Annotated in this window: 84 protein-coding genes and 5 pseudogenes (1 of these 89 cut by a window edge); 56 read left to right on the top strand and 33 right to left on the bottom strand. The window is 74.0% G+C overall.

Features of this window, described 5'->3' with window-relative positions; all coding sequences use genetic code 11:
- The coding region (locus tag AB0D10_RS20775; RefSeq protein ID WP_360258251.1) for an amino acid adenylation domain-containing protein at positions 1-2,540 on the top strand (2,540 nt) is incomplete at its 5' end.
- 381 nt (positions 2,541-2,921) lie between these two features.
- Entirely contained in the window at positions 2,922-4,583 is a 1,662-nt protein-coding gene (locus AB0D10_RS20770) for an APC family permease (RefSeq protein WP_360258248.1), read from the top strand.
- Positions 4,584-4,643: 60 nt separating this feature from the next.
- Here AB0D10_RS20770 and AB0D10_RS20765 read toward each other — a convergent pair whose 3' ends face one another.
- A complete protein-coding gene (locus AB0D10_RS20765; protein ID WP_360258246.1) occupies positions 4,644-6,269 on the bottom strand; it encodes an FAD-dependent monooxygenase in 1,626 nt (541 codons plus the stop codon).
- A 304-nt stretch (positions 6,270-6,573) separates the two neighbouring features.
- Between AB0D10_RS20765 and AB0D10_RS20760 the strand changes: the two genes are divergently transcribed.
- From AB0D10_RS20760 to AB0D10_RS20720, 9 genes are all read left to right on the top strand, one after another.
- Positions 6,574-7,749 (top strand): SchA/CurD-like domain-containing protein, encoded by a 1,176-nt coding sequence (locus AB0D10_RS20760; RefSeq protein ID WP_360258244.1) that lies wholly within the window; start codon positions 6,574-6,576, stop codon positions 7,747-7,749.
- 41 nt (positions 7,750-7,790) lie between these two features.
- Positions 7,791-8,216, top strand: coding sequence for a cupin domain-containing protein (locus AB0D10_RS20755; RefSeq protein ID WP_360258242.1), 426 nt, complete (start codon positions 7,791-7,793; stop codon positions 8,214-8,216).
- Positions 8,213-9,469 (top strand): beta-ketoacyl-[acyl-carrier-protein] synthase family protein, encoded by a 1,257-nt coding sequence (locus tag AB0D10_RS20750; RefSeq protein ID WP_360258239.1) that lies wholly within the window; start codon positions 8,213-8,215, stop codon positions 9,467-9,469. The genes AB0D10_RS20755 and AB0D10_RS20750 overlap by 4 nt, the downstream gene beginning before the upstream one ends.
- 5 nt (positions 9,470-9,474) lie before the next feature.
- Positions 9,475-10,716 carry a beta-ketoacyl synthase N-terminal-like domain-containing protein gene (locus AB0D10_RS20745; RefSeq protein ID WP_360258237.1) on the top strand — a complete coding sequence of 414 codons (1,242 nt, stop codon included), beginning with the start codon at positions 9,475-9,477 and terminating at the stop codon, positions 10,714-10,716.
- Between the two features lie 34 nt (positions 10,717-10,750).
- Positions 10,751-11,011 (top strand): acyl carrier protein, encoded by a 261-nt coding sequence (locus AB0D10_RS20740; RefSeq protein WP_360258235.1) that lies wholly within the window; start codon positions 10,751-10,753, stop codon positions 11,009-11,011.
- A gap of 1 nt (position 11,012) precedes the next feature.
- Positions 11,013-11,468, top strand: coding sequence for an SRPBCC family protein (locus tag AB0D10_RS20735; RefSeq protein ID WP_360258233.1), 456 nt, complete (start codon positions 11,013-11,015; stop codon positions 11,466-11,468).
- Complete coding sequence (locus tag AB0D10_RS20730; protein WP_360258231.1) at positions 11,465-11,794, top strand: TcmI family type II polyketide cyclase; 330 nt, start codon at positions 11,465-11,467, stop codon at positions 11,792-11,794. Before AB0D10_RS20735 ends, AB0D10_RS20730 begins: the two co-directional genes overlap by 4 nt.
- Positions 11,795-12,159: 365 nt before the next feature.
- Positions 12,160-12,600: a hypothetical protein gene (locus AB0D10_RS20725; protein WP_360258229.1), complete on the top strand. Its 441-nt coding sequence runs from the start codon at positions 12,160-12,162 to the stop codon at positions 12,598-12,600.
- Between the two features lie 102 nt (positions 12,601-12,702).
- Positions 12,703-13,392, top strand: a complete 690-nt coding sequence (locus AB0D10_RS20720; protein WP_360258227.1) for a class F sortase — start codon at positions 12,703-12,705, stop codon at positions 13,390-13,392.
- Positions 13,393-13,470: 78 nt separating this feature from the next.
- On the opposite strand, the gene AB0D10_RS20715 is transcribed toward AB0D10_RS20720, so the two are convergent.
- From AB0D10_RS20715 to AB0D10_RS20705, 3 genes and pseudogenes are all read right to left on the bottom strand, one after another.
- The gene (locus AB0D10_RS20715) at positions 13,471-14,505 is read right to left on the bottom strand and encodes a methyltransferase (RefSeq protein ID WP_360258225.1); all 1,035 of its coding nucleotides are present in this window, start codon (positions 14,503-14,505) and stop codon (positions 13,471-13,473) included.
- 40 nt (positions 14,506-14,545) lie between these two features.
- Complete coding sequence (locus tag AB0D10_RS20710; protein ID WP_360258266.1) at positions 14,546-15,625, bottom strand: right-handed parallel beta-helix repeat-containing protein; 1,080 nt, start codon at positions 15,623-15,625, stop codon at positions 14,546-14,548.
- A gap of 507 nt (positions 15,626-16,132) precedes the next feature.
- Positions 16,133-16,632: pseudogene (locus AB0D10_RS20705) on the bottom strand (cytochrome P450); the annotation flags it as partial.
- Between the two features lie 820 nt (positions 16,633-17,452).
- On the opposite strand from AB0D10_RS20705, the gene AB0D10_RS20700 reads away from it, so the two are divergent.
- Both AB0D10_RS20700 and AB0D10_RS20695 read left to right on the top strand, forming a co-directional pair.
- Entirely contained in the window at positions 17,453-18,394 is a 942-nt protein-coding gene (locus tag AB0D10_RS20700) for a deoxyribonuclease IV (protein ID WP_360258223.1), read from the top strand.
- A gap of 130 nt (positions 18,395-18,524) precedes the next feature.
- Positions 18,525-20,633, top strand: a complete 2,109-nt coding sequence (locus AB0D10_RS20695) for an MMPL family transporter (protein ID WP_360258220.1) — start codon at positions 18,525-18,527, stop codon at positions 20,631-20,633.
- Between the two features lie 63 nt (positions 20,634-20,696).
- Here the strand turns inward: AB0D10_RS20695 and AB0D10_RS20690 are convergent, their stop codons facing one another.
- Complete coding sequence (locus tag AB0D10_RS20690; protein WP_360258218.1) at positions 20,697-20,921, bottom strand: hypothetical protein; 225 nt, start codon at positions 20,919-20,921, stop codon at positions 20,697-20,699.
- Between the two features lie 428 nt (positions 20,922-21,349).
- On the opposite strand from AB0D10_RS20690, the gene AB0D10_RS20685 reads away from it, so the two are divergent.
- Both AB0D10_RS20685 and AB0D10_RS20680 read left to right on the top strand, forming a co-directional pair.
- Positions 21,350-22,732 (top strand): amino acid permease, encoded by a 1,383-nt coding sequence (locus tag AB0D10_RS20685; protein ID WP_360258215.1) that lies wholly within the window; start codon positions 21,350-21,352, stop codon positions 22,730-22,732.
- A 263-nt stretch (positions 22,733-22,995) separates the two neighbouring features.
- Positions 22,996-23,577 (top strand): DUF6262 family protein, encoded by a 582-nt coding sequence (locus AB0D10_RS20680; protein WP_360258213.1) that lies wholly within the window; start codon positions 22,996-22,998, stop codon positions 23,575-23,577.
- Between the two features lie 46 nt (positions 23,578-23,623).
- Here AB0D10_RS20680 and AB0D10_RS20675 read toward each other — a convergent pair whose 3' ends face one another.
- Positions 23,624-24,352, bottom strand: coding sequence for a hypothetical protein (locus AB0D10_RS20675; protein WP_360258210.1), 729 nt, complete (start codon positions 24,350-24,352; stop codon positions 23,624-23,626).
- Between the two features lie 562 nt (positions 24,353-24,914).
- Between AB0D10_RS20675 and AB0D10_RS20670 the strand changes: the two are divergent.
- From AB0D10_RS20670 to AB0D10_RS20640, 7 genes and pseudogenes are all read left to right on the top strand, one after another.
- Positions 24,915-25,118: pseudogene (locus tag AB0D10_RS20670) on the top strand (hypothetical protein); the annotation flags it as partial.
- Between the two features lie 251 nt (positions 25,119-25,369).
- Positions 25,370-25,558, top strand: a complete 189-nt coding sequence (locus AB0D10_RS20665) for a DUF1508 domain-containing protein (RefSeq protein ID WP_360258208.1) — start codon at positions 25,370-25,372, stop codon at positions 25,556-25,558.
- 120 nt (positions 25,559-25,678) lie between these two features.
- Positions 25,679-26,914 (top strand): glycosyltransferase family 1 protein, encoded by a 1,236-nt coding sequence (locus AB0D10_RS20660; protein ID WP_360258206.1) that lies wholly within the window; start codon positions 25,679-25,681, stop codon positions 26,912-26,914.
- Positions 26,911-28,107 carry a glycosyltransferase gene (locus AB0D10_RS20655; RefSeq protein WP_360258203.1) on the top strand — a complete coding sequence of 399 codons (1,197 nt, stop codon included), beginning with the start codon at positions 26,911-26,913 and terminating at the stop codon, positions 28,105-28,107. The genes AB0D10_RS20660 and AB0D10_RS20655 overlap by 4 nt, the downstream gene beginning before the upstream one ends.
- Positions 28,082-28,966, top strand: a complete 885-nt coding sequence (locus AB0D10_RS20650) for an SGNH/GDSL hydrolase family protein (RefSeq protein ID WP_360258201.1) — start codon at positions 28,082-28,084, stop codon at positions 28,964-28,966. The genes AB0D10_RS20655 and AB0D10_RS20650 overlap by 26 nt, the downstream gene beginning before the upstream one ends.
- Positions 28,967-29,195: 229 nt before the next feature.
- On the top strand, positions 29,196-30,305 hold the full coding sequence (locus AB0D10_RS20645; RefSeq protein ID WP_360258199.1) for an NUDIX hydrolase: 1,110 nt from the start codon (positions 29,196-29,198) through the stop codon (positions 30,303-30,305).
- Between the two features lie 244 nt (positions 30,306-30,549).
- Complete coding sequence (locus tag AB0D10_RS20640) at positions 30,550-30,951, top strand: DUF6188 family protein (RefSeq protein ID WP_360258196.1); 402 nt, start codon at positions 30,550-30,552, stop codon at positions 30,949-30,951.
- 207 nt (positions 30,952-31,158) lie between these two features.
- On the opposite strand, the gene AB0D10_RS20635 is transcribed toward AB0D10_RS20640, so the two are convergent.
- The 7 genes from AB0D10_RS20635 to AB0D10_RS20605 all read right to left on the bottom strand — a co-directional run bounded on the left by AB0D10_RS20635 (position 31,159) and on the right by AB0D10_RS20605 (position 37,736).
- Positions 31,159-31,533 (bottom strand): hypothetical protein, encoded by a 375-nt coding sequence (locus AB0D10_RS20635; RefSeq protein WP_360258194.1) that lies wholly within the window; start codon positions 31,531-31,533, stop codon positions 31,159-31,161.
- Between the two features lie 54 nt (positions 31,534-31,587).
- On the bottom strand, positions 31,588-31,983 hold the full coding sequence (locus AB0D10_RS20630; protein WP_360258192.1) for a roadblock/LC7 domain-containing protein: 396 nt from the start codon (positions 31,981-31,983) through the stop codon (positions 31,588-31,590).
- An 82-nt stretch (positions 31,984-32,065) separates the two neighbouring features.
- The gene (locus AB0D10_RS20625) at positions 32,066-33,373 is read right to left on the bottom strand and encodes a hypothetical protein (protein WP_360258190.1); all 1,308 of its coding nucleotides are present in this window, start codon (positions 33,371-33,373) and stop codon (positions 32,066-32,068) included.
- 112 nt (positions 33,374-33,485) lie between these two features.
- On the bottom strand, positions 33,486-33,869 hold the full coding sequence (locus AB0D10_RS20620) for a hypothetical protein (RefSeq protein WP_360258188.1): 384 nt from the start codon (positions 33,867-33,869) through the stop codon (positions 33,486-33,488).
- A 641-nt stretch (positions 33,870-34,510) separates the two neighbouring features.
- A complete protein-coding gene (locus AB0D10_RS20615; protein ID WP_360258186.1) occupies positions 34,511-35,536 on the bottom strand; it encodes an LLM class flavin-dependent oxidoreductase in 1,026 nt (341 codons plus the stop codon).
- 145 nt (positions 35,537-35,681) lie between these two features.
- A complete protein-coding gene (locus tag AB0D10_RS20610; protein ID WP_360258184.1) occupies positions 35,682-36,296 on the bottom strand; it encodes a DUF2269 domain-containing protein in 615 nt (204 codons plus the stop codon).
- 240 nt (positions 36,297-36,536) lie between these two features.
- Entirely contained in the window at positions 36,537-37,736 is a 1,200-nt protein-coding gene (locus tag AB0D10_RS20605; RefSeq protein WP_360258182.1) for a peptidoglycan-binding protein, read from the bottom strand.
- 355 nt (positions 37,737-38,091) lie between these two features.
- Between AB0D10_RS20605 and AB0D10_RS20600 the strand changes: the two genes are divergently transcribed.
- The 4 genes from AB0D10_RS20600 (at position 38,092) to AB0D10_RS20585 (ending at position 43,105) form a co-directional block, all read left to right on the top strand.
- Entirely contained in the window at positions 38,092-39,438 is a 1,347-nt protein-coding gene (locus AB0D10_RS20600; protein WP_360258180.1) for a DUF6271 family protein, read from the top strand.
- Positions 39,435-39,932 carry a GNAT family N-acetyltransferase gene (locus AB0D10_RS20595; RefSeq protein WP_360258178.1) on the top strand — a complete coding sequence of 166 codons (498 nt, stop codon included), beginning with the start codon at positions 39,435-39,437 and terminating at the stop codon, positions 39,930-39,932. The genes AB0D10_RS20600 and AB0D10_RS20595 overlap by 4 nt, the downstream gene beginning before the upstream one ends.
- A 166-nt stretch (positions 39,933-40,098) precedes the next feature.
- On the top strand, positions 40,099-41,112 hold the full coding sequence (locus AB0D10_RS20590) for a zinc-dependent alcohol dehydrogenase (protein ID WP_360258175.1): 1,014 nt from the start codon (positions 40,099-40,101) through the stop codon (positions 41,110-41,112).
- 943 nt (positions 41,113-42,055) lie between these two features.
- Positions 42,056-43,105 carry a hypothetical protein gene (locus AB0D10_RS20585; protein ID WP_360258174.1) on the top strand — a complete coding sequence of 350 codons (1,050 nt, stop codon included), beginning with the start codon at positions 42,056-42,058 and terminating at the stop codon, positions 43,103-43,105.
- A gap of 3 nt (positions 43,106-43,108) precedes the next feature.
- Here the strand turns inward: AB0D10_RS20585 and AB0D10_RS20580 are convergent, their stop codons facing one another.
- Both AB0D10_RS20580 and AB0D10_RS20575 read right to left on the bottom strand, forming a co-directional pair.
- Positions 43,109-43,756, bottom strand: a complete 648-nt coding sequence (locus tag AB0D10_RS20580) for a response regulator transcription factor (RefSeq protein WP_360258172.1) — start codon at positions 43,754-43,756, stop codon at positions 43,109-43,111.
- Entirely contained in the window at positions 43,741-45,003 is a 1,263-nt protein-coding gene (locus tag AB0D10_RS20575) for a histidine kinase (protein ID WP_360258170.1), read from the bottom strand. Before AB0D10_RS20575 ends, AB0D10_RS20580 begins: the two co-directional genes overlap by 16 nt.
- A gap of 249 nt (positions 45,004-45,252) precedes the next feature.
- Between AB0D10_RS20575 and AB0D10_RS20570 the strand changes: the two are divergent.
- The 9 genes and pseudogenes from AB0D10_RS20570 to AB0D10_RS20530 all read left to right on the top strand — a co-directional run.
- A pseudogene (locus AB0D10_RS20570) lies at positions 45,253-46,851 on the top strand (AMP-binding protein); the annotation flags it as partial.
- Positions 46,831-47,280, top strand: a complete 450-nt coding sequence (locus tag AB0D10_RS20565) for a thioesterase family protein (protein ID WP_360258264.1) — start codon at positions 46,831-46,833, stop codon at positions 47,278-47,280. The pseudogene AB0D10_RS20570 and the gene AB0D10_RS20565, both read left to right, overlap by 21 nt.
- On the top strand, positions 47,277-49,670 hold the full coding sequence (locus AB0D10_RS20560; protein WP_360258168.1) for an FAD-dependent monooxygenase: 2,394 nt from the start codon (positions 47,277-47,279) through the stop codon (positions 49,668-49,670). The genes AB0D10_RS20565 and AB0D10_RS20560 overlap by 4 nt, the downstream gene beginning before the upstream one ends.
- Before the next feature lie 8 nt (positions 49,671-49,678).
- Positions 49,679-50,650 carry a carbon-nitrogen hydrolase family protein gene (locus tag AB0D10_RS20555; protein WP_360258165.1) on the top strand — a complete coding sequence of 324 codons (972 nt, stop codon included), beginning with the start codon at positions 49,679-49,681 and terminating at the stop codon, positions 50,648-50,650.
- Positions 50,647-51,834 carry a cupin domain-containing protein gene (locus tag AB0D10_RS20550; protein WP_360258163.1) on the top strand — a complete coding sequence of 396 codons (1,188 nt, stop codon included), beginning with the start codon at positions 50,647-50,649 and terminating at the stop codon, positions 51,832-51,834. Before AB0D10_RS20555 ends, AB0D10_RS20550 begins: the two co-directional genes overlap by 4 nt.
- A 17-nt stretch (positions 51,835-51,851) precedes the next feature.
- Positions 51,852-52,745, top strand: coding sequence for a fumarylacetoacetate hydrolase family protein (locus tag AB0D10_RS20545; protein WP_360258160.1), 894 nt, complete (start codon positions 51,852-51,854; stop codon positions 52,743-52,745).
- An 82-nt stretch (positions 52,746-52,827) separates the two neighbouring features.
- Positions 52,828-53,586: an Asp/Glu racemase gene (locus AB0D10_RS20540; RefSeq protein WP_360258158.1), complete on the top strand. Its 759-nt coding sequence runs from the start codon at positions 52,828-52,830 to the stop codon at positions 53,584-53,586.
- 115 nt (positions 53,587-53,701) lie between these two features.
- Positions 53,702-54,649, top strand: a complete 948-nt coding sequence (locus tag AB0D10_RS20535) for a PaaX family transcriptional regulator C-terminal domain-containing protein (RefSeq protein ID WP_360258156.1) — start codon at positions 53,702-53,704, stop codon at positions 54,647-54,649.
- On the top strand, positions 54,646-56,265 hold the full coding sequence (locus AB0D10_RS20530) for an amidohydrolase (RefSeq protein ID WP_360258153.1): 1,620 nt from the start codon (positions 54,646-54,648) through the stop codon (positions 56,263-56,265). The genes AB0D10_RS20535 and AB0D10_RS20530 overlap by 4 nt, the downstream gene beginning before the upstream one ends.
- A gap of 30 nt (positions 56,266-56,295) precedes the next feature.
- Here AB0D10_RS20530 and AB0D10_RS20525 read toward each other — a convergent pair whose 3' ends face one another.
- Positions 56,296-56,814: a universal stress protein gene (locus AB0D10_RS20525; RefSeq protein ID WP_360258150.1), complete on the bottom strand. Its 519-nt coding sequence runs from the start codon at positions 56,812-56,814 to the stop codon at positions 56,296-56,298.
- A gap of 105 nt (positions 56,815-56,919) precedes the next feature.
- A complete protein-coding gene (locus AB0D10_RS20520) occupies positions 56,920-57,552 on the bottom strand; it encodes a hypothetical protein (RefSeq protein WP_360258147.1) in 633 nt (210 codons plus the stop codon).
- 241 nt (positions 57,553-57,793) lie between these two features.
- Between AB0D10_RS20520 and AB0D10_RS20515 the strand changes: the two are divergent.
- The 6 genes and pseudogenes from AB0D10_RS20515 to AB0D10_RS20490 form a co-directional block, all read left to right on the top strand.
- Positions 57,794-57,961, top strand: a pseudogene (locus tag AB0D10_RS20515) (helix-turn-helix transcriptional regulator); the annotation flags it as partial.
- 411 nt (positions 57,962-58,372) lie between these two features.
- On the top strand, positions 58,373-59,065 hold the full coding sequence (locus AB0D10_RS20510; protein WP_360258145.1) for a DUF1062 domain-containing protein: 693 nt from the start codon (positions 58,373-58,375) through the stop codon (positions 59,063-59,065).
- 214 nt (positions 59,066-59,279) lie between these two features.
- Positions 59,280-59,447 carry a hypothetical protein gene (locus AB0D10_RS20505; RefSeq protein ID WP_360258142.1) on the top strand — a complete coding sequence of 56 codons (168 nt, stop codon included), beginning with the start codon at positions 59,280-59,282 and terminating at the stop codon, positions 59,445-59,447.
- Positions 59,444-59,620, top strand: a complete 177-nt coding sequence (locus AB0D10_RS20500) for a hypothetical protein (protein WP_360258140.1) — start codon at positions 59,444-59,446, stop codon at positions 59,618-59,620. The genes AB0D10_RS20505 and AB0D10_RS20500 overlap by 4 nt, the downstream gene beginning before the upstream one ends.
- Before the next feature lie 116 nt (positions 59,621-59,736).
- Positions 59,737-60,378, top strand: coding sequence for an alpha-ketoglutarate-dependent dioxygenase AlkB (locus AB0D10_RS20495; protein ID WP_360258137.1), 642 nt, complete (start codon positions 59,737-59,739; stop codon positions 60,376-60,378).
- A 157-nt stretch (positions 60,379-60,535) separates the two neighbouring features.
- Entirely contained in the window at positions 60,536-61,288 is a 753-nt protein-coding gene (locus AB0D10_RS20490; RefSeq protein ID WP_360258134.1) for a VOC family protein, read from the top strand.
- A 69-nt stretch (positions 61,289-61,357) separates the two neighbouring features.
- Here the strand turns inward: AB0D10_RS20490 and AB0D10_RS20485 are convergent, their stop codons facing one another.
- The 3 genes from AB0D10_RS20485 to AB0D10_RS20475 form a co-directional block, all read right to left on the bottom strand.
- On the bottom strand, positions 61,358-62,218 hold the full coding sequence (locus AB0D10_RS20485) for a carbohydrate ABC transporter permease (protein WP_360258132.1): 861 nt from the start codon (positions 62,216-62,218) through the stop codon (positions 61,358-61,360).
- Positions 62,215-63,195, bottom strand: a complete 981-nt coding sequence (locus AB0D10_RS20480) for a sugar ABC transporter permease (protein WP_360258130.1) — start codon at positions 63,193-63,195, stop codon at positions 62,215-62,217. The genes AB0D10_RS20485 and AB0D10_RS20480 overlap by 4 nt, the downstream gene beginning before the upstream one ends.
- A gap of 156 nt (positions 63,196-63,351) precedes the next feature.
- A complete protein-coding gene (locus AB0D10_RS20475; RefSeq protein WP_360258128.1) occupies positions 63,352-64,662 on the bottom strand; it encodes an extracellular solute-binding protein in 1,311 nt (436 codons plus the stop codon).
- A 430-nt stretch (positions 64,663-65,092) separates the two neighbouring features.
- Between AB0D10_RS20475 and AB0D10_RS20470 the strand changes: the two genes are divergently transcribed.
- Positions 65,093-65,899 carry an IclR family transcriptional regulator gene (locus tag AB0D10_RS20470; protein ID WP_360258125.1) on the top strand — a complete coding sequence of 269 codons (807 nt, stop codon included), beginning with the start codon at positions 65,093-65,095 and terminating at the stop codon, positions 65,897-65,899.
- Between the two features lie 77 nt (positions 65,900-65,976).
- On the opposite strand, the gene AB0D10_RS20465 is transcribed toward AB0D10_RS20470, so the two are convergent.
- On the bottom strand, positions 65,977-66,420 hold the full coding sequence (locus AB0D10_RS20465) for an Lrp/AsnC family transcriptional regulator (protein WP_360258261.1): 444 nt from the start codon (positions 66,418-66,420) through the stop codon (positions 65,977-65,979).
- Positions 66,421-66,606: 186 nt separating this feature from the next.
- Here AB0D10_RS20465 and AB0D10_RS20460 point away from each other — a divergent pair, with 186 nt between their 5' ends.
- The 3 genes from AB0D10_RS20460 (at position 66,607) to AB0D10_RS20450 (ending at position 69,294) form a co-directional block, all read left to right on the top strand.
- Entirely contained in the window at positions 66,607-67,518 is a 912-nt protein-coding gene (locus AB0D10_RS20460; protein WP_360258123.1) for an NAD-dependent epimerase/dehydratase family protein, read from the top strand.
- A complete protein-coding gene (locus tag AB0D10_RS20455) occupies positions 67,515-68,405 on the top strand; it encodes an aldo/keto reductase (protein ID WP_360258120.1) in 891 nt (296 codons plus the stop codon). The genes AB0D10_RS20460 and AB0D10_RS20455 overlap by 4 nt, the downstream gene beginning before the upstream one ends.
- 178 nt (positions 68,406-68,583) lie before the next feature.
- Positions 68,584-69,294: an alpha/beta hydrolase gene (locus AB0D10_RS20450; protein WP_360258118.1), complete on the top strand. Its 711-nt coding sequence runs from the start codon at positions 68,584-68,586 to the stop codon at positions 69,292-69,294.
- 158 nt (positions 69,295-69,452) lie between these two features.
- On the opposite strand, the gene AB0D10_RS20445 is transcribed toward AB0D10_RS20450, so the two are convergent.
- Positions 69,453-69,989, bottom strand: a complete 537-nt coding sequence (locus tag AB0D10_RS20445) for a universal stress protein (protein ID WP_360258115.1) — start codon at positions 69,987-69,989, stop codon at positions 69,453-69,455.
- A 171-nt stretch (positions 69,990-70,160) separates the two neighbouring features.
- Entirely contained in the window at positions 70,161-70,832 is a 672-nt protein-coding gene (locus AB0D10_RS20440; RefSeq protein WP_360258113.1) for a helix-turn-helix domain-containing protein, read from the bottom strand.
- A 241-nt stretch (positions 70,833-71,073) separates the two neighbouring features.
- Here AB0D10_RS20440 and AB0D10_RS20435 point away from each other — a divergent pair, with 241 nt between their 5' ends.
- Positions 71,074-71,892: an MOSC N-terminal beta barrel domain-containing protein gene (locus AB0D10_RS20435; RefSeq protein ID WP_360258111.1), complete on the top strand. Its 819-nt coding sequence runs from the start codon at positions 71,074-71,076 to the stop codon at positions 71,890-71,892.
- A gap of 201 nt (positions 71,893-72,093) precedes the next feature.
- Here AB0D10_RS20435 and AB0D10_RS20430 read toward each other — a convergent pair whose 3' ends face one another.
- Positions 72,094-72,426 (bottom strand): ribonuclease, encoded by a 333-nt coding sequence (locus tag AB0D10_RS20430; protein ID WP_360258259.1) that lies wholly within the window; start codon positions 72,424-72,426, stop codon positions 72,094-72,096.
- A gap of 352 nt (positions 72,427-72,778) precedes the next feature.
- Here AB0D10_RS20430 and AB0D10_RS20425 point away from each other — a divergent pair, with 352 nt between their 5' ends.
- Complete coding sequence (locus AB0D10_RS20425) at positions 72,779-74,428, top strand: carboxyl transferase domain-containing protein (protein ID WP_360258109.1); 1,650 nt, start codon at positions 72,779-72,781, stop codon at positions 74,426-74,428.
- A gap of 442 nt (positions 74,429-74,870) precedes the next feature.
- A complete protein-coding gene (locus tag AB0D10_RS20420; RefSeq protein WP_360258107.1) occupies positions 74,871-75,245 on the top strand; it encodes a transglycosylase SLT domain-containing protein in 375 nt (124 codons plus the stop codon).
- Positions 75,246-75,438: 193 nt separating this feature from the next.
- On the opposite strand, the gene AB0D10_RS20415 is transcribed toward AB0D10_RS20420, so the two are convergent.
- Positions 75,439-75,921 carry an HD domain-containing protein gene (locus AB0D10_RS20415; protein WP_360258104.1) on the bottom strand — a complete coding sequence of 161 codons (483 nt, stop codon included), beginning with the start codon at positions 75,919-75,921 and terminating at the stop codon, positions 75,439-75,441.
- Positions 75,922-76,078: 157 nt separating this feature from the next.
- Between AB0D10_RS20415 and AB0D10_RS20410 the strand changes: the two genes are divergently transcribed.
- Positions 76,079-77,005, top strand: a complete 927-nt coding sequence (locus AB0D10_RS20410; RefSeq protein ID WP_360258102.1) for an AEC family transporter — start codon at positions 76,079-76,081, stop codon at positions 77,003-77,005.
- Positions 77,006-77,075: 70 nt separating this feature from the next.
- Here the strand turns inward: AB0D10_RS20410 and AB0D10_RS20405 are convergent, their stop codons facing one another.
- Positions 77,076-77,519 (bottom strand): MarR family transcriptional regulator, encoded by a 444-nt coding sequence (locus AB0D10_RS20405; RefSeq protein ID WP_360258257.1) that lies wholly within the window; start codon positions 77,517-77,519, stop codon positions 77,076-77,078.
- 178 nt (positions 77,520-77,697) lie between these two features.
- Between AB0D10_RS20405 and AB0D10_RS20400 the strand changes: the two genes are divergently transcribed.
- Positions 77,698-78,573: an alpha/beta hydrolase gene (locus AB0D10_RS20400; RefSeq protein ID WP_360258100.1), complete on the top strand. Its 876-nt coding sequence runs from the start codon at positions 77,698-77,700 to the stop codon at positions 78,571-78,573.
- Between the two features lie 17 nt (positions 78,574-78,590).
- On the opposite strand, the gene AB0D10_RS20395 is transcribed toward AB0D10_RS20400, so the two are convergent.
- On the bottom strand, positions 78,591-78,905 hold the full coding sequence (locus AB0D10_RS20395; RefSeq protein ID WP_360258097.1) for a barstar family protein: 315 nt from the start codon (positions 78,903-78,905) through the stop codon (positions 78,591-78,593).
- 286 nt (positions 78,906-79,191) lie between these two features.
- Complete coding sequence (locus AB0D10_RS20390) at positions 79,192-79,455, bottom strand: dsRBD fold-containing protein (protein ID WP_360258095.1); 264 nt, start codon at positions 79,453-79,455, stop codon at positions 79,192-79,194.
- 315 nt (positions 79,456-79,770) lie between these two features.
- On the opposite strand from AB0D10_RS20390, the pseudogene AB0D10_RS20385 reads away from it, so the two are divergent.
- Positions 79,771-80,610, top strand: a pseudogene (locus AB0D10_RS20385) (DMT family transporter); the annotation flags it as partial.
- Between the two features lie 268 nt (positions 80,611-80,878).
- Positions 80,879-81,556 (top strand): DUF6629 family protein, encoded by a 678-nt coding sequence (locus tag AB0D10_RS20380; RefSeq protein WP_360258093.1) that lies wholly within the window; start codon positions 80,879-80,881, stop codon positions 81,554-81,556.
- A 7-nt stretch (positions 81,557-81,563) separates the two neighbouring features.
- On the opposite strand, the gene AB0D10_RS20375 is transcribed toward AB0D10_RS20380, so the two are convergent.
- Together AB0D10_RS20375 and AB0D10_RS20370 are read right to left on the bottom strand one after the other, a co-directional pair.
- The gene (locus tag AB0D10_RS20375) at positions 81,564-83,024 is read right to left on the bottom strand and encodes an MFS transporter (protein WP_360258090.1); all 1,461 of its coding nucleotides are present in this window, start codon (positions 83,022-83,024) and stop codon (positions 81,564-81,566) included.
- A complete protein-coding gene (locus AB0D10_RS20370; protein ID WP_360258088.1) occupies positions 83,021-83,638 on the bottom strand; it encodes a helix-turn-helix domain-containing protein in 618 nt (205 codons plus the stop codon). The genes AB0D10_RS20375 and AB0D10_RS20370 overlap by 4 nt, the downstream gene beginning before the upstream one ends.
- Positions 83,639-83,934: 296 nt before the next feature.
- Between AB0D10_RS20370 and AB0D10_RS20365 the strand changes: the two genes are divergently transcribed.
- Both AB0D10_RS20365 and polX read left to right on the top strand, forming a co-directional pair.
- Positions 83,935-84,654 (top strand): ATP-binding protein, encoded by a 720-nt coding sequence (locus AB0D10_RS20365; RefSeq protein ID WP_360258086.1) that lies wholly within the window; start codon positions 83,935-83,937, stop codon positions 84,652-84,654.
- A 157-nt stretch (positions 84,655-84,811) separates the two neighbouring features.
- Entirely contained in the window at positions 84,812-86,539 is a 1,728-nt protein-coding gene (polX, locus tag AB0D10_RS20360; RefSeq protein WP_360258083.1) for a DNA polymerase/3'-5' exonuclease PolX, read from the top strand.
- A gap of 67 nt (positions 86,540-86,606) precedes the next feature.
- Here polX and AB0D10_RS20355 read toward each other — a convergent pair whose 3' ends face one another.
- Both AB0D10_RS20355 and AB0D10_RS20350 read right to left on the bottom strand, forming a co-directional pair.
- On the bottom strand, positions 86,607-87,485 hold the full coding sequence (locus tag AB0D10_RS20355) for a PfkB family carbohydrate kinase (protein ID WP_360258081.1): 879 nt from the start codon (positions 87,483-87,485) through the stop codon (positions 86,607-86,609).
- A gap of 3 nt (positions 87,486-87,488) precedes the next feature.
- Positions 87,489-88,484 carry a pseudouridine-5'-phosphate glycosidase gene (locus tag AB0D10_RS20350; protein ID WP_360258079.1) on the bottom strand — a complete coding sequence of 332 codons (996 nt, stop codon included), beginning with the start codon at positions 88,482-88,484 and terminating at the stop codon, positions 87,489-87,491.
- Between the two features lie 148 nt (positions 88,485-88,632).
- Here AB0D10_RS20350 and AB0D10_RS20345 point away from each other — a divergent pair, with 148 nt between their 5' ends.
- Both AB0D10_RS20345 and AB0D10_RS20340 read left to right on the top strand, forming a co-directional pair.
- A complete protein-coding gene (locus AB0D10_RS20345; RefSeq protein WP_360258077.1) occupies positions 88,633-89,535 on the top strand; it encodes a LysR family transcriptional regulator in 903 nt (300 codons plus the stop codon).
- Between the two features lie 157 nt (positions 89,536-89,692).
- Positions 89,693-91,357: a peptide-N4-asparagine amidase gene (locus AB0D10_RS20340; RefSeq protein WP_360258075.1), complete on the top strand. Its 1,665-nt coding sequence runs from the start codon at positions 89,693-89,695 to the stop codon at positions 91,355-91,357.
- 448 nt (positions 91,358-91,805) lie between these two features.
- Here the strand turns inward: AB0D10_RS20340 and AB0D10_RS20335 are convergent, their stop codons facing one another.
- Positions 91,806-92,385, bottom strand: the 3' portion of a protein-coding gene (locus tag AB0D10_RS20335) for a response regulator transcription factor (RefSeq protein WP_360258073.1). Its footprint extends 110 nt past the window's final position; the window shows 580 of its 690 coding nt (coding positions 111-690); the start codon falls outside the window, past its right edge — the gene reads right to left on this strand; its stop codon occupies positions 91,806-91,808.

Below are 92,385 nucleotides of genomic sequence, written 5' to 3'. Positions count from 1 at the left end.
CCGCCGACCTGGTGGTCGCCCTGCTCGCCGTCCTCAAGGCCGGCGGCGCCTACCTGCCCATCGACCCCGACTACCCCGCCGACCGCATCGCCTACGTGGTCGGCGAGGCGGCTCCCGCCGTGGTGCTGGCGTCCACGGCGACGGCCGGGGCCGTACCGGGCAGCGGCGTGCCGGTGGTCCTGCTGGACGAGCCAGCGACCGGGCAGCGGCTGGCCGCTCTGGCGGACGGCGACCTGTCGGACGCCGACCGCCGGGCACCGCTGCTGCCCTCCCACCCGGCGTACGTGATCTACACCTCGGGCTCCACCGGCCGCCCCAAGGGCGTGGTGGTCCCGCAGCAGAACGTGGCCTTCCTGGTGGCCGGCACCGCCCGCTGGTTCGACTTCGGCCCGGACGACGTCTGGACCTGGTTCCACTCCTACGCCTTCGACTTCTCCGTCTGGGAGCTGTGGGGCGCGCTGTTGCACGGCGGCCGGCTGGTCGTCGTCCCGTTCGAGACCTCCCGCTCGCCGCAGGACTTCCTGGACCTCCTGATCCGCGAGCAGGTCACCGTCCTCAACCAAACCCCTTCCGCCTTCTACCAGTTGACCCAGGTCACGGCGGAGGACACCGAGGGCACAGCCCGGACGGCCACCACCGAGGGTTCCGCCGAGCCGCACCGGCCCCCGCTGCGTACCCTGGTGCTCGGCGGCGAGGCCCTGGACGTGAGCCGCCTGGACGGCTGGTTCCGCCGGCTGGGCGAGCGGGCGCCCGCCACGGTCAACATGTACGGCCCCACCGAGGCCACCGTCTGGGTCACCGGCAAGCCCGTCAACTCCCTTGGCAGTGCGGCGATCCCGTCGACGGCCCGGGCCTCCGGGGCGTCCGGCGAGGCCGCCTCGTCGATCGGCCGCCCGCTGGGCAACTCCCGGGTCTACGTGCTCGACGCCGCACTGCGCCCGGTGCCGCCGGGCGTGGCCGGCGAGCTGTACCTGGCGGGCGCCAACCTGGCCCGGGGATACCTCGGCCGCCCCGGCCTGACCGCCGAGCGCTTCGTAGCCTGCCCCTTCGAGCCCGGAGACGGGCCCCTCCTGCCCGGTGGCGGGCAAGGAGGGAGGATGTACCGCACCGGCGACATCGTCCGCTGGACCGCCGACGGTGAGCTGGAGTTCGTCGGCCGGGCCGACGACCAGGTGAAGATCCGCGGCTTCCGGATCGAGCTCGGGGAGATCGAGACCACGGTCGCCTCCCATCCCCGGGTCTCCCAGGCGGCCGTCCTGGTCCGCGAGGACATCCCGGGCGACCGGCGCTTGGTCGCCTACGCGGTCCCGGCGGACGACGGCACCGATCTGCCCGTTCAGCTCCGGCAGTTCCTCGCCGACAGGCTGCCGGACTACATGGTGCCCTCCGCGGTGCTGCTCCTGGACGCCCTGCCTCTCACCGTCAACGGCAAGCTCGACCGCCGCGCCCTGCCGGCCCCGGCGTACGGCGCGACGACGGCCGGCCGCGCCCCGAGCACGGTGCAGGAGGAGATCCTCTGCGGCATCTTCGCCGAGGTGCTGGAGCTGCCGAGGGTGGGGGTGGACGACGGTTTCTTCGAGCTCGGCGGGCACTCGCTCACGGCCGCGCGCCTGGTCAGCCGGATCCGAGCGGTCCTCGGTGTCGAGGTGGGGATCCAGACGCTGTTCACCGCGCCGACCGTGGCCGGGCTGGCCGAGCGGCTCGGCCTGCCGGACACCCGCGAGGCCCTGGGCATGCTGCTGCCGCTGCGCACGACCGGCACCCGGGAGCCGTTCTTCTGCGTCCACCCGGTCGGCGGCCCGAGCTGGTGCTACTCGCCGCTGGCCAGGTTCCTCCCGGCGGACTACCCGCTCTACGGCCTCCAGGCCGCCGGACTGGACGGGTCGGACGGCCGGGACGGCTCGGACGACCGGGACTGCTCGGACGACCACGGCACGACCGACCACGGCTCGACCGGCCCGGACCTCCATGCCGAACTGCCGGGATCCATAACGGAGATGGCCGCGCAGTACGTCGAGCGGATGCGCAGCGTCCAGCCCGCCGGCCCCTACCACCTGCTGGGCTGGTCCTTCGGCGGTGTGGTCGCCCAGGAGATCGCCGCCCAACTGCGTGATCAGGGTGAGCAGGTGGCCGCCCTGGTGCTGCTGGACGCCCACCTGCCGACCCGCCCGGCCGGGGCCCCCGAGGACGCCGGGCGGGCGGAGCCGGAGGGCTTCGAGGAGCTCATCGACCAGAGCGCGCTGTCGATCGAGCTGACGGCCGAGGAACTCGCCACCGCCTCCCGGGTGATCGCGAACAACTTCCGTCTGCTGCGGGCGCACCGCCCGCGCCGCTTCGACGGTGACGCGCTGCTGGTCTCGGCCCGGGACGACCGCGGGCGCGACGTCCCGCACCGGGCCGTCTGGACGCCGCACATCACCGGCGAACTCACCGATCACCCGCTGGACTGCCGCCACGAGGACATGGCCCAGCCCGATGCCCTGCGCCGGGTCTGGGAGCTGACCGCGGCCTGGCTGGCCGACCGGGAGGCGACCGGCTGACCCACCCCGCACGCACACCGCAGCCGCGGTGACCGGACCGGCCCAGCCGGCCCGGTCACCGCGGCTGCGGTGTGCCGTCGGCGCACCCCGAGCGACCCCGGGTGCATCACTATGCAGTGATTGCCATTTTCATGAATCACCGGGGATGTCAATATTGCACACCCCCGGCGCGAAGCTCAATCACTGCTCAAATCCTGGGCTTACCCACAAGTAACGTAACAGACAACTGAACAGAATGCCTCCTACCAGGGCGGATATCCGGCAAAGAAAGTAAACATTCAGTAATGAAATCTGTGCAGAGGTCTATGAATAGCCCTACTGTGTGGCAACTCTCCGCGCTCCGAGCGCATCCCGGAGCCCCCACACACAGAGAGATCGCCAATGGCTTCCCTCAACCAGATCTCGCCGCCCGGCCAGAGCACCGGTTCCGACTCCGGAACCACCCACCGGTCGCTCAAGCGCCAGATCGGTCTCATCGGCCTCATGTGGGCCTCCGTCGGATCGATCATCGGGTCCGGCTGGCTCTACGGCGCGAAGAACGGCGTGGTCGCCGCCGGACCTGCGGCCGTCATCTCCTGGGGCATCGGCGCGGTCGCCATCGTGCTCCTCGCCCTGGTGCACGCCGAACTCGGCGGCCTGTTCCCCGTCGCCGGCGGTACCGCGCGCTACCCGCACTACGCCTTCGGCGGCCTCGCCGGCATGAGCTTCGGCTGGTTCTCCTGGCTGCAGGCGGCCACCGTCGCGCCGATCGAGGTCGAGGCGATGATCGGCTACGGAAAGGACCTGCCAGGGGCCTCCGGACTGCTGAACGCCGACAACACCCTCACCACCACCGGGTTCATCGTCGCCACCCTGCTGATGGCCGTGTTCGTCGCGGTGAACTTCCTCGGTGTGAAGGCCCTCGCCCGGACCAACACGGTCACCACCTGGCTGAAGATCTTCGTCCCGCTGTTCACGATCTTCGTCCTGGCGATCACGAGCTTCCACAGCTCCAACTTCACCTCGCACGGCTTCGCGCCGTTCGGCGCCAAGGGCGTGCTCGCCGCGATCAGCTCCAGCGGCATCATCTTCGCGCTGCTCGGCTTCGAGCAGGCGATCCAGATCGCCGGTGAGAGCCGCAACCCCAAGCGCGACATCCCCCGCGCCGTGCTCGGCTCGGTCGCCATCGGCACCCTGATCTACACCCTGCTGCAGGTGGTCTTCATCGGCGCCCTGCCGGTCAGCGCCTTCGCCAACGGCTGGGACAAGCTCGACTTCCCCGGCATCGACGGCCCCTTCGCCGGTCTGGCGACCCTGGTCGGCCTCGGCTGGCTGGCCTGGATCCTGAAGGTCGACGCGATCATCTCCCCCGGTGGCACCGGCCTGATCTACACCACCTCCACCTCGCGCATCTCCTACGGCCTGAGCAAGAACGGGTATGCCCCGCAGAAGTTCGAGCAGCTGGACAAGAACGGCGTGCCGTGGTTCGGCCTGATCCTGTCCTTCGTCACCGGTGTGATCTGCTTCCTGCCCTTCCCGAGCTGGCAGGAACTGGTCGGCTTCATCACCTCCGCCAGCGTGCTGATGTACGCCGGCGCCCCGCTGGCCTTCGGCGCGCTGCGCCGCCGTCTGCCCAACCGTGAGCGCTCCTACCGGCTGCCGCTGGGCGGCGTGATCTCCCCCGCCGCGTTCGTGGTCGCGAGCCTGATCATCTACTGGTCCGGCTGGCACATCCTGTCCCGCCTGGGCCTCGCGATCGTCCTCGGCTACGTGCTGCTCGGCAGCTACGCGGCGTACGCGATCAAGAAGGGCCTGCCGAACGCGCCGCGCCTGAACTGGAAGGCCGCCCAGTGGCTGCCGGTCTACCTGCTGGGCCTGGGCCTGGTCTCCTGGCAGGGCGGCTTCGGTGACGGCACCGGCCGGATCCCGCTCTGGTACGACATGGGCATCGTCGCGGTGTTCGCCCTCGGCATCTACTACTGGGCGATCCGGGTCGCCCTGCCGGCCGAGGAGATCGAGCGCGAGGTCGCCGACGTCGAGGTGGTCGACGCGGGCGGTCACTGATCCCCGCACCTGACCCGAAGGGCCCGCCGGTCATCCGACCGGCGGGCCCTTCCGCGTGCCTCAGAGGCCCAGCACCGTCCGCAGCGCCGTGCCCAGCTCGGCCTCCGGGTCCAGCGCCGGGCCGGGCGAGCGCCACGCGACGAACCCGTCCGGGCGGACCAGGACGGCGCCCTGCGGGCCGATGCCGTGCAGGGCGGCGAAGTCCGCGCCCGGCTCCGGGGCCAGGTCGTCCTCGGCGCCGTCGCCGATCCGGTAGGCGTCCAGCGGGACGGCCAGCCGGTCCGCCGCCCGTCGGGCGCCCGCCTGCCAGGCCGCGCCCTCGGGGCCGGTGAGCAGCACCATCGCCTGGTCGTACAGGTCCAGGGTGGAGAGCTTCACGCCCGCCCGCAGCAGCCACTGGTGCGGGGCCCGGCTGCCGGGCTCGCCCGCCGACTCGAACTGCTCGGGAACGACGGCGCCCTCCCGGTCCGTGCCGATCACCGCGCCGACCGGGTAGCGGTAGCCGAGCGCCACCGCGAGCACCCCGGCCTGCCGCCCGACGCCCGGCACCACCGCGTAGCCCGGGTGGCTGTGCTCGGCGGAGCGGGCCGAGGCGCGCTCGCTGGTCACCCGGGCGACCGGCCGCCGCTCCTGCCCGTACGTCTCCAGCAGGCTCGGCCCGGCCCAGCCGCACAGCACGGCGGCGAGCTTCCAGGCCAGGTTGTGGGCGTCCTGGATGCCGGTGTTGGAGCCGAAGGCGCCGGTCGGGGACATCTCGTGGGCGGAGTCCCCGGCGAGGAAGACGCGCCCGGCGCCGTACCGGTCGGCCACCCGCTCGGCGGCGTGCCAGGGCGCCCGGCCGGTCACCTCGACGTCCAGCTCGGGCAGGCCGACGGCGGTGCGGATGTGCCGCTCGCACCGCTCGTCCGTGAAGGCCTCCAGCGGCTCGCCGTGCTCGGGGTGCCACGGAGCGTGGAAGACCCACTCCTCCTGGTTGTCGACCGGCAGCAGCGCGCCGTCCGCCTCCGGGTTGGTCAGGTAGCAGGCGATGAAGTGCCGGTCACCGACCGCCTCCGCCAGCCGCTTGGCCCGGAAGGTGATGCTGACATTGTGGAACAGCTCGCCCTTGCCGCTCTGGCCGATGCCCAGCCGCTCGCGGACCGGGCTGCGCGGGCCGTCCGCCGCGATCAGGAACTCGGAGCGCACCACCCGCTGCTCGCCGCTCTCCCGGCTGCGCAGCACCGAGGTCACGCCGTCGGCGTCCTGCTCGAAGGACACCAGCTCGGTGCTGAACCGCACGTCCCCGCCCAGGTCGCGGGCCGCCCGCAGCAGCACCGGCTCCAGGTCGTTCTGGCTGCACAGGCACCAGGAGCTGGGGCTGAACCGGGCCAGCCGGCCGCCCGGGTCGATCTCGCGGAACAGCCACTCCTGCTCGGTGCCGGTCAGCGAGGGCGCCTGCAGGATGCCGTGGTTGGGGGCGAGGACCGAGGCGGCCTCACGGATCGCCGGCTCGACCCCGGCCACCCGGTACAGCTCCATCGTGCGGACGTTGTTGCCCCGGCCCCGCGGGTGACGCGAGGTGTCGGCGTGCTTCTCGACCAGCAGGTGTCTGACCCCGAGGCGGCCGAGGAAGAGTGAGGCCGACAGCCCGACCAGCGAGCCGCCCACGATCAGGACCGGCACCCGGTCGTCGATCTTCGGATTCATCAGTTGCTCCACCCTGTCAGGGGATTCCGCGGCCCGGCGTCTGGGTCGGCGCCGCCCTCGACGGGCCCGCTCAGCCGGGGGCCCCGCTCTTCCATCCCCCACCCGGGACCGGCTCTGCCGCCCCTTCGCTCGGATGGCCCGCAAATCTCGCGCCGCACCCGGTGCGCCGCCCACGATCGACCTCAGGCCTGGCGCCGACCGCCCGGGCTCGACCCGCCGTCGCACCGCCTTCCCAGGCCGGGGAGCGCCCGCCGGGCACGACAGACACGGCCCGCAGCGTGCGGCCCAGAGCAGAAAGTGGATCATGACAACTCTGTCCGAACCCCAGCCGAGGCAGCACTCCGACTCCGACACCCGGTTGCGGGTCGTGCTGATGCTGGAGATCCAGGACGGCGCCCAGCAGCGCTTCCTCGACGTCTACGAGCAACTGCGCCACCAGGTCGCCTCGGTCCCCGGCCACGTCAGTGACCAGCTGTGCCAGTCGATCAACGACCCGCGCCAGTGGCTGATCACCAGCGAGTGGGAGGACCAGGAGACCTTCCTGCAGTGGGTGGACAGCCCGGCCCACCGCGAGATGGTCAAGCCGATGCACGGCTGCGTCAGCGACAACTTCCGCTCGCTGCGCTACGCGGTCCTGCGCGAGACCTCGGCGGCCGGCTCCACCGGCACCCGGGCCCCGATGGAGGTGCCGCCCGGGCTGCCGCCCACCACGCCCGCCGGCCACGTCGGCCCGCCGAAGGCCGAGCCGGGCCCGGACGGCGTGGTCCGCCACGCCCTGACCTTCACCGTCAAGCCCGGCAGCGAGCCCGAGGTGGCCCGGATCCTCTCCGGCTACGCCTCCCCCCGGGCCGAGGTCGACGAACACACGCGGCTGCAGCGCACCTCGCTGTTCATGCACGGCAACCGGGTCGTGCGGGCCGTCGAGGTGGTCGGCAACCTGGGCGACGCGCTGCGCCACGTGGCGATGCAGCCCGAGGTGCGGGCCGTCGAGGAGGCGATCAACCCGCACCTGGAAGAGGCCCGCCAGCTGGGCGACCCGCAGGCGGCCCGCGCCTTCTTCGCCAGGGCGGCGCTGCCCGCCGAACACCAGGCGATCGCCGGCTCCCCCGCCTCCGGCCGGCTGCACCGGCACGCGGTGCTCTACCCCGTCCGTCCCGGCAACGGGCGGGCGGTGGCCGAGTTGCTGGCCGAGCACGACAACCTGGCCACCGCCGACCCGACCGGTCCCGTCGCGGCGGGCACCGTGTTCCGGCGCGACGACGTGGTGGTGCGCCTGGTCGACCTGCGGGTGCCGGCCGAGGCCGACCCTGCGGCGGCCCTCGGCGTGGCGGACGACCGGGAAGCGGGCGAACTGGCCCGGCTGCTCGACCTCGGACCGCAGGGCGACCTGCGCACCGTCGCCGGCCTCAGCGCCTTCCTCGCCGCCCGCGCCATGAACCCGGTCACCGACCGCAGCTCCAGCGACCCCCGAGCCAACTGACGCTTCGTCAGCACCCGTCGACTTCCCGGAGGAAGAGCACCATGACCACGCAGTACCCACGGATCGTCAACGTCGACGAGGCTCCGGAGAACCGCCGCCACGGCGCCGAACTACGCACCATGCTCACCCCGACCAGCTGCGGCGCGACCAGCGGCTTCATGGGCCTGGCGATCGTGCGGCCCGGCGAACGGATCGGCGAGCACTACCACCCGTACTCCGAGGAGTTCGTGTTCGTCGTCTCCGGCGAGCTGGAGGTGGACCTCGACGGGAAGGCCCACCCGCTCAAGCCCGACCAGGGCCTGATGATCCCGATCAACATGCGTCACCGCTTCCGCAACGTCGGCGACACCGAGGCCCGGATGGTCTTCCACCTCGGTCCGCTCGCCCCGCGCCCCGACCTGGGCCACGTGACCACCGAGGAGTCCGCGGCCTCCGGCCCGCCGGAACACGCCAAGGTGGCCTCGTGACCCGGCGCGTCGCCGTCACGGGGATCGGTGTGGTCGCGCCCGGCGGGGTCGGGGTCCCGGCGTTCTGGAACCTCCTCACGGCCGGCCGCACCGCGACCCGGGGCATCACGCTCTTCGACCCCACCGGGTTCCGCTCCCGGATCGCCGCCGAGGTCGACTTCGACCCCGCGGCCCACGGGCTGAGCCCGGAGGACGTCCAACGGGCGGACCGCTACGTCCAGTTCGCGATGGTCGCGGCCGACGAGGCGATCGCCGACGCCGGCCTGGACCTCGCCGCCGAGGACCCGTGGCGGATCGCCGTCTCGCTCGGCACCGCCGTCGGCGGCACCACCCGGCTGGAGCACGACTACGCCCTGGTCAGCGCCTCCGGCGCGCGCTGGGACGTGGACCACCGGCAGGCGCAGCCGCAGCTGCACCGGGCCTTCGCCCCCAGCACGCTGGCCTCCGCGGTGGCCGAGCGGACCGGCGCGCACGGCCCGGTCCAGACCGTCTCCACCGGCTGCACGTCCGGTCTGGACGCGATCGGCTACGGATTCCAGGCGGTCGAGGAGGGCCGCGCCGACATCTGCGTCGCCGGCGCCTCCGACTCCCCGATCTCGCCGATCACCGTGGCCTGCTTCGACGCCATCAAGGCCACCAGCGAGCGCAACGACGACCCGCAGCACGCCTCCCGGCCGTTCGACGCCGACCGCGACGGGTTCGTGCTGGGCGAGGGCGGCGCCGTCCTGGTGCTGGAGGAGCTGGAGCACGCCCGCCGCCGCGGCGCCCGGATCTACGGCGAGGTCGGCGGTTTCGCCACCTTCGGCAACGCCTACCACATGACCGGCCTCACCAAGGAGGGGCTGGAGATGTCCCGGGCGATCGACCACGCGCTCGCCCACGCCCGGGTGAACCGCACCGACGTCGACTACGTCAACGCGCACGGCTCGGGCACCAAGCAGAACGACCGGCACGAGACCGCCGCGGTCAAGCGCTCTCTGGGCGGCCACGCCTTCGAGACCCCGATGAGCTCGATCAAGTCGATGGTCGGGCACTCGCTCGGCGCGATCGGCGCGATCGAGGTCGTCGCCTGCACCCTGGCGCTCGCCCACGGCGTCGTGCCGCCGACCGCCAACTACGAGACTCCGGACCCGGAGTGCGACCTCGACTACGTGCCGCGCACCGCGCGCGAGCTGCCGCTGAGCCACATCCTCTCGGTCGGCAGCGGATTCGGCGGATTCCAGTCCGCCGTCGTGCTCAACAGAACGGGGTGAGTTCCATGACGTCACGTCAGCAGGGCCGCCGGGCGGTGGTCACCGGCCTCGGCGTGGTGGCGCCGAACGGCGTCGGGGCCGACGCCTTCTGGAAGGCCACCAGGCAGGGCGTGAGCGTCCTCGACCGGATATCCCGCGAGGGCTGCACCGAGCTGCCACTCAGGATCGCGGGCCAGGTGCAGGACTTCGAGCCGCAGTCTGCGATCGACAACCGCTACCTGGTGCAGACCGACCGCTTCACGCACTACGCGATGGCCGCCGCCGACCTGGCGGTGGCGGACGCCGGCTTCCGGCCCGACCCCGAACAGCCCTTCGCGGTCGGCGTGGTGACCGCGGCCGGCTCCGGCGGCGGCGAGTTCGGCCAGCGCGAACTCCAGCAACTCTGGGGCCAGGGGCCGAGGTTCGTCGGACCGTACCAGTCCATCGCCTGGTTCTACGCGGCCAGCACCGGCCAGATCTCGATCCGCGGCGGCTACAAGGGCCCCTGCGGCGTGGTCGCCAGCGACGAGGCCGGCGGCCTGGACGCCCTCGCGCACGCCGCCCGCACCGTCGAGCGCGGCACCGACGCGGTGGTGGTCGGCGCCGCCGAGGCCCCGCTGGCCCCGTACTCGATGGTCTGCCAGCTCGGCTACCCCGAGCTCAGCCTGGCCGAGCGGGCCGAGGAAGCCTACCTGCCGTTCACCGCGAAGGCCTGCGGCTTCGCCCCCGCCGAGGGCGGCGCGATGCTGATGCTGGAGGACGAGCAGGCCGCCCGGCGACGCGGAGCCGCCGTCCGGGCGCACCTGACCGGGCACGGCGCCACCTTCACCGGGGCCTCCCGCTGGGAGGAGTCCCGGGAGGGGCTGGCCGCCGCGATCCGGATCGCGCTGGACGAGGCGCGGATCGCGCCCGAGGAGATCGACGTGGTCTTCGCGGACGCGCTGGGTGTGCCGGCCGCCGACCGGGCGGAGGCGCTGGCACTGGCCGACGCGCTCGGCCCGGCCGCCGAACGCGTCCCGGTCACCGCGCCCAAGACCGGTACCGGGCGGGCCTACTGCGGCGCCCCGCTGCTGGACGTGGCCGCCGCCGTGCTGGCCATGGAAGACGGCGTCCTGCCGCCCACACCCAACGTCACCGAGGTCTGCCACGACCTCGCCCTGGTGACCGACCGCGCCCGCCCCGCCGAACTGCGCACCGCCCTGGTGCTCAGCCGCGGACTGATGGGCTCCAACTCCGCGCTGGTCCTCCGGCGCGGGGAGCGGTCCTGAAGCACTCCGTCACACCTCCGAAGGGAAGCACCCCGTGAGCAACACCCTCAGCTATCCGGAACTCGCCACCCTGCTGCAGGCCCGGGCCGGCGTCACCGTCGACCCGGTCGACCTGGAGCAGCCGGGCGCGCAGTTCGACACGTTCGGCGTCGACTCGCTCGGACTGCTCGGCGTCGTCGGCGAGTTGGAGAACCGGCACGGCCTCAAGGTCACCTCGGGCGCCGAGTCCGCGAAGACCCCGGCCGAGTTCATGGAGCTGGTCAACTCCTCCCTCTCCGCGAAGGCCGGTGCCTGAGATGCCCGGACACACGGACAACGAGATCGTCATCGCCGCGCCGCTCGACCTGGTCTGGGAGATCACCAACGACCTGGAGAACTGGCCGGACCTCTTCAGCGAGTACGCCTCCGTGGACGTCCTGGAGCGTGACGGCGACCGCGTGCAGTTCCGGCTCACCATGCACCCGGACGAGAACGGCCAGGTGTGGAGCTGGGTCTCCGAGCGCACCACCGACAAGACCTCGCTCGCGGTGCGCGCCCGCCGGGTCGAGCCCGGCCCGTTCGAGTTCATGGACATCCGCTGGGAGTACGCGGAGGTCCCGGCCGGCACGAGGATGCGCTGGATCCAGGACTTCGCGATGAAGCCCACCGCGCCGGTCGACGACGACGGCATGGTCAACCACATCAACAAGAACTCGCGGATCCAGATGCAGCTGATCCGCGAGAAGGTCGAGAAGCGGGCGGCGGAGCTGTGAACGGCACCCACCGCGCCCTGATCGTCGCCCGGATGAAGCCCGAGGCGGCACCGGACATCGCCGAGGTGTTCGCCGAGTCCGACCAGGGCGAGCTCCCGCACCTGATCGGCGTGACCGGCCGGAGCCTCTTCCAGTTCGGCGACGTCTACCTGCACCTGATCGAGGCCGACCGCCCGCCGGGCCCGGCCGTCGCCAAGGTCATCGGGCACCCCGAGTTCCGGACCGTGAGCGACCGGCTGACCGCCTTCGTCCAGGCCTACGACCCGGCCACCTGGCGTGAGCCGAAGGACGCGATGGCGCGGGAGTTCTACCGCTGGGAGCGCTGAACCGAGCCGCGCCGCCCCGACGGGCCCGCCCCCGGCCGTGCGCCGGGGGCGGGCCCGTCGCGCGTTCCGGCTCTCCACCGTGCCCGCCGTGCCTGGTTCGCCCGCACCCGACCGACCCGCCGCCCCTGCCCGGCCCGGACGCGCGCTCTCCGGCGCCCGCGCCGGATTCACCCGGATCACCGGGGCAGCCGGGTGAACACTCCCTGGACTCCACCCGAAGGGCGCACAGTCCGCACCGGCGCTGCCACGCTCCGGTGGCAGGCGACGGCACGGTGGATGACGGTGGATCAGGCGCACCCCCCGCGAGTCCCCTTGTCCGGCACCGTGCCGGCAGTCGCGGTCCGCGCACCGAAAGGAACAACCTGATGCGTTCTGCACGCACCCTGCTCGCCGCGGCGGCCGTCGCCGCCGTCCTGACCGCCGGCGCCCCCATGGCCTTCGCCGACGGCTCCTCCTCCGACCAGGGCAAGAACCTCACCTGGCAGGAGAAGCCCGCCGACGGCTCGAAGCCGGCCGACAGTTCGAAGCCCGCGGACAGTTCGAAGCCTGCCGACGACAAGATGGGCGGCGCCGCCTCCCAGGAGCACAAGGGCACCGAGGAACACAAGGGCTCCGGCGAGCACAAGGGCACCGAGAGCAAGGACGAGGAGCACACGACCCCGCACGGCGGCGTGCACACCGGCGGTGGCGGCCTGGCGCTGTCCGGCGGCGGCCTCGCCTCCGGCGCGGTGCTGCTGCTCGGCGGCCTCGGGGCCGGCGCCTACGCCCTGCGCCGCGGCCGCCGTGCCTCCGGCGCGGTCGCCTGACGCCCCGCACCCTGCTTCCGCCGCCTCCGGGCGCCTCCCCGGCCGGGACGGGGCGTCCCGGGGGTGGCGGGCCGTTCGGAACCGGTTGAGCGGAGGACAGGAATGACGGGCGGTCCCGCCTCTGGAATGCCCCGGCTGCTGCGCGCCGGGATGGGCGCGGCAGCGGTCGGTCTGCTGCTGATCTACAACTCGGTGGACACCGGGCCGCGCACCGACGAGGCGGCGACCCAGGCCGCTCCCCCGGCGGCCGCCGCGCCTGCCGTCCCCGGGCCGTCGGCCGCCGCCTCCCCGCCGCCCGCGGCCGCCGTGCCGGGTACGCCGGCGCTCAAGAGCGCCAAGCCGACCCGGCTGCGGATCCCGCAGATCGCCGTGGACGCGCCGTTCACCGAGCTGACCCTCGGCCCGACCGGCCAGCTCAACGCGCCGCCGCCGAACGACAAGAACCTGGTCGGCTGGTACCGCGACGGCGTGACCCCGGGCGAGCGCGGCAGCGCGGTCGTCGCCGGGCACGTGGACACCACCAAGGGCCCGGCGGTGTTCCTGCTGCTGAGCCTGCTGCTGCCGGGCAACAAGGTCGAGGTGAGCCGCGCCGACGGCACCGTCGCGGTCTTCTCGGTGGACTCGGTGGAGACCTTCGCGAAGGACGCGTTCCCTGACAAGAAGGTGTACGGCAAGACGCCCGACGCCCAGCTCCGCCTGATCACCTGCGGCGGCGCGTACGACAAGAAGCGGCGGGACTACCTGGACAACGTGGTGGTCTTCGCCCACCTGGAGTCCTCGCACAAGGCCTGACGCGGCGCCCGCGCGGGAACGACCGTCGGCCCCCGGTATCCCCGGGGGCCGACGGTCGTCGTGTGCCGGACTGCCGTGTCAGCCGCGGACGGTGGCCTCGAAGGCGTGCAGGTACGGGTTGACCGGGCAGACCTCGGTGACCGTCAGGCCGGCTTCCTCCATCAGCCGGACCATGCTCTCCTCGGAGTGCTTGGCGCCGCCGACGTTGAGCATCAGCATCAGGTCCATGGCGGTGGTGAAGCGCATCGACGGGCTGTTGTCGACCAGGTTCTCCACCACCACGACGCGGGCGCCGGGGCGGGCCGCCCGCACCACGTTGGCGAGGGTGCGGCGGGTGCTCTCGTCGTCCCACTCCAGGATGTTCTTGATGATGTAGAGGTCGGCGCGGACCGGGATGTCCACCCGGCAGTCCCCCGGCACCAGCCGGGCCCGGGCCGAGAAGGGGCCGCCCTCCCGCAGCCGGGGGTCGGCACCGGCGACGACCTTGGGCAGGTCGAGCAGGGTGCCGTGCAGCGCCGGGTGCTTCTCCAGCAGGCTGGCCAGGACGTGGCCCTGGCCGCCGCCGATGTCGACCACCGAGTCGACGCCGGTGAGGTCCAGGTAGTCGGCGAAGTCCTGGGCGGACTGCCGGCTGGAGGTGGTCATCGCCTTGTCGAAGACCTTCGCCGAGTCGCCGCCCTCGCTGTGCAGGTAGTCGAAGAACTCCTTGCCGAACAGCTCGGGGAAGACGTTGCGGCCGGAGCGGACCGCCTCGTCCAGCTTGGGCCAGGCCTCCCAGGTCCACGGCTCGGTGCACCAAAGGGAGATGTAGCGCAGGGAGTTGGGGGCGTCCTCGCGCAGCAGCCGGGACATCTCGGTGTGCTCGAAGCGGTCGTCCCCGCTCTCCGCGAAGATGCCGTAGCAGGTGAGCGCGCGCAGCAGGCGGCGCAGCTGGCGGGGTTCGGTGTCGAGCGCGGCGGCGAGGTCGGTGACGGTGGTCGGGCTGTCGCCGAGCGCGTCGGCGACGCCGAGCCTGGCGGCCGCGCGGACGGCGGCGGCGCAGGCCGCGCCGAAGACGAGTTCGCGCAGGCGCATCGCGGCCTGCGGGCCGGTGTGGGTGGGTGCGGTGGTCATTCGCGGTTCCTTGGGGGTGGGCGGCGGGGGGTCGGGGTGCTCAGCAGCGGCCGGAGGGCTCGGAACGCTCGCAGGTGTTGCGGGCGAAGGTGTTGCCGGCGCCGGCGTCGCGGTCGGCGAGGTCGGCCGGGGCGTTGCCGCTCAGGTGGTTGTCGGTGACGACGGCCCGGGTGTTGGAGGTGCCGACGACGCTCTTGAAGAGGACGATGCCGCCGGAGAAGTCCGAGCTGCCGGTGTTGTCGCGGACCTCGTTGTCGGTGACCCGGGTGTCCTCGGTGCCGGTGAGCACGATGCCGGCGCCCTGGATGGCGCCCAGGCGCGGGTTGGCCGGGCAGAACTTGTTGTTGGCGACGACCCTGTTGTGCCGCACGTCGAGGTCCCCGGCGCGGGGCACGCCCTCGTCGCCGACCACGAAGACGCCGCCGCAGTTGCCGTTGATGTCGTTGCCTTCGACGGTCAGTGCGCGCAGCCGGCGGACGGTGACGCCGACCCGGTTGCCGGTCAGCTCGTTGCCCTCGACCACGGTGCCGCCGGTGTCGGGCGCGCCGCCCTCGCGGTAGGCGTAGTTGGCGAGGAAGACGCCGGACTGGCCGTTGTCGGTCGAGCGGTTGCCGATGATGGTGGCCTTGGTGGACATCTCCTGGCTGATGCCCTGCTGGGCGTTGTGGTGGACGTAGGTGGCGCGGACGGTGAGGCCGGTGGTGCCGCTGGCGTCGATGCCGTTCTTGGTGAAGCCGGTGACGGCGAGGGCCTCGATCGTGGTGCCGGCCAGCAGGGCCTGCTCGGTGCCGACCACGCAGATGCCGTGCCCGGCGGTGGCGCAGGCGTTCTCCGTGCCGGTGCCGGGGGTGATCACGGTGTCGGCGCCGGATCCGCGCAGGGTGAGGTCGGCGGTGGTGATGCGGACGCTGCCCCGGTAGGTGCCGGGGAGCAGTTGGACGGTGTCGCCGGGCTTCGCGGCGTCGACGGCCTGCTGAACCGATTCGCCCGGCTGGACGAGGTGCAACGTGCCGGCGGCCGCGTGGGCCGGGGGCACGGCGGCCAGGGCAGTGAGGGCGGTGGTCAGGGCGGTGGCGGCGGCGGTGGCCGCGGCGAGGTGGTGGACCCGTCGCGTGGGCATGAGTGGTGACCTGTCTTTCGGCGCGCGCGGTGTTCGTGGGGTGTCGGGGCCCGGGGCGGCGGTGTGGACTGACGCGCTGTGCCCGGGCGGTGACGGCCGGTGGGTGCGGCCGAGTCGACGGTACGGTCGCCCGGGTGGGGCCGCCACCAGGGCTGGGCCGTGGGACTGACGGGGCGTCGGCCGGGAGTGGGGCGGCCCGGCGTGGCGTGCACCGGGCGGACATGACGCCGCGCCCGACCGCGGGTGCGGTCGGGCGCGGGGTGCGTCCCGGTGGGCGCGGGGCGGGGTCCGGTCGGTTTCCCGTCCGGACCCGCTCAGCCCCGGAACTCGTCGTGCCGGGCCGGGGCCTGCGGGCCGAGGCGTACGGGCAGGGCGGCGAGGTGCCAGGCGGCGGGGTTCGGGCCGCGCTCGACGGCCTCCGGTCCGACCGCGAGCAACCAGCTGCGGGTACGTCCGCAGCAGCGCGCCGAAGGCGACCACCGCTTCCTCGTGCGCCAGCACGGCACCCAGGCAACGGTGGGCGCCGTGACCGAAGCCGAGGTGCGCGTCGTGGTGTCCCTCACGGTCCGGCGCACTCGCCCGGCGGATGTCGAGGCGCTCCGGCTCGGCGTACACCCGCGGTCGTGGTTGGCCCCGGCGAGGATCGGCATCACCGCCGCGCCCTTGCGGATCAGGGTGCCGGCCAGGGTGAGGTCCTCCGTCGCGTAGCGCGGCACCCCGCCGATGGTCGGGCCGCACCAGCGCATCAGCTCGTCGACGGCGGCGGGCAGCAGGTCCGGGTCGGCCCGCACCAGTGCCAGCTGCTCGGGGTGGGCGAGCAGGGCGGCCGTGCCGTTGCCGATCAGCGTGGCGGTGGTCTCGTGCCCGGCCACGATCAGGTTGAGGATCAGCGAGACCGTCTCGACCGGGGCGAGGGTGTCGCCCTCGGCGACGGCCAGCCGGGAGAGCAGGTCCTCGGCCGGTTCGGCGCGGCGGCGCTCGATCAGCTCGCGGGCGGCAGCCACCATGGCGCGCAGCGCCTCGTCCAGGCCGGGCCCGGCGCCCCGGCCGAGGTAGGAGCTCCAGCGGCGCCACCGCGGGCGGTCGGACCCGGGGATGCCGAGCAGCTCGCAGATCACCGTGACGGGCAGCGGGTAGGCGAAGTGCGCGACCGGGTCGACCACGCCCTCCCCGTCGGCGTGCCCGGCGAGCGCCCGGGCGTACTCCTCGGCGAGCCGTTCGATCCGGGGCCGCGGGCGCTCGACCGCGCCGGCCGTGAAGGCGGGGTGCACCAGGCCGCGCATCCGGCGGTGCCGCGCGCCGTCCGCGTCGAAGACCCCGGCGCGCAGGTACGCGGCGCACTCGGGCGGCATGCCGCGGGCGCGCCGGACCTGCTCGGTGCGGTGGGCCGGGGCGGGCACGTCGGTGTCCCGGGCCGGGCCGGCCGGGCACGCACCCGGCCGCGTCCGCGGCGTCGACGGTGTGCACGTCGTTGGCGAAGCGGGGGTCGGACAGCACGGTGCGCACGTCCTGGTAGCGGACGGCGATCCATGACGGGTCCACGCCGGGGATGGCGGCGCGGGCGAGCGGGGCGCGTTCGCGCAGGTCGGCGAAGGCCCCGATGGGGTCACGGGTCCCTCTGGTCACGGGTCCCTCTGGTCACGGATCGTGACGGAGCTGGAGGTCACCGGGCCTGGTTTCCCCGCCCGATTCACTCGATGGAGTACAGAGGATCGTTTCGCCGGGCCTCGGGAGGCCCAGTCCTCGGGCGCCCGCGTCGACCCGTCGTCCGGCGCCCGCGTCGACCTGCCCGGCGCCGCCGCCCCGGCCCGTGACATGCTCGGGGCCATGACCACCGCGCTCGTACCGCCCGTCGCCACCGTCCGCAACCCGATCGGCGCCCACGTCCCGGTGGCCGGACGCGGGCTGGCCGGGACGGGACTGGCGTACGCGCGACGGGTCGGTGCCGAGACGGTGCAGGTGTTCGTCGCCAACCCGCGCGGCTGGGCCACTCCCCCGGGCAACCCGGCGCAGGACGAGGAGTTCCGCACCGCCTGCGCCGACCAGGGCATCCCGGCCTGGGTGCACGCGCCCTACCTGATCAACTTCGGCTCGGACAACCCGGCCACCCGCGAACGCTCGGCCGACTCGCTGCGCCACTCGCTACGCCGCGGACACGCCATCGGCGCACTCGGCGTGGTGCTGCACACCGGCTCGGCGGTCGGTACCGCGCCCGACGGCGGATCGCGCCGGGCCGACGCGATGGCGCAGGTCCGCGAGGACGTCCGGCCACTGCTGGACGAACTCGACGCGCTCGGCGAGGACGCGCCCTGGCTGCTGCTGGAACCGACCGCCGGCCAGGGCAGCTCGCTCTGCTCGCGGCTGGAGGAACTGGCCGAGTACGTCGAAGCCCTGGACGGCCACCCGAAGGTCGGGGTCTGCCTGGACACCTGCCACGCCTTCGCCGCCGGGCACGACCTGGCGGCACCCGGCGGGGTGACGGCCGCGCTGGACGCCCTGGCCTCCGCCGCCGGGCCGGGCCGGCTGCGGCTGATCCACGCCAACGACTCCGAGGACGTGGTCGGTGCCCGCAAGGACCGGCACGCCAACATCGGCGCCGGGATGATCGGCGCGGAGCCGTTCCGCGAGCTGTTCGAGCACCCGGAGACGGCCGGCGTGCCGCTGCTGGTGGAGACCCCGGATCGCAAGCACGGCGGGGACGGCACGGGCCACGCGCTGGACATCACGGTGCTGAAGGAGCTGCGGGAGCGGGCGGCGGTCCGCGTCTGAGCGCTCCGGGCTCCGGAGTTCCGGTCCGTATCCGCGTCCGCCTCCGTGTCCTCGCCTGGAGCTGCCGGATGACGGGGCCGGTGGCAGGCTGGAACGGATCACTGCCGCCGGCCTTCCAGGGGGTCGTTTCATGTCTCCGACCCGGAACCTCGCCGCGCTGCCGTGCGGGCGCCGCAGCAAGTGGGTGGTGCTCGCGCTGTGGCTGGTGCTGCTGGTGGCCGCCGGTCCACTGGCCGGGAAGCTGATGGGCGCCGAGGACAACCAGGCGTCCAGCTGGCTGCCCGGCAACGCCGAGTCCACCCGGGTGCTCGACGAGCAGCGGGCCTTCCAGCCGGTGGACACCGCCCAGGCCGTCGTGGTGTACCAGCGGGCCGGTGGCATCACCCCCGCCGACCGGGCCGAGGCCACCCGCGACGCCGTCCAGTTCGCCGCCGTGCCGCACGTCCTCGGACCGGTGAACGGCCCGGTGGTGTCCACCGATGGCCAGGCCATGCAGACCACCGTGCCGATCGACATCGGCAGCAACGGCTGGAACGACCTCAAACCCGCCGTCGACCAGCTGCGCCGGATCGCCGCCGACGGCAGTCAGGGCATGATCACCCATGTGACCGGGCCCGGCGGAGTCGCCGCCGACCAGGCCGAGGCCTTCGCGGGCATCGACAGCTCGCTGCTCGTCGCCACTGTCAGTGTGGTGATCATCCTGCTGCTGCTCACCTACCGGAGCCCGGTGCTGTGGGTCCTGCCGCTGGTCTCGGCGGCCGGGGCGCTGGTCGTCGCCGAGGCGATCATCTACCTGCTCGCCAAGCACTCCGGTCTGACCGTCAACGCGCAGAGCGCCGGCATCCTGATCGTCCTGGTGCTCGGCGCGGGGACGGACTACGCGCTGCTGCTCACGGCCCGCTACCGGGAGGAGTTGCGCCGCCACCAGGACCGGCACGAGGCGATGGCCTTCGCCCTGCACCGGGCCGGGCCCGCCATCCTCGCCTCCTCGGCGACCGTGATCATCTCCATGCTCTGCCTGCTGGTCGCCCAGATGAACTCCACCAGCGGCCTCGGCCCGGTCTGCGCGATCGGCGTCCTGGTCGCCCTCGTGGCCATGCTCACCCTGCTACCCGCCCTGCTGGTGATCGTCGGCCGCTGGGTGTTCTGGCCGGTCCGGCCCGGGTACGGCACGCCGGAGCCGACCAGGACCGGCCGCTGGGCGCACATCGGCACCTGGATCGGGCGTCGGCCGCGCAAGGTGTGGGTGACCACGGCGCTGGCGCTCGGGGTCTGCTGCATCGGGCTGGTCTCGCTCGACGCCAACGGCCTCAGCACCGCCGGGACCTTCACCGGCAAACCGGACTCGGTGGTCGGCCAGCAGGTGCTGGAGCAGCACTTCCCCGGCGGAACGGGCGCACCGCTCACCGTCATCTCCACCGGCACCGGCGCGCCCGCCGTCCGGGAGGCCGCCCGGACGACGGCCGGGGTCGCGGCCACCACGCCGCCGGTCATCCGCGAAGGGCAGGCCCTGTTCCAGGCCACCCTCGCCGACCCGCCGGACAGCCAGGCCGCCAAGGACACCGTCGACCGGGTGCGGGCCGCCGTGCACGCCGTGCCGAACGCGGACGCCAAGGTCGGCGGCAGCACCGCCGTCGTGCTGGACGCGGGACGCGCCTCCGCCGCCGACAACCGGGCGATCATCCCGCTGGTCCTCGGCGTGGTGCTGCTGATCCTGGCGTTGCTGCTGCGGGCCGTCACGGCGCCGCTGGTGCTGATCGCGACCGTGGTGCTGTCGTACGCGGCGGCGCTCGGGATCAGTGCGTTCTTCTTCGCGCACGTCTTCCACTTCCAGGGCCAGGACAACGCGTTCCCGCTGTTCGTCTTCGTCTTCCTGGTCGCACTGGGGATCGACTACAACATCTTCCTGATGACCCGGATCCGGGAGGAGTCCGCCCAGCACGGCACCCGGCAGGGGGCGCTGAACGGGCTGTCCGCCACCGGTGGCGTGATCACCTCGGCCGGCCTGATCCTGGCCAGCACCTTCGCCGTGCTCGGCACCCTGCCGATCGTGGGCTTCGCCGAGATCGGCTTCGCGGTGGCCCTCGGCGTGCTGCTCGACACCCTGATCGTGCGTTCGGTGCTGGTCACGGCGCTCACCATGGACCTCGACCGGCACATCTGGTGGCCGGGACGGCTGTCCCGACCGGACGCGGTCGCGGCTCCGGTCGTGGCGGCTCCGCCGGGCAGACAGGAGTGAGCCCGGGAACCGCTGCGGCGGCTCCCGGGCCCGGTCCTCGATCGACAGCCGGTCAGGCGTCGGTCAGAAGTCGCCGATGCACTTGTCGTCGGAGTGCTCGTGCGCGTTGAGCCAGCTGGCGTGCGGGCCGAACAGGCCGACACCGGCCGAACCCGTCTCCAGGCTCGCCGAGCTGGACGAGTCCGACGCGTGCCAAGCGGCCATCGCCGGCACCGGCACCGCGAAGGCGGCGGCACCCGTCACGGCGGCGATCACGGCGAGCTTGCGGACGTTTCCACGAAACGACATCAGATGTCCTTTGGGTGGTCTCTGGCATGGAAAGGAGAAGCGCCCCGGGGCCGGCCACAAGCACACCCGGCCACCCCGCAGCACCGGCACAGGTTTGCACACGAACGCGCACGAACCCGCCTCCATCGCAACCCGACTGAGGCGTTCGGGTGATGCAACTCCCCCTCCCGGACGAACCGGTGGCCCGTTCGCGCATGCGGTCGAACGGCCGGGCGGACCGCGCCGGACGAGTGCCCGCCGGGCCGCCGCCACACCGCAAGACTTGCGGCGAAGCGCCGGACCGGCTGAACAAATCCCGTCGATTTGGTGCAAGGTGTCGCCCGGTCCGAGCATGAACGGTCGCTCCGCACCCTCCGCGCGCTCCACCGAGCGTTCCACCGAGCGCTCCGCCGGAGGTCGAGTAGGACCACGAAAGGCGCACCACCCACATGCAGACCAGCCCCGCCGCACCCCGGCAGGCGACCCGACCGAACGCCCCGGAGACCCCGGCCCCGGTCGACCCCACCCCCGCGAAGAACGGCCGCTTCGGGCTCGCGACCGCCACCGCCCTGGTGACGGGCAACATCATCGGCGGCGGCATCTTCATGATCCCGGCCGCCGTCGCCCCGTACGGGACGGTCAGCCTGGTCGCCTTCGCGGTGCTCACCGTGGGCGCGATCGCGCTGGCCCTGGTCTTCGGGCAACTGGCCCGCCGCAACCCGCGCACCGGCGGACCGTACGTCTACGCCCGGGAGGCCTTCGGTGACTTCGCCGGCTTCCTGTCCGCCTGGTCGTACTGGATCACCACCTGGGTCAGCAACGCCGCGCTCGCCGTCGCCGCCGTCGGCTACCTCGACGTGCTGCTGCCCGTCGGCCACTCCACCGCGTTCAGCATCACCGCCGCGCTGGCCTTCCAGTGGCTTCCCGCGCTGGCGAACCTGGCCGGGACCAGGTACGTCGGGGTCGTCCAACTCGTCTCCACCGTCCTGAAGTTCGTCCCGCTGCTCCTGGTCTCGGTCGGCGGCCTGTTCTTCTTCGACCCGAAGAACCTCGGCCCCTTCGACGGGAACGGCCAGGGCTGGGCGGGCGGCATGACCGCCGCCGCGGCGATCCTGCTGTTCAGCTACCTGGGCGTGGAGTCGGCCGCAATGAGCGCGGGCAAGGTCCGCGACCCGGAGCGCAACGTCGGTCGGGCCAGCGTGCTCGGCACCACCGGCGCGGCGGTGGTCTACCTGCTGGGCACGCTCGCGGTCTTCGGCAGCGTCGCGCACGAGCGGCTGGTCCACTCCGCCGCACCGTTCTCCGACGCCGTGGACGCCATGTTCGGCGGCTCCTGGGGTGGCACGGCGATCGCCGTCGCCGCGCTGGTCTCGATGACCGGCGCCCTCAACGGCTGGACCCTGCTGGCCGCCCAGGCCCCGTACGCGGCCGCCAAGGACGGCCTGTTCCCGGCCGCCTTCGGGAAGGAACGGCGCGGGGTGCCGGTCTTCGGCGTGGTGGTGAGCGTCGCCCTGGCCTCGGCGCTGACCGTCCTCGACTTCGCCAGCGGCGCGAAGGGCGCCTTCGACACCCTGGTGCTGGTCACCACCTTCACCGCCACCGTCCCCTACCTGTTCTCCACCGCCGCCCAGTTGTACTGGCTGGTCCGCGGCGCCACCGACAAGGTGGACAACGGCCGGCTCGTCCGCGACGCGGTGCTCGGGCTCGGCGCCTTCGTCTTCTCCCTCTGGCTCCTGGCCGGCGCCGGCTACGCAGCCGTCTACCAGGGCGTGCTGTTCCTGTTCGCGGGGATCCTGGTCTACGTCTGGATGGCGGGACGGCGCCGCAGCTGACCCCCGGGGCGGTGGCCGGGCCACCGGACGGGCACCCAACTCCCCTGCCGATTGCCGGATTCGTCCGGCAATCGGCAGGCAATGGACCGGTAAAGACCAAGCTTGCCGGACGACGAACGACGCGAGGTGGAGGAAGCGTCCAGACTTCTCCGACGGTCCCGGGCCGGATCTGCCACCATCATCGCCGCACCGCTTGCTGGACCGTCCGGCCGGCAACTCCTCCCGCTGACCGTCGTCCGCCACAACCCCACCGGAGTCAACCAGTGACCACCACACGAGGCCGCGGCGACGTCCTGCGTGAAGCGCGGCGGCGTGACAGCCAGAAGAAGCGGGCAAAGGTCCTCGCCACCGTTGACAGCATGGCCGCCAACGGCCAGGAGATCACCATACTCGCGGTCGCACGAGCTGCCGGCCTCTCCAACTGGCTCGTCTACCAGCCGGAGATCAAGGCGCACATCGACAAGGCGCGCAAAAGCCAAGAGTCCACGGCCACGCGAGAGAAGTCCGGTGGCAGGTCGGCCAGTTCAGCCAGCCTCGCCGTCGACCTCGAACTCGCCCGCACGGAGATCCGCAGCCTGCGCGAGGAGCGCGACAAGCTCAAGGCTGTGGTCCGGCGCAACCTCGGCCAACAGCTTCAGCAGGCCGACTCGGGCGACCTCAAGGCCAGGATGGACGAGCTCCTGAACGCCAACTACCAGCTTGAGGAACGCCTATCGGCCGCACTCAAGGAGCTGAATGAGACTCAGTCAAAGCTCGAAGATACCGAGCTCGACCTGGCCGGGGCCCGCGCCGCAATCGCGCAGATGATGCGAGACAGGGTAGCTCTACCCACATCGCCGTCGTAGCCGAGCCGGAGTCACGAGCCCACAGGGTGGGCGGTTTCGTTACCGCTCATCTGCTCGTGCCCGAGATCTCGGCCTCCGGTGCCAGCCTCAAGTCGGCCATGGCCAGAAAGTCTGCAAGACCGATGATGCCGCCGCCGGTCCCGTCGTTCCACATCGTCCGGAGCCTGGATCCCTCGCCGTCCCACGTGTCGGTGTCCTCGCTCGGATGCTGCTCGACGCTCCCCTCGCCGTGCCGGTAGCGCAGGTACAGGTACCGGCCACCCGTCGTCCATGCGTCCCACTGGGACGGGAAGCCGTGGCAGGTCTGCACGACCCGAGCGAGGGTCACGTCCTCGTGCAGGCTCGCCTCGACGGGGCCGAGGTGCTGATCACAAGCGAGGACGAGATCGTCGTCGAGCGCGAGCATGCGAATGCTTCCGCTGGGAAACTGGAGCGTGAGGCCGGCGGCGAAGTCGATACGGGCATCGCGGTACCGGATCTCCCGGACTGATCGGATCGACTGGCCGACGAACCGGCTCACAGGAACGTCCAGGGAATCGTCTGTGACCGTGACGTGGCCGTGCGGATCCATTGAGTATGGCTCGTCGGGCTGGCCAGTCCTCAGCGACAGGCCTGCCCCAGGCGTATGGAACAGGACCGGGCCCAGGCCCTCCAAGTGCAGCCACAGGTGCAGCAGTGAAGGCTCGTCCTCAGCGTAGTGGTGCCAGGCCGTGGTCACCCGCAGCAGCCGCTTGTCGACGAGATCGGCGACGGACGGTTCCTCATCGTCGGTCATCCGGCGATGTCCGCACGGCGCTCGACACCAAGGACACCCAATATCGGACGCACCCATCCTGCGGACAGATCCGGAAGAGAGGCCCTATACGCTCAACCGTTCCCAGAGAGGCAGCTCCAGGACACCCAGGTCATCCCAGACGCAGACCTCCAGGGTCGAGAGGTACCCCCCGAACGCGAAGATCATCGCCTCCCCGATGTACTCACCGTCAATGCTCTGGATACTTCCGTCAGCTATGACCGGACTTCGCTCCACCACCGGCCCAGCCGCCACGGTGCCCTGGTCCACTCGCAGATCCACAGTCAGACACCCGCATGTACATCCAGGCTTCATCCGCACCTGGGAAATCTGTGCCCGGTATGCCCGGTCCACCTCAGTGTCCCCGGCCAACAGCAACTCCAAGGTCCGACGCACATCCTCGCTGAGTGGTCCCCACACCTCTGGTGTCCTTCTCCTGATCGCTGGGTATCGGCGTTGCGACGCCCCCTGGCCCTTGTCTCACGTGACAGAACAGCCTATTCCCTGCTGACCTGCGAGATCAGGTTGACAGCCATAGATAACCAACGACGTCACCCGCCCCCAGCTGCTCCTGGTCTCCGCCGGCAGCAACCGCTCCAAGGGCGACCGCGACCCCGCCGAGTGGCTCCCCCAGGCCTCCTACCGCTGCACCTACGCCCGCGCCTGGGTCCAGGTCAAGCAGTACTACGGCCTCGGCGTCGACAGCGCCGAGAAGACCGCGCTGACCGGCATCCTCAACGGCTGCTGACCGGCGTCCCCCTGACGGTGCCGCATCGACGGCACCCGAGTGACGGCACCCCTTCGACCGCGCCCGAGTGGCGGCACACGTGCAACGGCGCCCCGCACCGGCCCTCGGGGTCGCGGTGCGGGGCGCCGACGTCGTGGGACCAGGACGCCCCCGCGGAGTCCACTCGAACGCCACTCTCCGCGCGCCCCGCAGCGCCCCCGCGGCCTACGGTGCGGGCCAGGGGGTCATCCGAGCGGAAGGCTGTTGCTGACATGGCGGGCAGATTCGAGCTGTACGTGGACGAGACCGGGATGCACCGGTTCCGGCTCAAGGCGAGCAACGGGTCGGTCGTGGTGACCGGGGACCCGGAGGAGACCAAGGACGACTGCCTGAAGAGCATCGAGTCGATCCGCAAGCTCGCGCCGTACGCCGAGCTCAAGGAGGCCGCCGGGTCGGTGTGAGGCCTGGACCGCAGCAGGCGCCAGGAGACGCGGGTCGGTGGTGCAAATCGCCGACCCGCGTTCGCTTGTACGACAGATCCCTTTGGCCGGGTGCACGCCGGGTGCGGACAGAACACTGGCATGCGTGTCGTCATCGTCACCGAGTCCTTTCCGCCCGAGGTCAACGGGGTCGCCCACAGCGTGCTGCGGACGGCCGAGCACCTGGTCCGCCGGGGCCATCGGCCCCTCGTCGTCACCCCCGCGCCGGCGCGGGGCGCGGAGTGCCCGCCGGAGAGCTTCGGGAGTGCCGAGGCGGCGGAGATCCCCGTGGTGCGCATTCCGTCGATCCCGCTGCCCGGGTACCCACAGGTGCGGATCGCGCTGCCCAGCCGGCAGCTCACGGCCGCGGTCGCCGGACACCGGCCGGACATCGTGCACCTGGCCAGCCCGTTCGTGCTCGGCGTGCGCGGCGGACAGGTCGCGGCCCGGCTCGGGGTGCCCACCGTGGCCGTCTACCAGACCGACCTCGCCGGGTACGCGCACGCCTACCGGGCCGGACGGGGGCTCGGGGAGGCCGCCGCGTGGCGGCGGATCCGGGCCGTGCACCGGGCGGCCGCCCGCACCCTCGCGCCGTCCACCCCTGCCGCGCAGGACCTGACCGCGCACGGCGTGCCCCGGGTGCAGCTGTGGCCGCGCGGCGTGGACTCGGTGCGGTTCCACCCGCGGCACCGGGACGAGGCACTGCACCGGGCGCTCGCCCCGGGCGGGGAAGTGCTCGTCGGGTACGTCGGGCGGCTGGCGCCGGAGAAACGGGTCGACCTGCTGACGGCCGCCTCGGCGCTGCCCGGGGTACGCGTGGTGATCGTCGGGGACGGGCCCTCCGCTCCCGGACTGAAGGCCTCGATGCCCGGTGCGGTGTTCCTCGGCCGCCGGACGGGCGAGGAACTCGCCCGCTGCTTCGCGACGCTGGACACGTTCGTGCACACCGGTCCGCTGGAGACCTTCTGCCAGACCATCCAGGAGGCGATGGCTAGCGGGGTGCCGGTGATCGGCCCGGCCGCCGGCGGCCCGCTGGACCTGGTGGCGCACCACCGCACCGGACTGCTGGTGCCGCCGCGGGACGGCGCCGCGGTGGCCCGGGCGGTCGCCGAACTGGCCGCCGACCCGGCACGGCGGGCGGCGTACGGGCAGGCGGGCCGGGCGGAGGTGACCGCGCGCACCTGGGAGGCGGTCGGGGACCAGCTGCTGCGGCACTACGCCGAGGTGCTGGCGGAGCACCGGGGGCTGCCGGTGGCACCGCCCGCACCGGCGCCGGTCGAACCGCTCGCGAAGGGCCCGGCGGCCGCGGACGCCCTGCCGGAGGAGCTGCCGGCATGACCTCCGCCCCGTACGGCGAGGCGCTGACCATCGTGCGGCTCGCCAACTTCGTCACCCCGGTCTCCGGCGGCCTGCGCACCGCGCTGCGGCACCTCGGCGCCGGCTACCGGGCGGCCGGGCACCGGCCGGTGCTGATCGTGCCCGGCGGGCGGCGCTCCGAGGAGGAGACCGAACAGGGCCTGGTGCTCACCCTGCCGGGACCGGTGCTGCCGGCCGGCGGCGGCTACCGGCTGCTCACCGACCGCCGGGCCGTGGCCGCCGAGCTGACCCGGCTCTCCCCCGACCGGCTGGAGGTGTCCGACCGCACCACCCTGCGCTGGACCGGCGCCTGGGCCCGCCGGCACGGGGTGCGCTCGGTGATGGTGTCGCACGAGAGCGCCACCGGGGTGCTGCGCACCCGGGGCGTGCCCGGGCCGCTGGCGAACGCGGCCGCCGACCGGCTCAACGCGGCGACCGCCCGGAGCTACGACTCGGTGCTGTGCACCACCGACTGGGCGGCGGCGGAGTTCCGGCGGATCGGCACCCCGAACCTCGTCCGGGCGCCGCTCGGAGTGGACCTGGAGACGATGCGGCCGCTGACGCGGGTCGAGCGGGCGGCCGAACGGGCCCGGTTCGCCGCCCCGGAGGACGTGCTGCTGGTGCTGTGCTCGCGGCTCTCGGCGGAGAAGCGTCCCGAGCGGGCGGTCGAGGCGCTGGCCGCGCTGCGGGCACGGCGGGTGCCCGCCGTCCTCGTGGTCGCCGGGACCGGTCCGCTGCGGGACCGGCTGGCGGACCGGGCCGCGCGGCTGCGGCTGCCGGTGCGCTTCCTCGGGCACCTGAGCGGGCGCGAGGCACTGGCCCGGCTGCTGGGCTGCGCGGACGTGGTGCTCGCGCCCGGGCCGGTGGAGACCTTCGGGCTGGCCGCGATGGAGGCGCTGGCCTGCGGAACGCCGGTCGCGGTCAGCCGCTCCTCCGCCCTGCCCGGCCTGGTCGGGCTCGCCGGCGTGGCGGCCCCCGACACCGGCGGCGGATTCGCCTCCGCGGTGCGCCAGTTGCTGGACCGGCCGGAGGGCGTTCGGCGCTCCGCCGCCCGCGCGCAGGCCGAGCGGTACGGCTGGCCGGCGGCGGTGACGGCGTTCCTGGCGGCGCACGGCGTCCGGAACGGCGCCGCGGTGGAAGGGGGACCCGATGAGCAAGCTCGGCACCGGTCCTGACCGGGTGGCGCAAGGCCGCTCCCCGGCCGGCGAGTTGACGCGGTTCGTCGCGCTCGGCGACTCACTGACGGAAGGAGTCGGGGACGCGGTGGACGAGGGGTGGCGCGGCTGGGCCGCCGTCCTGGCACACTCACTGGTGCCCGACGGCCGGGAGGCCGAGTTCACCAACCTGGCGCACAGCGGCGCACTGACCGTCGACCTGACGATCAGTCAGGTCCAGGCCGCGCTGGCGCTGCGGCCGCAGCTGGCGGCCGTGGTCGTCGGCGGCAACGACACCCTCCGCGCGGGCTTCGACATCCGGCGCACCACGCTGGAGCTGGACGCCGCCCTGGGCGAACTGTCCGGTCACGGCGCCGTCCTGCTGACCGCCTGCCTGCCCGACCCCGGCACCCTGCTCCGGCTCCCCGCGCCACTCGCCCGCCCGCTGGCCCGGCGGATGCGGGCCGTCAACACGGTGGTGCACGCCCTCACCGCGCGCCACCGGGCGGTGCACCTGCACCTCGCCGAGCTCCCGTGGCTGGAGGAACGGCGGCTGCTGAGCGTGGACCGGCTGCACCCCAGCGCGGAGGGACACCACCTGATCGCCCGCCGCTTCCACGGGCTGCTCACCGAGGCCGGACACCCGCTCGGCCCGCCACCCACCGCCGTACCGGCCGAACCGGCGCCGAGCCTGCGCGCCGACCTGTGGTGGATGGCCACCCGGGGCACCCGCTGGGTCGCCGCCCGCAGCACCGACCTGCTGCCCGGGCTGCTGGCGCTCGCCGCGGCCGAAGCCGCCGCCCGGGTGCTCGGCGCGAGCGGGCGGCACGACGAACGGATGGCCCGGGCGGCGGCGCAGGCGCTGGCCTCCCTGGGGTGACGGCGGGGCGGGGAGCCGACGGCGGGTGCGGCTTGGCGGCGCGGTGGGTGCGGCTTGACGGCGCGGTGGGTGTGGCTTGGCGGGCGTGGCGGTGGCGGCGGCTCAGCGGCGCGCCGGGCGGCGGGCCGCGGGTCACCCGGCGGTGGGGATCGGCACGGCCGCCGGGCGGGAACCATGGAGGTGGCCCGGGCTGTCGTGACCGGGAGAGGCTACGGCGGAGGGAGTCGGGGTGGAGAGCACGGACCAGAGCGGTCGGGGGATCCTGGCAGCGGCCGGGGTGCTGTTCCCGGACCGGGACGGGCGACTGATGGTGGTACGGCTGCCGTACGACCGGAAACATCCGGTGGCGATCCCGGGCGGCGGATGGGAGCCCACCGACCGGTCGCTGCGGGAGACCGCGCTGCGCGAGATCGCCGAGGAACTCGGGTTCACGCCCCGTCTGGGGCCGCTCGCCTGCGTCGACTGGGCGCTGCACCCGGACCGCCCGCCGATCGTGGCGTTCCTGTACTGGGCCGAACCGCTGACGGAGCAGCAGGCGGCGGCGATCCGACCGGACACCGCCGAGGTCGGCGGATGGACGTGGCTGACCACCGAACAGGCGGGCCGGGCACTGCCACCCCTGCTGTCGCGCCGGGTGACGGCCTGTCTGCGGGTGCCGCGGACCGCCGGGCCGCTGGAACTGGAGGACAGCCGGCCGGTCGGCCACACGCTGCGGGAGCTGCCCGCCGCACCGGTGCCCGAGTACCTCGGGCTGGCCGCCGCCCCGGGGCTGAACCCGGAGGTCCAGGAGCGGTCGGAGCCGCCGCTGGACCGGGACACCTACTACGCCGGACTGCCACGGATCCGGGCGAAGGCGCGGGCGCTGTTCACCGACGCCGACGGGCGGGTGCTGCTGGTCCGGCTGCGGCCCTGGGACGGACCGCGCGGGCGGGAACCGTACTGGACACTGCCGGGCGGCGGGGTCGAGGCGGACCGGGAGTCGCCCCGGGCCGCCGCCCGGCGGGAGGCCCGTGAGGAACTCGGCTGGGAGGTCGAACCCGGGCCGCTGCTGGTGCTCGACTGGCAGCCGGGGGCGGCGGCCGATCCGGGGGCCGATCCGGCGACCGGCCGGGACACCGCCGTCCTGGTGTACGTGTACGACGGGGGCATGGTGACCGACGGGATGCTCGGCTCGATCGTGCTGCAGGAGGAGGAGCTGGTGGAGTGGCGGCTCTGCGAACCGGCCGAGGCGCGGGCCCTGCTCACCGGGCCCTCCTGGGACCGTACGGCCGCCGCGCTGGCCGCCCGGGAGCGGGCGGGCGGCCCGGTCGAGCTGGTGCACGGGCGGGCCGTGGGGTAGCGGGTGAGCGGGCGGGCCGCCGGACGGCGGGCGGGCCGCGGGACGGCGGGCGGGCCGCGGGCGGTGGCCCGGGCTCCGGGCGGGTGACCGGCCGTGGCCGGCTGCGCGCGGGTGACCGGCGGTGGCCGGCTGCGCCCGGGTGAACCCGGCTGCCGCTGGGACGACGGTCGTGCTGCCGGAGAGCCGCCGGGACGTCCGGCCGGAGAGGCGGATGGACCGGGCCCGGTTGGGACAGACTGGGAGCATGCAGAACGCGATCACGGAGGTGCTGGCCGGCCGTCGGGTGGAGTCGGTCAGCGGAGGCGGCTGGCTGGACCTGCGGCTGGACGGCGAGGTGACCGTCCGGGTGGCGCACGAATTCCGATTCGCTGCGCCGTCGTTCGCCGCACCGGAGGAAGTCGGGCACTTCTTCCCGGGACTGACCGTCCAGCCGAGCGCCGCACTGCTGGCGCTGGCCGGGCGGTCCGTCGACACCGCCCGGATCACCCTGGCAGGCGGGCTGGAGCTGGACTTCGCCGGCGGCGGTGCGCTGTCCGTCCCGCCGCACGCGCAACTGGCACCGTGGAGCGTGCGGACCGCCGCGGGCGTGGCGTGCGAGGCCCTGCCGGGCGGCGAGGTCCGGTGGTCGGCGCAGGAGGATTCCTAGCGGGCGCGGGGTTCGTCGAGACACCGTCCGCGGTGGGAAGGGCGCCCCGCGGGGAGGGGAGCCCGGCGAGGGAACCCGTCGAGGGGGAGCCCGGCGGGAGGGGAGCCCGGCGGCGAGGGGAGTCCGGCGGGAGGGGAGCCCGGCGGCGAGGGGAGCCCGGCGGGGCCTGAGCCGCCGCCGGGGACTCCTCCGGTGCCCGGGTGGGCGTCAGACCTCCAGGTCAGCTTCGACCTTGGAGAGCTGGTGACGGGCCATGGCCAGGTTGGCGCGGCCCTTGTCCAGCGCGAGGTAGAGGAACAGGCCCTTGCCGGTGCGGCCGGTGAGCGGGCGGATCAGGTGGTACTGGCTGGACAGGGTGATCAGGATGTCCTCGATCCCGTCCGCCAGGCCGAGCATGTCCATGGTGCGCATCTTGGCGCGGACCACGTCGGTGTTCCCGGCCGCGGCGACGTTGAGGTCGAAACCGCCGGGGCCGTCGAGGGTGGCGAGCGCCATACCGCTGTTGTAGTCGACCAGGGCGGCACCGATGGCGCCCTCGATGCTGGTCATGGCCTGCTTGAGTGCGCCGGCTGCGTCGGTCATCTGGGTAACTCCCGTTCGTGTGTGGGTGTGGTGAGGTGCGGTGGGTGGTTCGGGTCAGCCCGCGTCGCGCGGGTCCTTGGGTACGAGGGCGTCGTTGAGCAGCCCGGCGATGCGTTGGGCGCTGCGACGGGCCTCCAGGTGGAGGCGGCCGACGTTGACGTCCGGGTGCGCCAGCAGTGTCAGCACACAGCTGCCGCCCGCCGCGTAGGTCGCGACGTAGCCGTACTCGCCGCGCACCAGCGACTCCCGGAACTCGCCCTGGCCGGTGGTGTCGGCGAGCCGTTGGGCCAGCGACAGCGAGGCCGCCGTCATCGCGGCCAGGCCGGTGGGTTCGGTCCCGTGGGTGTCGTGCGCGACCAGCAGGCCGTCCACGCTGGCCACCAGACCGCCCGCGAGGTGCGGGACGCGGTGCTTGCAGGCACGCAGTTCGGCGAGCAGCTCGGTCTCCAAGGCGATCAGTTGTCTCCTTCCGACACGCTGCTTGAGTGCCCGCCTCATGGCCGGAACGGCGGGGTCGCGGGCGGGGACTGGGTCAAAGTCGGGCCTCCAGAAGGTCTCGGACCCGGGTCAGCAGCGCGATGTCCGGGTCGGGGACGGCCAGCGGGTGGGTCGCTGCCGGGATGGTCTGGCGTTCGGGGCGGGCTGGCGTTCCGTCGTCGGTCGGCGCGGCGTACTCCGTCGAGGGCGGGGCGACCGCGGTGCCGACCCGGGCGGGGTGGGCGGTCGCGGCTCCGGTCGCGGCTCCGGTCGCTGCGACGGCGGCGTCCGCGGCACCGGTCAGCCTGACACCCGTGGCCCTGGCACCCGTCACCCTGACACCGCGCAGGGAGGCGCCGGGGATCCGGCGGTGCAGGCCACCGGGCGTCGTCCCCCCGACGGCGGGCCCGGCGGCCGTCGGCGCGGTCGGCGGGTGGAGGGCGGGCGACGTCGTGGCAGGGTGCTGTGCGGCGGGTTGCGGCGCAGCCGGTTGCGGGACAGCGGGTCCCGGCGCAGCCGGTTGCGGGACGGCGGGTCCCGGCGCAGCCGGTTGCGGGACAGCGGGGACGAGTGCGACCGGGGCCGGTGCCGCAGGCCCGGGCATGACGGGCCCGGGCACGACTGGCCCAGGCACGACTGGCGGCGGCAGGACCGGTCCCGGCGCGTCCAGCAGACCGGCCGCGGCCAGGCGGCGGACGTCCGCCGTGACCCCGAAGCCGGAGCGACCGAGCAGGCGGGCCAGGTCCGCCGGGGTTCTTCGTCCATCGGCGTGGTCGAGCAGCTCACGCCGACGGCGGCCCGGCGGACGGTGGGAGGGCCGGCGGCTGTGCTCGACCGGGCGGACCGGCGCGGTGTCGAGCTGCGCCCAGGGCCAGATCCGGTCGAGGAGCCGACGGCGGCGTTCGACCTCGCGGCGGAGCCGGTCCGGCGCGACGGCGGCGACCGGTCCGAGCCAGTGCCGGACATCGGGCTCGAACCGCCAGAGGCCGCCGGCCGGATCGGCGAGGACGAAGAAGGCCGCGTCGAACAGGGTTCCCAGGTGCCCGAGTTCGAGCTCACCCCGGGTGAGCAGCCCTCGTTCGACGAGCGCGTCGCCGACTCGCGCCTGCAGGCCGTGTACCTGGAGGAGCTCCGACCAGCCCTCGGGGGTGATCCGGCCGCAGCCGGTGAGCAGGTCGGCCAGGCCGGGTGCGCGCGGGGATTCGGCGCCGGCCACCTCGCCGTCGACCAGGTGGAGGGTGCCGAGCGGGCCGTGCAGGGCGCCGGTGGCCCGGCGGTGGGCGAGCAGGGAGAGCGCCTCGCCCGGCGTCCTCGGCGCGGCGTACTCCGTCGGGGGCGGGACGGTACCGGTGGCGGTCGTCACGCGGCCCACCGCCCGGGAACGGCGCCGGGTCGGGCTGCGCCGACGGACCGGCGGGCCGACGGCTGAAATGCGACGGCCGCCAGGGGGCGTACGGATGTCACGGTCGTCGAGTTCACCCCAGCACCAGTTCCTCGGCCAGCGCCTGGAGACGGAAGCGGGCGACGGCGAGGTTGCCTGCCGTACGGTCCAACCAGAGGTGCAGGACGAGTCGGCTGTCGAAGACGGTGTCGATGAAGCGGATCAGGTGGTAACTGCGGCCGGCAGTGACGATGATGTCCTCCAACGGGGATCGCCGGTCCTCCGCCACCGTGAAGGTCTGACTCTCGACAGCCGCCCGGACCAGGTCCGTTGCCTCGGCCGCGGAGGTCTCGTGCTCGCCCGTCGGGCTCTCGCCGACGCTGCCGAGGGCGAGCCCGCTGCTCCAGTCGACCAGGCTCGCGGCGCGGGCTCCGGCGATCGCCATCGCTCCGGAGAGGCATTCGTCGATACCCGGCACACCGGCTCCTTCGCGGGGTCTGGGCGGCCGGGCGCTGCGCGGCACCGGCCGGATCGCCACGAGCAGTGGCAGGTTCGACACGGAAGGCTACTGCCGGTTTCCATATGACGAACATTCCAATGGCATATTCACACCAGAAGCAGCTAGTTCCAGCCAAGGTGTGACGATGCGTCAGTCCGGCTCGACGGACGAATCCGCTGGCCGGTCGATCGTTCGGGAACGGCGCTCCCCGGCCACCTGGCACGGGACCTTGGCTGATACCGAGCCGCGCCAGGGGGTTTCGAGACCTGAAATGCGATAAAGGGACACACGGGCGAGAGGCGAACATCCGAGGCTCGATGATGAGCAACGTTCATGACGCCGGCCATGAGGGACCCTCATGACGGGGTCCATGAGGGGCGCTCATCGCAGTCACCGTGAGGAACGCTCATGAGGCGCGGGCCGCCATGAACTCCGGGCATGACGAAGGGGCCCGTTCCGCTGGACGGAACGAGCCCCTTCGAGTGGAGCGCCAGGCCCGGGTCGCACGGACTCTTCCTACTGAAAGTAGGACGTGCTCTGGTAGCACCGCTGACGCATGTCCGAGAGATCCGCTTTCCGGAAGATCACTTCCTCTCGACAAGAAGAACATTAGCAGGTCATCACACCTGGTCAGAAATCGCGCCCTGGCCGACGGCCCCGGCGAGCAGACGGTAGGAGTCGAGCAGCGCGGTGCGGTCGTAGGTACTGGTGGTGACCAGGAACTCGTCCGCGCCGCTGCGCTCCACCAGTGCGGCCAGCTCTGCAGCGGCTTGCTCCGGGGTTCCGGCAATGTGACCCTTGAGCGACTGCTCGTACGCGGCCCGCTCCCGCTCCGTCATCGGCCGGGCGCGGACCTCGGCGGCGGGGGCCAGTGGCGGGAACTCGCCATGGGTGCGGGAGTACGCGCCGGACCAGGCCTCCGGGACGAGCAGTTCGTGGGCCAGCTCTGCGGTCTCGGCCACCGCGACCGTCCCCGAGACCACCACGTAGGGCTCGGCGGCCTGCGCGGAGGGGCGGAACCGGGTGCGGTAGCGGTCGATCGCCGCGAGCATCCGCTCCTCCCCGCGCGCGGCGGCGATGACCAACGGCAGCCCGGCGTCGGCGGCGTGGTCTGCGCCCGCACCGGTGGCCAGGACGAAGGCCGGGACGTGCAGCCCCTCGGCAGGCCGGGCGTGGACGCCCCGGTGCGCCCGCTGCGAGCCGTCGAAGTAGCCGATCAGTTCGGCCAGCTGGGCGCCGAAGTCATCCGCAGCGTCCTTCTCCCGCCCGAGCGCCCGCCGGACACCGTCGGTGAAGCCCACCGAGCGGCCGAGTCCCATGTCGATCCGGCCGGGGAACAGCGCCGCGAGCACGCCGAACTGTTCGGCCACCACCATGGGCCGGTGGTTGGGCAGCATCACCCCGCCGGTGCCGACCCGGATGCGCGAGGTGACCGCCGCCACCGCCGCAGCGAGCACGGTGGGCGCCGAACCGGCGACCCCCGGCACCCCGTGGTGCTCGGAGACCCAGAACCGGTGGTAGCCGAGCCGCTCGGCCTCACGGGCGAAGCCCACCGTGTCGCGCAGCGCCCTGGCCGGCTCCTCGCCCTGCCGGGTGCGGGAGCGGTCGAGCACGGAGAGCCTGACGGCGGGCGTAGCGCTGGTCACGTGGGTGGAGAACCCCCACCGCCACGAGGGCATTCCCCCGGACCCCGGCCCCCGGATCCCGACCCCGGCCACCCGGATCCCGGACCCTCGGATCCCCGGCCCCTCGGGCGATCGGCCTGAGGGCAGACGACCGACGACCTGTGGCTCAGGCACCCGCCTCCGGTATGCGGTCCGGGCGCGCGCCCTCGGCCGGACGGCGACCCCAGGGCTTGTACACCGAGAGGATCACGTTGAAGAGGTAGAGCGAGAGGGCGACCGCCGGGACGATCACCGTGTTGTAGCGGACGAAGCCGAGGTCCTCCGTCCGGATCGGGCCGGTCGGATGCGCGTCCACCGCGCGCACCGCATCGTGCAGCCGGGCGGTCAGGGCGAAGATCGAGGCCGCCATCGCCGCCAGCGTCAGCCAGAACTTGGTGCTCACCCAGTAGTACCGGAACAGGCCCCAGGACGTGCCGAGCCCGAGCACGACCCCGCTCAGGAAGGTGAGCAGGCTGAGCGGCAGCACCAGGGCGTCGCCGAGCATGCCCATCGCCCGGTAGGCGGTGCGCAGCCGGTCGGCGTCCCCGGTCGTCAGTGCCGTCACCGCCAGGGTGAGCAGGCAGAGCATCAGGGCCAGCCAGCTCACCGAGGCGACGACGTGCAGGACGACCAAGGGCTTGCGGGCTCTCGGCGACAGGCGGCGGCCCGCCGGTCGCCGCCTGTCGCCGAGGGTCGTTCCGGGCGTCGCCACGGCTCCGACCGGTCCGGTGGACGGGCGCACGGGCACCTCCTTCGAGTCGGGGCCACGAGGACGGCCCCAGACTCCCCCGTCCGCCCGTCATCGGGCATCCGGCGGCGGAAGTAACGTCGGCTACTCCCTGGCGAGTACGCGTGCTCGCCAGGGCGTGCCGCCACACCTTCCCCGGGAGTACCCGGAAGGGGCCGCGGACCCGCGCCGCCGGTCCGGCGCACCCGCGGACCCGCGCACCCCGCACACCCGCACCCGGCGGACCCGCGCCGCTCAGTCCGTCACCGCGAACCCCCGCGCCGCGCCCAGCCGGTGCAGCGAGGCCTGTCCGGGGATGCCGTCCGCCGCGCCGGCCTGGTACCCGCAACGCCGCTGCCAGGCCGCGTACGCGGCGACCGTGCGGCTGCCGAAGGAGCCGTCCACCCAGCGCTGTTCGAGCAGCCCCTCGTCCACCAGCGCCTGCTCCACGATCGCCACCTCGGAGCCGTAGGTGCGGTGGCCCTGTTCGGCGCCGGGGTCGGTCCGCGCGGCGGAGACCAGGTGGGAGACCGACACCGACCGCTGCCCGGGGAGGTAGCCGAGCAGCCGGTTCAGCGAGCCGGCGCCGGGGACGCCGTCCGCCGCCTGCCCGGAGTAGCCCAGACTCCCCTGGTAGTCGGCGTAGTTCTCGGTGTCCGCGTCCGTCCAGGTCGGCCCGGGGCCGGAGCGGTAGTGGTCGCCGAATCCGTGCGAGACGAGCGCCTGCCCGACCGCGGTCACCTGGTAGCCCTGGGCGCCGTAGCCGTAGGGCAGGCCGTTGATCGAAACCTGGTAGCGGGCGGGCGTGGTGTCTCCGGGAGGTGCCGGATGCTGCTGCGAGGGCGGGGGGTCCTGGGTGCCGCCGCCGGCCGTGAGGTCGGGCCAGGAGCCGGGGTCGGTGTGGTCGTTGAACGGGACGTGGGCGTGCGCGTACCAGCCGCCGCGGGTCTCCCAGACGCTCTCGTCGCGGTGGCCGGAGAAGTCGACCGGCCGGCCCATCGGCCAGACGTCGGGGACGCCCCAGGAGGCGATCCAGGCGTGGATCCGGCCCCAGCCGGCGCAGGGGGTGTCGACCAGCCGCGGGTAGACCCGGCCCTGGTAGCGGCAGTACGGGAAGAACACCGCCTCGATCTGGATCACCACCCGGCCGGCCCGGTTGGTGCGGGTCGGGCTCTCGGCCGGGCTGAGCAGGCTCTTCGAGCGGGAGTCGGCCGGGAGGAGCTGCGCCGTCCGGCCGCTGAACGGGTCCCAGACCAGGTGTGGAGCGTCGCCGGCACCACTGCCGGTGAAGTAGCCCACCAGTTCCTCGTAGGTGCACCAGTCCTGCGGGGCGGCGGCGGTTGCGTTGCGGTCCCAGGTGATGTGGGCGATGGCCTTCGGCGGGTACTGCTGGTCGGTCGGTGCGTGGTCGCCGAGGTCGTGGACCTCGGCGCCGGGCAGCCACAGGTCGGGCATGGCGGTCTCCTCCGAACTGCTGAGGGCATCACCTCCGGTATCGGCAGGTCGGGGCCGCGGATTGACCCCGACGGCGCAATGCGCGGCATTGAACCGCCCGCACTCGCCCGGCCGTTCGACTCGGCGGGGGCCGTTCGCCCCCGCGTGCGATTCGGGCGCCCGTGCGGGTGCGGCCGATCGCACGGAAGGGGGCGCATTCCACCCCGCCGAGGCCCGGCTGTCAATCATTGACATCACAAATGGTCTAGTCCAAGTTGGTCCGGCGGACCGGCACCAGCCCGCGCCCGAGACCTCCAGTGCGCCCAACTGGCCGCCATGGAAACGTATCTGACGATCCGATGGAGAAGCCCGCACCATGCAAAGAGTCTGCCTCGCCCTGCCCACCATGCGGTCCTGCCCCGACACCATCACGGAACTCGCGGAGGAGGCGGCCCACGCCGTCGCGAACTTCGGGGTCGAGGTGCACCTCCTCGTCCTCGACACCACCGGCGCCGTCGCGTTCGCGGAGAACGCGGGCGCCGTGGCCGCACTGGAGCCCACGCCCGGCGTGGTCGTCCACCACCTCGGCGAGGCGCAGCAGCGGGAGTTCCTGCGCCGGGCGGCCGAGGGCTCCGGCGCCGCCGACCCCGAACTGCTGCTCGACCTGATGCTCCCGCGGGCCGTCGCGTACGGTTCGTGCGTCAACCGGCTCTTCCTGGGCGCGGCGGCTCTGGGCTGCACCTCCGTGCACCTGCGCAACGACGACGCCGACTTCCAGGTCGTCGACGGCCTGAAGGTCTTCCCGATCCACCACGAGCTGCTCTCGATCGGGCGGCCGGCCGGCGAGGCGGCGGCCGGCGTGTCCCGCTCCGAGCTCGACCCGGCCGACGCGGACAAGCCGGTGATGCTGGTCAGCGGCTCCTTCATCGGCGAACTCAACGTGGACATCAGCGAGATCCACGAGCTGGACCCGGCCGTCTACCGCGACGTGGTGCGCCTGTGGACCCCGCCTGTGTGGTCCGAGGAGGAGCGGGACGCGATGGTGGACGTGTCTTTCAAGGGCGCCGGCTCCGAGCCGTTCGGCACCGACGAGTCCGTCCTCGGCGTGCCCGACATCTGGGACGTCTACATGTGCAACATCGCCCTGGACCACCGGGCCTACGAGGTGCTTCCGCTGCTGCCCTCGATCGAGACCATCGGCAGCGACTACGCCCTGCTGCACGCCCTGGTCCACTCCCGGCTGCCCGGCGTCACCCACAACCGCCACATCGTCAACTACTACACGCCCGAGCGCCGCACCGGCGCCGGATTCGTCGCCTACCAGCTGCGGTTCGTCAAGTTCCTGCTCTCGATGCTGTACCTGTACCCGGTCTACGGCGGGATGATCGACCTCGGCCGCGGGATGCTGGACGAGCAGCACGGGCTGAAGGCGGAGCCGATCCTCGACCTGGTGCGGGGCAGCGTCGACTGGGACCGGGCCGGGAACGAGCACTGCCTGGACGTCCTGGACCGCTCCTACCGCAAGCTGGGCGGCAAGTACGCCGAGCTCGCCGACGTGGTGGCCGGGCAGCGGCAGCAGCTCCTGGACGAGGCGCAGCAGGACGCCGAGCGCTGGGCGGTGCTGGTGGACGCCTGGGCCGCGCTGGTGGCCGCCGCCCGCGCGGAGGGGCTCGGCGCCGCACCGGAGGGACCCGACGCCGCCCCGGAGGGGCCGTCCCGGTGAGCGGGGACCTCCGGATCCGGCGGCTGGCCGACGGGGACTGGGACGCCGTGGTCGCTCTGGAACACGACGCCTACGCGGCCGACGGCCTGTCCGAGGGCCGGGAGGCGCTGCAGTCCCGCGCGCTCGGCTCACCGGAGACCTGCTTCGTACTGGAACAGGGCGGCACGGTCCGCGGCTACCTGCTGAGCCTGCCGTACCCGCCGCTGCGCTGCCCCGACCTCACCCGGCCGGAGGAGACGAGGTACGAGTCGGACAACCTGCACGTGCACGACCTGGTGATCGCCGAGGACCTGCGCGGCCGGGAGGTCGCCCTGGGGTTCATGCGGCACTTCCGGGAGCGGGCGGAGGAACTGGGCTTCGAACGGATCTCGATGGTCGCGGTGCGCGGCGCCGAGATCCTGCTGAGGCTGATCGGCTACCGCGCGCACCGGGAGGTCGCGGTGCCGTCCTGTTACGGACGGCGGGCGGTCTACATGTCGATGCCGGTGCGCTGACCGGCGACGGTCCACGGGCGGTCGGTCACTCCTCCGGCCCAGCCCGGACGGCGAGGGTCACCCCGTCGGGCGAGCCTGGTGGTGGCCGTGACCCGCGCGCGCGGCCACCGCCGGCACCCGCCCGCCCCGTCACCGGCACCGGCCCGGACGCCAGAGGGAGCAGCGCATGAAGGCCGCCGTCGTCCGCGATTTCACCGCACCGCTGGTCATCGAGGACCGACCGGTGCCCGAGCCGGCCGCGCACCAGGTCCGGGTCCGGATCGAGGCCTCCGGCCTCTGCCACACCGACATCCACGCCGCCCGCGGCGACTGGCCGGTCAGGCCGACCCCGCCGTTCGTCCCCGGGCACGAGGGCGTCGGAGTCGTGGAGGCGGCGGGCGAGCTGGTCCGGCACGTCCGGGTAGGCGAGCGGGTCGCCATCCCGTGGCTCGCCGACGCCTGCGGGCGGTGCGACCAGTGTGTGTCCGGCTGGGAGACGCTCTGCCCCCGGCAGCACAACAGCGGCTACTCGGTGGACGGTGCCTACGCCGAGCACGCGCTCGCGCACGGCGACTACGTCGTCCCCGTCCCGGAAGGCATCGACCCGCTGGACGCCGCGCCGCTGTCCTGCGCGGGCGTCACCACGTACAAGGCACTCAAGGTCTCCGGCGCCGGACCGGGCACCCGGGTACTGGTCTCCGGCATCGGCGGGCTCGGCCACCTCGCGCTCCAGTACGCCCGGATCTGCGGCGCCGAGACCATCGCCGTCGACGTCATCGACGACAAGCTCGCCCTCGCCCGCGACCTCGGCGCCGACCACGTCCTCGACGCCCGCAGCCAGGACGTCGCGGCCGAGGTCCAGGCGCTCGGCGGCGCCCACGCGGCCGTCGCGCTCGCCGTCAGCAACGCCTCCTTCCAGGCCGCGTACGGCGCGCTGCGGCGCGGCGGCACGCTCGTCCTGGTGGCGCTCCCGGCCGGCGGGAAGCTCGAACTGCCGGTCTTCGACACGGTGTTGAACGGCACCAGGGTGATCGGCTCGATCGTCGGCACCCGCGAGGACCTCGCCGAGGTGTTCCGCCTGCACGCCCTCGGCCGGACCCGGGTAATCCGGGAGACCCGGCGGCTGGAGGAGGTCAACGCCTGCTTCGACCAGGTGCTGGCCGGCCGGGTCTCCGCCCGGCTGGTCTTCGACCTGCGCTGACGGACCGCGCCGACGGATCGCGTCGCAGAGTGTGCCGACGGAGTGTGCTGACGGGCGGCACCTTGTGACCTGCGAAATCGCCTCTGCCACGCTCCTGCGGCACGAGCACGTCGAGCGCCCTCCCGATCCTGCGGACGCCCTCCCGGCGAACGGCCCGCCAGACAGCCCGGCGCCTGCTCGACCTCGCCGCCCCCGTGGACTGCGGGGTGCAGGTCAGCGCCGGGGCACAGACCCGGACACCGGCCGAGGCAGTGCACATGACGGCGGCCTTCCACGAGGCCGTGTCCGGCTGCGTCGATCCTCACTGCTCCGCACCGCTCCGGGACCGGGCCCGGCGAGGAGGTCCGGGTCCGGTGAGGAAGTCCGGAAGCTGATCGCGGCGCGCGGGTCGCCGAGCTGCTCCCGGGGTTTACTCGCCCTGGAGAGCCGGCCGGTGGGGTCGGTCGAGGAGGCGTTCTTCGCCGTGGTCGGCTCCGGTCCCGCGTGCGTCGGTCGGGACCGCTTCTGCCGGCCGGCCGTCCCGGAACCCGGCCTGGACCTCCGCGCCAAGGACGCCTGCGTCCCGATCTCCGTCAACGGCCGGGACGCGAGCCGCGACACGCCGCCCCGGACCACACGCTCTTCGTCCGCTTCCGGGAGGGCGCCGTGGTGCGGTCCGACCGGCCGGCCCGGCAGGTGGGGCGGCTGCCGGTCGGACCGGTCGGGTTCGGCTGATGGGCCCGCACCGGTGGACCGCGGCCGGTCGGCCCCGGCCCGCACCGCCCGACTCACCACCCCGCCCGACCCACCGCACCGCCCGACTCTCCGTCCCACTGGCCCCACCGGCCCCGTCACCGTCCGGGAGCGGTTGCAGTTGCGTCTCCGTTCCGTGTCGGCGGGCGTACGAAGTACCGACCGGTCCGGGATCCTGGGGAGAACGACTGGTCCGGCAAGGGGAGTTGCCATGGGGGACGGCCGCGAGATGGTACCCGACGTCGTGGAGGCACTGCTGGCCGGCGGGCCGCACCAGGCGGTGGCGGACGTGGTGCGGGCACGGCTGCGGATGGTGCCGGAGGGGGCGCGGGCACTGGCCTCGGCCGAGACGGGCCCGGAGGACGTGCAGGCGCGGGCGCAGCTGACCGCCGCGGTCGCCCATCTGCTCGCCACCGACGAGGCGTTCGCGCAGTACCTGGCGACCACCGGGCTGGGACGGTCCACCGATCCGTCGACCGTGCAGCTGCGGACCGGGCCGAGCACCGTCCAGCTGCGGACCGGTGCCGGGTCTCCGCCGACCGGCCCGACGACCGTCCAGCTGCGGGTCGGCCCCGCGGACGCCCGGGCCCGGGCCCTCGCCGCGCGCCGCAGCAGTGCCGGGATCGTGGTGGCCCTGGCGCTGGTCCTGATCGCCGCCCTGGTCGCCCTCGGCATTCACCTGGGCTCGCGCCCGCTGCTGAAGCCGGGCGGCCCCGGTCTGGCGCACGCCGCGCAGCCGCTGCGCGACCCTGCGCTGGTGCGGGGCGTGCTGCCCGACGCGCGGGCCATGCCGGCCGGGTGGGAGGTGCGGAGCGGGCCGGAGTCGGGCACGGGTTCGGGCGCCGACGTGCCGTGCCTGCTGCCGGATTCCTGCGATCAGCAACTCGCCTACGCCACAGTTCGGTTCGGTGCGGCGGACATCCGGACCGCGAACTTCACCGCGGTCGCCTTCGGCTCGCCCGAAACGGCCGCCCGGGCCTTCGGCGCCACGCTCGACCGCACCGCCGGCGAGGACTCGGGGTCGGTGGCCCTCCCCCGGATCGGCGACCAGAGTGCCGTCCGGACCCACGGTTCGTCGACGGCGGTGGCGCTGGTCCGGGTCGGCGCCGTGCTGCTCCTGGTGCGCGACGACGGGCCGGGTGCCGCCGTCACCGCGCCCTGGCTGACGGTGTTCGCCGAGCTGCTCGGCGAGCGCGCCCGGCAGGCCCAGGACGGCCGCACCCCCGACGCGGCCGCCTCGACCGCGGCCGCAACCGGCTGACGGTCAGGGCTTGTCGAGGTACGCGAGGACCGCGAGGACCCGCCGGTTGCCGTTCTCGTCGTCGGTGAGCCCGAGCTTGCCGAACATCGAGGTGGTGTACTTGCTGATCGCGCTGTCGCTGAGGAACAGCCGCCGGGCGACGGCCTGGTTGGAGAGGCCCTCGGCCATCAGGGCGAGCACCTCCTGCTCGCGCTCGGTGAGCCGGTCGAGGCGCCGGTTCGACGGGGCGGAGGAGACCAGTGCGGCGATGACGGCCGGGTCCATGGCCGTCCCGCCCCGGGCGACCCGCTCCAGGGCGTCGACGAACTGCTCGCCGTCGAACACGCTCTCCTTGAGGAGGTAGCCGATGCCGCCGGCGCCGTCGGCCAGGAGCTCGCGGGCGTACAGCTGCTCGACGTGCTGGGAGAGGATCAGCACCGGTAGCCCCGGTACCTCGCGTCGGGCGGCGAGGGCCGCCCGCAGGCCCTCGTCCGACTGGGTCGGCGGCATGCGGACGTCGACGACGGCGGCGTCCGGGCGGTGGGTCAGCAGGGCGTCGAGGGTCTCGGGGCCGGTGGCGGCGGTGGCCACCACCTCGTGCCCGTAGGCCTCCAGGAGGTGGACCATTCCGTCCCGGAGCAGGTACAGGTCCTCGGCTACGACGATTCGCATGGCACCATCATCGTCGCCCGGGTCGGTCCGCCCTCGGGGCTGGTGATCTCCAGGGTGCCGTCGAACACCGCGAGTCGGCGCCGCAGCCCGGCCAGTCCGCCCGCACCACCCGGCACCGCTCCGCCGCGACCGTCGTCCTCGACGTCGACGACGATGCCGGTCCCGCTGTGCGCGACGGCGATCCGCACGCTCGTCGCCCGGGCGTGCCTGGAGGCGTTGGTGAGCAGTTCGGCGATCCCGAAGTACAGGGCGGACTCGATCGGCGGTTCCGGCCGGAAGGGCCGGTCGACGGCCACGGTCACGTCGAGCGGGCTGTTCAGGGCGAGGGCGCGGACGGCGTCGACCAGCCCGCGTTCGGTCAGCACCGGCGGATTGATCCCCCGGACCAGGTCCCGCAGTTCGGCCAGCGAACTCGCGGCGCCCGACCGCGCGGCCCGCATCAGGGCCCTGGCCCGCGCCGGATCGGTCTCCATCAGCTTCTCGGCGGTGGCGAGGGAGAGTCCGAGCGCGACCAGGCCGGCCTGCGCCCCGTCGTGCAGGTCCCGCTCGATCCGGCGGATCTCGGCGGCCTGGGCGACCGTCACGTCCGCACGTTGGGCGGTCAGTTCCTCCACCCGGGCGGCCAGCCGCATCGCGGCGGAGGGGCCGAGGTGGCGGACCGCCACCGGCTCGCACAGCCGCCAGGCGTACGGGGCGGAGGCGACGGCCACGACCGCGGCCAGCGCCCCGGCGGCGTGCGCGAGCGGCTCCGGCCGGAGCAGGCCGAGGAGCGCACCGGCCGCGGCGGCCGGCGGGACGGCCGCGGCCAGGCCCGCCGTGAACGGCGCGATCCCGGTGAACCGCAGGTCGCGCCAGGTGGCCGGGTCGCCCCACCAGGTCCGCCACGCCTGGTCCATGACGGCGTCGCGGCGGCTGCGCTCGTAGGAGTGCCCGTTCCACCAGTAGCCGGTGGACATCCGGGTGACCGGCCCGCGCTCCCGGTAACCGGCGGGCACGGCCGTGCCGGTCCACCGCTCGACCAGGTGGCGCACGGTCCGGCAGACCGGGCGGGCGAGGGCGAGCGTGCCGGTGCACACCAGGACGACCGGCAGCAGCCACGACCACGGGTTCGCCGGCCCCCACCGGATCCCCAGCGCGACGGCGGCGGCCCACACTGCCGGGACCAGCAGGGTGACGGCCGCGACCGCACAGGCCCGGACGAACCCCGCTCCGGCGCGTACGCCCCACGACACCGACTGTTCCGACATCCCCGCTCCTCGCCCCCGTGTTTCGACGTCTCCACTCTGCACCAGCCGGTGCCCGCCGGACCCGTGGTCGGCGCAGGAGTGTGGCCCGCCCCACCCCGGCGGAGGGCCCGCCCCACCCCCGCGCGGGGGCGAGCGCCGCGCGCCGCCGGGGTCCGGCGGCATCGCCCGAATGCATGTATCGCTCTCTTGACTGGCGTCACCGAAGCGCCATACTGGCCTCACTCCCGCTCGCACGACGAGGTGCCGCCCATGGAGCTCTCCCCCTCGGCGCACGTGGACACGTACTGCCGAGACCACCTTCCACCCTTCGATCAGTGGCCGGAACTCCTTTTCGAACTACCGGAGTTGGCCTATCCGGACCGCCTGAACTGCGCCGCCGCCCTGCTCGACGACACCATCGACCGCCTCGGACCGGACCGACGCTGCCTGCTCACCCCCACCGAGCAGTGGTCCTACGGCGAACTGCGCGACCACGCCGACCGGATCGCCCGCCTGCTGACCGAGGACCTCGGCCTCGCCACCGGCAACCGGGTGCTGCTGCGCGGCCCCAACACACCCTGGCTGGCCGCCTGTTGGCTCGGGGTCCTGAAGGCCGGCGGGGTGGTCGTCACGACCATGCCGCTGCTGCGCGCCACCGAACTGACCCAGCTGGCCGAAATCGCGAAGCCCGCCCTGGCCCTGTGCGACCACCGCTACCTGGCCGACCTCGACCGGGCACGAGCCCCCGGCCTGCGGATCGTCCCCTACGGCGGCGACGGCCCCGAGGACCTCACCGCCCGCTGCGCCGCCAAGCCACCCGGCTTCACCGCCGTCCCGACCGCCGCCGACGACGTCGCGCTGATCGCCTTCACCTCGGGCACCACCGGGCGCCCCAAGGCCACCCTGCACTTCCACCGCGACGTGCTCGCCAACGCGGACACCTTCTCCCGCCACCTGCTCCACCCCACCCCCGACGACCTCTTCGCCGGCACCCCGCCGCTCGGCTTCACCTTCGGCCTCGGCGGCCTGCTGGTCTTCCCGCTGCGGGCCGGCGCCGCCAGCCTGCTGCTGGAGCAGGCCACGCCCGAGCAGCTGGCCGAACACGTCCGGCGGCACCGGGTCAGCGTGCTGTTCACCGCACCGACCGCCTACCGGGCGATCCTGGCCGCCGGACTGGCCGACCGGCTGGCCGGGGTGCGGCGCTGCGTCTCGGCCGGCGAACCGCTGCCCGCCGCCGTCTGGCAGGCCTTCCACGCCGCCACCGGGCAGCGGCTGATCGACGGCATCGGCGCCACCGAGCTGCTGCACGTCTTCATCTCCGCCGCCGACGAGTCCGTCCGCCCCGGCGCCACCGGCAAGCCCGTCCCCGGCTACCGCGCCGCGATACTGGACGGGCAGGGCCGCCCGGTGCCCGACGGCGAACCCGGGCTGCTCGCCGTCAAGGGTCCGACCGGCTGCCGCTACCTGGACGACGAACGCCAGTCGAGCTACGTCCTGGACGGCTGGAACCTCACCGGCGACACCTACGTCCGGGACCGGGACGGCTACTTCTGGTACCAGGCGCGCAACGACGACATGATCGTCTCGGCCGGCTACAACATCGCCGGGCCCGAGGTCGAGCAGGCGCTCGCCACGCACCCCGACGTGGCCGACTGCGCCGTGGTCGGCACGCCCGACGAACGGCGCGGCAGCGTGGTCACCGCGTACGTGGTGCTGCGCGCCGGCGCACCGGACGGGCCGGACGCGGTGCGCGACCTCCAGGAGCACGTCAAGCGCACCATCGCCCCGTACAAGTACCCGCGGGTGGTGGAGTTCGTCACCGAGCTGCCGCGCACCGCGACCGGCAAGCTGCACCGCGCCGAACTGCGGCGGCGGGCCTCGCTCACCCCGGCCAGCGTCGCGATCGAGCGTCGGGTCGAGTGGTCCGACACCGACGCGGCCGGGCACTACCACTTCTCCGCCGTGCAGCGCTGGGCCGAGGCGGCGGAGGCGGCGCTGCTGCGCCGGCTCGGGCTGGCGGAGCTGTTCGGGCGCATCCCCCGGGTGCACTTCGAGGCCGACTACCGCGAACGGCTCTGGTTCGGGGACGTGGTCCGCACCGAGCTGCGGGTGGTCCGGGTCGGCGGCTCCTCGCTGCACTACGCCTTCGAGGTGCACGGCCCGCAGGGCCTGGCCGCGAGCGGCCGGATGTCGGTGGTGCACGCGGCGCCGCACACCAAGGGCGCCGAGCCGTGGCCCGTCCGGGTGCGCCGGGCACTGACCGAGTCCGGACCGCAGCAGCCGGAGGTGGTCGCGTGACCGGCGCGGCCGGGGCCCGTCCGGCGGCGGGCCCCGGCACCCGGGCGCGCCGGATCGCGGTGATCGGCGCCGGCCCCGGCGGGCTCTACTTCGCCGCCCTGGCCAAGCGGGCGGCCCCGGAGCGGGAGATCACCGTCTTCGAACGGGACGGCCGGGAGGACGAGTCCGGCTTCGGCGTGGTCTTCTCCGACGAGACCCTGGACGGCATCGCCCAGGCCGACCCGCAGGTCTTCGCCGCGATCGGCGCCGAGTTCGCCCGCTGGAGCGACGTCGACGTCCGCTACGCGGGCGGGGTGCGCACCAGCGGCGGGCACGGCTTCGCCGCCCTGGACCGCAACCGGCTGCGCGCCATCCTGCGCGAGCGCTGCGCCGAACTCGACGTGGACGTGCGCTACCGCACCCCCGCCCCGCCCGTCGAACGGCTCGCCGCCGGGTACGACCTGGTGGTGGCCGCCGACGGCATCCGCTCCGGCACCCGGGCGACCTACCCGGAGGCCTTCCGCCCCGACGCGGACGAACGGCACTGCCGCTACATCTGGCTCGCCACCGACAAGGTCTTCGAGGCCTTCACCTTCATCGTCGAGCGGTTCGACTTCGGCACCCTGCAGGTGCACGCCTACCCGTACAGCGCCACCCGCTCGACCTTCATCGTGGAGATCGCCGAGGACGCCTGGCGCCGGGCCGGCTTCGAGGCCCTCGCCGCACGGGAGTTCGCCCGCGGCGAGAGCGACACGGAGAGCGTGCGGCGCTGCGCGGAGCTGCTCGCCGGCCACCTGGACGGCCACCGGCTGATCCCCAACGCCTCCCGCTGGATCCGCTTCACCACGGTGCGGAACGCGCGGTGGCACCACCGCAACGTGGTGCTGCTCGGCGACGCCGCGCACTCCGCGCACTTCTCGATCGGCTCGGGCACCAAACTGGCCCTGGAGGACGCCCTCGCCCTGGCCGCCGCACTGGGCGAACATCCCTCCCTGGACGAGGCGTTGGCCGCGTACGAGGCCGAGCGGCGCCCGGTGGTGGAGTCCACCCAGCGCGCCGCGCAGGCCAGCCTGGAGTGGTTCGAGACCGTCGGGCGGCGCACCGGGCAGGACATCGACCGGTTCGCCTTCAACCTGCTCACCCGCAGCCGTCGGGTCACCTACGGCAACCTCCGGGCCCGCGACGCCGCCTTCGTGGACGCCGTGGACACCGCCTTCGGCGGCTCGCCCGGGGTGCCGCCGATGTTCCGGCCACTGAAACTGGGCGCGCTGGAGCTGCGCAACCGCGTCGTGGTGCCGCCGCTCGCGACCTTCACCTCCCCCGACACGCTGCCCGGCGCCTTCGACCGGGCCCAGCTGACCGGACACGCGCTCGGCGGCGCCGGGCTGGTCCTCGCCGGGATGACCGCGGTCAGCGCCGAGGGCCGGGCCACCGACCGCTGCCCGGGCCTGTGGACCGACCGCCAGGAGGGCGCCTGGCGCGAACTCGTCCGCGCCGTCAAGGCCGTGAGCGACACCCCGCTCGGCATCCAGCTGACCCACGCCGGACGCCGGGGCGCCACCGCCGTCCCCGGACCGGACGGCATCGGGCGCCCGCTCGCCGGGGGCTGGCCGCTGCTGTCCGCCTCGGCGATCCCGTGGGACGCCGACAGCCCGGTGCCGCACGAGGCCAACGACCTCCAACTGGCCGCCGTCACGGCGGACTTCGCGGCGGCCGCCGAGCGCGCGGCGCGGGCCGGGTTCGATGTGCTGGAGCTGCAGTTCGGCCACGGGCACCTCGTCTCCTCGTTCCTCTCCCCGCTCACCAACCAGCGCACCGACCGCCACGGCGGTCCGCTCGCCCACCGGCTGCGGCTCCCGCTGGAGGTGCTGACCGCGGTGCGCGCCGCCTGGCCGGCCGGACAGCCGCTGCTGGTCCGGATCTCGGCGAGCGACTGGGCGCCCGGCGGCACCACCGAGGCCGAGGCGGTGGCGATCTGCCGCGCGCTGGCCGAGGCCGGGGCGGACGCGGTGGACGTCTCCACCGGCGAGGTGGTGGCGCACCAGCGTCCGCCGTACGGGCGCGGGTACCAGACGCCCTTCGCCGAACTGGTCCGCGCCGCCACCGGACTGCCGACCGTCGCGGTCGGCGCGATCTCCGGCCCCGACGACGCCAACTCCGTCCTGCTGGCCGGACGGGCCGACCTGGTCGCGGTCGGCCGGGCCCAGCTGCACGACCCGCTCTGGACCCTGCACGCCGCCGCCGACCAGGGCTACACCGGCCCGGGCGCCCGCTGGCCCGAGCCCTGGCTGGCGGGCAGCCGCAAGCCGCCCGGCCCCGGCGCCGACCGGGTCGCCCCGCGGCTGCAGCTGCTGCGCGAGCCGCCCGCCCCCGTCCACCGCCGCTGGCTGCCGACCCCGCCCGAGGAGTGACGAGCACCGTGCCCCACCTGCCCCGCTTCACCGCCGCCGCCGTCCAGGCCGCGCCCGTCTACCTGGACCCGGCCGCCACCGTCGACAAGGCCGTCGCGCTGATCCAGGAGGCGGCCGGCCACGGCGCCGAACTGGTGGTCTTCCCCGAGGTCTTCGTACCCGGCTACCCGTACTGGAACTGGACGATGAACCCGGTGCAGGGCTCGCCCTGGTACGAGCGCCTGTACCGGGCCGCCGTGGACGTCCCCGGCCCGTACGTGGACACCCTGCGTGCCGCCGCCCGGCAGGCCGGCGTGGTGCTGGTGATCGGCGTCAACGAGCGCGGCCGGCACAGCCTCGGGGTGCTGTACAACACCCTGCTGATCATCGACTCGGACGGCGGACTGCTCAGCGTCCACCGCAAGTTGGTGCCGACCTGGGCCGAGAAGCTGACCTGGACCCAGGGCGACGGCAGCACCCTGAAGGTGCACCGCACCGCCGTCGGCCCGCTCGGCGCGCTCGCCTGCGGCGAGAACACCAACACCCTGGCCCGCTTCACCCTGCTCGCCCAGGGCGAACTCGTCCACGCCGCGAGCTACATCGCCCTGCCGGTGGCCCCCGAGGACTACGACATGGCGGAGGCCATCGCGCTGCGCGCCTCGGCCCACTGCTTCGAGGGCAAGCTGTTCACCGTGGTCTCCTGCTCCACGATCTCACCCGAGATCGTGGACCTGATCGCCGGCGACGACCAGCAGCTGCGCAAGCAACTCGCCCGTCCGCGCAGCGCGTTGTCCGGGATCTTCGGCCCGGACGGGCGGGCCGTCACCGAACCCCTGGTGGACGAGGAGGGCATCGTCTACGCCGAGATCGACCTCGGCCGCTGCATCCAGCCCAAGCAGATGCACGACATCGTCGGCCACTACAACCGCTTCGACGTGTTCCGGCTGCACGTGGACGACCGTCCGCTGCGGCCCCTGGTGTTCCCCGAGGAGGAGTCATGACCGGTCCCGACGGCCGCTCGAACCGCAAGGGCCTCCCACACGACGAGGCCCGCGACAAGGACCACGACAAGGACCACGACGACGACCGGATCGGCCGCGCAAGAGTCACCGAGAGCCCCGAACTCCTCGCCTACTACGAGGAGCTGGCCGAGCACTCGGCCGGCGCACTGTGGACGGTGGCGAACGAGATCGAGCCCTGGTACCCGCAGCCCAAGTCCGTCCCGGTGCTCTGGCGCTACGCGGACCTGCGCCCGCTGGTACGCAAAGCGCTGCCCCTGGTCAAGGCCGACGACGCCGGCCGCCGGGTGGTCATGCTGGTCAACCCCGGCCGCCGCGAACTCAGCGCCGCCGTCGGCCTGCTGTACACCGGCCTGCAGATCATGGGCCCCGGCGAGGCGATGACCGCGCACCGCCACCAGGCCTCCGCACTGCGCTTCGTCCACGAGGGCACCGGCGCCTGGACCATCGTGGACGGCCAGCGGCTCAAGGTCGGCCCGCGCGACTTCGCGATCACCCCCAACAACACCTGGCACGAGCACGGCAACGAGTCCGACGACGCCCCGGTGATCTGGCAGGACGGCCTGGACATCCCGCTGGTCAACACGCTCGACGCCAACTTCTACGAGGTCCACCCCGAGCTGTACCAGCGCCCCGGCCCGGTGGTGAACTCCTCGCTGCTCAGCTACGGCGGCAACCTGCTGCCGTACGGCGTCGAGAAGTGGACCCGGCCGTACTCGCCGCTGTTCGGCTGGCCCTGGGAACCCAGCTACGAGGCGCTGTGCCGACTCGCCCGCGCGAGCGAGGGATCGCCGTACGACGGCGTCATCATGGAGTACACCAACCCGGTGACCGGCGGCCCGGTGATGCCGACGATGGCCGCCCACCTGCAGCTGCTGCGCCCGGGCCAGGCCACCCGCGCACACCGGCACACCGGCTCGGTGGTCTACACGGCGGCCAAGGGGCGCGGCGCCTCGGTGGTCGCCGGACAGCGCTTCGAGTGGCAGCAGGGCGACATCTTCGTCGTCCCGTCCTGGGCCTGGCACGAGCACGCGAACCTCGACCAGGGCGAGGACGCCTGCCTGTTCTCCTTCAACGACTTCCCGGTGACGCACTCGCTCGGCCTGTACCGCGAGGAGTCCTACCCGGACCACGACGGGCACCAGCCCACCACGACCACCGCCTGACCGGGAGACCCACCACCATGCACCTGCTCACCTACTGCGCCGACGGCGACGACACCCCGCGCCTCGGCGCACTGCTCGCCGGGGACCGGGTCGCGGACCTCACCGCCCTCGCCACCGCCACCGGATCGCAACTGCCCGACAGCCTGCTCGGGTTGATCCGCGCCGGGGCACCGGCCCTGGCCACCGCGCGCGGGCTGGTCGCGGGAGCGCCCGCCACCCGGCCGCTGTCCGAGGTGTCGCTGCGGGCACCGCTGCGCCCCGGCAAGATCGTCGGCGTCGGCCTCAACTACGTGGAGCACGTGGCCGAGTCGCACCGCACCCTGGACACCGACCGCGAACTGCCGGACCGTCCCGTGTTGTTCGGCAAGCCGTCCACGGCCGTCACCGGCCCGGGCCAGCCCATCCGGCACAACGCGAACCTCACCAAACAGCTCGACTGGGAGTGCGAACTCGCCGTGGTGATCGGCGAAACCGCCTTCCAGGTCGCCGAACGGGACGCCCTGCGGCACGTGTTCGGCTACAGCATCGTCAACGACGTCAGCGCCCGCGACCAGCGCCGCTCCGGACAGTGGTTCTTCTCCAAGGGCCAGGACAGCTACGCGCCGTTCGGCCCCGCCGTGGTGACCGCCGACGAGATCCCCGACCCGCAGCGGCTCGACCTCTCGCTGAAGGTCAACGGCGAACTGCGGCAGGACTCCAACACCCGCCACATGCTGTTCGGCATCGCCCGGCTGATCGCCGACATCTCCTCCGGCGTCACCCTGGAACCGGGCGACGTGATCGCCACCGGCTCCCCCTCCGGGGTCGGCGCCGGCATGGTGCCGCCGCAGTTCCTGCAGCCCGGCGACCTGGTCGAGGCCACCATCGAGCGGATCGGCACCCTCGCCAACCCCGTGATCGACGCCCGCTGAGGCAGGACCACCGCACAGCCCGTGCAGCCCGTGCAGCCCGCGCAGCCCGCGCAGCCCGTCCGAGGAAAGGACCCCTCACCCGATGTCGACGTACCGGATCGGCCAGATCGTCCCGAGCTCCAACGTCACCATGGAGACCGAGGTCCCCGCCCTGCTGCGGGCCCGCGAGACCGTCGCCCCCGAACGGTTCACGTTCCACTCCAGCCGGATGCGGATGACCAGGGTCACCCCCGAGCAACTGCGCGCCATGGACGGCGAGTCGGACCGTTGCGCCGCCGAACTCTCGGACGCCCGGGTGGACGTGATCGGCTACGCCTGTCTGGTCGCCGTGATGGCCACCGGCCCCGGCTACCACCGCGAGGCCGAACGGCGGCTGCACCGGCGCACCGTCGAGAACGGCGCGCCCGCCCCCGTGGTCACCAGCGCCGGCGCCCTGGTCGCCGGACTGCGGACGCTCGGCGCCAAGAAGGTCGCGATGGTCACCCCGTACCTGCGGCCGCTGGCCCGGACCGTCGTCGACTACCTCGCGCAGGAGGGCGTCGAGGTGCTCGACCACGCCGCCCTGGAGATCGCCGACAACCTCGACGTGGCCGCCCACGACCCGGCCCGGCTACCCGCGATCGCCCGCAGCCTCGCGCACGCCGAGGCGGACGCCGTGGTGCTCTCCGCGTGCGTGCAGATGCCCTCGCTGTCCGCCGTCGAGGAGGCCGAACAGCAGCTGGGCAAGCCGGTTGTGTCGGCCTCGATCTGCACCGCGCACCAACTGCTCCGCGCCCTCGGCCTGCCCGCCGTGGCACCCGGCGCCGGGCACCTGCTCTCCGGGGCCTACGCAGAGGTCTGAACCAGCGGGCCACCGGACCACCCCCGGGGCGCCGGGGAGCACCGCTATGATCGCCACCGGTCACCGGGCCGCCACCGGAGACCGGGTCACCGCCGACCGCCGGGGAGGAGCGCGCATGTCGGAGAGCACGCCCCGGCCGAGTTCCCTGATCCACACCGTCTACGGCGAGTTCGTCCGCCGGCTCGGCGGCTGGATATCCATCGCCGACCTGATCGCGCTGATGGCCGAACTGGACGTCGACGGCCCCGCGGTCCGCTCGGCGATGTCCCGGTTGAAGAAGGCGGGCACCCTCCTCCAGGAGCGCCGCACGGGCACCGGCTACCGGCTCGCCCCCGCGATGGGGCCGGTGTTCGAGGAGGGCGACCGCCGGATCTTCCACAGCCTGGAGCCGGCCGAGCTCGCCGACGGCTGGGTGGTGGCGGTCTTCTCGGTACCCGAGTCCGAGCGCGCCCACCGCCACCAGCTGCGCTCCCGGCTGAGCTGGCTCGGCTTCGGCAACGCCGCCCCCGGCGTCTGGCTGGCCCCCGCCCGGATGCTGCCGGACGCCCGTCGCCTGCTGGAACGCCTCGGGCTGAGCGCCTACGTCCACCTCTTCCTCTCCGCCGAGTACGCCGGCTTCGCCGACCTCCGGACGGCGGTGGCGAGTTGGTGGGACCTTCCGGCCATCGAGGCGCAGTACGCGGCCTTCACCGACGCCTGGCACCCGGTGGCCGCGGAGCTGCGGACGCCGGCGGAGCTGCGGACGCCGGCGGAGCTGCGGACGCCGGCGGAGCCGCGGGGGTCCGCAGCGGAGCGGGGACCGTCGGAGCCGCAGGGACCGGGCGGGCGACGGGCAGCCCGGATCGACCCGGCCGAGGCGTTCCGCGACTACGTTCCGATGCTCACCCAGTGGCGCCGCCTGCCCTACCTGGACCCGGGGCTGCCCGCGCGACTGCTGCCCGCCGACTGGAACGCCGTCCCGGCCCGGGCCCTCTTCACCGAGTTGCACGGGCTGCTCGCGGAGCCCAGTCTGCGGTACGTCGAGAAGGTGACCGGTCTGTCCCACCCCGAGGAGCCGTCATGACCCCCCAGCCGCCCGTCGACCTGCTGATCCGGGCCGGTGCCGTGCACACCCTCGTGCCCGGCGAGCCGCCGCGGCGCGCGGTCGCCGTCACCGGCGGCCGGATCACCGCCCTCTCCCCCGCCCCCGACGGCCTGGACGCCCTGATCGGACCGGCCACCGAGGTCGTGGACGTCCCGGGCTCGACCGTGCTGCCCGCCTTCGACGACACCCACACCCACCTGATCCTGGCCGCGCAGAGTGTCCACGGCGTGCCGGTCCACCGGGCCCGGGACCTCGCCGGGTTCCTCGACCTGATCCGCGAGCGCGCCGCCCGCACCCCCGCCGGGGAGTGGATCCACACCACGGTGAACTGGCAGGAGGTACTGCTGGCCGAGCAGCGGATGCCCACCACCGAGGAGCTGGACGGCGCCACCACCGACCACCCGGTGCTGGTGCGCCGCGGCGCGTACAACATGGTGCTCAACTCGGCCGCGCTGCGGCTGGCCGGGATCACCGGGGCCACCGAGGCGCCGCCCGGCGGCGTGATCGAGCGTGACGAGCACGGGCGGCTGACCGGCCGGCTGATCAACCGGGCGGTCGAACCGGTCGAGCGGGTGCTGCCCCGGCCCACCCTCGCCGAGCGGATCGACGGTCTGCGGGCCGCCTCGGCGGACTACGCCGCCACCGGGATCGGCACCGTCCGCGACTGCCTCGTCCCGGTCGAGGACCTCGACGTACTGGACGCGGCCCGGGCCGAGGGCGCCCTCGCGGTCCGGGTGCGGGCCCTGGTCTCCGGCTTCGCCGCACGAACGGCCGAGCAGGTGGACGCGCTGCTGGACCGGATGGACGAGTGGCGCGCGGACGGCCGCGACGACGACCGACTGCGGCTGTGGGGTGTCAAGTTCGGCATCGACGGCGGTTTCGAGGCGGGCGCGTTGGAGGAGCCGTACCAGGGACAGCCGTGCTACCACGGCCGGCTGCTCTGGGAGCCGGCCGAGCTGCTCGCGGCGGTGGACCGGGTGGTCGGACGCGGCTGGCGGGTCGGCGTGCACGCCTGGGGCGACCGGGGTCTGCGCGTCCTGCTGGACGTGTTCGAGCAGGTGCTCAAGCTCCGCCCCGGCCTGCCGCCCGGCACCCTGGTGGTCGAGCACGGCGGGCTGGCCCGCCCCGACCAGCGGGCCCGCGCGATCGCGCTCGGCATCCCGGTGACCGTCCAGCACCCGCTGCTGCACGACGGCGCGCTCGCCCAGCAGCGGGCCTGGGGCGAGGAGCGCACGGCCGCGCTCTTCCCGCTGCGCGAGTGGCTGGACGAGGGCGCGCTGCTCACCGGCGGCTCGGACTTCCCGGTCGGCCCGTACGGCGCGATGGTCTCGGTCTGGGGCATGACGACGCGGGGCACCACGGCCGGGGTGGTCGGCCCCGAGCACGCGATCGAGCGGTCCGAGGCGGTCGCGCTGCACACCGTGAACGCCGCCCGCCTGACCGGTGAGGGCGCCGCCCGCGGCAGCCTGCGGCCGGGGGCGTTCGCCGACCTCACGGTGTGGCCGCTCGACCCGCTGACCTGCCCGGCGGACGCGCTGCGCGATCTGCTCCCCACCCGCACCGTGGTCGACGGCCGGACGGTGCACGGGTCCTGACGAGGTCCTGACCGTTTTCCCGGCGGACCGTCAGGCCGCGACCAACTCCCGCAGGTCGATGCCGCGGTGCAGGGCGCGCAGGTCCTCGTGGAGCGTGGACGGCGGGACGACGAGCACGCCGCAGCGCGCGTGGTCGAGGCAGTGGCGGGTGACCGAGCGGCGCGTCAGCCGGCGCAGCCGGGTGCGCGCGCCGGCCTGCTCCCCGGTGCTGACCACCAGCAGGTCACCGGGGCGGTCGGCCAGCCCGGTCAGCACCGTGCCGGCGTCGCCGCGCACGACCAGCGGCCGCACCGGCACCCCGATCGGGAGGCCGCCGAAGGCCCGCTCCAGCGCGTTGTCCATCCGGGCGTCGGCGAGGTCCTGCCAGGCGCGCAGCAGCGGCGGGCACGGCCGCGCGCGGTAGTTGCGCTCGCCGCCGACCGGGGTCCAGGCGAGCACCGGGACCAGGGTGGCCTGCCGCTCCCGGGCCTCCTCCGCGGCCCGGTGCAGGGCGGTCAGGCTGTGCAGTGATCCGCTGACTCCGACGATGACGCGGGCGCCGTCCGACATGATCCTTCGCTTTCCGATGTCAAGCCTCTACAGTGTCTGCGATTATGCTGCCACACTTCGCCGTTGGCCTGCAAATCAAAGGCATTAACTGAATATCTCCTTGCATCACTCAGCCACTCGGAAGCCTGCCCCGTCCGCCGACCCACCCGCCGGCCCGTCCGCCGGACGGACCTCCTGGAGCAGCCCCCAGGTGAAGTCCGCCGTCCACCGGCCGACCCGACCGGCGCCGTCCGCGGCGTCGAAGTCCAGCCGGAAGCGGTTCGGCGCACTCCCCTCGCGCGGCACCGCGGACGGGAAGGCGGCACCCACGTCCGCCACCACACAGCCCCACGGCACCAGGTCGGCCAGGGTCCGCATCGCGGGCCCCGGCACCCCCGCCGCCCGCACCAGCCACTCGTTCAGCACCGGCGAGCCGATCTCCGCCGGCCCGAGCAGGACCTCGAACCGCAGCCCGGGCCAGAGCGGCGGCACCCACTGCCGCGCGGTGCACGCCAGGTCCCCGATCCGCCGCGGCACACTCGCCTCCGCCGGCCCGAGCACGGCCGCGTACCGGGCGGCCCCGCGCGGGAACCCGGGCGCCCGGACCATCGCCTGCCACCGCTTGTTCGCCTCCCGCATCGAGGCCCGGGTGGCGCCCAGCCGCCGTACCGCGTCCTCGACCAGGTCGGGCCGGTAGTCGGCCATCCGGCGCAGCAGCACCAGCTGGAACTCGGTCACACCGAAGCCGTTGATCGCCATACCCGCAGGCTAGGCCCCCTGTGACCGGCCGAGGCAGTTGCCACCCGGGGCGCCCTACGACCTGCGCGTTCGCCTCGCCGTGGTCGCGCCAGCTGTCACCAAGTGGTCGAGATTGTCGTCACCTGCCTCGCCTGGTCACGGCGGTTGTCACCGCCCGGGGCAGCGAACCGGCTGGTCAAGGCCGGCGCTCCAACCTGGCGGGTGACGACCGCCGTGCGCATCACCGGAGCACTACGCCGGCCTGACGCCCCAGGAGACGCAGATCGTCCGCTTCGCCGCCCAGGGGATGTCCGACCGAGACATCGCCGCCCAGCTCTTCCTGAGTTCGCGAACGGTCGGCTACCACCTCTGGAAGGCCTGTCCGAAGCTCGGCGTCGGCTCGCGCGGGGAACTGGCGGCGCTGGTCTGACGGCGTTGGTCCGAAAAACCGGTTGCGGTGGAGCGCGGCCCAGATCACGATGTGCGGCATGTACCTGTGCTGACGACTGCCACGTGGCAACTCACCCCTACGCGATCGACCTCTGCGCCGGGCCACCGGCCGCGCTGAGGCGATGACACGCGCGCTCACGCGATCGACCGCCCTCGGCGCTCGGCCATGCCGCCATGTGGCCATGTCCCGAGGCGATGAGACGCGCTGTCGCGAGTTGCCACGGAGAGACACGACCTGTTGCGCGATCGACCTCGGGACGCCCGCCATGCGGCCACCCGCCCCGAGGCGATGACACGCGCCCTCATGAGCACTCGTCAGATCCCAGGAGCCCCGGCCGATCCAGCCGATCCGGCCTGCGCGCGTTCCTGCTGAACCAGGAAACAGACCACCATGCATACCGAACGCAAGGCCCACTGGGCTGTGCGCCAGTCCGCGCTGCCCACCGTCGTCCGCAGCTGCCCGGACTGCTCCGGCACGCGGCACCGGCCTTCGGGCAAGATCCGTGTAAACGCCAACGGCAAGCTCCTCGACGTCTGGCTGCTGCTCAGCTGCGCGGGCTGCGACCGGACCTCGAAGGTGCCCGTCCACGAGCGCGTCCACACGTCGTCGCTGGAACCCGCCCGCAGGGAGGCGTACGAGAACAACGACCTCGCCGTGGTGCGGGAACTGACGATGAGTGCGTCGCTCGCCGCCAAGAACGGCTACAGCCTGGACTGGAGCGGCACCTGGGAGCTGGAGGCACGCACGCCGCTCCACGCGATCGACGATCCGACCCCGCTGACGGTGCTGGTGAGCTTCGAGCTGCCGGTCCCGGCCCGGGTCGAACGCCTGCTCATGTCCGGCCTCGGCCTCAGCCGCAGCCGGGTCCGCCGGATGGTCGCGGACGGCCGCATCCGCCTGCCGCTCGCCCCGGACGCCAAGACGCGCCGCGACTTCGAGCTGACGGTCCACGCCCCGGCGGCGACCCTGGCTCAGCTCGCGGCTCCGGTCGCGGCGACGCGGCGGGAGGCGGTGCGCGAACTCGGCGCCGCCGACGCCGTCGAGGCGCCGCTGCGCCTGTCGCGCGCGGTGTCCGGGGCGTAGGCCGAAGGCTCGGTGCGGGGCGGTACCCGCGCGCGGCTCACGGACTCGCCGTTCGTGAGCCGCGCGGCGGGCTCCCGCGTGGTGGGTCCAGCCCCCTCCGACGACGCAGTCCGGGTGCCGCAACGGTGGCGGCAGGCGGTGGAGCGCGACCGGCACCCCGAGCGCCCCCAGGCCCGACGGCAGGATCGTCGCCATCGACGCAGGTCACCAGGCTGTGTGCTTCTACCGTCACTACCCGCAGCCGGTGGCCGCGGTGTGGCGGCACCTGTCGCGCCCGACCCTGCTGCGGCGCCGGCTGGCTGCCGCCGACCCGTTGGATCCGGCGGAGGGCGGCGCAGTGGTGCTGCGCTGCCGGCCACCGATCCCGACGGCCGCACCGTGATCGCCTCCGGCGCCGTCACGGCCTACGATCCGCCGACCCCGTCGGAGCCGGACCTCGACCCGCACGGGCGGGTCCGGTTCGACCTGACCGACGAGGGCGGCGGCACGGCTCTCGCCTTCAGCGCCAAGCTGCCCGCGCCCTCCTCGGGGAGGGTTCTGGGAAGGGGGTGGTGACAGACATCGCGACCAGGTGACAACCACCTCGACCAGTCACACCCCCGACGCCGACCGGGCCGGATCACCGCCCCGAGATTCGGGCATGTGTTCGAATCAAGGCGTACGCTGGCCCCATGCACGACACCCTCCACCGCCAGCCCTCGCTGTTCGACGACGCGGAGCACGACGGCCTCCGCCTCGGCCCGCTCGACGGCCTGCGGCGGCAGGTGCTCGGCGACGGAGCCTGGCTGGACGTGCTGCCCGGGTGGCTGCACGGCGCGGACGAGCTGTTCGAACAGCTGGCCGCGACCGTGCCCTGGCGGGCCGAGCGCCGCGGGATGTACGAACGGACGGTCGACGTCCCCCGGCTGCTGGCCTCGTACCGGGCGGACGCCGAGCCGCCGCACCCGGTGCTCGGGCAGGCCCGCACGGCGCTGAGCCGGCACTACGCCGACGAGCTGGGCGAGCCGTTCCGCACCCTCGGGCTCTGCTACTACCGGGACGGCCGGGACAGCGTGGCCTGGCACGGCGACCGGATCGGGCGCGGTGCCCGCGAGGACACCATGGTGGCGATCCTCTCCGTCGGCGAGCCCCGCACCCTGGCGCTGCGGCCCCGGTACGGCGGCGGGACCGTCGTCCGCCACCCGCTCGGCCACGGGGACCTGGTCGTGATGGGCGGCTCCTGCCAGCGCGCCTGGGAGCACGCCGTCCCCAAGACCGCCCGCCCGGTCGGCCCCCGGATCAGCATCCAGTTCCGGCCGCAGGGCGTCGCCTGAGCCCCTGGACCGAATCCCGGGCCCGGCCGCACGGGACGGCACGGGACGGCCTGCGCCCGCGCCTGCGGCCGGTCGGGCCCGCGCACCGGCCCCGGTTGCCGCTCGCCCGCCCGGCGCGGAGGCTGGCGACAGGGGCCGGTGGCACCAGGAGGGCGGTGTGCCGAAGGCGGGCAGGTACCGGGAGGGCGTCCCGTGCTGGGTCGTCCTGACGACCCCGGACGCCCCGGCCGCACGGCGCTTCTACGGCGCGCTGTTCGACTGGGAATTCGTCCCGACCGGCCCCGCCGAGGCGGTCGCCACCCGGTACGGCGCCCAGGTCGCGGCGATCGGCCCGCCCGTCGGCACCGCGGCACCCGCCGCCTGGACCACCCACCTCGCCTGCGCCGACCTGCACCGCACCACCGCGCTCGTCCGCGCCGCGGACGGCCGGATCACCCGGGACCCGTACGAGGTGCCCGACCAGGGCCGGGCCGCACTCGCCGTCGACCCGCTCGGCGCGGCCTTCGGCCTCTGGCAGGCCGGCACCATCGACGGCGCCGGCCTCGTCGACGAGCCCGGCGCCCTCGCCTGGAACGAGCACCTCTCCCCCGACCCCGACACGGCCCGTGCCTTCTACCGCCGCGTCTTCGGCTACACCTACGACCGGCCGCGGGCCGGCCACGCCCTCGCCCGGGCCGCCGGCCTCCCCGCCTGCAGCATCGGCCCGTCCGGAGCGCCCGCGAGCTGGCTGGCGCACTTCGGCGCCGCCGACGCCGACCGTGCGGCCGAGCGGCTGCGCGAGCTCGGCGGCACCGTCCTCACCGGGCCCGCGCCGACGCCGTACGGCCGCGCCGCGCTGGTCCGGGACGACGCCGGTGCGGTGTTCGTCCTCGTCGCCGTCCCGTCCCAGGAATCCGCGGAGGCGGCCTGAGCGGCCCCGCGCCCGGCGGCCCTCCACACTGCCACCCGCCGCCCGGCGGTCCTTCAGCCCTTCGGCCCTTCAGTCCTTCACCGCTCCCGCCAGCCCGGACACCAGCTTGCGCTGCACCGCGATGAAGAAGACCAGCACCGGCACCGTCATCAGCGTGGACGCGGCCATGATGGCGCCCCAGTCGTTCTCGTCCGGCTTGAAGAACACCAGCAGCGCCGAGGGCAGCGTCTGGTTCTCGGTGGCGCTGATGATGAAGGTCTTGGCGAAGACGAAGTCGTTCCACGCCGTGATGAAGGAGAACACGCTGGTCGCGGCCAGGCCCGGGGCCACCAGCGGCAGCAGGATCCGCCACAGGATGCGGGTGCGGGAGGCGCCGTCGATCTGCGCGGCCTCCTCGATCGAGACCGGAACGGCGGCGACGAAGCCGCGCATCATCCAGATCCCGAACGGCAGCGAGAACGCCAACTGCACCAGGATCAGCGAGGCCAGGGTGTTCAGCCCGATGCCCGGCACGAACTGCCCCGCGTCGCGGAACATGAAGAACAGCGGGATGGTCAGCGCCTCGACCGGGATCATCTGGGCGATCAGGAACATCACCATGACGGTGGTGCGGAACCTGAACCGGAAGCGGGTCACGGCCACCGCCGCGAGGAACACCACGGCCGCCGAGAGCACCACCACCGACAGCGCGACCACCAGGCTGTTCGCGAAGTACCGGCCGAAGCCGTCCACACTGAGCACCTGACGGAAGCTCTCCAGCGTGGGGTGCGCCGTCCAGGGCTTCGGGTCCAGCGACTGCACCTCGCCCTTGGGCTTGAACGCCGAGAGCACCATCCAGAAGATCGGGAAGGCGGTGACGGCGGCCAGCACGACCGCGACCGTGCCGGCGGCGAGCCGCCGCCGGCCGCGGGAGTTCCGAAGGGTGCTCACAGCTCGTTCCCCGTCCGTCGCAGGCTGCGGATGTACAGGACCGTCGGGATCACCAGGATCAGCAGCATGATCACGCCGATCGCCGCGCCCAGCCCGTACTGCGAGGAGGCGAACGCCTTCTGGTACGCGTACACGTTGAGCACCAGGTTCTGGCCGGCGATGCCGCCGCCCTCGGTCATCACGTAGATCTGGGTGAAGACCTTGAAGTCCCAGATCACCGACTGGATCACCACGATCGTCAGGATCGGCCGCAGCATCGGCGCGGTGACCCGGCGGAAGGTGGTCCAGGTGCCGGCGCCGTCCAGCGCGGCCGCCTCCAGGACCTCCTCCGGGATGGCGCGGATGCCCGCGTAGAGGGTGACCATCACGAACGGGAAGGAGTGCCACACCACCACGGCACCGACGATCAGGAACGCCGTCCACCTGTCGTAGAACCAGTTGAACTCGTGGAAGCCGGTGAGCCCGATCCGCTCCAGGGTGTGGTTGACCAGGCCGAGGTTGGTGTCGAACAGGAAGCTCCACACCGTCGACCCGGTCATCGCCGGCGCCGCCCAGGCCGCCATCGCCGCCGTGGTCAGCACCAGCCGCGGCCACCGGCCGACCTTGGTGAGCAGCACCGCCAGGGCGGCGCCCGCGGCCAGCGTGGCGACCACGCAGAACGCGGCGAAGCCGACCGTCTGCAGCAGCACCGACCAGAACTGGCCGTCCTCCAGGACCTTCGCGTAGTTGCCGAAGCCGACGAAGGACGTCGGAACCCCGCCGGACGCCTGAGCCTGCCCGAAGTCCAGGACGGACAACAGCCCGAGCTGGTAGATCGGGTAGGCGACCAGCGGGACCAGGATGACGGCGGCCGGCAGGAGCAGGAGCAACGGGGGCTTGCGGCGCCGACCGCCCGGGGGCGCGGCCGGCGCCCTGCCCCCACGGCGCCCCTGCGGGGAAGGAGCCGCCGACGGGGCGGTCGTGGTGGATGCGGACACGGGCGGAACCTGCTCTCTGTGACGAACCGGAAAGGGACCGTCGGGTGCGCAGCGGTCGGGTGCACGACGGCCGGGTGCACGGCGGTCGGGTGCACGGTGGTCGGGGCGTGGCGGTCGGTGCACGGCCGCCGGTACGCAACGGCCGGTGCGCGACCGTCAGTGCGCGGCGAAGGCCGAGTTGATCTGCCCCGCGGCGTCACCGGAGGCCTTGGCCACGTCCGCCTTGCCGGTGACGACCTGCTGGAGCAGCGTCGGGATCACCGACTGGGCGTCGATCTGCGCCCACCCCTGGTCGAGCGGCACGAACCTGGTGCCGGCCGCGATGGTGTCGGTGAACGGCTTCAGGAACGCGTCCTTCGCCGCGACCTTGCCACTGACGGATTTCAGCGTCGGCAGGTTGCCCATCCCGTCGTACATCTGCTCCTGGTAGGCCGGGCCCGCCAGCAGTTCGGCGAACTCGACGGCCAGCGTGCGGTGCTTGGCCGCCTTCATGACGCCCAGGTTGTTGCCGCCGGCGAAGGCGGGGGCGATCGAGCCGGCCTTCTCACCAGGCAGCGGCACCACGCCGTACTTGCCCTTGACCGCGCCCGCGTCCACCTTGCCGCGGTTGGAGTTGAGCAGGACGGCCATCGCCGACTTCCCGGCCGCGAACAGGTCGACGGTCTTCCCGCCGGTCAGGTCCGCGCACTGCTGGGCGGGGCAGCCGTCGGCGCCGAACAGGTCGGTGTAGCGCTTGATCCCGGCCTGCGAGGCGGGCGAGTCGATGGCGGCCTTGAACGTCGTGCCGTCCTTGGCGGCGATGTCGCCGCCCGCGTCCCACACGAACGGCAGTGCGGCGAAGGTGTACTTGCCGCCGACCGCGATGCCGAAGGTGTCCGGGTGCGCGGTGTGGATCCGCTGGGTGGCGGTGACCAGTTCGGCGTAGGAGGTCGGCGGGGTGAGCCCGGCCTCGGTGAACAGGTCGGTGCGGTAGTACAGCGCGCGAACGCCCACCCACCACGGCAGGCCGTAGGTCTTGCCGTCCACCACCGCGGTCCTGGCGATCGCCGGGTCGAGGTCGCCCTTGTCCTTCCAACCGTCCAGTTCGGCGCCGATCTCGGCGAGGCCGCCGGCGGCGACGTAGCCGGGCAGGTCGGTGTTGCCGAACTCGACCAGGTCGGGGGCACTGTTGGGGTCGTTGAAGGCCCCCTTCATCTTGGCCGCGCGGGCCGAGGCGTCGGTGTCGATGTAGCTGACGTCGACGGTGACGCCCTGGTGGGAGGACTGGAACTCGGTGACGGCCTTGGCGATCACGGCCTCCTTGGCCGCGTTGCCCGCCTCGTTGTAGAGCCAGACCTTCAGCGTGCCGGTCCGGTCGTCGCCGGCCTTGCCGCCCGCGGTCGAGGCGGTGCCCGGCGCGCAGGCGGTGGCGGCCAGACAGCCGGCGGCGAGCACGGCGGCCACTGCGGTCCGTCCGGTGAGTCGCATGGTGGAGACCTCCCCTCCCGACAGCTGCCGCCGCGACGCACACCGCTGGGACGGACACGTCGAAGCAGGCCCTGACCGGGGCCGATGGTGGGTGAAGTGGTGGGGGTGCGGCAGGGCGCAGCGCTCGGGTGGGGCGACGTCGCCTGCTCGATGGCAGGGACGTTAGGCGTGGGCGATCGGCGCCAACAAGAGGGGGTTGACGAAAGTTTTGCACTGCACAACGTTGTATCGAAGATGCGGCGACCCGGCCCCGAACGGGTACGTTCTGACAACCGCCGCCGACAGGCGGAGGAACACCACGGAACGCCGCACGGAACACCACGCGGAACACCGGACACGCAGGCCCAGCGGAACACGCCCCGAAACACGCGCCCCGGAACACGCCCCCACAGAACGAGTCCCCGCCGAACCACCACCAGGGAACGGACCCATGACGGAGACGGCACCCAAGAAGCCCGCGACCGAACGCAACCAGTCCTCCTCGCTGCGCCGCGCGCTCGCCGTCCTCGGCTACGTCCGCGACCACGGCGACGGACGCGGGGTCCCGCTCGCCCAACTCGCCGAGGCCCTCGACCTCAACAAGAGCACCGTGCTGCGGCTGGCCGGACCGCTGCTGGACGAGCACCTGCTCGACCGGGACCGCGAGACCGGCTGGTTCCGGCTCGGCCACGGCTCGCTGCGCCTCGGCCAGGCCTACCTGACCACCCTCGATCTGCGCAGCGTCGCCGCCGAACACCTGCGCCGGCTCCAGCGCGAGGCCGGCGAGACCGTCCATCTGACCGTCTGGCAGGCGCCCGGGATCGTCTACCTGGACAAGGTCGAGGACGAGACCAACGTGCGGATGGCCTCCCGGGTCGGCAGCCGGGCCCCCGCCTACTGCACCGCCACCGGAAAGGCGATCCTCGCCTGGCTCCCCGAGGAGGCCGTCGCCGAGGTGGTCGCGGCCGGCCTGCGCCCGGTGACCGCCTGGACCATCTCCGATGAGCCGCGACTGCGCGCGGACCTCGCCCGGATCCGCGCCCGCGGCTACTCCATCGACGACCGGGAGAACGAGCCCGAGGTGCGCTGCGTCGCCGCGCCGATCTTCGACCACACCGGCGAGGTCACGGCGGCGCTCTCCGTCTCCGGGCTCACCTCACGGATGACCGCCACCCGGGTGCGCACCCTCGGGCCGGTGGTGGCGCAGGTCGGGCTGCGGATCTCGCGCGAACTGGGCTCCGACCGGCAGCCGTCCTGACCCGGCGACCCGGGCCCGTCCACGCTCCGGCGCTCCGTCCGTTCCTCGGTTCCTCGGTTCCTCGGTTCCTCGGTTCCTCAGTCCGAGGGCAGAAGCACCCGCTGATCCACCGGCGAGGAGAGGATCACCGAGGTCGTCGTCCGGCCGAGCACCGCGATCGCCTCGATCAGCTCCTCCAGGTGGGAGGTGTCCCGCGCGGCGACCTTGAACACCCAGCAGTCCTCGCCGATCACGTGGTGCACCTCCAGCACCTCCGGCCGGTGCAGCAGGTCCTGGCTGCGGAGGTACTTCACCGTCATCCGGGCGTGCGGCGACACCCGGACGAAGGCCCGGATGCCGTAGCCCAGCCGCTCGGGCGCGACCAGCGCCGCGTACCCGGTGATCGTGCCGTTCGACTCCAGCCGGCGCACCCGCTCGCCCACCGCGGCCGGGCTGAGGTTGACCCGCCGGCCCAGTTCGCTGAGCGTGATCCGCCCCTCGGACTGCAGCAGTTCCAGCAGCCGCAGGTCGACCGCGTCCAGGCCGCCGGCCCCGCCACCGGCAGTGCCACCGGCGGGGCTGCCGACACCACCGCCGAGGCCGCTGCGGGGGCCCACCGACGAATCGTCGGTCGAACCGCCGGACTGCCGTCGGTCTTTCGGTCGCAGCGCCTGAACTCCCACGATCACCCCTTCATCGAACCGCGCCGCACCATAACACTTGTGGGTATGGAAAACGTGCTCGTCATCGGGGGAAACCGGTACTTCGGACGGCAGTTGGTCACCCGGCTGCGCGACTCCGGAGTCCGGGTCAGCGTGCTCAACCGCGGCTCGACGCCGCCACCGCCCGGCGTCACCCCGCTCATCGCCGACCGCACGGACGGGACGGCGCTCGCCGGCGCCCTCGCCGGCCGGGACTTCGACGCGGTGATCGACCAGGTCTGCTACACCCCGGCCCAGGCCGAACTCGCCGTCCGCGCCTTCGCCGGAAGGACCGGCCGCTACCTGATGACCTCCACGATCGAGGTCTACGACACCGGCGTGGCACACCCGGCGGACCGCCCGCTGGCCGAAGCCGCCGTCGACCCGTCAGGATGGCCGGTCCGCCTCGAACTCCCCCGGGCGGAAACGGAGTTCGTCGAGACGTCGTACGGCGAGGGCAAGCGCCAGGCGGAGGCGGTGTTCACCCGCGACGCGCCGTTCCCGTTCGTCTCCGTCCGGCTCGGACACGTCCTGGGCGCAACCGACTTCACCGGGCGCCTGGCCCACTACGCCGAGCGGATCGGGGCAGGCCTGCCCGTCCTGGTGCACCCGGAGAACCTGCCCTCCTCCTACACCCACGAGACCGAGGCGGCCGCCTTCCTCGCGTGGGCGGCGGGCGAGCGGTTCACCGGCCCGGTCAACCTCGCCTCGCACGGCGAACTGACCGCCACCGACCTCTGCGACCTGATCGCGGCCGGTCGCCCCTACCGCACCGCCGCCCCCGGCCCCGGGCAGCAGGCCTCACCGTTCTCCTTCGACCGCTACTACGGCATGGACAACTCCCGGGCCGAGCAGCTCGGCCACCCCCTCTCCCACACCCGCGACTGGCTGCCCGGCCTGGTCGCCGCCACCCTCCGCGGACAGGAGCTCCCCGCATGACCGCCACCACCGCCACCCGCCTCCTCGGCAGCGTCCGCACCAGCGCCGTCGGCCTCGGCGCGATGCCGCTCTCCGTCGAGGGCCGCCCGGACGAGGCCCGCGCCATCGCCACCGTCCACGCCGCACTCGACGCGGGCATCACCCTGATCGACACCGCCGACTCCTACCACTGGCACGCCGACGAGTACGGCCACAACGAGGAGCTGATCGCCCGGGCCCTCGCCTCCTACGGCCCCGGCGCCGACCACGTCCTGGTCGCCACCAAGGGCGGCCGCGGCCGTCCCGGGGACGGCTCCTGGACGGTCGACGGCGACCCGGCCCACCTCAAGCGCGCCTGCGAGGGCTCGCTGCGCCGCCTCGGCGTCGAGGCGATCGGCCTCTACCAGCAGCACCACCCGGACCGGAACGTCCCGTACGCGGACTCCCTCGGCGCGATCCGCGAACTCCACGAGGAGGGCAAGATCCGCGCGGCCGGCATCTCCAACGTCGACGTGGCCCAGGTCCGGCTCGCCAGGGAGATCCTCGGCGACGCCCTGGTCTCGGTGCAGAACGAGTACTCCCCCGCCGTCCGCCGGCACCAGCCCGTCCTGGACCTGTGCACCGAACTCGGCCTGGCCTTCCTCCCCTGGAGCCCGCTCGGCGGCATCGGCCGCTCCGCCGAACTCGGCGGTGCCGGAACGGAGTTCGCCGCGATCGCCGCCGAACGCGGAGTCAGCCCCCAGCGGGTCGCGCTCGCCTGGCTGCTGGCCGCCTCCCCGGTGACCCTTCCGATCCCCGGCGCGAGCCGCCCGGAGACCATCCGCGATTCGGCGGCGGCGGGGGAACTGGTGCTCGGCGAGGAGGAACTGGCCCGGCTCGGAAACGCGAACGGGGCCCGGCACCCGTGAAGGCACCGGACCCCGTCCGACGGTAGAGCGCCAGGCCCGGGTCGCACGGACTCTCCCTACTGAAAGTAGGACGTGCTCTGGTAGCACCACTGACGCCTGACGAGGAATCGATCTCCCTCGCGACGAGAAGTACAGTACCAGCTCAGTGATCAGTCACCGAACCGGAGGCGAACCCCGCATGACGAGCGCTCCACCCGAAGTCGTTCCGTACGCGGACGGGCGGCTGATGGACGTCCACCGGCCGACCGTCCACACCGCCGGACCGGTGCCCGTCGTGCTGCTCTGGCACGGACGCGGACCGAACGAACGGGACGTGCTGCGGCCGTTGGCCCGGGAGGCCGCCGGACTCGGGCTGCTGGTGCTCGTCCCGGACTGGAGTTCCGAGCAGCCGGACGGCGGCGGCGCCGAGTTGCTGGCCTCGCTCGCCCACGCCCGCCGCATCGCCACCGGCCTCGGCGGGGACCCGGCGCGCTTCGTGCTGGCCGGCTGGTCGCTCGGCGGCCGGGAGGCGGTCGCGGTGGCCACCCATCCGGACACCCCCGCCGAACTCCGGCCCGGCGCCGCCGTCGGCATCGCCTCGAAGTACGCCGACCCGGCCGTGACCACGGGCGACGCCCCGCTCGCACGGCTGGCCGCGACCCCCTCCCCCGTCCCGCTCTGGCTGGTGCACGGCACCGCGGACGAGATCGTGGACGCCGGGCACACCCGCGAGCTGAGCACCGCCGTACCGGCCGCCACGCTGGTCGAACTCCCCACCGACCACGCGGGCGTGGTGCTGACCGTCTACAGCCCTCAGGCCGGGCGCTGCGTCCCCGCCACCGCCGCCGACACCGTGGCGGCCGGCCGCCGCACCGCCTCCGTCCTCGCCGAGGCGGCCGGACTGTCGTAACGGCCGGCTGTCATGACGGCCGGGCCCGGCTCTCGTACCGGCCGAGCCGGGACGTGGCCGTGGCCGGGCCGACGGGGAAACGCAACCGGGCCGTCGCGGCACCGCGCCCGGCCCGTCGTCACGGCGGAGGCGCACGGCGACCGGCCGTGGCCCGCCGGTCAGTTCCCCGCGGCCGCCGCCCGCAGTCCGTGCCCGCCCCGTTCCAGCGCCTCCAGGTCGCGCTGCAGCGGCGGGTGCGGGACGGTGAGCACCGGGCAGGCCGCGTGCCGGACGCAGTAGGCACTGACCGACGGGTGCACCAGCCTGGCGAGGCGGCCGCGTTCGCGACCGGCGCCGAGGACGAGCAGGTCGCCGGGGCGGTCGGCGCACCGCACCAGGGTGTGGCCGGTGTCGCCGCGGACGGCCTGGCAGCGCAAGCGCAGACCCGCGTACCGGCGGGCGAAGGCCTCGTCGAGGGCCTGGCGCAGGCGGACCACGGCGGCGTCACGACCGGCGGTGATCACCGGCGGGCAGGGAGTGCGACGGTAGCCGAGTTCGTCGCCCGGGGGGACCCAGCAGAGCACCGCGAGCACCTCGGCGTCCGTCCGCCGGGCCTCGGCGGCGGCGTGGTGCAGGGCCGCGAGGCTGCCGAGCGAACCGCTGACGCCGACCACGATCCGACGCCCGTCCGCACCACTGTCCGCGTTGTCCACCATGCCCGTCCCCTGCCTCTCCCGCCGCGACCCGGTACCGCCGGGGCGCCGCGCCGGTCACCCCGTGGCACCCAGCAAAACGCCCCGCGGCCGTGCGGCCGCCGCCCGTTGACGGGGTCCTGACGCGCCGCCCGGTGTTCCGTACGCGACCCTGACGTCCGGGGCGCCGCGCGCTCAGGCCTCGGGGGGCCGCGCCTCCCAGAGGTCCGCGAACATCCGGTCCAGGTGTTCCTCACCGATCGGCGGGACCGGCAGCGGGTGGGTGGCCCGGGTGCGGAAGCCGTCCAGGAGCAGGGCGAGGTAGCGGCGCCAGAGGTCGGGGCGCAGCTCGGTGGCGGCGGGCAGGGCCCGGCAGAGCGGGCCGAGCAGGAACAGCAGGTCCATGGTGACGACGTCGCGGCGCATGGTGCCCTGGTCCTGGGCGCGGGCGATGAGAACCCCGACGGTGGTGGCGTGCCGGCGGCTGATCTCGATCATGCCGGGGACGGTCGGGATGGCCTGGGTGACCAGGTCGTTGATGCCCCGGTCGGCGGCGACGAGTTCGAAGATCCGCGCGAAGTACCGTTCGAGGCCGGTCCAGGCGTCCTCGGCGGCGAGCGCCTCCTCGCCGGCCCCGGCCAGGACGGCTCCGGCATCCGCGAACACCTCGCCGATCAGGGCCTCGCGGGTCGGGAAGTGCCGGTAGAGGGTGGCGTTGCCGACCCCGGCCTCCTTGGCGATCTGGTCCAGCGGGACGTCCAGGCCGTTCCGGGAGTACATGCCGCGGGCGGCGGCGAGCAGCAGGTCGCGGTTGCGCTGCGCGTCCCGCCGGAGCCGTCCCGGGGGGTTCGCGCTGCTCGGTGCCATGGGCCCGACCCTAGCAAGCGGCCGGGGTGGGCGAACGGACAGCGGGCCGAACGGACGGCAGGGCGAACGGACGGCAGGTCGGGCCCGGGCGGGCCGGTCCGCGCCCGCCCGCACCCGCACCCGCACCCGCACCCGCACCCGCACCCCGGACGCCCCGCACCTCCGGGCCCTCCGGCACCTCCCGCCGGGCCGCTCAACTACCCTTCGGAGTCGTCGAGTCCAGGAGGAACGGGGGGACGTCATGGCCACGGTGACGGAGTTGCGGTACTACCCGGTGAAGGGGTACGCCGGGGTCTCGGCGGCGCAGGCCGAGCTGACCCGGGCGGGTCTGGCCCACGACCGGGCGTTCATGGTGGTGGACGAACAGGGGGTGTTCCGCTCCCAGCGGCGCGATCCGCTGCTGGCGACGGTCCGCCCGGCCGTCGAGGACGACGGCCGTCGGCTGGCGCTCGTCGCCCCGGGGGTGGAGCCGGTGGCGTTCGCGGTCGACTCGGAGGGGCCGCGCCGGGAGGTGCGGTTGTTCGGCGCGCCGTTCCGCGGCATCGACCAGGGCGCGGAGGCCGCCGACTGGCTGTCCGAGGTGCTGGGCGCGCGCAGCCGGCTGGTCCGGGTGCCGCCGGAACACGACCGGGTGACGGACGGCCTGGTCCCGGGCACCTCCGGCTACGCCGACAGCTGCGCCGTGCACCTGCTGTCCCGTTCCACGCTGGAGCGCTTCAACGAGCTCTCCGACGCTCCCGCACTGTCCGCGGACAGGTTCCGCCCGAACGTGGTGGTGGACGGCTGGCCGGAGCCGCACACCGAGGACCTGACGCGCCGGATCGCGGTGGGCGGCGCCGTGCTGGCCTACGCCAAGTTGGCCATCCGCTGCGCAGTGACGATGGTGGACCAGTCCACCGGGTCCAAGGCGGGCCCGGAGCCGCTGCGCACGCTGGCCCGGTACCGGCGGGCGGCGGCGGGCGGGGTCGCGTTCGGCAGCAAGTTCGCCGTCCTGCGGGGCGGCACGCTGCGGGTGGGGGACGAGCTGGCGGTGGGTGCCTGGGGGCCGTCGGAGCTCTGACCGGGACCCGGCCGGAGCGCGGCGCGGAACGACGGCCGGGTCCCGGCTCCCCGACCGGAGCCGCGGCCGGGCCCGGATGTGCGGCCCGGAGCCGCGGCCCGGATGTCAGGCCGGGACCGGCCCTGGCTGCCGGTACGACGGTGGCCCCGGCGGGGTGGTGCATTCAAGGGGTGCGCCGGGGCCACCGTGCTGCCGGGAGGGTCAGCAGGTCTGGTCGAGCAGGGAGAACGTGGCGTAGTGGTCGCCGGTGTAGTAGTCCTCCTGGTCGCCCTGGCCGGTCACGATCCGGCGGGCGCCACGGGTCGGGGAGCCCGGGGTGACGACGGTGTACTCGTGGTAGTACCCGTAGGACTCGCCGGGCAGGACGTGCTCTCTGTTCTGGAAGACCACGCCGTCCTGGGAGTAGGGGAACGGCCCGTCCGAGGCGATCAGGTTGAGGGTGTCGGTGGCCTCCGGCGGGAGGGTGGAGAGGCACACCGTGCCGCTCACGTCGGCGTGCGCCTCGGTGGCGACGGCGATCGGTGCGAGGGTCATCAGGGCGACGGCGGTGACGGCGGCGGCGCGGGTCTTCCACGCGCGTAGAGTGCGAGTCATGTCCCCCAGTGTGGCGAGACACGGTCAAGTCCGGAAGCCCTCCACCAAAGTATTAACCGGCGAGTAACTACCCTTTACCTGTGAGGACTTGGCCCGTACCCCGACGCCGACGCCCCTCCCCGGCCGGACCGCCGACACCGTCCACGAACCGCCCAGACGGTGCAACGGTCGACCGTCATCGAACTAGTGCCGGAGCCGTCCCGCCCCGCCCCCCGGGGCCTCGCCGCGCCCGGACCCCGCCGCATAGAGTGACGGATCACGACGGACCGGAACGATCTCTGACGGGGTGGACATGGCGGCGCACGGGGACGACGCGGGGGCCACGCCTCCACCGCTCGCACGGCGGGCCGCACTGACCGCCCACCAGCTGATCGGCCTGCTGGTCGACCCCGGCGGCTTCCAGCGCTGGGACGAGCCGCCCGGCCCGCCGCCCGTCGACCCCGACTACCGCGCCTCGCTCGACCGGGCCCGCGCACGCACCGGCCTGGACGAGGCCGTCCTCACCGGCCTCGGCCTGATCGACGGGCGCCCGGTCGCACTGATCGCCTCCGAGTTCGGCTTCCTCGGCGGATCGATCGGCGTCGCGACCGCCGAGCGGATCACCCGGGCCGTCGAACGCGCCACCGCCGAGCGGCTGCCGCTGCTCGCCCTGCCGGTCTCCGGCGGCACACGGATGCAGGAGGGCACGGCGGCCTTCCTCTGCATGCTCCGGATCACCGCCGCCGTCCAGGCCCACCGCGCAGCCGGGTTGCCCTACCTCACCTACCTGCGCAACCCCACCATGGGCGGGGTCTTCGCCTCCTGGGGCACGCTCGGCCAGCTGGTCCTCGCCGAACCGGGCGCCCGGCTCGGCTTCCTCGGCCCTCGCGTGTACGAGGAACTGCGCGGCGTGGAGCTGCCGCCGGACGTCCAGCGGGCCGAGACGCTGGCCGAGCAGGGACTGGTGGACGCCGTCGTGGCGCCGCAGGAACTGCGCGAGCTGGTCCGCCGCACGCTCGCCGTCCTGTGCACCCCGCTGCCGCCCGCGCCGGACGCCCCTCCCGCGGACACCCCTCCCATGGACAACCCCGCCACCGACACCCCTCCTACCGGCACCCCTCTTACCGACGCCATCGGACCCGCCGCCGCCGAGCAGCCCGACGCCTGGGACTCCGTCCGCCGCACCCGCCGCCCCGACCGCCCCGGCACCCGCGAACTGCTGCGGCACACCGCCGAGGAGCTGGTGCTGCTGGACGCCCCCGGCGGCCGCGGCGGTGCGCTGGTCCGCGCGCTCGCCGTCCTCGCCGGCCGGCCCGTCCTGGTGGTCGGCCAGCAGCGGGGGACACCGGAGCACGAGCGCCCCTTCACCGCCGCCGACCTGCGGGCCGTCCGGCGCACCGCACACCTCGCCGAACAGCTCGGGCTGCCGCTGGTCACCGTGGTGGACACGGCCGGGGCCGAGCTGTCCGCCGAGGCCGAGCGGGACGGCATCGCGGTGGAGATCGCACACTGCCTGACCACGTTGCTCGCCCTGCGCACCCCCGTCCTCGCGGTGCTGCTCGGGCAGGGTTCGGGCGGCGGCGCACTCGCGCTGCTCCCGGCCGACCGGGTGCTCGCGGCGGGTCACGCCTGGCTGGCGCCGCTGCCGCCGGAGGGCGCCTCGGCGATCGTCCACCGGGATGGCGGTCACGCCGCCGAGCTGGCCCGGGCCCAGGGCATCGGGGCCCGGCACCTGACGGAGGCCGGGCTGGTGGACGAGGTGGTTCCGGAGCTGCCGGACGCCGCCGACGAACCGGAGGCCTTCTGCGCCAGGCTCGGCCGAGCGGTCGGCGCCACGCTGGGCGCCCTCACGACGGCTTCCGAAGCGGAGCGGCTCGCGGCCCGGGCCGTGCGGCACCGGCGACTGGGCGACCTCCACCGGCCATCCGACCCGGGTGTGGCGCCGGTCTCAGCGACGGATTGATCGTCTGTACCCAAAGTGCCGCCACCGGACCCGCCGGTGACGGCGCCGGAGGCCCGAACGGTGAGTGCGCTCACACGGAATCAACGGCCACGACGGGCCGTAGTAGACGCCGCCGGGCCATCCATCCCTCCCCCGGACCCCCCACGTCCGCCCACGTCAGACGGGGTCGGCGCGCTCCGCGCAACCGGCCCTTCGAATCCACGGCACTCGCCCGTGTACGACCGCCGGTCGTAACGAGGGGGTCTTGGCGGGTGCCGATCCGGTCTGGCAACAATGGCTTCCGTCGCCAGCCGCACCGGCACCTGTCCCGCCGGTGAACGGCTTATCGCCGAGTCACGCCCCGTGACCGCAACGGCCCCTGTCCGGCCGTGGTCCTGGGTGGGGCGTGACCCGGCCCAACCCGATTGAGGTCTTGTTCTTCATGCCCGCTTTCAAGCTCCGTATGCGTACTTCGGCCGCGATTCTTGCCGGTGCCGCCGGTCTGACCGCCCTGGGTGCCGGCGTCCTGCCCGCCACCGCCAACGCCGCCACCGCCTCCCCGCAGGCGATCGCCGCCCAGATCGTCCCGGCGAACCAGCTGGCCTCGTTCAGCCACATCATCTCCCACGAGTCGAGCTGGAACGTGACCGCGACCAACGCGAGCTCCGGCGCCTACGGCCTGGCCCAGGCCCTGCCGGGCTCCAAGATGGCCTCGGCCGGCTCGGACTGGAAGACCAACCCCCGCACCCAGATCAAGTGGGCGCTGGACTACATGAACACCCGCTACGGCAGCCCGAACGCCGCCTGGGCCTTCTGGCAGAACCACCACTGGTACTAAGCCGGCCCCAGTTCCCCTCCCGCACCCTGACCACTCCCCTCACCCCGGGGGTCGGACAGGGACCACCGGGGTGCCCGAGAGGGCCCGGACCCGCGCGATCCGCGTGGCCCGGGCCCTCTCGTGGTTCCCCCGGCGCTCCGGCCCCCGACCCGGCCGCCGCTACGGCCCGGCCGTCTTCAGGGCCACCCGGCCGTCACAGCTCCCCCGTCAGCCCCAGCAGCTCGCGCATCCGCGCGTACTTGGCCGCCAGCCGCTCGGCGGTCGCCCGGTCCAGCGAGGCCAGCCGGGCCGGGTCGGAGTTGTGCGCCAGGTCGGCGCGCTTGACCAGCAGCGCGCCGGGCGTGGCCAGGATGCGCGCGGTGTACTCCTCGACCGGCTCGTCCGGGCGCCGGGTGAGCGCGTCCACGATCGCCTTGGTCTCCTCGGGCAGCGCGGCCGCCGCCAGCCACTCCCGGCTGAGCCGGTCGTCCTCGACGGTGTCATGCAGCCAGCCGGCCGCGATCTGCGCCTCGCTGCCGCCGCGCGCGGCCGCCCCGCGCGCCACCGCCGCGATGTGCTCGCTGTACGGGTGGCCGTTCTTGTCCACCTGTCCCCGGTGGGCACGGCGTGCGATCGCCTCCACCTCGTTCAGGCTCAGGTACTCGTCGTCCACGGGCTCGACCCTCGGCTCGTCCATCGGCTCATCGTAGGCCCGTGATCAACGCTCCGGCGGCCACTGGTTTACTGCCCCGGGGGAGTTCACGGCTTCGAAGGTCCACCGGCTCGGGAGTTGACGCCCCCCGGCGGGCGACCCCGCCACACCCGGCAGGCACGTCCGAGCGATCCGAGGAACCATGCCATCCCTGCATCCGCTGCTGTCCGGCTTCGCCCCGATCTGGGCGCTCACCGGAGTCGGCTACGTCGTCGGCCGCTCCGGCCTGCTCGGGCCGCACGCCGAGGCGGTGCTCAACCGGTTCGTCTTCCACGTGGCGATGCCCGCCGCGCTCTTCCTGATGATCTCCCGCACCCCGCTCGGCCGGTTCGCCAACCCGTCGATGCTCGCCTTCGCCGCCGGCACCGCCGTGGCGACCGGCCTCGGACTGCTCGCCGGGCGACTGCTCTTCCGGCGCAAGCCCGGCGAACTGGCCATCGGCTCGATGGCCTCGGGGTACGTGAACTCCGCCAACCTGGGCATCCCGGTGGCCGTGCAGGTCCTCGGCGACGCCTCCTTCGTGGCCCCCGTGGTGCTGTTCCAGATCCTGCTGATCACCCCCGCCGTCCTCGCCGTGCTGGACGGCGGTGCGGCCGGCCGCCGAGCCCTGCGCACCCTGCCGCTGCGCAACCCGATCCTGCTCGCCACCGCGCTGGGCGCCGTCGCCTCGGCGACCGGGGTGCACCTGCCCGCCGAGCTGAATCGTTCCTGCGAACTGCTCGGCGGCGCCGGCGTGCCGACCGCCCTGATCGCTCTCGGCATATCGCTGCACAACCGCCCACCGGCGGAGGGCCGTTCGCTCCGGGCCGAGGTCGGGGTGACCGTCGCCATCAAGACCCTGGTCCAGCCGCTCGCCGCGCTCGCCGTGGCCGGCCCGCTGCTCCACCTGCCCGCCCACCAGCTCCTCACCGTCGTCCTGTTCTCCGCGCTGCCGACCGCGCAGAACGTGTTCACCTACGCCCGCGAGTACGGGCAGGGCACGGAGCTCGCCCGGGACGCGGTGCTCTGGTCGACGCTGGTGTCGATGGCGACGCTCTCGGTGATCAGCTGGACCCTCGGCCCGGCGTAGCCCACCCCGCCACGCTCCGCCGCCCGGTCCGGCGCGGCCCCCGGGTTCGGCCCGGCCCCGCTTCCCGCGCCTACTCCTGTCCGGCCCGCCTGGCGGCGGCGACCACCCCGGTCATCGCCTCCAGGAAGCGCCGGGCCGTGTCCAGCTCCCCCGGGCCGAACCCCCGCATCGCGCCGAGCAGATCGCCGATCAGCCCGCCGAAGAAACCCTGTCCCAATTCCATCGCCCGGTCCTCCACCACCAGCCGCACCCTGCGCCGGTCCTGCGGGTCGCGCTCGCGGCGGATCAGCCCGAGCTTCTCCAGACGGTCCACCAGGCCGGTCGTCCCGGCCGAGTTCAGGTGCAACGCCGCACCGAGCCGGCCCGGGGTGACCACCACTCCGGCCCGGTCGGCGTCCAGCAGGTGGATCAACGCCCGCAGATCGGTCGGGTGCAGACCGTTGCGGGACGCGAACTCGGCCCCGAACAGATCGAGTTCGACCGTCAGACCGCGCAGCAGGTGGACCAGCCGCATCGGTTCCTCGACTTCGGACACCCTGTCGTCCCTCCTCGGGCACATCCGTGCCATGATTCTCTTACTCGGCGAGATAATCGCTGGGCGAGATAGTTGCTGAGCGGGATACTCGCCGGTCGAGATGCTTGCCGGGCGAGCGGTTCCGCACACCATCACACCACACCTGCGGAGGCCCGCCATGTCCGCCCTCACCGCCTCGTCCCGCACCGCCCCCTTCCTCGCCGCCTACGACGCCCTGCTGGCCCGCTGGCCCGTCCCCGTCGAGGCCCTCACCGTGCGCACCGCCCACGGCACCACCCGGATCAACGCCTGCGGCCCCCACGACGGACGCCCCCTCGTCCTCCTCCACGGCGGCGGCGCCACCTCCACCACGTGGTCCGCCAACGCCGCCCCCTGGGCCGCGGCCGGACACCGCGTCCTCGCCGTCGACCTCATCGGCGACCCCGGACGCAGCATCCACGACGGCGCCGCCCTCGACGGAGTCCCCGGACTGCTCGGCTGGCTGGACGCCGTCCTCGACGAACTCGGCGTCCCCCGGGCCGACTTCTGCGGCCACTCGTACGGAGCCTGGATCGCCCTGGAATACGCCCTGCACGCCCCCGCCCGGACCGGCCGACTCGCCCTGCTCGACCCCACCCGGTGCTTCGCCGGCTTCCGGCCCGGCTACCTGCTGCGCGCGCTCCCGCTCTTCCTCCCCGGCCGCACCCCGGACCGCGCCCGCGCCTACCTCGACTGGGAGACCCGCGGCGGCCACGGCCTCGACGCCGACTGGCGGGAGCTCTACGCCCTCGGCTACGCCGACTTCCCCGCCTCCCGCGTGGTCACCGGCCCGCAGCCCACACCCGAACGCCTCCGCACCCTCACCGCCCCCGTCCTCACCCTCCTGGCCGCCCACAGCCGCGCCCACGACCCGGCGCGCGTCGCCGACGCCGCCCGACGCGCCCTCCCGTCGGCCGAGGTGGCGGTCATCCCGGACGTCACCCACCACGACCTGCCGATGGCGGGCGCACCCGAGGTCAACCGTCGCCTCCTGGACTTCCTGTCCGCGGACTGACAGCCGGCCTCCGGCGCCTACAGCAGCAGGGAGTTGAAGGACCGGCCCGGCAGATCCGGCCGGCGCGCCCAGTGCCGGCCCGCGGTTTCGAGGACCCGGAAGATCGTCTCCCGGGCCTCGGGGCACTCCCGCAGCAGGAGCGCCGACCGCTCGACCGCCAGGAGGTAGTGGTCGGCGGGCAGCCACGCCAGGTCGCGCAGGCAGTCCGCGAGTGCGTCCCGGTTCCAGCCGAAGTAGGCCGGGAGCCGGAGCCGGACACTCAACAGCACCTCGTCCGTACCGGTCAGCAACTCGTCCGTACCGGGCAGCAACTCGTCCGTACCGGGCAGCACCTCGTGGAGCCGCTGCTCCGACCCCGCCTGTGTGAGTGCGACACCTGCGACATGTGCGACGCGTGCGAGCGGTGTCCCGGCGGAGCGGTCAACTCCGCGCCCCCGGGCCCCGATCCGATTCCGGAGGCCGACCGGCACGGAACAACTGTTCACCCTCGCCCGGCAGTACGGCGCCGGTGGCGGCGGGCCGATCCGGGGCGGCGACGGGCCCGGACCGTACGGCCGACCGCACCGCCCGGGACCGTGACCGCCGCCGTCTCCGCCGCAGCTGTCGCCGTCGCCCTCCTCAGTAGATCAGGTAGCTCGGGCGGTGCCCTTCGTCGTCGATCTCCCCGGTGGCCTGGACCCGCAGCTTGCGGGAGAGCTCCTCCAGGGCGCGGGAGGCCGCGACCTCCTCGCCGATCCTGGCGAGCGGACGGTCGTCGGCGCTCTTCACGGCCTCGCCGCGCGCGCTCAGGCCCGGCGCCCTCGCGCCCGTCAACCTGGCGTCGCACGCCGTGTGCACGCCGTCCTCGTCGAATGTCAGCTCCACGTCCCACTGGTTGTGCATTGCCACACCTCCTGGCGCCGGCCCCCGTCCGTGCCTGTCCTGACCGGCACGGACGGTGAGCCGTGGCGGCCGCTCACACCAGCGTGCGCCTGCCCCGCCCGTAGCGGCAAGCGCGGCCGACACCGCCGGGCACGCACCCCGGGTCCGTACCGTCGCGCCGCCTCCTGGCGGCCATCCCCGGCCGCAGCGGCCGCGCGCCCGCGCCGACCGGCCCGGCCACCGGCCCGGCGGTACGCTGACGGGAGCGGGCCGCGACGGCCGACCCATCCGGACCCGTCGGCGCGGCGCGGGCAGCGACAACCTGGTGGTCCCTCCGTGGCGGTCTTCCTCCTCGCCCTCGGCGCGGCCTGCTGTCTGGGACTCGGCTTCGTCCTCCAGCAGCACGCGGCGCAGCGGGCTCCCCGTGCCGACCTCCTGCACTGGCGGCTGCTGCTGGACCTGATGCGGATGCCCCGGTGGCTGCTCGGCACCGGCTTCATGGTCAGCGGCCTGATCCTGTCCGCGCTCGCGCTCAATCAGGGCGAGGTGTCCCTGGTCGAGCCGCTGCTGGCCACCAATCTGCTGTTCGCCATGGCGCTCGCCCGGGTGTTGACCCGTCAGACCCTGGGCCGCTCCGGCTGGGCGGGGGTGTTGCTGCTCGGCCTCGGGGTGACGGCCTTCATCGTGGCCGGGAAGCCGACGGGCGGCGGGGCGCCCGCCGGGGAGCTGCGGCACTGGCTGGTGGTCGGCACGGTGGTCGGGCTGGTCGTGCTGCTGGTCTCGATGGCCCGCCGACTGCCGCTGTTCGAGGAGGCGACCCTGCTGGCGCTCGCCGCCGGGCTGCTCTACGGCCTCCAGGACGCGCTCACCCGGACCACCACCCAGCGCCTCGACCACGAGGGACTGGGGGCGGTGCTGCGCAGCTGGCAGCCGTACGCGGTGATCGTGGCGGGCGTGGTCGGGTTGCTGCTGGTGCAGAGCGCCTTCGAGGCCGCGCCGTTGCGGATGTCGCTGCCGGCGCTGACCGCCGCCCAGCCGCTGGCCGGGATCGCCTGCGCGGTCGGCTTCCTCGGTGACCGGCTGCGGGTCACGCCGAGCGCGCTGGCCTGGCAGTCGGCCGGGATGCTGGCCATCGTGGTCGGGGTGATCGTGATCGGCCGCCACCCGGCCATGCCCGGCACCGTTCGCGACACCCTGGAGAGCGTCGGGGTGGCGCCGGAGGAGGCGTCCGAGACCGGCGCGGAGGTCCGGTCCGGGGACCGGCCCGGGGACCGGCCCTGGAACGAGCCCGCGAGCGGGGCCGGCGACGGTTCCGGGGACGAGTCCGGAGACGGGTCCGGAGACGGGTCCGGGAACGGCCCCCGGGCCGGCGTCGAGGACCCGCCCGACGGCGGCCCCGGCGACGGACCTGATAGCGCCCCCGGGAAGCCCGGCTAGAGGCCCGATGTGCTGGAGCGCACGGGCGGACGCCGTGGCCGGCGGGGTGGTCGCGGCCATTGGGGTGGCGTGCCTGGTCCGCGCCCATCGGGCCGGCCGGCCGGATCGGTTACCGCTCGCCGCGCTCCCCCTGATACTGGGCCTGCACCAGCTGATCGAGGCACTGGTCTGGCTCGGTACGGACGGCGAGCTGCCGGCCGCCCTCGCCGGGACGGCCCGCACCGCGTGGGCGGCGATCGCCCTCCCGCTGCTGCCGGTGCTGGTCCCGGCGGCCGTGTGGTGCGCGACGCCCGGACCTCGGCGACGCGTGCTCGCCGGGTTCACCCTGCTCGGCGCGGCCGTCGCCGTCCCGCTCGCCGTGGCCGTCGCCTCCCGTCCGGTGACGGCCACCGCGCACGGCCACACCCTCGATTACGCCGTCGGGATCCCGCACCCGGCTCTCCTCCTGATCGGCTACCTCCTCGCCACCGTCGGCGCCCTCCTCGCGAGCGGCGATCCGTTGCTCCGCCGCCTCGGCTTCGTCACCGGCGCGGGCGCCTTCGCCTGCGCCCTGGTCTGGCGCCTCGCCTTCGCCTCCACCTGGTGCGCCCTCGCCGCCCTGGCCAGCCTGCTGCTGCTCCACTGGGCGGGCCGCCCGCCCAGTGGAGCAGGCGCCACCGAACGGATCGCCCGCCCGCTCCGCTGACCGGATCCTAGGGACGTACCTGGGACGGCGCCGGTGCCGGAGTCGGAGCCACCGCCGGAGTCGGTGCCGGTGCCGGTGCCGACCGGGGTTCCGTGGCCTGCGGCACGACCGGCGCGAGCGGCGCGCTGTCGGCGGTGCCCCTGCGGCCCCGCAGACGGTCCATCTCCCGCCACTCGGGCCGGAGTCCGGCCAGGGTCGTGGTGGCGAAGTAGAGGGCTCCGGCGGCGAGCAGGCTGGGTATCAGGCCGAGCAGGGCGACCGACGCACCCGCGAGCAGCCCGCCGAGCGGGATGCCGGCCCAGGACAGGGAGTCGCCGAGGGCGTGGACGCGGCCGAGCAGGTGGCGGGGCACCCGCTCGAAGAGCACCGCGCCGAGGATCGGGTTGAGGAAGCCGGAGCCGAACCCGCCGATCGCGAAGACGGTGAGCACCGCCCACAGCGGCGCGCCGAGGGCGAGCACCAGAAACCGGGGCGCGCCGCAGAGCAGGAAGCCGACGAAGAAGACCGTCCGGCGGGGCAGCCGGGAGGCGACGGCTGCCGCGATCAGGCTGCCGACGACCGCCGTGGCGCCCATGACACCGGCGGCCAGGCCGATGGCGGCCGGGCCGTGGCCGGACTCCCGCGCCCAGACCGGCACGAGGACGGTCGCGAAGCCGGCGTCGAGCAGGTTGGTGATGCCGACCATGACGATCAGTGCGAGCAGCAGCGGCTCGGACCGCAGGAAGGCGAAGCCGGCACGGAACATCCGCCAGTAACCGCCGTCCTGCTCCCCCTCCGTCGCCGCCCCGGGAGTCGCGTCGGTCGCGGGAGCCAAGGCAGTCGCGGGAGCCGCGGAAGCCGAGGCGGTCGCCGCGGGCACCACCGGACGCCCCATCCCACGCGGCAGTACGACGGCGATGACCAGCGACCCGACCGCGAAGGTGACGGCGTTGACCGCGAGCCCGGCCAGCGGGCCCGTCAGCGCGATCAGCCCGCCGCCGACCGCCGGACCGATCGTGGAGGCCAGCCGCTCGGTGACGCCGGACAGCCCGGTGGCGCGCTCCATCGGCACCCGGGCGCGGTCGGCCGCCTCCGGGACCATCACCGACTTGGCGAGGTCCCCCGGGCCGCGCATCGCGCCGATCACCGCGACCAGCACCAGCAGCGCCCAGAACGGGAGCAGCCCCTGCGTGTGCAGCAGCGGCACCAGCCCGGCCGCGGTGGCGCTCACCGCGTCCGTCGTCCAGGACACCACCCGCGGCCCGAGCCGGTCGACCACCGGCCCGGTCAGCGCCTTGACCAGGACGTATGGCGTCATCTCGGCGAAGGCGACCAGGCCCGTCATGGTGGCGCTGCCGGTGGTGGCCAGGACGAACCAGGGCAGCGCGATGGCCGAGACGCGCGTGCCGGTCACGGAGACGACCGTGGCGGTCAGCACCCCGGCCAGCGGCCGGTAGCTGCGCGCGGGCGGGTCGGCGGCGGTCGTCATGCCGGGTCCCCCTCGGTCGTGGTGGTGCGGGCGTCCGGCAGGACGTGGACGATCACGGAGACCTGCTCGGTACCGGCCGGCACCGGGCCGTCGGGGTCGGTCCGGCGGTACCGCCCGATCACCTCGGACAGCTCGCCGGTGAGCTGCTCGGCCTCGGCGGGGGTGAGCTGCAGGATCAGGTCGCTGAGGTCCGTCACCCGGCGCCACTCGCGCGGCATGGTCTCGAAGGCGTCCAGCGTGCGCTGGCCGGTCAGGGTGTGCGCGGCCAGGACGGACCGCAGGAAGCCGACGGCCGTGTCGGGGTCCTCGTCCGCCATGTCGTCCCCCGTCCAGACGGTGAGCCGGTGGGCCGAACGCCACCAGCGCTCACGGGCGTTGCCGCGCTCGTGGTCCTCCTCGACGAAGCCCGCGGCGGCGAGCTGGCGCAGGTGGTAGCTGGTCGCGCCGGAGTTGAGCCCCAGCTGCGCGGCGAGCCTCGTCGCCGTGGACGGGCCGTGCTTGCGCAGCAGCCCGACCAGCTGCATGCGCACCGGGTGCGCCATCGCCCGCATGCCCTTGGCCGTGATGGCGACGTGCGGGTCGTCGCTGTGCTTCCATCCGCTGTCCTCGGTCATGGCAGGAGCCTAGAACCACAAAGAGTTCTTTGCAAAGGGTTTTCTGCGAAGATTACTTTGCGGTTTCCGGAAGGCCCGGTCAGCGGGCGGCCCCGGCACCGGCCCGGGGCCGCCCCGCCGGTCGGGGGGGTGCACGACCGGCCGACCGGCGGGGGCCCGCGCCCGGTTCGCGCACCGGAGCGGGATTGTCACCCGGGCGGGTGAGGCGCACGCTGGCAGCAGGGCCCGGAACGCGGCCCGCCCCGGTCGGCCGCGGAACCGATGACGGCCGCCGGTGAGGCACGAGGGGCAGGGCGATGACACGCGGGAGGCTCTGGGGCTACGTGGCGTCGGGGGCCCGGGCGCTCGCGGCGTTCGGCGGCCCGGGCGGCACCGGTCGCCGGGGCGGACCCGGCCGCGCGGGCGGCCCGGTCGCCGTCGGGACCGAGGAGGGCCCCGGCCCGTTCCCGTCCGGCACCATGGCGGCGCCGAGGGCGCTGACGCGTGCGGAGCTGGAGCGGCTGCGGTGGACCGGCCGGCAGGCCGGCTGCGAGCCGATGGCACGGCACGTCCAGGTCGCCGACGTGGTCGGCCGGGTGGTGCGCGGCGGCGGCCGCTCGGCGGCCGTCACGGTTCGGGTGGCACCGGGGCTGCCGGTGGTGGCCGGCGACGCCCGGCGGCTGGAGGCGGCCCTTGCCGGGCTGGTCGACCACGCGATCCGGCGCACCCCGATGGGTGGCCGGGTGCTGGTGCGCGCCGAGGTGGCGCGCGGCGGTCGTCGGCCGGGCCCGGCGTCCCGGCCCCGGGGCGAGGCCGCCGGGCCCGGCCGCGGCCGGGTGGAGATCCGGATCTCGGACCGGGGCGCCCACGAGCTCCCCGAAGCGCGCGAGTGGCTGCTCGCGGGCGTGCGGCCCGGCGGCCCGGTGGGGCCGGCCCTGCACAGCCTGGTGCTGGCGGCGGGCGGCCGGCTGGCGGTCGAGTCCACGCCGGGCGGCGGGCTGACCGTGGTCCTGCTGCTGACCGTCGCCCACGACTGACCGCGCGCCCCGGAGCGCCGGGGCCGGGACGGCGCCCCGCCGCCGCAGCACGGCCCCGCCACCGTCGTAGGCCGCCGTCGCAGCCCGCCCCGACGGCGGCCCCGGAGCGGACGCCGCACACCCGGCGGGCCCGCCCCGCCGAACCTAGACTTGCCCCATGCCCCGGCTCAACGACCAGGTCAGGGAGCTGCTCCAGGAGTACGCCGACCTGATCAACATCACCGGCGGGGACGCCTTCCGGGCCCGCGCCTACGAGAAGGCCGCCCGCGCGGTCGGCGGCCACCCCGAGGACCTCGCGGGACTGGACGTCAAGGGTCTGCAGCGGATCCCCGGCGTCGGCAGGTCCACCGCCGAGAAGATCGCCGAGTACCTCTCCTCCGGGCGGATCGCCGCCCTGGAGTCCCTGCGCGCCGAGATCCCGGCCGGCGTGCGGGAGATGACGGCCGTCCCCGGCGTCGGCCCCAAACGCGCCCTGGCCCTCCACCGCGAACTCGGCATCGCCTCGGTGGACGAACTCGCCGAAGCGGTCCGCGCCGACAAGCTGTCCGGGCTTTCCGGCTTCGGCGAGCGCAGCGGCGAGAAGATCCTGCACGGCATCGAGCTGATCCGGCGGTCCGGCGGCCGGACCCTGCTGGACACGGCCACCGAGCTGGCCGAGCAGCTGGTCGCCGCGCTCTCCGCCGTCCCCGGCTGCACCCGCTGCGCGTACGCGGGCTCGCTGCGCCGGATGCGCGAGACGGTGGGCGACATCGACGTGCTCGCGACCGCCGAGGACTCCGCCCCGCTGATGGCCGCGCTCACCGGACTCCCGTACGTGGCCGAGGTGATCGGGAGCGGGACGACCAAGACCTCGGTGCGCACGACGCGGGGCGTCCAGGTGGACCTGCGGGTCGTCCCGGAGGAGGACTGGGGGGCGGCGCTGGTCTACTTCACCGGCTCGAAGGCGCACAACATCAAGCTGCGCACGATGGCCGTGCGGGCCGGGCTGAAGCTCTCCGAGTACGGACTGTTCGAGGTCGACGGCGGTGCCAAGGTGGTCTCGCGGACCGAGGACGAGGTCTACGCGGCGCTCGGCCTGCCGTGGATCGCGCCGCCGCTGCGCGAGGACCGGGGCGAGATCGAGGCCGCCCTGGACGGCGGACTCCCGGACCTGGTGCAGGAGTCCGACCTGCGCGGCGACCTGCACACGCACACCGACCTCACCGACGGGCTGGCCACCCTGGAGGAGATGGTCGACACCGCCGCCGCCCGCGGTTACTCCTACTTCGCCGTCACCGACCACGCGCCGAACCTGGTGATGCAGCGGATGACGGACGAGAAGATCCTCGCCCAGCGCGACCGGCTCCGCGAACTCGCGGGCCGGCACCGGACGTTGCGGCTGCTCCACGGCACCGAGCTGAACATCGACCCGGAGGGCGGCGTGGACTGGCCGCCCGGGTTCCTGGCGGGCTTCGACGTCTGCGTGGCCTCCGTGCACTCGCACTTCGCCCTCGACCGCACCGCCCAGACCCGTCGGCTGATCCGCGCCTGCGAGAACCCGTACGTGCACGTCATCGGGCACCTCACCACCCGGCGGATCGGCAGCCGCGGCCCGATCGACGTCGACCTGGACGCGGTGTTCGAGGCCGCCGCGCGCACCGGCACCGCGATCGAGATCAACAGCTCGCCGCAGCGGCTCGACCTGCGCGACGAGGACATCCTGCGGGCCAGGCGCCACGGCGTCCGGTTCAGCGTCGACAGCGACGCCCACGCGACCCCTCAGCTCGCCTACCCGCGCTTCGGCATCGGCACGGCGCAGCGCGGCTGGCTCACCGCCGAGGACGTGATCAACACCTGGACGTGGCAGAAGCTGAAGCACTTCCTGCGCAAGGACGCCGTGCGCTAGCTGTACTGCCCCGCAGGGACGCCCCGCGCCCGCGGGGCGTCCCGCGTCCCTGCCCGCCGGCGTCCCGCTACCCCTCGCCGCAGGAGGCCCCCGGCGACGCCAGCACCCGGGCCGCGCTGCGGTGCCCGAGCCCGGCCGCCAGCCGCAGGTCCCCGGTCTCCAGGAACCCGGCCAGGAACCCCGCCGCGAAGGCGTCCCCGGCCCCGGTGAGGTCGAGCACCCGTGCCACCGGCGGCACCGGCACCGTGAACGGCCCCTCTCCGGGCACGTCCACGGTGGTCGCCGCGGCGCCCGCCTTGGTGACCACCGTGGTGGCGGCCAGCCGGTCGCGCTCCGGTCCGGGCAGGCCGTCGACCAGCAGGCCGAGGTAGGCGGACTCGGAGCGGTTGGCGAACACGAGGGTGGGCGCCAGCCCGGTCAGCAGGGCGAGGAAGCGCTCCCGTCCGTACTGCTCCAGCATGCCGGTCGAGGAGGCGTCCACCGAGGTGGTGCCGCCCGCCGACCGGACCCGGGCGAGCGCGTCCACGGCCGTGCTGCCGACCGGCTCGCCGTCGAAGGAGTAGGCGGGCACGTGCAGGTGGGTCAGGCCGGCCAGCCACTCGTCGGGGACGCGCTCCAGCAGCGTGGCGGCGCCCCGGTCGGGCAGCATGGTCCGCTCGCCGTCCCGGTCGATCAGCACCACGACGCTGCCGGTCCGGCCGCGCCGCGAGACCCGCACGTCGACGCCGTGGCCGGCGAGTTCGGCCACCACGCCGTCCCCGACCGCGTCCTCGCCGACGCAGCCGAGGAAGCGCGCCGGGTACTGCCCGGCGGCGAAGCGGGCGACGTTGGCGGCGCTGCCGCCGCGCCGCCGGAAGACCCGGGCAGCGGAGTCGGTGCCGTGCCGCAGCGGGCCGTCGACCCAGACCACGACGTCCTCGACGAGGTCGCCGAGCACCCCCAGCACGGCTCAGGCCCCGCTCTGGGCCGCGTCCGCGGCAGCAGTCGGAGCGTTGACTGCGGCAGCGGCCAGAGCGGTGGCGATCTCGCCGCCGAGGCGCACGTTGCCCCGGTAGACCTCGACGTTGACCTCCAGGCTGCGGCCCCCGGTGTCGCGCTGGATGTGGTCGAGCAGGAAGGGCGTGGAGGCGTTGCCGGTGATGCCGCGGCGCTCGGCCTCGGCCCGGGCGCGGGCCAGGATGCCGTCCAGTTCCTCCGGCGGCAGCTGCTTGGCGGGGTCGACCGGGTTGGCGATCAGGACGGCCTGCGGGAGGCCGAGCCGGTCGCGGGCGTCGATGACCCGGGCGGCCTCCTCGGGCGACTCCACGCTGAAGTTGATCTCGTGGCCGGAGTCGGTGACGTAGAACCCGGGGTACTTGCGGCTGCGGTAGCCGATGACCGGGATGTTGAGGGTCTCGAAGCGCTCAAGGGTGGCCCGGATGTCGAGGATCGACTTCACGCCGGCGCTGACCACGGTGACCGGGGTGGCGGCCAGGGTGGTCATGTCGGCGGACTCGTCGAAGCTCTCCGAGGCGCCGAAGTGGACGCCGCCGAGGCCTCCGGTGGAGAACACCCGGATGCCCGCGCGGTGGGCCAGGAAGGCCGTGGCGGCGACGGTGGTGCCGCCGTGCCGGCCGAACGCGGCGACCACCGGGAGGTCCCGCAGGCTGACCTTGTCCAGGCCGTCGGTGGCGGAGAGTTCGGTGATCTGCCCGGTGCTCAGACCGACCGTGGGCACCCCGGCGTGCACGCCGATGGTCGCCGGGACCACGCCCGCGGCCCGCAGCCGCTCCTCCGCCTCCAGCGCGACGGCCAGGTTGCGGGGGCGCGGCAGGCCGTGGGTGAAGATGGTCGATTCCAGGGCGACCACGGGCCGGCCGTCGGCGAGGGCCCGGACGACCTCCTCGGCGACGTGGACGGCGGGGGACGCGGGAGCGGCGGGGGTGCTGGGCGGAAGTCCGGTCATGATGCGAACTCTCTGTGAGATGCCACTGCGGTGGGGCAACGTGGTGCTCAGCGTATGGACGGTCCGCATCGGGAACCAGCATGAGTCCTGGGGCTTCCGATAGGCCTGCGCCTATTGGTTCGTCCACCCTTCGCCTACCCTGACGGGCATGGGTCTCACCTTGCGTCAACTGGAGGTCTTCCTGACCGTCGCCGGGACACTGCACTTCGGGCGGGCCGCCGAACGGCTGCACATCTCGCAGCCGACGGTCAGCCAGGAGGTCGCCCGGCTGGAGCGGACCGTCGGCGTCGAGCTGTTCGACCGCAGCCGCCGTTCCGTCGCGCTCACCGAAGCGGGCGAGGTGATGGCCGCCGAGAGCGCGCGGCTGCTCGGCCAGGCCGAGGCGCTGCTGACCCGGGTCCGGCTGCACGAGGAGTCCCGGCTGCGCACGGCCCGGATCGTCGCTTCGCCGAGCGTGGCGAACCGGCTGCTGCCCGCCGTGGTCAGCCGGGCCGAGCAGGAGCTGCCCGCGCTCGACACCGCCGAACTCGCCGTGGACACCGGCCAGGTGTCCGCGACCCTGGCCGCCGAACTGGCCGACGTCGGGCTCGGCCGCTTCCTGGACGAGACCGACGGCTACCGGCTGGAGCGGATCGCCGACGAGCCGGTGCTGGTGGCGCTCGGCCGGGACCACCCGCTGGCGGGCCGGACCGGCCTGCGCCTGGCCGAACTGCGCGACCTGCCGCTGCTGTTGTGGCCGCGCGAGCAGCACCCCCGCTACTACGACCACGTGCTCGGCCTGTGCGGGGACCACGGCGTGGACCCGCCGGTGCTGGTCAGCCCGCCGCGGATCGTCGGCTCCCGCCTCTACCTGCTGGCCCGCAACCGCGCCTTCTCACTGGTGCCCGGCTCGATGACCGGCCACCTCACCGAGGACGTGGCGACCGTACGGCTGGAGGGACGGGCCACCCTGCCGCTGGAGATGCAGTGGCGGCTGGACGACCACCGGCCCCGGTTGGCCGCCCTGCGCGACCTCATCCGGCAGGAGGCGGCGGCGCTGGAGGAGCGGTAGCCGCGGCCCGGCCACCGCGGTCCCGGCTGCCCGGCCATCGCGGTGGCGGTTGCCCGGCCACCCACCCTTGACGCTGGCATGCCACCGCCGGGAGGATGCCGGATCATCCCTCCGGCCCGCGGCAGTGCCCCGGGCCGCCCGACCCCGGGGATCCGCCTTGGCCCTGCGCCCGTTGCTCCGCCGCGCCGCCGGTCTACTCGGTGCCGCCGCCCTCGCCCTCACCGGCACCCTCACCACCGCCGGCCCCGCCCGGGCCGACTTCGGCACCGACTACCACGACCCGGTCACCGCCACCAAGCCCCTGACCCGGCCCGACACCCGCTCCTGCACCGTCGAGGCGATGCACGCGCGCGAGTTCCGCAACGGGTACGGCAACCCGCCCGACACCCCGTACACCGCCACCCTCACCCCGCCCGCCGCCTGCGCCGGACCGTGGTCCGCAGTCGTGCTGGACCTCCACGGGCAGGTCGCCGGGCGGCAGTTCGACCGGATCTTCAGCGTCCGCGTCGGCGGCGTCCAGGTGCTCCTCTCCTCCACCCCGGAGCCCTCCAAGGACGGCATCGAGTGGAACGTCGAGCACGACGTCACCCGCTACGCCCCGCTGTTCGCGTCCGGCCCGCAGGACTTCTCCTTCGACCTCGCCAACGTCACCGACGACACCTACACCGGCGTCTTCACGATCAGCGCGAACCTGACCTTCTACACCGCGGACGCCCGCCGGCCCGCCGCCCGCGGCGCCGACCGGGTGCTCACCACCGGGCCGTTCGCGCTCACCCGGACCGCCCCCACCGCCGACCGCGGACTCACCTTCCCGCAGAACCTCGAACGCCTCACTGCCGAGGTCTACACCCGGGGCGGCGGCGCCTGCGAGGAGTTCGCGTACGCCTCCGCGCCGGACGCCTTCGTCGCCGCCAACCCGGGCCTCGGCCTCTGCGGCAACGGCCCGTTCCGCGAGCTGCGGCTCACCGTCGACGGCCGGGTGGCCGGCGCGGTGTGGCCGTACCCGGTGATCTACACCGGCGGCTGGGACCCGCTGCTGTGGCGGCCCGTCCCCGGCGTCTTCGCCTTCGACCTGCCCGCCTACCGGCTCGACCTCACCCCGTACGTCGGCCTGCTGGTGGACGGCCGCCCGCACACCGTCGGCGTCACGGTGAACGCGGCCGAGGCGCAGAGCAACGACGTGTGGACCGGCCAGATCAACCTGTTCGCCGAGGTCGACCACGGCAGCACCCGCACCACCGGACAGCTCACCGACCAGCGGGTCGCCCCCGAGGCCGCCGTGAGCACCGCGCTCGCCGACCACGGCAGCGGCAGCGGCGACTGGACCGTCACCGCCGCCCGGCACGACCTCGCCCGGGGCTGGGTGCAGACCTCGCACGGCCGGATCACCACCGAGGTCCGCGACGACCTCTCCTTCCGCTCCGGCCAGCAACTGCGCGACAGCGGCAACGACGTGACGCTGCACAACACCACCGACCTCACCCGCACCACCTCCACCTGGGGCGGCGGACCGCACCGCACCACCACCGTCCACGAGGGCGAACCGCTGGACGTCAGCTACAAGGTGAGCCACGACGCGGCCGGCAACACCGACCAGACCACCGCCATGGACCTCGGCTACCACCGCGAGGCCACCACGGCGACCGGCGGCCACGTCACCGAGCGCTCCACCGTCGACCACACCCTCCGCCCCACCGCCCGGCGCCACGACGGGGACCGCAGCGTCCGCACCGGCAGCAGCACGGAGGACTACCGCAGCACCGGACCGGAGGGGCCCTACCACCGGACGCTGAGCTTCGTGGACGGCTGGCCGCAGCCCTGAGCCGCGCCGCGGCGCGGACCCGGCATGATCAACGCGAGCCGAGTTGATCGATTTGCGAAAATTGCCCGAATTCATGCCGTACACCCCTGGTGCACGCGGCGTGGGAGGCGCATGATGGAACTGGACCTGCGAGGTAGCTGAAGGAAGTTCGACCGCAGGAGGCAGTGGCGACAGATCGAGACGGATCAGGGTCTGCCGCTGGTTTTCTACCTCGGTCGACGATCGAACTACCGGCCGGAGGACGAAGAGTCCGGAGGCCGCCCCCACCTCGTAGGTTCCGCGCGTCCACGGAGCATCCCCTCGACTCCGTGGACGCGCTGTCCGTGTCCGCGGGCCGGCACCGACCGGGCGGGCCGCCACTTTGGCACCGGCCGTTCCCGAGAAGCCGGGCCGCTCCCGCGACACCGGGCACCACCCCCGGTACCGTCCGTCACTCCGGCACGGCCCGCTACCCGGGTACGGCGTAGCCCATCTCCCAGGCGTGCACGGCGATCCCGACCCGGTTCGCCACCCCGAGCTTGCGCTGGATGCTGGCCACGTGGGTCTTCACCGTGCCGGGCGAGATGAACAACTCCGCGGCGATGTCCGCGTTGGTGCGGCCCGCCGCGACCTGCCCGGCGATCTCCACCTCCCGCTCGGTCAACGGCACCGCCGCCGCGGGCCCCCGGCGCCCGGGCCGGCGCGGCGCCGTCACGTGCCGCAGCAGCCGGACCGTGACCGACGGGCTGATCAGGCTCTCCCCGTCCGCCGCCGCCCGCACCGCCTCCGCCAGCAGGGACGGACCGGAACGCTTCAGCAGGAAGCCCGAAGCTCCGTGCTGCAGAGCCGGATACACGTACTCGTCCAGGTCGAAGGTGGTCAGCACCACCACCCGCACCGGGTCCGCCACCCCGGGACCGGCCAGCCGCCGGGTCACCTCCAGGCCGTCCATCCGCGGCATCCGGATGTCCACCAGCGCGACGTCCGGGCGCAGTTCGGCCGCCAGCTGCAGCGCGGCCAGGCCGTCCGCGGCCTCCCCCACCACCTCG

It is taken from the genome of Kitasatospora sp. NPDC048545, from assembly GCF_040651155.1.
Classification (GTDB): Bacteria; Actinomycetota; Actinomycetes; order Streptomycetales; family Streptomycetaceae; genus Kitasatospora.
This window is presented reverse-complemented; position numbering and strand designations above follow the sequence as displayed.

Bases quoted from the DNA above. Each gene is read 5' to 3' on its own strand.
- AB0D10_RS20405 (WP_360258257.1), bottom strand. From the start codon at position 77,519: ATGCGGCTGGTCCACCTGCTGCGCGGTCTGACGGTCGAACTCGATCTG.
- AB0D10_RS20550 (WP_360258163.1), top strand. From the start codon at position 50,647: ATGACCGGTCCCGACGGCCGCTCGAACCGCAAGGGCCTCCCACACGAC.
- AB0D10_RS20735 (WP_360258233.1), top strand. From the start codon at position 11,013: ATGCCCGGACACACGGACAACGAGATCGTCATCGCCGCGCCGCTCGAC.
- AB0D10_RS20770 (WP_360258248.1), top strand. From the start codon at position 2,922: ATGGCTTCCCTCAACCAGATCTCGCCGCCCGGCCAGAGCACCGGTTCC.
- AB0D10_RS20600 (WP_360258180.1), top strand. From the start codon at position 38,092: ATGCAAAGAGTCTGCCTCGCCCTGCCCACCATGCGGTCCTGCCCCGAC.
- AB0D10_RS20575 (WP_360258170.1), bottom strand. From the start codon at position 45,003: ATGTCGGAACAGTCGGTGTCGTGGGGCGTACGCGCCGGAGCGGGGTTC.
- AB0D10_RS20365 (WP_360258086.1), top strand. From the start codon at position 83,935: ATGACACGCGGGAGGCTCTGGGGCTACGTGGCGTCGGGGGCCCGGGCG.
- AB0D10_RS20725 (WP_360258229.1), top strand. From the start codon at position 12,160: ATGCGTTCTGCACGCACCCTGCTCGCCGCGGCGGCCGTCGCCGCCGTC.
- AB0D10_RS20525 (WP_360258150.1), bottom strand. From the start codon at position 56,814: ATGTCGGACGGCGCCCGCGTCATCGTCGGAGTCAGCGGATCACTGCAC.
- AB0D10_RS20380 (WP_360258093.1), top strand. From the start codon at position 80,879: ATGTGCTGGAGCGCACGGGCGGACGCCGTGGCCGGCGGGGTGGTCGCG.
- AB0D10_RS20590 (WP_360258175.1), top strand. From the start codon at position 40,099: ATGAAGGCCGCCGTCGTCCGCGATTTCACCGCACCGCTGGTCATCGAG.
- AB0D10_RS20535 (WP_360258156.1), top strand. From the start codon at position 53,702: ATGTCGGAGAGCACGCCCCGGCCGAGTTCCCTGATCCACACCGTCTAC.
- AB0D10_RS20585 (WP_360258174.1), top strand. From the start codon at position 42,056: ATGGGGGACGGCCGCGAGATGGTACCCGACGTCGTGGAGGCACTGCTG.
- AB0D10_RS20370 (WP_360258088.1), bottom strand. From the start codon at position 83,638: ATGACCGAGGACAGCGGATGGAAGCACAGCGACGACCCGCACGTCGCC.
- AB0D10_RS20495 (WP_360258137.1), top strand. From the start codon at position 59,737: ATGCACGACACCCTCCACCGCCAGCCCTCGCTGTTCGACGACGCGGAG.
- AB0D10_RS20410 (WP_360258102.1), top strand. From the start codon at position 76,079: ATGCCATCCCTGCATCCGCTGCTGTCCGGCTTCGCCCCGATCTGGGCG.
- AB0D10_RS20685 (WP_360258215.1), top strand. From the start codon at position 21,350: ATGCAGACCAGCCCCGCCGCACCCCGGCAGGCGACCCGACCGAACGCC.
- AB0D10_RS20450 (WP_360258118.1), top strand. From the start codon at position 68,584: ATGACGAGCGCTCCACCCGAAGTCGTTCCGTACGCGGACGGGCGGCTG.
- AB0D10_RS20430 (WP_360258259.1), bottom strand. From the start codon at position 72,426: ATGACCCTCGCACCGATCGCCGTCGCCACCGAGGCGCACGCCGACGTG.
- AB0D10_RS20470 (WP_360258125.1), top strand. From the start codon at position 65,093: ATGACGGAGACGGCACCCAAGAAGCCCGCGACCGAACGCAACCAGTCC.
- AB0D10_RS20635 (WP_360258194.1), bottom strand. From the start codon at position 31,533: ATGACCGACGCAGCCGGCGCACTCAAGCAGGCCATGACCAGCATCGAG.
- AB0D10_RS20760 (WP_360258244.1), top strand. From the start codon at position 6,574: ATGACAACTCTGTCCGAACCCCAGCCGAGGCAGCACTCCGACTCCGAC.
- AB0D10_RS20640 (WP_360258196.1), top strand. From the start codon at position 30,550: ATGCAGAACGCGATCACGGAGGTGCTGGCCGGCCGTCGGGTGGAGTCG.
- AB0D10_RS20445 (WP_360258115.1), bottom strand. From the start codon at position 69,989: ATGGTGGACAACGCGGACAGTGGTGCGGACGGGCGTCGGATCGTGGTC.
- AB0D10_RS20605 (WP_360258182.1), bottom strand. From the start codon at position 37,736: ATGCCCGACCTGTGGCTGCCCGGCGCCGAGGTCCACGACCTCGGCGAC.
- AB0D10_RS20390 (WP_360258095.1), bottom strand. From the start codon at position 79,455: ATGCACAACCAGTGGGACGTGGAGCTGACATTCGACGAGGACGGCGTG.
- AB0D10_RS20675 (WP_360258210.1), bottom strand. From the start codon at position 24,352: ATGACCGACGATGAGGAACCGTCCGTCGCCGATCTCGTCGACAAGCGG.
- AB0D10_RS20400 (WP_360258100.1), top strand. From the start codon at position 77,698: ATGTCCGCCCTCACCGCCTCGTCCCGCACCGCCCCCTTCCTCGCCGCC.
- AB0D10_RS20415 (WP_360258104.1), bottom strand. From the start codon at position 75,921: ATGGACGAGCCGAGGGTCGAGCCCGTGGACGACGAGTACCTGAGCCTG.
- AB0D10_RS20530 (WP_360258153.1), top strand. From the start codon at position 54,646: ATGACCCCCCAGCCGCCCGTCGACCTGCTGATCCGGGCCGGTGCCGTG.
- AB0D10_RS20745 (WP_360258237.1), top strand. From the start codon at position 9,475: ATGACGTCACGTCAGCAGGGCCGCCGGGCGGTGGTCACCGGCCTCGGC.
- AB0D10_RS20700 (WP_360258223.1), top strand. From the start codon at position 17,453: ATGACCACCGCGCTCGTACCGCCCGTCGCCACCGTCCGCAACCCGATC.
- AB0D10_RS20580 (WP_360258172.1), bottom strand. From the start codon at position 43,756: ATGCGAATCGTCGTAGCCGAGGACCTGTACCTGCTCCGGGACGGAATG.
- AB0D10_RS20765 (WP_360258246.1), bottom strand. From the start codon at position 6,269: ATGAATCCGAAGATCGACGACCGGGTGCCGGTCCTGATCGTGGGCGGC.
- AB0D10_RS20540 (WP_360258158.1), top strand. From the start codon at position 52,828: ATGTCGACGTACCGGATCGGCCAGATCGTCCCGAGCTCCAACGTCACC.
- AB0D10_RS20425 (WP_360258109.1), top strand. From the start codon at position 72,779: ATGGCGGCGCACGGGGACGACGCGGGGGCCACGCCTCCACCGCTCGCA.
- AB0D10_RS20455 (WP_360258120.1), top strand. From the start codon at position 67,515: ATGACCGCCACCACCGCCACCCGCCTCCTCGGCAGCGTCCGCACCAGC.
- polX (WP_360258083.1), top strand. From the start codon at position 84,812: ATGCCCCGGCTCAACGACCAGGTCAGGGAGCTGCTCCAGGAGTACGCC.
- AB0D10_RS20520 (WP_360258147.1), bottom strand. From the start codon at position 57,552: ATGGCGATCAACGGCTTCGGTGTGACCGAGTTCCAGCTGGTGCTGCTG.
- AB0D10_RS20695 (WP_360258220.1), top strand. From the start codon at position 18,525: ATGTCTCCGACCCGGAACCTCGCCGCGCTGCCGTGCGGGCGCCGCAGC.
- AB0D10_RS20660 (WP_360258206.1), top strand. From the start codon at position 25,679: ATGCGTGTCGTCATCGTCACCGAGTCCTTTCCGCCCGAGGTCAACGGG.
- AB0D10_RS20720 (WP_360258227.1), top strand. From the start codon at position 12,703: ATGACGGGCGGTCCCGCCTCTGGAATGCCCCGGCTGCTGCGCGCCGGG.
- AB0D10_RS20665 (WP_360258208.1), top strand. From the start codon at position 25,370: ATGGCGGGCAGATTCGAGCTGTACGTGGACGAGACCGGGATGCACCGG.
- AB0D10_RS20545 (WP_360258160.1), top strand. From the start codon at position 51,852: ATGCACCTGCTCACCTACTGCGCCGACGGCGACGACACCCCGCGCCTC.
- AB0D10_RS20755 (WP_360258242.1), top strand. From the start codon at position 7,791: ATGACCACGCAGTACCCACGGATCGTCAACGTCGACGAGGCTCCGGAG.
- AB0D10_RS20435 (WP_360258111.1), top strand. From the start codon at position 71,074: ATGGCCACGGTGACGGAGTTGCGGTACTACCCGGTGAAGGGGTACGCC.
- AB0D10_RS20475 (WP_360258128.1), bottom strand. From the start codon at position 64,662: ATGCGACTCACCGGACGGACCGCAGTGGCCGCCGTGCTCGCCGCCGGC.
- AB0D10_RS20650 (WP_360258201.1), top strand. From the start codon at position 28,082: ATGAGCAAGCTCGGCACCGGTCCTGACCGGGTGGCGCAAGGCCGCTCC.
- AB0D10_RS20510 (WP_360258145.1), top strand. From the start codon at position 58,373: ATGCATACCGAACGCAAGGCCCACTGGGCTGTGCGCCAGTCCGCGCTG.
- AB0D10_RS20715 (WP_360258225.1), bottom strand. From the start codon at position 14,505: ATGACCACCGCACCCACCCACACCGGCCCGCAGGCCGCGATGCGCCTG.
- AB0D10_RS20345 (WP_360258077.1), top strand. From the start codon at position 88,633: ATGGGTCTCACCTTGCGTCAACTGGAGGTCTTCCTGACCGTCGCCGGG.
- AB0D10_RS20460 (WP_360258123.1), top strand. From the start codon at position 66,607: ATGGAAAACGTGCTCGTCATCGGGGGAAACCGGTACTTCGGACGGCAG.
- AB0D10_RS20375 (WP_360258090.1), bottom strand. From the start codon at position 83,024: ATGACGACCGCCGCCGACCCGCCCGCGCGCAGCTACCGGCCGCTGGCC.
- AB0D10_RS20710 (WP_360258266.1), bottom strand. From the start codon at position 15,625: ATGCCCACGCGACGGGTCCACCACCTCGCCGCGGCCACCGCCGCCGCC.
- AB0D10_RS20420 (WP_360258107.1), top strand. From the start codon at position 74,871: ATGCGTACTTCGGCCGCGATTCTTGCCGGTGCCGCCGGTCTGACCGCC.
- AB0D10_RS20690 (WP_360258218.1), bottom strand. From the start codon at position 20,921: ATGTCGTTTCGTGGAAACGTCCGCAAGCTCGCCGTGATCGCCGCCGTG.
- AB0D10_RS20350 (WP_360258079.1), bottom strand. From the start codon at position 88,484: ATGACCGGACTTCCGCCCAGCACCCCCGCCGCTCCCGCGTCCCCCGCC.
- AB0D10_RS20440 (WP_360258113.1), bottom strand. From the start codon at position 70,832: ATGGCACCGAGCAGCGCGAACCCCCCGGGACGGCTCCGGCGGGACGCG.
- AB0D10_RS20655 (WP_360258203.1), top strand. From the start codon at position 26,911: ATGACCTCCGCCCCGTACGGCGAGGCGCTGACCATCGTGCGGCTCGCC.